This window comes from Actinomadura sp. 3N407, from assembly GCF_052245875.1.
In the GTDB taxonomy this organism is placed as follows: Bacteria; Actinomycetota; Actinomycetes; order Streptosporangiales; family Streptosporangiaceae; genus Spirillospora.
In genome coordinates, this window is the sequence record NZ_JBQQBP010000003.1 from 339,272 (window position 1) to 453,875 (window position 114,604).

The 114,604-nt window shown below is 72.5% G+C and carries 94 protein-coding genes, 2 tRNA genes, 1 other RNA gene and 1 pseudogene (2 of these 98 cut by a window edge); 40 read left to right on the top strand and 58 right to left on the bottom strand.

From position 1 onward, the window contains the following. The 6 genes from ACTWPP_RS09345 to ACTWPP_RS09370 all read left to right on the top strand — a co-directional run. Positions 1-418: the 3' end of a hypothetical protein gene (locus tag ACTWPP_RS09345; RefSeq protein WP_443103749.1), read on the top strand. The gene continues 896 nt to the left of window position 1, outside the view; only the last 418 of its 1,314 coding nucleotides appear in the window; its start codon lies beyond the left edge, outside the window; the stop codon is at positions 416-418. After that, a complete protein-coding gene (locus ACTWPP_RS09350; protein WP_443103750.1) occupies positions 415-1,767 on the top strand; it encodes a hypothetical protein in 1,353 nt (450 codons plus the stop codon). Before ACTWPP_RS09345 ends, ACTWPP_RS09350 begins: the two co-directional genes overlap by 4 nt. Before the next feature lie 65 nt (positions 1,768-1,832). After that, positions 1,833-2,420 (top strand): ECF RNA polymerase sigma factor SigK, encoded by a 588-nt coding sequence (sigK, locus tag ACTWPP_RS09355; protein WP_443103751.1) that lies wholly within the window; start codon positions 1,833-1,835, stop codon positions 2,418-2,420. Next, on the top strand, positions 2,417-3,154 hold the full coding sequence (locus ACTWPP_RS09360; RefSeq protein WP_443103752.1) for an anti-sigma factor: 738 nt from the start codon (positions 2,417-2,419) through the stop codon (positions 3,152-3,154). Before sigK ends, ACTWPP_RS09360 begins: the two co-directional genes overlap by 4 nt. A 40-nt stretch (positions 3,155-3,194) precedes the next feature. Then, positions 3,195-3,848: a nicotinamide riboside transporter PnuC gene (gene pnuC / locus ACTWPP_RS09365; protein ID WP_443103753.1), complete on the top strand. Its 654-nt coding sequence runs from the start codon at positions 3,195-3,197 to the stop codon at positions 3,846-3,848. Continuing rightward, the gene (locus ACTWPP_RS09370; RefSeq protein ID WP_443103754.1) at positions 3,845-4,954 is read left to right on the top strand and encodes an AAA family ATPase; all 1,110 of its coding nucleotides are present in this window, start codon (positions 3,845-3,847) and stop codon (positions 4,952-4,954) included. Before pnuC ends, ACTWPP_RS09370 begins: the two co-directional genes overlap by 4 nt. Positions 4,955-4,969: 15 nt before the next feature. Here the strand turns inward: ACTWPP_RS09370 and ACTWPP_RS09375 are convergent, their stop codons facing one another. From ACTWPP_RS09375 to ACTWPP_RS09395, 5 genes are all read right to left on the bottom strand, one after another. Next, entirely contained in the window at positions 4,970-5,257 is a 288-nt protein-coding gene (locus tag ACTWPP_RS09375) for a hypothetical protein (RefSeq protein ID WP_443103755.1), read from the bottom strand. Next, positions 5,254-5,559: a hypothetical protein gene (locus ACTWPP_RS09380; protein ID WP_443103756.1), complete on the bottom strand. Its 306-nt coding sequence runs from the start codon at positions 5,557-5,559 to the stop codon at positions 5,254-5,256. Before ACTWPP_RS09380 ends, ACTWPP_RS09375 begins: the two co-directional genes overlap by 4 nt. A gap of 79 nt (positions 5,560-5,638) precedes the next feature. Then, a complete protein-coding gene (locus tag ACTWPP_RS09385) occupies positions 5,639-7,516 on the bottom strand; it encodes a LamG-like jellyroll fold domain-containing protein (protein ID WP_443103757.1) in 1,878 nt (625 codons plus the stop codon). Continuing rightward, positions 7,405-9,147, bottom strand: coding sequence for a glycoside hydrolase family 2 protein (locus ACTWPP_RS09390; RefSeq protein WP_443103758.1), 1,743 nt, complete (start codon positions 9,145-9,147; stop codon positions 7,405-7,407). Before ACTWPP_RS09390 ends, ACTWPP_RS09385 begins: the two co-directional genes overlap by 112 nt. 146 nt (positions 9,148-9,293) lie before the next feature. After that, positions 9,294-10,586 carry an ROK family protein gene (locus ACTWPP_RS09395; RefSeq protein WP_443103759.1) on the bottom strand — a complete coding sequence of 431 codons (1,293 nt, stop codon included), beginning with the start codon at positions 10,584-10,586 and terminating at the stop codon, positions 9,294-9,296. Between the two features lie 127 nt (positions 10,587-10,713). Here ACTWPP_RS09395 and ACTWPP_RS09400 point away from each other — a divergent pair, with 127 nt between their 5' ends. Together ACTWPP_RS09400 and ACTWPP_RS09405 are read left to right on the top strand one after the other, a co-directional pair. Beyond that, positions 10,714-12,018, top strand: coding sequence for a Gfo/Idh/MocA family protein (locus ACTWPP_RS09400; RefSeq protein ID WP_443103760.1), 1,305 nt, complete (start codon positions 10,714-10,716; stop codon positions 12,016-12,018). Continuing rightward, positions 12,015-13,304 carry an ABC transporter substrate-binding protein gene (locus ACTWPP_RS09405; RefSeq protein ID WP_443103761.1) on the top strand — a complete coding sequence of 430 codons (1,290 nt, stop codon included), beginning with the start codon at positions 12,015-12,017 and terminating at the stop codon, positions 13,302-13,304. The genes ACTWPP_RS09400 and ACTWPP_RS09405 overlap by 4 nt, the downstream gene beginning before the upstream one ends. Here ACTWPP_RS09405 and ACTWPP_RS09410 read toward each other — a convergent pair. The 6 genes from ACTWPP_RS09410 to manA all read right to left on the bottom strand — a co-directional run bounded on the left by ACTWPP_RS09410 (position 13,295) and on the right by manA (position 18,118). Beyond that, positions 13,295-15,139: a glycoside hydrolase family 3 protein gene (locus ACTWPP_RS09410; RefSeq protein ID WP_443103762.1), complete on the bottom strand. Its 1,845-nt coding sequence runs from the start codon at positions 15,137-15,139 to the stop codon at positions 13,295-13,297. The genes ACTWPP_RS09405 and ACTWPP_RS09410 overlap by 10 nt on opposite strands. 94 nt (positions 15,140-15,233) lie before the next feature. Next, positions 15,234-15,305 (bottom strand) — tRNA-His (locus ACTWPP_RS09415). A 28-nt stretch (positions 15,306-15,333) separates the two neighbouring features. After that, positions 15,334-15,418 (bottom strand) — tRNA-Ser (locus ACTWPP_RS09420). A gap of 266 nt (positions 15,419-15,684) precedes the next feature. Beyond that, on the bottom strand, positions 15,685-15,936 hold the full coding sequence (locus tag ACTWPP_RS09425) for a sigma factor-like helix-turn-helix DNA-binding protein (RefSeq protein ID WP_443103763.1): 252 nt from the start codon (positions 15,934-15,936) through the stop codon (positions 15,685-15,687). Positions 15,937-16,088: 152 nt separating this feature from the next. Further along, positions 16,089-17,003 carry an ROK family protein gene (locus ACTWPP_RS09430; RefSeq protein ID WP_443103764.1) on the bottom strand — a complete coding sequence of 305 codons (915 nt, stop codon included), beginning with the start codon at positions 17,001-17,003 and terminating at the stop codon, positions 16,089-16,091. Further along, positions 17,000-18,118, bottom strand: a complete 1,119-nt coding sequence (manA, locus tag ACTWPP_RS09435; protein WP_443103765.1) for a mannose-6-phosphate isomerase, class I — start codon at positions 18,116-18,118, stop codon at positions 17,000-17,002. The genes ACTWPP_RS09430 and manA overlap by 4 nt, the downstream gene beginning before the upstream one ends. Before the next feature lie 309 nt (positions 18,119-18,427). Between manA and ACTWPP_RS09440 the strand changes: the two genes are divergently transcribed. Next, the gene (locus ACTWPP_RS09440) at positions 18,428-18,940 is read left to right on the top strand and encodes a GyrI-like domain-containing protein (protein ID WP_443103766.1); all 513 of its coding nucleotides are present in this window, start codon (positions 18,428-18,430) and stop codon (positions 18,938-18,940) included. Between the two features lie 187 nt (positions 18,941-19,127). Here ACTWPP_RS09440 and ACTWPP_RS09445 read toward each other — a convergent pair whose 3' ends face one another. After that, entirely contained in the window at positions 19,128-20,363 is a 1,236-nt protein-coding gene (locus tag ACTWPP_RS09445; RefSeq protein ID WP_443103767.1) for an MFS transporter, read from the bottom strand. A 105-nt stretch (positions 20,364-20,468) separates the two neighbouring features. Between ACTWPP_RS09445 and ACTWPP_RS09450 the strand changes: the two genes are divergently transcribed. From ACTWPP_RS09450 to ACTWPP_RS09475, 6 genes are all read left to right on the top strand, one after another. Beyond that, positions 20,469-20,960 (top strand): Lrp/AsnC family transcriptional regulator, encoded by a 492-nt coding sequence (locus ACTWPP_RS09450; protein ID WP_443103768.1) that lies wholly within the window; start codon positions 20,469-20,471, stop codon positions 20,958-20,960. Between the two features lie 93 nt (positions 20,961-21,053). Then, complete coding sequence (locus tag ACTWPP_RS09455; protein ID WP_443103769.1) at positions 21,054-21,527, top strand: VOC family protein; 474 nt, start codon at positions 21,054-21,056, stop codon at positions 21,525-21,527. Positions 21,528-21,566: 39 nt separating this feature from the next. Next, on the top strand, positions 21,567-22,268 hold the full coding sequence (locus ACTWPP_RS09460) for an MFS transporter (protein ID WP_443103770.1): 702 nt from the start codon (positions 21,567-21,569) through the stop codon (positions 22,266-22,268). Positions 22,269-22,282: 14 nt separating this feature from the next. Next, entirely contained in the window at positions 22,283-23,989 is a 1,707-nt protein-coding gene (locus ACTWPP_RS09465) for an AMP-binding protein (RefSeq protein WP_443103771.1), read from the top strand. Positions 23,990-24,018: 29 nt separating this feature from the next. Further along, positions 24,019-24,936 carry a phosphotransferase family protein gene (locus ACTWPP_RS09470; protein WP_443103772.1) on the top strand — a complete coding sequence of 306 codons (918 nt, stop codon included), beginning with the start codon at positions 24,019-24,021 and terminating at the stop codon, positions 24,934-24,936. 67 nt (positions 24,937-25,003) lie between these two features. After that, entirely contained in the window at positions 25,004-25,273 is a 270-nt protein-coding gene (locus ACTWPP_RS09475; RefSeq protein WP_443103773.1) for a TFIIB-type zinc ribbon-containing protein, read from the top strand. Positions 25,274-25,368: 95 nt separating this feature from the next. Here the strand turns inward: ACTWPP_RS09475 and ACTWPP_RS09480 are convergent, their stop codons facing one another. Together ACTWPP_RS09480 and ACTWPP_RS09485 are read right to left on the bottom strand one after the other, a co-directional pair. Next, complete coding sequence (locus ACTWPP_RS09480) at positions 25,369-27,927, bottom strand: polynucleotide kinase-phosphatase (RefSeq protein ID WP_443103774.1); 2,559 nt, start codon at positions 27,925-27,927, stop codon at positions 25,369-25,371. Continuing rightward, entirely contained in the window at positions 27,924-29,336 is a 1,413-nt protein-coding gene (locus ACTWPP_RS09485) for a 3' terminal RNA ribose 2'-O-methyltransferase Hen1 (RefSeq protein ID WP_443103775.1), read from the bottom strand. Before ACTWPP_RS09485 ends, ACTWPP_RS09480 begins: the two co-directional genes overlap by 4 nt. 109 nt (positions 29,337-29,445) lie before the next feature. On the opposite strand from ACTWPP_RS09485, the gene ACTWPP_RS09490 reads away from it, so the two are divergent. Further along, a complete protein-coding gene (locus tag ACTWPP_RS09490; RefSeq protein WP_443103776.1) occupies positions 29,446-30,276 on the top strand; it encodes a TIGR02452 family protein in 831 nt (276 codons plus the stop codon). A 128-nt stretch (positions 30,277-30,404) separates the two neighbouring features. Here ACTWPP_RS09490 and ACTWPP_RS09495 read toward each other — a convergent pair whose 3' ends face one another. Together ACTWPP_RS09495 and ACTWPP_RS09500 are read right to left on the bottom strand one after the other, a co-directional pair. After that, a complete protein-coding gene (locus ACTWPP_RS09495; protein ID WP_443103777.1) occupies positions 30,405-31,331 on the bottom strand; it encodes an LLM class F420-dependent oxidoreductase in 927 nt (308 codons plus the stop codon). Between the two features lie 42 nt (positions 31,332-31,373). Next, the gene (locus ACTWPP_RS09500; RefSeq protein WP_443103778.1) at positions 31,374-32,189 is read right to left on the bottom strand and encodes a hypothetical protein; all 816 of its coding nucleotides are present in this window, start codon (positions 32,187-32,189) and stop codon (positions 31,374-31,376) included. A gap of 215 nt (positions 32,190-32,404) precedes the next feature. On the opposite strand from ACTWPP_RS09500, the gene ACTWPP_RS09505 reads away from it, so the two are divergent. Beyond that, the gene (locus ACTWPP_RS09505) at positions 32,405-33,433 is read left to right on the top strand and encodes a glycoside hydrolase domain-containing protein (protein ID WP_443103779.1); all 1,029 of its coding nucleotides are present in this window, start codon (positions 32,405-32,407) and stop codon (positions 33,431-33,433) included. Between the two features lie 21 nt (positions 33,434-33,454). On the opposite strand, the gene ACTWPP_RS09510 is transcribed toward ACTWPP_RS09505, so the two are convergent. From ACTWPP_RS09510 to ACTWPP_RS09530, 5 genes are all read right to left on the bottom strand, one after another. Beyond that, on the bottom strand, positions 33,455-33,841 hold the full coding sequence (locus ACTWPP_RS09510; RefSeq protein ID WP_443103780.1) for a helix-turn-helix domain-containing protein: 387 nt from the start codon (positions 33,839-33,841) through the stop codon (positions 33,455-33,457). Positions 33,842-33,904: 63 nt separating this feature from the next. After that, entirely contained in the window at positions 33,905-34,405 is a 501-nt protein-coding gene (locus tag ACTWPP_RS09515; RefSeq protein WP_358458412.1) for a DUF6221 family protein, read from the bottom strand. 43 nt (positions 34,406-34,448) lie between these two features. Next, a complete protein-coding gene (locus tag ACTWPP_RS09520) occupies positions 34,449-35,633 on the bottom strand; it encodes a GNAT family N-acetyltransferase (protein ID WP_443103781.1) in 1,185 nt (394 codons plus the stop codon). Positions 35,634-35,720: 87 nt separating this feature from the next. Beyond that, positions 35,721-37,061, bottom strand: a complete 1,341-nt coding sequence (locus tag ACTWPP_RS09525) for a class I SAM-dependent RNA methyltransferase (protein WP_443103782.1) — start codon at positions 37,059-37,061, stop codon at positions 35,721-35,723. Further along, on the bottom strand, positions 37,054-39,090 hold the full coding sequence (locus ACTWPP_RS09530) for an APC family permease (RefSeq protein WP_443103783.1): 2,037 nt from the start codon (positions 39,088-39,090) through the stop codon (positions 37,054-37,056). The genes ACTWPP_RS09525 and ACTWPP_RS09530 overlap by 8 nt, the downstream gene beginning before the upstream one ends. Before the next feature lie 226 nt (positions 39,091-39,316). Between ACTWPP_RS09530 and ACTWPP_RS09535 the strand changes: the two genes are divergently transcribed. Next, the gene (locus tag ACTWPP_RS09535; protein ID WP_443103784.1) at positions 39,317-39,982 is read left to right on the top strand and encodes a potassium channel family protein; all 666 of its coding nucleotides are present in this window, start codon (positions 39,317-39,319) and stop codon (positions 39,980-39,982) included. Then, positions 39,982-40,641, top strand: a complete 660-nt coding sequence (locus ACTWPP_RS09540) for a potassium channel family protein (protein WP_443103785.1) — start codon at positions 39,982-39,984, stop codon at positions 40,639-40,641. Before ACTWPP_RS09535 ends, ACTWPP_RS09540 begins: the two co-directional genes overlap by 1 nt. Positions 40,642-40,677: 36 nt before the next feature. Here ACTWPP_RS09540 and ACTWPP_RS09545 read toward each other — a convergent pair whose 3' ends face one another. Both ACTWPP_RS09545 and ACTWPP_RS09550 read right to left on the bottom strand, forming a co-directional pair. Next, the gene (locus tag ACTWPP_RS09545) at positions 40,678-41,457 is read right to left on the bottom strand and encodes a DUF3159 domain-containing protein (RefSeq protein ID WP_443103786.1); all 780 of its coding nucleotides are present in this window, start codon (positions 41,455-41,457) and stop codon (positions 40,678-40,680) included. Positions 41,458-41,485: 28 nt separating this feature from the next. After that, positions 41,486-41,908 (bottom strand): OB-fold nucleic acid binding domain-containing protein, encoded by a 423-nt coding sequence (locus tag ACTWPP_RS09550; protein WP_443103787.1) that lies wholly within the window; start codon positions 41,906-41,908, stop codon positions 41,486-41,488. A gap of 133 nt (positions 41,909-42,041) precedes the next feature. Between ACTWPP_RS09550 and ACTWPP_RS09555 the strand changes: the two genes are divergently transcribed. Further along, positions 42,042-43,532 (top strand): MFS transporter, encoded by a 1,491-nt coding sequence (locus tag ACTWPP_RS09555; RefSeq protein WP_443103788.1) that lies wholly within the window; start codon positions 42,042-42,044, stop codon positions 43,530-43,532. 51 nt (positions 43,533-43,583) lie between these two features. On the opposite strand, the gene murJ is transcribed toward ACTWPP_RS09555, so the two are convergent. The 5 genes from murJ to ACTWPP_RS09580 form a co-directional block, all read right to left on the bottom strand. After that, positions 43,584-45,395 carry a murein biosynthesis integral membrane protein MurJ gene (murJ, locus tag ACTWPP_RS09560; RefSeq protein WP_443103789.1) on the bottom strand — a complete coding sequence of 604 codons (1,812 nt, stop codon included), beginning with the start codon at positions 45,393-45,395 and terminating at the stop codon, positions 43,584-43,586. Between the two features lie 109 nt (positions 45,396-45,504). Beyond that, the gene (locus ACTWPP_RS09565) at positions 45,505-46,863 is read right to left on the bottom strand and encodes an FtsX-like permease family protein (protein ID WP_443104002.1); all 1,359 of its coding nucleotides are present in this window, start codon (positions 46,861-46,863) and stop codon (positions 45,505-45,507) included. A 5-nt stretch (positions 46,864-46,868) separates the two neighbouring features. Then, on the bottom strand, positions 46,869-47,666 hold the full coding sequence (locus ACTWPP_RS09570) for an ABC transporter ATP-binding protein (protein ID WP_443103790.1): 798 nt from the start codon (positions 47,664-47,666) through the stop codon (positions 46,869-46,871). A gap of 110 nt (positions 47,667-47,776) precedes the next feature. Next, complete coding sequence (locus ACTWPP_RS09575; protein WP_443103791.1) at positions 47,777-48,028, bottom strand: SdpI family protein; 252 nt, start codon at positions 48,026-48,028, stop codon at positions 47,777-47,779. Between the two features lie 131 nt (positions 48,029-48,159). Further along, positions 48,160-52,143 (bottom strand): HEAT repeat domain-containing protein, encoded by a 3,984-nt coding sequence (locus ACTWPP_RS09580; RefSeq protein WP_443103792.1) that lies wholly within the window; start codon positions 52,141-52,143, stop codon positions 48,160-48,162. Between the two features lie 48 nt (positions 52,144-52,191). On the opposite strand from ACTWPP_RS09580, the gene ACTWPP_RS09585 reads away from it, so the two are divergent. Next, positions 52,192-52,893 carry a PIG-L deacetylase family protein gene (locus ACTWPP_RS09585; RefSeq protein ID WP_443103793.1) on the top strand — a complete coding sequence of 234 codons (702 nt, stop codon included), beginning with the start codon at positions 52,192-52,194 and terminating at the stop codon, positions 52,891-52,893. A gap of 11 nt (positions 52,894-52,904) precedes the next feature. On the opposite strand, the gene ACTWPP_RS09590 is transcribed toward ACTWPP_RS09585, so the two are convergent. From ACTWPP_RS09590 to dut, 3 genes and pseudogenes are all read right to left on the bottom strand, one after another. Further along, a complete protein-coding gene (locus ACTWPP_RS09590) occupies positions 52,905-53,000 on the bottom strand; it encodes a 50S ribosomal protein bL37 (protein WP_443103794.1) in 96 nt (31 codons plus the stop codon). A 104-nt stretch (positions 53,001-53,104) separates the two neighbouring features. Next, positions 53,105-53,935: a DUF3710 domain-containing protein gene (locus ACTWPP_RS09595; RefSeq protein WP_443103795.1), complete on the bottom strand. Its 831-nt coding sequence runs from the start codon at positions 53,933-53,935 to the stop codon at positions 53,105-53,107. A 126-nt stretch (positions 53,936-54,061) separates the two neighbouring features. Then, positions 54,062-54,499, bottom strand: a pseudogene (gene dut, locus ACTWPP_RS09600) (dUTP diphosphatase); the annotation flags it as partial. A gap of 363 nt (positions 54,500-54,862) precedes the next feature. Between dut and ACTWPP_RS09605 the strand changes: the two are divergent. Further along, complete coding sequence (locus ACTWPP_RS09605) at positions 54,863-56,149, top strand: cytochrome P450 (protein ID WP_443103796.1); 1,287 nt, start codon at positions 54,863-54,865, stop codon at positions 56,147-56,149. A gap of 53 nt (positions 56,150-56,202) precedes the next feature. On the opposite strand, the gene ACTWPP_RS09610 is transcribed toward ACTWPP_RS09605, so the two are convergent. Both ACTWPP_RS09610 and valS read right to left on the bottom strand, forming a co-directional pair. After that, positions 56,203-57,090 carry a metal-dependent hydrolase gene (locus ACTWPP_RS09610; protein WP_443103797.1) on the bottom strand — a complete coding sequence of 296 codons (888 nt, stop codon included), beginning with the start codon at positions 57,088-57,090 and terminating at the stop codon, positions 56,203-56,205. A gap of 113 nt (positions 57,091-57,203) precedes the next feature. Then, a complete protein-coding gene (valS, locus tag ACTWPP_RS09615) occupies positions 57,204-59,846 on the bottom strand; it encodes a valine--tRNA ligase (RefSeq protein ID WP_443103798.1) in 2,643 nt (880 codons plus the stop codon). A 127-nt stretch (positions 59,847-59,973) separates the two neighbouring features. On the opposite strand from valS, the gene ACTWPP_RS09620 reads away from it, so the two are divergent. Next, positions 59,974-60,261: a DUF4235 domain-containing protein gene (locus ACTWPP_RS09620; protein WP_443103799.1), complete on the top strand. Its 288-nt coding sequence runs from the start codon at positions 59,974-59,976 to the stop codon at positions 60,259-60,261. 55 nt (positions 60,262-60,316) lie between these two features. Here ACTWPP_RS09620 and ACTWPP_RS09625 read toward each other — a convergent pair whose 3' ends face one another. Together ACTWPP_RS09625 and ACTWPP_RS09630 are read right to left on the bottom strand one after the other, a co-directional pair. Continuing rightward, positions 60,317-61,141 (bottom strand): hypothetical protein, encoded by an 825-nt coding sequence (locus ACTWPP_RS09625; protein ID WP_443103800.1) that lies wholly within the window; start codon positions 61,139-61,141, stop codon positions 60,317-60,319. Positions 61,142-61,157: 16 nt separating this feature from the next. After that, positions 61,158-61,454, bottom strand: a complete 297-nt coding sequence (locus ACTWPP_RS09630) for a DUF4193 domain-containing protein (protein WP_358458374.1) — start codon at positions 61,452-61,454, stop codon at positions 61,158-61,160. A gap of 506 nt (positions 61,455-61,960) precedes the next feature. Here ACTWPP_RS09630 and ACTWPP_RS09635 point away from each other — a divergent pair. Further along, complete coding sequence (locus ACTWPP_RS09635) at positions 61,961-63,622, top strand: serine/threonine protein kinase (protein WP_443103801.1); 1,662 nt, start codon at positions 61,961-61,963, stop codon at positions 63,620-63,622. Continuing rightward, positions 63,619-66,429 (top strand): ABC transporter substrate-binding protein, encoded by a 2,811-nt coding sequence (locus ACTWPP_RS09640; protein ID WP_443103802.1) that lies wholly within the window; start codon positions 63,619-63,621, stop codon positions 66,427-66,429. The genes ACTWPP_RS09635 and ACTWPP_RS09640 overlap by 4 nt, the downstream gene beginning before the upstream one ends. Positions 66,430-66,436: 7 nt before the next feature. Here ACTWPP_RS09640 and ACTWPP_RS09645 read toward each other — a convergent pair whose 3' ends face one another. Further along, positions 66,437-67,774, bottom strand: a complete 1,338-nt coding sequence (locus ACTWPP_RS09645; RefSeq protein ID WP_443104003.1) for a sensor histidine kinase — start codon at positions 67,772-67,774, stop codon at positions 66,437-66,439. A 77-nt stretch (positions 67,775-67,851) separates the two neighbouring features. Next, positions 67,852-68,505, bottom strand: coding sequence for a response regulator transcription factor (locus ACTWPP_RS09650; RefSeq protein ID WP_443103803.1), 654 nt, complete (start codon positions 68,503-68,505; stop codon positions 67,852-67,854). Between the two features lie 206 nt (positions 68,506-68,711). On the opposite strand from ACTWPP_RS09650, the gene ACTWPP_RS09655 reads away from it, so the two are divergent. Next, positions 68,712-68,888 (top strand): hypothetical protein, encoded by a 177-nt coding sequence (locus ACTWPP_RS09655; RefSeq protein WP_443103804.1) that lies wholly within the window; start codon positions 68,712-68,714, stop codon positions 68,886-68,888. A gap of 84 nt (positions 68,889-68,972) precedes the next feature. Here ACTWPP_RS09655 and ACTWPP_RS09660 read toward each other — a convergent pair whose 3' ends face one another. The 3 genes from ACTWPP_RS09660 to ACTWPP_RS09670 are packed head-to-tail and all read right to left on the bottom strand — an operon-like array spanning position 68,973 to position 72,132. Continuing rightward, complete coding sequence (locus tag ACTWPP_RS09660; protein ID WP_443103805.1) at positions 68,973-69,782, bottom strand: inositol monophosphatase family protein; 810 nt, start codon at positions 69,780-69,782, stop codon at positions 68,973-68,975. After that, positions 69,779-70,693, bottom strand: a complete 915-nt coding sequence (locus tag ACTWPP_RS09665; RefSeq protein WP_443103806.1) for a ferrochelatase — start codon at positions 70,691-70,693, stop codon at positions 69,779-69,781. Before ACTWPP_RS09665 ends, ACTWPP_RS09660 begins: the two co-directional genes overlap by 4 nt. A gap of 44 nt (positions 70,694-70,737) precedes the next feature. Continuing rightward, entirely contained in the window at positions 70,738-72,132 is a 1,395-nt protein-coding gene (locus tag ACTWPP_RS09670; RefSeq protein ID WP_443103807.1) for a lytic transglycosylase domain-containing protein, read from the bottom strand. Positions 72,133-72,401: 269 nt separating this feature from the next. Between ACTWPP_RS09670 and ACTWPP_RS09675 the strand changes: the two genes are divergently transcribed. After that, a complete protein-coding gene (locus ACTWPP_RS09675) occupies positions 72,402-73,712 on the top strand; it encodes a D-arabinono-1,4-lactone oxidase (protein ID WP_443103808.1) in 1,311 nt (436 codons plus the stop codon). Here the strand turns inward: ACTWPP_RS09675 and ACTWPP_RS09680 are convergent, their stop codons facing one another. Then, positions 73,713-74,642 carry a hypothetical protein gene (locus ACTWPP_RS09680; protein ID WP_443103809.1) on the bottom strand — a complete coding sequence of 310 codons (930 nt, stop codon included), beginning with the start codon at positions 74,640-74,642 and terminating at the stop codon, positions 73,713-73,715. Positions 74,643-75,062: 420 nt separating this feature from the next. Between ACTWPP_RS09680 and sepH the strand changes: the two genes are divergently transcribed. Then, a complete protein-coding gene (gene sepH / locus ACTWPP_RS09685; RefSeq protein WP_443103810.1) occupies positions 75,063-77,345 on the top strand; it encodes a septation protein SepH in 2,283 nt (760 codons plus the stop codon). Between the two features lie 4 nt (positions 77,346-77,349). Here the strand turns inward: sepH and ACTWPP_RS09690 are convergent, their stop codons facing one another. Together ACTWPP_RS09690 and ACTWPP_RS09695 are read right to left on the bottom strand one after the other, a co-directional pair. Further along, a complete protein-coding gene (locus ACTWPP_RS09690) occupies positions 77,350-78,897 on the bottom strand; it encodes a PH domain-containing protein (protein ID WP_443104004.1) in 1,548 nt (515 codons plus the stop codon). A gap of 2 nt (positions 78,898-78,899) precedes the next feature. Further along, on the bottom strand, positions 78,900-79,460 hold the full coding sequence (locus ACTWPP_RS09695; RefSeq protein WP_443103811.1) for a PH domain-containing protein: 561 nt from the start codon (positions 79,458-79,460) through the stop codon (positions 78,900-78,902). Between the two features lie 258 nt (positions 79,461-79,718). Here ACTWPP_RS09695 and ACTWPP_RS09700 point away from each other — a divergent pair, with 258 nt between their 5' ends. Both ACTWPP_RS09700 and ACTWPP_RS09705 read left to right on the top strand, forming a co-directional pair. Continuing rightward, positions 79,719-80,726: an ATP-binding cassette domain-containing protein gene (locus ACTWPP_RS09700; RefSeq protein WP_443103812.1), complete on the top strand. Its 1,008-nt coding sequence runs from the start codon at positions 79,719-79,721 to the stop codon at positions 80,724-80,726. Continuing rightward, positions 80,723-81,532 (top strand): ABC transporter permease, encoded by an 810-nt coding sequence (locus ACTWPP_RS09705; protein WP_443103813.1) that lies wholly within the window; start codon positions 80,723-80,725, stop codon positions 81,530-81,532. Before ACTWPP_RS09700 ends, ACTWPP_RS09705 begins: the two co-directional genes overlap by 4 nt. Before the next feature lie 81 nt (positions 81,533-81,613). On the opposite strand, the gene ACTWPP_RS09710 is transcribed toward ACTWPP_RS09705, so the two are convergent. Continuing rightward, entirely contained in the window at positions 81,614-82,999 is a 1,386-nt protein-coding gene (locus ACTWPP_RS09710; protein WP_443103814.1) for an NAD(P)/FAD-dependent oxidoreductase, read from the bottom strand. Between the two features lie 375 nt (positions 83,000-83,374). Between ACTWPP_RS09710 and ACTWPP_RS09715 the strand changes: the two genes are divergently transcribed. From ACTWPP_RS09715 to ACTWPP_RS09725, 3 genes are all read left to right on the top strand, one after another. After that, positions 83,375-83,953 carry a YbhB/YbcL family Raf kinase inhibitor-like protein gene (locus ACTWPP_RS09715; protein WP_443103815.1) on the top strand — a complete coding sequence of 193 codons (579 nt, stop codon included), beginning with the start codon at positions 83,375-83,377 and terminating at the stop codon, positions 83,951-83,953. 264 nt (positions 83,954-84,217) lie between these two features. Further along, the gene (locus tag ACTWPP_RS09720) at positions 84,218-86,050 is read left to right on the top strand and encodes a hypothetical protein (protein ID WP_443103816.1); all 1,833 of its coding nucleotides are present in this window, start codon (positions 84,218-84,220) and stop codon (positions 86,048-86,050) included. A gap of 236 nt (positions 86,051-86,286) precedes the next feature. Further along, positions 86,287-88,518 (top strand): SulP family inorganic anion transporter, encoded by a 2,232-nt coding sequence (locus ACTWPP_RS09725; RefSeq protein ID WP_443103817.1) that lies wholly within the window; start codon positions 86,287-86,289, stop codon positions 88,516-88,518. A 57-nt stretch (positions 88,519-88,575) separates the two neighbouring features. On the opposite strand, the gene ACTWPP_RS09730 is transcribed toward ACTWPP_RS09725, so the two are convergent. The 7 genes from ACTWPP_RS09730 to ACTWPP_RS09760 form a co-directional block, all read right to left on the bottom strand. Next, positions 88,576-88,776, bottom strand: a complete 201-nt coding sequence (locus ACTWPP_RS09730) for a hypothetical protein (RefSeq protein WP_443103818.1) — start codon at positions 88,774-88,776, stop codon at positions 88,576-88,578. 211 nt (positions 88,777-88,987) lie between these two features. Continuing rightward, on the bottom strand, positions 88,988-89,206 hold the full coding sequence (locus tag ACTWPP_RS09735; RefSeq protein WP_443103819.1) for a hypothetical protein: 219 nt from the start codon (positions 89,204-89,206) through the stop codon (positions 88,988-88,990). A gap of 134 nt (positions 89,207-89,340) precedes the next feature. After that, positions 89,341-89,737: RNase P RNA component class A (gene rnpB / locus ACTWPP_RS09740), an RNA gene on the bottom strand. Between the two features lie 42 nt (positions 89,738-89,779). Continuing rightward, positions 89,780-91,123, bottom strand: coding sequence for a TrpB-like pyridoxal phosphate-dependent enzyme (locus ACTWPP_RS09745; protein WP_443103820.1), 1,344 nt, complete (start codon positions 91,121-91,123; stop codon positions 89,780-89,782). 74 nt (positions 91,124-91,197) lie between these two features. Continuing rightward, positions 91,198-92,355 carry a bifunctional RNase H/acid phosphatase gene (locus tag ACTWPP_RS09750; protein ID WP_443103821.1) on the bottom strand — a complete coding sequence of 386 codons (1,158 nt, stop codon included), beginning with the start codon at positions 92,353-92,355 and terminating at the stop codon, positions 91,198-91,200. Next, a complete protein-coding gene (locus ACTWPP_RS09755; protein WP_443103822.1) occupies positions 92,352-93,095 on the bottom strand; it encodes a zinc ribbon domain-containing protein in 744 nt (247 codons plus the stop codon). Before ACTWPP_RS09755 ends, ACTWPP_RS09750 begins: the two co-directional genes overlap by 4 nt. Next, a complete protein-coding gene (locus tag ACTWPP_RS09760) occupies positions 93,092-93,913 on the bottom strand; it encodes a Nif3-like dinuclear metal center hexameric protein (RefSeq protein WP_443103823.1) in 822 nt (273 codons plus the stop codon). Before ACTWPP_RS09760 ends, ACTWPP_RS09755 begins: the two co-directional genes overlap by 4 nt. Positions 93,914-94,039: 126 nt before the next feature. Between ACTWPP_RS09760 and ACTWPP_RS09765 the strand changes: the two genes are divergently transcribed. The 4 genes from ACTWPP_RS09765 (at position 94,040) to ACTWPP_RS09780 (ending at position 97,065) form a co-directional block, all read left to right on the top strand. Continuing rightward, positions 94,040-94,591, top strand: coding sequence for a pyridoxamine 5'-phosphate oxidase family protein (locus ACTWPP_RS09765; protein ID WP_443103824.1), 552 nt, complete (start codon positions 94,040-94,042; stop codon positions 94,589-94,591). Positions 94,592-94,635: 44 nt separating this feature from the next. After that, the gene (locus ACTWPP_RS09770; protein WP_443103825.1) at positions 94,636-94,980 is read left to right on the top strand and encodes a DUF6191 domain-containing protein; all 345 of its coding nucleotides are present in this window, start codon (positions 94,636-94,638) and stop codon (positions 94,978-94,980) included. 52 nt (positions 94,981-95,032) lie between these two features. Further along, complete coding sequence (locus tag ACTWPP_RS09775) at positions 95,033-95,431, top strand: hypothetical protein (protein WP_443103826.1); 399 nt, start codon at positions 95,033-95,035, stop codon at positions 95,429-95,431. An 869-nt stretch (positions 95,432-96,300) separates the two neighbouring features. Continuing rightward, positions 96,301-97,065 carry a M48 family metalloprotease gene (locus tag ACTWPP_RS09780; RefSeq protein WP_443103827.1) on the top strand — a complete coding sequence of 255 codons (765 nt, stop codon included), beginning with the start codon at positions 96,301-96,303 and terminating at the stop codon, positions 97,063-97,065. Positions 97,066-97,069: 4 nt separating this feature from the next. Here the strand turns inward: ACTWPP_RS09780 and ACTWPP_RS09785 are convergent, their stop codons facing one another. Then, the gene (locus tag ACTWPP_RS09785; protein ID WP_443103828.1) at positions 97,070-99,217 is read right to left on the bottom strand and encodes a hypothetical protein; all 2,148 of its coding nucleotides are present in this window, start codon (positions 99,215-99,217) and stop codon (positions 97,070-97,072) included. 258 nt (positions 99,218-99,475) lie between these two features. Between ACTWPP_RS09785 and ACTWPP_RS09790 the strand changes: the two genes are divergently transcribed. The 3 genes from ACTWPP_RS09790 to ACTWPP_RS09800 all read left to right on the top strand — a co-directional run bounded on the left by ACTWPP_RS09790 (position 99,476) and on the right by ACTWPP_RS09800 (position 103,476). Continuing rightward, complete coding sequence (locus tag ACTWPP_RS09790) at positions 99,476-100,051, top strand: exonuclease (RefSeq protein WP_443103829.1); 576 nt, start codon at positions 99,476-99,478, stop codon at positions 100,049-100,051. Between the two features lie 11 nt (positions 100,052-100,062). Further along, positions 100,063-102,807, top strand: a complete 2,745-nt coding sequence (locus tag ACTWPP_RS09795) for an ATP-binding protein (protein ID WP_443103830.1) — start codon at positions 100,063-100,065, stop codon at positions 102,805-102,807. 78 nt (positions 102,808-102,885) lie between these two features. Continuing rightward, positions 102,886-103,476 carry a DUF1361 domain-containing protein gene (locus ACTWPP_RS09800; protein ID WP_443103831.1) on the top strand — a complete coding sequence of 197 codons (591 nt, stop codon included), beginning with the start codon at positions 102,886-102,888 and terminating at the stop codon, positions 103,474-103,476. Positions 103,477-103,484: 8 nt separating this feature from the next. On the opposite strand, the gene ACTWPP_RS09805 is transcribed toward ACTWPP_RS09800, so the two are convergent. The 6 genes from ACTWPP_RS09805 to ACTWPP_RS09830 form a co-directional block, all read right to left on the bottom strand. Then, complete coding sequence (locus ACTWPP_RS09805) at positions 103,485-103,853, bottom strand: hypothetical protein (RefSeq protein WP_443103832.1); 369 nt, start codon at positions 103,851-103,853, stop codon at positions 103,485-103,487. 120 nt (positions 103,854-103,973) lie between these two features. Further along, positions 103,974-104,708 (bottom strand): maleylpyruvate isomerase family mycothiol-dependent enzyme, encoded by a 735-nt coding sequence (locus ACTWPP_RS09810; RefSeq protein WP_443103833.1) that lies wholly within the window; start codon positions 104,706-104,708, stop codon positions 103,974-103,976. Between the two features lie 71 nt (positions 104,709-104,779). After that, positions 104,780-106,000, bottom strand: a complete 1,221-nt coding sequence (locus ACTWPP_RS09815; RefSeq protein ID WP_443103834.1) for a glycosyltransferase — start codon at positions 105,998-106,000, stop codon at positions 104,780-104,782. Positions 106,001-106,053: 53 nt separating this feature from the next. Beyond that, positions 106,054-106,341 carry a hypothetical protein gene (locus ACTWPP_RS09820; protein WP_443103835.1) on the bottom strand — a complete coding sequence of 96 codons (288 nt, stop codon included), beginning with the start codon at positions 106,339-106,341 and terminating at the stop codon, positions 106,054-106,056. Then, positions 106,338-110,585 (bottom strand): beta-ketoacyl synthase N-terminal-like domain-containing protein, encoded by a 4,248-nt coding sequence (locus tag ACTWPP_RS09825; RefSeq protein ID WP_443103836.1) that lies wholly within the window; start codon positions 110,583-110,585, stop codon positions 106,338-106,340. The genes ACTWPP_RS09820 and ACTWPP_RS09825 overlap by 4 nt, the downstream gene beginning before the upstream one ends. Further along, a protein-coding gene (locus ACTWPP_RS09830) for an SDR family NAD(P)-dependent oxidoreductase (RefSeq protein ID WP_443103837.1) crosses the window boundary here: on the bottom strand, positions 110,582-114,604 show its 3' portion. Its footprint extends 2,667 nt past the window's final position; the window shows 4,023 of its 6,690 coding nt (coding positions 2,668-6,690); its start codon lies off the right edge, out of view; the stop codon is at positions 110,582-110,584. Before ACTWPP_RS09830 ends, ACTWPP_RS09825 begins: the two co-directional genes overlap by 4 nt.

Sequence of the window (114,604 nt, forward strand, 5' to 3'; positions counted from 1 at the left end):
CGCGTGGACGCGGATCGCCAAGGCCAACGGCGTCGACGCCGACCTGGAGATCGCGCTGTTCGAAAGCGACCACGGCGATCCCGAGACGGCGCTGCGCGCGGCGCGGGCCGAGTACGGCCGCCGCTGTCCCGGCCCGAAGGTGCGGCAGTGCAGCGTCCACGCGGCGGACGCACTGGCCTGGGCGTTGCACGTCAACGGACGGGACGGGGAGGCCCTGCGCTACGCCCGGCAGGCGACGGCGACCGGATACCGCCGCGCCCAGTTCCGTTTCCACCTCGGCGCCATCGAGAAGGCGCTCGGCGAGCGCGCCGACGCACGCCGCGACCTGGCCGAGTCGCTGCGCCGCAACCCGCGGTTCTCGCCGCTGTGGGCACCCCGCGCCAAGGCCGCACTGGACGACCTGGGAGGCGCACCATGATCACTTTTGCGCTCGCGGCCGGTCTGCTGGCCGCGCATCCGCTGGGCAATTTCACCGTGAACCACTACGACGGGCTGGTCGCGACCCCGCACGAGCTGCGGATCGACCATGTCGAGGACCTCGCGGAGATCCCCGCCGCGCAGGCCATTCCGGACGTGGACACCGACCGCGACGGCCGTCCGTCCGCCGCCGAACTCGACGCGTGGGCGGACGGGCCCTGCCGGCGGGCGGCGTCGTCCATGCGCATCACGGTGGACGGGCGGGCCGTGACCGCCTCCGTCGAGTCCGCGAAGGCCACGGCGCCGGCCGGGCAGGCGGGGCTGCCGACGCTGCGGGTCGAATGCCGGATCACCGCACCGGCCGAGCCGGGGACGATCTCCTTCCAAGCCGGGACGACCGGCCGGATCGGCTGGCGGGAGATCACCGCTCAGGGTGACCGCATGACCCTGAACGCGTCCGATGTCCCCGCCGCGTCCCGCAGCTGGCGGCTCACCGCCTACCCCGAGGGCATGCTCTCCTCTCCCCTCGACCAGCGGTCCGCCACCCTCACGGTGCGGGCGGGAGGGCCGCCGCTCACCGCCGCCCCCGCGTCCGGCGGCGGCCCCGAGCGGCTGCTTCCGCGCGGCACGGACGGGCTCACCCAGCGGTTCACCTCCCTCGTCGCGCGGCACGATCTCACGCCGGGCTTCGCCGTCCTGGCCTTCCTCATCGCGATGACGCTCGGCGCCCTGCACGCGCTCGCGCCCGGTCACGGCAAGACGATCATGGCGGCGCACGCGGTCGGTGAGGGGCGGCGGCGGACGCGGGACGTCCTCGCGCTGGGCCTGACCGTCACGCTCACCCACACCGCCGGGGTCCTCGCCCTCGGCCTGCTCGTGACGACCGGGGCGCTGCTCGCACCCGACGCCCTATTCCCCTGGCTCGGCGCGGCGGGCGGGGTCCTCGTCAGCGCGGCAGGCGTTCTGCTGCTGCGGCGGGCGCTGCGCAACCGGCACCACCACGCCCACGGGCATGGGCACGGGCACACGTCCGGCGGCCGGCGCGGCGGGGTCGTGCTGATGGGGCTGGCGGGCGGCATGGTCCCGAGCCCGTCGGCGGTGGTGGTGCTGGTGGGCGGCGCGGCGATCGGCCGCGCCTGGTTCGGGGTCGTCCTCGTCCTGGCGTACGGGCTCGGCCTGGCCGCCGCGCTGGTGACGGTCGCTCTCCTCGTCGTCGGCTCCGGACGCGTCGTGGCGCGGCGCATTCTGGCCAGGCGGCCGCGGATCCCGTCCGGGATGATGCCCATCGGGACGTCCGCGACGGTCGTCGCCCTCGGTGTCGGGCTCACGCTGCGGAGCCTCGTCCTGTGATGTCCGATCCGAGGCGAACCCGCATGCGTAGTGCCGGAGGGACGGCCCACCGAGGGGAGCGCGGCATGCCGCCAGAGACGAGACCGCCGGAGAACGGCGCCGTGTCCGGGCATGACGCCGACATGCTGCTCCACCGGACGGCGCGCGGCGACGAGCGGGCGTTCGAGCTGCTGTACGACGTGGTGGCCGCGCCCGTGCACGGCCTGGTGCGGCGGGTCGTCCGCGATCCGGCGATGTCGGAGGAGGTGACCCAGGAGGTGATGATCGAGGTGTGGCGGTCCGCGGCCCGCTATGACCCGCAGCGCGGCGGCGCGCTCGCGTGGATCATGACGATCGCGCACCGCCGGGCCGTGGACCGGGTGCGGCGCGAGCAGGCGGCGGGCGAACGCGAGGCGCGGGCCGCGCGGCAGGGCGCGGGCGCGGACCACGACCCGGTGAGCGAGCGGGTCGAGGCGCGGCTGGAACACGAGCGGGTGCGCCGCTGCCTGGGGGCGCTGACTCACCTGCAGCGCGAGACGGTCACGCTGGCCTACTACGGCGGGCATTCGTACCGTGAGGTCGCCGCACTGGTGGGGGCACCGCCGAACACGGTGCGGACCCGGATGCGCGACGGCATCATCCGGCTGCGCGACTGCCTGGGGGTGGAACGATGACGGACGATCTGCACGCCCTCGCCGGACCGTACGCGCTGGACGCCATCGATGACGCCGACGAGCGGCGGCTGTTCGAGGCGCATCTCGCCGGGTGCGAGACCTGCGCGACGGAGCTCCGCGAGTTCCGGGCGACGACGGCGCGGCTGGGCATGGCGGTCGCCGAGGCTCCGCCGCCCCGGCTGCGCGACCGGGTGCTCGCCGACATCGGGCATGTCCGCCAGCTTCCTCCCGTCCCTGCGGCCTCCCCTCGCCGCACGCCCGTCCGGCCGGTGCGTCCGAGGCGGTGGCGCCGCGCGGTCGCCGCCGGGCTGGCCGCCGCCGCGTGCCTGGTCACGGCCACGTCCGTCGGCGTCGCGATCCGTGAACGGCAGCGCGTGGAGCGGACCGAGGCCGCCTACCAGGAGGTGGCGTCCGTCCTGTCCGCACCGGACGCGCGTTCGGCGACGGGCCGCGCCCCGGGTGGCGGGACGGTGACGATCGTCGCGTCCGAGTCGCGCGGACGGGTGGTCGTGGCGTCGTCGGGGCTGCGGACGCTGCCGTCCTCGAAGGCGTACCAGCTCTGGCTGATCGACTCCGGTGGTCCCCGTTCGGCGGGCCTGCTGCCGGACGACCGGAGCCGCCCGGTCGTCGCCGGGACGTGGCGTCCGTCCGACAAGCTGGGCGTCACCGTCGAGCCCGCCGGCGGGTCTGTGCGGCCGACCACGACCCCGCTCGTCCTGCTGAGTCCCGCATAACCCCTTGTCGTCTCTTTGACGATATGTGATCATTGCGGGCATGTCGGTGAACGTTCCGCTGGGCCCGCTGCTCGACCCCGCCTTCCATGTCGGCTCGGTGCCCACCACGTGGGCGGAGCTGCTCGGCTTCGCGACCGGCGCGGTCAACGTGTGGCTCGTCGTCCGGCAGAACATCCTCAACTGGCCGATCGGCATCGCGAACGTGATCCTGCTCGGGCTCGTGTTCCTGGACGGCGGCCTCTACGCCGACTCCGGGCTGCAGGTCTTCTACATCGCGCTCCAGGCGTACGGATGGTGGGTGTGGCTGTATGGAGGGGACGGCCGCGACAACCTCCCGGTCAGGCGGACGCGGCGCAACGAGTGGGCGGCCCTCCTCATGGCGGGCGCGGCCACCACCGCCTTTCTGACCTGGGCGTTGTCCGTCTGGACGGACTCGACCGTGGCGTTCTGGGACGCCCTCACCACCGCGATCTCCCTCATGGCCGTCTACGGGCAGTCGCGCAAGCTGCTGGAGTCGTGGTGGCTGTGGATCACCGCCGACCTCATCTACATTCCGCTGTACTTCCACAAGGACCTGAAACTGACGAGCGTCCTGTACGTCATCTTCCTGACGTTGTGCGTGTTCGGTGTGCTGGCCTGGCACCGCGACCTGCGCTCCCAGACGGCCGGCGGCCCCGCTCCGGTGCCCGCATGACGTACGCGCACGGGCTGGTGATCGGCAAGTTCTATCCGCCGCACTCCGGCCACCGCCACCTGATCGACGTCGCCGCCGCGGCGTGCGCGCGGGTGAGCGTGGTCGTCGCCGCGTCCAGCGTCGAGAGCATCCCGCTGCCGCTGAGGACGGCGTGGCTCCGCGAGACGCACGAACAGCCGCATGTGGAGATCATCCCGGTGGTGGACGACGTGGAGATCGACTACGAGTCGGACGAGATCTGGTCGGCGCACGTCGCCGCGTTCCGGGCCGGACTGGCGATGCGGTCGGGCCTCGGCGTGCCCGTCCCGCCGGTGGACGCGGTGTTCAGCTCCGAGGCGTACGGGCCCGAGCTGGCGGAACGGTTCTCCGCCGTCCACGTCCCCGTCGACCCGCCGCGGGACCGCTTCCCCGTCAGCGGCACCGCCATCCGGGACGATCCCCTGGGGAACTGGGAGTTCCTGGCACCGCCCGTCCGGGCGTATCTGGCGCGGCGTGTCGTGGTGGTGGGCGCCGAGTCGACCGGGACGACGACACTGGCCCGCGCCCTCGCCGCGCACTATGCCGAGCGGGGTGGCGTGTGGGCGACGACCCGGTGGGTGCCGGAGTACGGGCGCACGTTCACCGAGGAGAAGCTGGCCGCCGCCCGCCGCGCCGCCGACGATCCGTCGCTGTGGCTGGACGACCTGGTGTGGGAGTCCGCCGACTTCACTGAGATCGCCGAGCACCATGCCGCTCTGGAGGACGCCGCCGCGCGGTCGGGTTCACCGCTGCTGGTGTGCGACACGGACGCGTTCGCCACGGCCGTCTGGCATGAGCGTTATCTCGGCACCCCGGCGCCGGAAGTCGAGGCCGTGCATGAGCGGAACCCGCACCATCTGTGGATTCTCACCGACCCGGAGGGCGTCCCGTTCGAGCAGGACGGCTGGCGCGACGGAGAGTCGATCAGGTCGTGGATGTCGGGGCGCTTCGAGGAGGAACTTGAGAAACGGGGCCTGCCGCACATCACCGTGACCGGCTCGCACGAACACCGCCTGACCACCGCCGTGGCGGCGACCGACGCCATGCTGGGCAAAGGCTGGTCGTTCAACACCCCACTGACTCCCTAGCCCCTGGCCATTCACTCATCCGAGCCAGATCATGTTCGTGACGCGGAACTCCTTGATATCGGCGAGTACCAGGTAGTCGAAGAACATGGAGGTACCGTCGACCACCAATCGGTACACGAGGTCGGAATCGTCTATCGGCCTTCCGGGTGGACTGCCGCCGGCATCGATCGCCATGCCACCCGCAACCGCGAAGTCACAGAAGAACCTGACCACGGAGTCCTTCAGTGCGGGTGACATAGCCTCGATGACATCGGAGGCCTCCTTCTCGCAGAAGACCGTCCAACCGCTCCGGCCCGCGGTCACTTCTCCGAGTCTTCGTCCGACAAGAACCGGCGCTTGAGCTCATCCAGCGAGACCAGCTCGCTCCGGTCGGCCCGGAGGACCCTGGCGCGGCGCTCCGCACGGTCGGGGATCTGGGCCAGGTGCGCCTCGGCCCACCAGTCGTCCATGACCCGCTTGTAGTCGTCCTCCTCCTTGGCGACCATGATCTCCTCGAGGAACTTGGTGCGCTTCTCCTCCGTCAGCCAGTCGCTGATGCCCTTGATCGTCCGCGGGACCCGGTGGACCTGCCCCGGGAGGAGGGGCTCTACCGGTTGTGCGCTCATGTCACTCCTGACTGACTCGTTCGGTCCCCGCTCACCCGTACACCGGGACCCTACAACCTCCCGCCGACAGAACGGAGGGTCATTTCGAGAGACGGAGCGTATTGGCCTCCTCGCCCATAAGAGGACGCAAAAGTGTTCTGTAGGTGTAGGTGCGATCTGGGCGGGTTCGGTATTCGGGGCGGACGGGATTGGGCGTGTCGCCGACACCGGTGACCGAGTGGTCGATATGGAGGGTGTTCCAGCCCGGATTGCGGACGCGGGCGAACGGATAAAGCGCGCGATCCAGATCGTCGTACGGGGTGACGCTCGCCTCGATGGTTCCGTCCACGCCGGCGGCGAGGAGACCGGAGCGGCCGTCGGTCAGCAGCGTCCAGCGGACGTCGTCGTGGTTGCCGTGGGCCTGCGGCCGGTAGTACGAGACGTACTGCTCGTCCACCGTGGACGAATAGACGCCCATGGGGGTGCCGTCCTTGCGGTCGTTGTAGTTCCCGACCGGGCCGCGCCCGTACCAGGCGAACTCCTTGAAGCGGTCGGGCACCTTGAGCGTGTACCCGACGCGAGCCAGGTAGGGCAGGCTTCTGACCTGGCCCTGGGGGACGACTTGGTGCGTCAGTTCAATCTGCCCCGCGCCGTCGACGACGTATGTGGCGGTCTGGTCGAACCATGCCTCGGGATGGTCGGGAGCGCCGGTCCTCGCGGCGATCTCGACGGTGACCTTCTCGCCATCGGCGACGGTCGCGCCGGTGGGCGTCGTGGCCAGGCGGTCGAGGCCGAGCCCGCGCCAGTCCTCGCCTTCGGCGCGGCCCCACGTGTAGGTCTCGTTGCTGATCGGGGGCCGCCACACGTCGAGTTCCGGGCCTGTGCGGAGCAACTCCCGGCCACGGGCACGCATGGACGTCATGGTGCCCTTGGACTTGTCGAAGACGTACCGGAACCCCTTTCCGGTGACGACGACTTCCTTGCCGTTCTCAGTCGCCTTGACATTTCCCGTGGCGGGCTTGCGGATTCCGGGAACCTCGGCGCCTCCGGCGGAGAATTGCCCGAAGCCCACGACGCGGTCGCCCTGGACGACTTCCACCGTCAACCACCGTTCGGCATTGGCCGGATTGGCGGGCGGCGGTGGAATATTCACATCTGTCGTCCCGCCCGGCGGCAATTTAACCCGCGATTTCCCGGAAGAAAGCGTGCGGGAGCCTTCGGTGTAGCGCCACCGCAGCTCCACTGGGCCGGCGGCGAAGACCCGCTCGCTCGCAACGGACACCTTCCCGTCCGCCCGGGTGACGCGGAACGGCGACTGCACCCACGACAGCTGGGCCGTCTCCGGCTGGACGTAGCGGTCGGAGCCGACCAGCCCGTCGTCCCCGGACAGGCTCTCGCCGTTCGACAGGAACGTGCCCTCGGTGTCGAAGTGGTCGAAGTCCAGGGCGACGACGGCGTCCTTCTTCGGGTCCTCGCCCGCGGCCAGTTCCCCGGACGTGAGCGCGCGGCCGTAGATGCGGACGTCGTCGATGGTGCCGTGCGCCATCCGCCCCCGATAGCCGTCCTGCATGGTCTCGGAGTTGCGGGCGACGTTGACGTCCCACGACGACCGGTCGATCGTCCCGGTGAAGGGGACGGACGCGGCCTCGCGCCCGTCGACGTACAACCGCAGAGCGGTCCCGTCGTACGTTCCCGTGACCCGGTGCCACGTGTCGTACCAGTCCGCCGGGACGGGCGCGCGAACCGTCCGCCACGTGCCGCTGTGGACGAAGAACTCCAGGGTGGTCTCGTTCGACATCTTCAGCGCGTACGCGTGGTCGCCCTTGCTCACGATGGTGAAGTCGCCCGTCCACGGGCGGACGGGCTTCACCCACGCGTCCAGGGTGACGGACGTCCCGGTGAGGTCGAAGCGCCGGTCGCGGTAGACCTCGACGAAGTCGTCCAGGCCGGAGAAGGCGTCGGGTAGCGCGGCCCCCACACGTCCGCGAACGGGGCGTCGCCGTCGGGGCGGTTCGACTGGTGGTACAGAGGACGGGCCGGGTCGGCGGCGTCGGCGTGGTCGGCCATCTTGTAGTGGGCGGCGCCGAGGCCCGCCTCGTTGCCGGTGTCCCACATGAGGACGCTCGGATGGTTCTTGTCGCGCGCCATCATGGCCTTGAACCGGTCGAGGAACGCCTTCTGCCATTCGGGACGGTCGGCGAGGCAGTCCCGGTCGCCGGTCTTGCTGCAGTCCTCCCAGTTGTGGGTCTCGATGTCGACCTCGTCGACGATCCACAGGCCGCGCCGGTCGGCGAGGTCGTACAGGTACGGGTCGGACGGGTAGTGCGCGGTGCGGACGGCGTTGATGTTCAGCCGTCTCATCAGCGCCACGTCCGACTCCATGCGGGCGCGGGTCTGGTGGCGTCCGGTGTCGGGGTCGGTTTCGGGCCGGTTGACGCCCTTGACGAGGATGCGTTTCCCGTTGACCAGGAGCTGCCTGTCCTTGACCTCGATCTCGCGGAATCCGAGGGTCTCGGCGGTGGTGTGGACGACGTGTCCCCGCGCGTCGGCCAGTTCGAGGACGAGCTTGTACACGTTCGGCGTCTCGTCCGTCCATTTCTCAGGGTTCTGAACCGCCGCCGTGAGCTGCAAGGGCGTGCTGCCGCCCTCGACGTCCGTCTTGCCGGAGAAGCGCTGCGCCGTCCGGCCATCGGCGTCGACGAGGGTGGCGCGGACGGTGTGCTCGCCCTGCGGCCCGTGCTTGCTGCCGACGACGAGACCGACGTTCAACGTGGCGTCGCGGTAGGCGGCGTCCAGGTCGGTGGTGATGGTGGCGTCACGCAGATAGGTCTTCGGAGTGGAGTACGCCCAGACGGAGCGGAAGATGCCGCTGTACCGCCACTGGTCGACGTCCTCCATGTAAGAGCCGGAGCTCCACCTGTGCACCTGGACGGCGACCTTGTTCTCTCCCGTGTGCACGAGGTCGGTGACGTCGAACTCCGCCGGGGTGTAGCCGCCCTGGTCGTAGCCGGCGTACTTCCCGTTCACCCAGACGAGGTAGGCGCTGACGACGCCTTCGAAGCGCAGGAACGTCCGGCGGCCGTCCCAGTCGTCCGGCACGTCGAGCGTCTTCACGTACGCGCCGGTGGGGTTGATGTCGCGGGGCGTCCTGGGCGGGTCGTCCGGCCACATCTCGGTCGGGATGTTGCGGAACATCGGGTGGTCGAGCCGGTCGCTCTGCCACGTGTGCGGCACCTCGACCTCGCGCCAGCCGGACGTGTCGTACCCCGGTTCGTGGAAGCCCGCGGGCACCTCGGCGGGACGGTCCGCGATCGCGAAACGCCAGTCGCCGTCCAGTGACCTCGTCCAGCGGGCGGCCTTCCCGTCGCGCGCCCGGCCGGCGTCCTCAAACGGGCGGAGCACCGCGTGCGGGGTCTCCTGGCCCTCCCCGACCATCTCGGGATCGTCCAGGTAGGTGTAGACGTCGGCGGGCGGCGCTGACGCCCGGGGCACCGCCAGGGCGGGCAGGGCCGGCGCGATCAGGGCCGTCGTCGCGACGAAGACCACCAGCACGCGGTACACGGATCGATCATGGTGGTCACGGGCGCGGGAGCGGGGGAACGAGGTCATCGGCGTGGCGCCTCCTCGCGGGCGGGCCCCCTGACGACACCCGGTACTTGATCACTACGCCTGGGACGCTAGGTGCGCCGCACGCACCCGTCAACGCGTCGTGCCAGGTTCGCCGGACTACTGGCGCATCGTGACAGGCGCGGCGGTCACGCTTGGCGCACCTCGCCACTTTCGGACAAATCGGACGCACCCGGACCGGATGGATCGGATGGATCGGACGGGCGGTCGACGCGGAAGAGGTCCTCGTCGATCCGGTCCAGGGCCAGCCGGACCGCGCCGAGGCCCACCGCCTCGTCCCCCAGTTCGGACGCCTCGATGCGGACGGGGCTCAGGCACAGCGGCCGCACCCGCCGCCGCAGCTCGGACACCAGCAGGTCACCGGCCCTGACCAGCGGCCCGCCGACCACGATCATCTCGGGGTCGAGGGCGAGGGCCATCGCCGCGACGCCGCGCGCCATCCGGGCGGCGAGCCGCTCCACGACCGCCGTCGCCTCCGCCGCGCCCCAGCCGGCGGCCTCCAGGACGCGTTCGGCATGGTCGAGCGCCGGGCCCCCCGACCCCCCGCCCGCCGAGGCCAGCCCGGCCAGCGCGGTGCTCGCCGCCTCCGGGTCCACGTCCGTGCCGGTGATGAGTGCGGCGGTGGTGTCGCGCAGGCCCATCTCGGGCAGCATGCCGATCTCCCCGGCGGCGCCCCACCGTCCCCGGTGCAGCCGCCCGCCGATGAGCGCGCCCATGCCGGTGTGCAGGCCCGCGTGGACGCACACGACGTCGTCGGCGTCGCGGGCGGCGCCGCGCCACCGCTCCGCCATCGCGGCGAGGTTGGCGTCGTTCTCGACGAGGACGGGGCAGGAGAACGAGCGGCCGAGTTCGCGGGCCAGCCGGACGCCCTCCCAGCCGGGCACCACCGTGCAGGACGTGACCGTCCCGTCCGGCGCGACGACGCCCGGTGTCCCGGCGGCGACCGCCCACAGCGACCGCCGTTCGACGCCCGTGGCGGCGAGGCATGTCCTCACCGAGGCGCGCACCGCCGCGATCCGCTCGCCGGGCGGCGCCTGCACGTCCAGGTCGGCGCGGTGGCCGCCCGCGACCGCGCCGGTGAGGTCGGCGACGACGAGCCGCACCCGGTGCGCGTCGATGTCGATGCCGAGCGCGTGGCCGGCCTCGGCGCGGAACCGGTAGCGGCGGGCGGGGCGGCCGAGCCCGGTACCGGGACGCGGCGCGTCCTGCCCGGCCAGGCCCCGGTCGATCAGCTCGCCCAGCACGCCCTCGGTGGTGGGGCGCGACAGCCCGACCCGCCGGGCCAGCTCGGACAGCGTGCACTCGCCGCCGTCGCGCAGCGCCCGCAGGGTCGCGGCGGAGTTGAGCCGGCGGAGCACCGAGGGATCGCCCCCGTGCAGGGGGCGGGACGGCAGCGGGCGTTGCGGCGGGCGTTGCGGCACGGCACCTCTTGACAGCGATCGGCGGGCGGACGACATTATTGCCAAACCTACTTGTGAAAGGTACTTGCATAATGCCGTGCCGGGGTACGGGCGGCGCCAACGATACCCAGGCCGGGAGGCTTGCTCGATGGAGCGGACGGGGCCCGCGATCGCCGTGGCCGGAGCCGGACTGCGCGGATCCGGCTACGCCTCCCGGATCGCGGCGACGGGGGCCGGCCGGATCGCCGCGGTCGCCGAGCCCGACCCGGGCCGCCGCGCGCGGTTCGCCGCCGAGCACGGGATCCCGCCCGAGCGGACGTTCCCCGGCTGGCGGGAGATGGCCGCCGCGGGACGCGTCGCCGACGGCGTCATCATCGCGACGCAGGACACCGAGCACGCCGAGCCCGCGATCCGGTTCGCCGGGCTCGGCTGCCACATCCTGCTGGAGAAGCCGATGGCGACGTCCGAGGCGGACGCGCTGCGGATCGTGGACGCCGTCGAGAGCGCCGGCGTGATGCTCGCCGTCTGCCACGTCCTCCGCTACACCGAGTACACGCGCACGCTCCGGGAGCTGATCGCGGCCGGGCGGATCGGCACGCCCGTCAGCGTCCAGCATCTCGAACCCGTCGGCTGGTGGCATCACGCCCACTCCTACGTGCGCGGAAACTGGCGCCGCGAGGACGGGTCCGGGCCGATGCTGATGACCAAGTCGTGCCACGACCTCGACTGGCTCGCGCACGTGCTGGGCGAGGTTCCCGCCCGGGTCTCCTCGTTCGGTCGGCTGTCGCACTTCCGGCCGGAGAACCGTCCGGCCGGTGCCGCCGACCGCTGCGTCGACTGCGCGGTCGAGCCGCGCTGCCCGTACTCCGCCACCCGCCTGTACCTGTCCTGCCTCGGCGACCCCGGCCGTGAGGCGTGGCCGCTCGGCGCGGTCACCGACGACCGCACCGAGGAGGGGGTGACGCGGGCGCTGCGCGAAGGCCCGTACGGACGCTGCGTCTACGCCTGCGACAACGACGTGGTCGACCACCAGGTCGTCAACATGGAGTTCCCGTCCGGCGCGACCGGAGTCTTCACCATGACGGCGTTCTCCCCCGCCGCGCAGCGGCAGACCCGTATCTTCGGCACGTCCGGCTGCCTGGAGGGCGACGGCGTCCGCATCTCCGTGCGCGACTTCGTCACCGGGGAACTGGAGACCGTCGATGCCGGCGGCGCCGCGTCCGGCTCCGCGCAGGACGGCCGCCACGACCACGCCGACGACGCGCTCGCCGACGCGTTCGCGGCCGCGCTGGCCACCAGCGACCCCGGCGCGCTCAGCTCCGGCGCCCGGGAGAGCCTCGCCTCGCACCGCGTCGTCTGGGCCGCCGAACGCGCCCGGCTGGACGGCACGGTCGTCGTCCTCGCCCCGGACTCACCCGCCACTCCCCCCGCGAAAGGCCCGGTGCCTCCATGACGATGAGACCCCCCTGGGCTGGCGCGGCCGCGGCCGTGCCCCTGGCCCTCGCGCTGAGCGCCTGCGGCGGCACCTCCGGCCCGGACGCGCCCGAGAGCAACGACGGCCGCGGCCCCATCACCGTCGCCACCGGCAAGGACCTCACCCGGACCGTCCCGAGGCTCGTCGCCGAGTGGAACGAAGGGCACCCGAAGGAGAAGGTCCGGATCGTCGAGCTGCCCGAGGACGGCGACCGGGCGCGGCAGCAGCTCGTCCAGAACATGCAGATCGAGTCGGACGCCTACGACGTGGTCCGGCTCGACGCGGTGTGGACGGCGGAGTTCGCCGCGCGCCGCTGGATCCTGCCGCTGCCGGACGGCCTGGTCGACACCGCCTCGTTCGTCCCCGCGGCCCTGGAGACCGGCAAGTACCGGGGCAGGCTGTACGCGGCGCCGTGGCTCACCGGAACCGGCGTCCTCTACTACCGCGAGGACCTCCTCTCCAAGGCCGGTGTCGGGGGCCCGCCGAAGACGTGGGACGAGATGCGCGACGCGTGCGCCGAGGTCCGGCGGCTCCCGGAGGGCGAGGGCGTCGGCTGCTACGCGGGCCAGTACGGAAAGTACGAGGGCCTCACGGTCAACTACTCCGAGGCCGTCCAGTCGGCGGGCGGCGAGGTGTTCGACTCCTCGGGCAGGCCGCAGGTGACGACCCCGCAGGCAAAGGCCGGGCTCCGGTTCCTCGTGGACGCCTTCGAGGACGGCACGATCCCGGAGAAGGCCATCACGTTCAAGGAGGAGGAGGGCCGCCGCGCCTTCCAGGAGGGCGACCTCGTCTTCCACCGCAACTGGGCCTACGTGTACGCGCTCGCGTCCGCCGAGGACGGCTCGGAGGTCGCCGGCGAGTTCGGCGTCGCCCCGATTCCCGGCGAGGACGGCCTCGGCTCCGGCACCCTCGGCGGCAACAACCTGGCCGTGTCGGCGTTCTCCGGGCACCAGGCCACCGCCCGCGACTTCATCGCCCACATCGTCAGCCCCGAGATCCAGCGCGAGTACGGCCGCGCGCAGTCGTTCCCGCTCTCACTCGCCGCCCTCTACGACGACCCAGAAATGATCAAGCGGTACCCGTACCTGCCGGTGCTCGAGAAGGGCATGGCCAGGGCCAGGCCCCGCCCGGTCGTCGTCCGCTACAACGAGGTCAGCACCGCCGTCCAGGAACACGTGACCGCCGCCATCACCGGGGAGAAGACCGTCGACCAGGCGGCCGGGGACCTTCAGAAGGCGTTGACCGCCCTGACCGCTCAGTCGTAGGTGAGGCCGTAGCCGAACGGGAAGAGGGGCTCCTTGCCGTCGCCCCGGTTGATGGGCTGCTGGCCGCCGTCGCGCATCCACGTGACCGGCAGCCGGCCCGTGGGGGCGGTGGCGCCGAACAGGACGTCGGCCACACCGGCGCCCTCCGTGCCCGGCAGCCACGCCGCGACCAGCGCGTCCCACCCGGGAAGCTCCGCGGCGACGTCCATCGGACGTCCCGACACCAGCACCACGACCACGGGGACGTCCGCGGCGCGCAGCCGCTCGATGGCCTTGAGGTCGTCGGCGTCGAGGCCCAGGTCACCCGTCCTGTCGCCGTGGTACTCGGCGTACGGCTCCTCCCCCACGACGGCGATCGCGGCGTCGTAGGACCCGTCGACGCCGGTGCCGTCCCTGCCGTAGGCGACGGCGGTGGACGAGTCCGCCGCCGCGCGGATGCCCTCCAGGATCGTCGTGCCCGGCGTGATCGGGCCCGGCTCCCCCTGCCAGGTGATCGTCCAGCCGCCGGACTGCACGCCGATGTCGTCCGCGCCGCCCCCCGCCACGAAGATCTTGTCGTCGTCGTCCAGCGGGAGCACGCCGTCGTTCTTCAGCAGCACCTGCGACTCTCCGACCGCGCGCCTGGCCAGCTCACGGTGCGCGGCGCCGCCCACCGTGCCCAAGTACGTCCGGTCGGCCATCGGGTGCTCGAACAGGCCCAGCTCGAACTTCTTGGCCAGGATCCGGCGGTTCGCGTCGTCGATGCGGGACACGGGGACGTCGCCGTCCTTCACGCCGTCCCGCAGGTACTCGATGAACCGTCGCCACTCGGTCGGCACCATCACCATGTCGATCCCGGCGTTGATCGCGGCGGCGACCTCATCCCTGGTGAACCCGGACTCACCGTCGATCTCGTCGATGCCGTTGTAGTCCGACACGACGAACCCGGTGAAGCCCAGCTCACGCTTCAGCACATCCGTGATCAGATACCGGTTCTGGTGCATCTTCAGCCCGTTCCACGAGCTGTAGGAGATCATCACCGAGCCGACGCCGCGTTTCACGGCCGCGCGGAACGGCGGCAGGTGGATCGCGCGCAGTTCCCTCTCCGGGATCCTCGTGTCGCCCCGGTCGTCGCCGCCCGCCGTGCCTCCGTCCCCCACGTAGTGCTTCGCCGTCGCCAGCACGGACGCGGGGCCTCCCAGCTCGTCCCCCTGCAGCCCCTCGATGATCGTCGTCATCATCGAGGGCAGCTCGGGCACCTCACCGAACGACTCGTACGTCCGGCCCCACCGGTCGTCGCGGGCCACGCACACGCAGGGCGCGAAGTTCCAGTCGACGCCCGTGCCCGCCATCTCCCGCGCGGTCGCGGCGCCGATCTCGCGGACCAGGGCCGGGTCGCGGGACGCGCCGAGCCCGATGTTGTGCGGGAAGATCGTCGCGCCGACGACGGTGTTGTGGCCATGGACGGCGTCCACCCCGTACATCAGCGGGATGCGCAGCGGCTGGGCGAGCGCGGCCCGCTGGAACCCGTCGTACATGTCCGCCCACCGCTCCGGCGTGTTCGGGGCGGGCGCCGACCCGCCGCTCGACAGCACGGACCCGATCCGGTACCGGGTGATCTCCTCCGGGGTGATGTACCTGCGTTCGGGCTGCGTCATCTGGCCGAGCTTCTCGTCCAGGCTCATCCGGTCGAGCAGGTCGTCGACCCGGTCCTCGACGGACAGCTGCGGGTCGAGGTAGGGGGCGGGTCCCGGCTCCGCCCGGACGGGGACGCCGAGGGCGGCGAGCACGAGCGCGGCGAGCACGCCGAGCGCCAGGAGGCCGGACCACATCGCCTTCACGGAGGAGCTGCGCATACAGAAGGCTTTTCCAGCGTTGATCAAATGCAACGTAAGCCGGAACGAGCACCTGGGCAATTTCTGACGTCCATCCCCGCCCATACTCCGCAAGGGCCCCCGACCGGGATCGAACCGGTACCTCCAGGATCACAACCTGGCATGCAGACCACTACACCACGAAGGCCATATCTCCGGCAGAAAGCGACCGGGCGCGGAGGGTGCGAGATTCGAACTCGCGCAGGGATGACCCTGACCACGGCTTAGCGGGCCGCTGCCTTTCCACTCGGCCAACCCTCCGGGACAACAAAAGACCGCCCACGGTCTGCGGGCGGTCGGCGTCAGAACGTGCGGGTCACGTCCTTCGGCGGCTCCCGAGACCGGAGAGGCTGCTGCCGTGCATTCGATGACTGCGCATGTCCTTCTCCTCCCGGTCTCGTTCCCCTACGGCGCCCATGCTGCCGGGGCGGTCCCCACCCCGGCAACCCGTTTTACCGGGCGCGGGCGGAGCGGCGCCGCGCATCGGGATCGAGGCCCCTCCGCCCGGCGGACGCACCGCCCGCGGGTCACATGGTCGGGCGCGGAGCGTCCAGGGCCGTGCTCAGCGCGCGGAGCGCGTGGTAGACGCGGACTTTCACCACGTCCACCGGCACCCCCAGCGAGGCTGCGGCCTCGTTGACCGAGCGGTCTCTGAAGACCGTCTCGGTGAGGATCTCGCGGTGCACGGACGGCAGGGTCTGGAAGGCCCGGGCGACCACCGCGGGGCGCATCCGCTCCCCCGGCAGGCCGGGGGCGAACGAACCGGTGTTCTTGCCCATTCGCAATCCTTTTCGTCCAGCGAGTGGCCCCCATCCCCGGTTCGGGGGTGACGGCTCGGTTGCCACGCAACGAACTTCGCACCGGATGGGCACCGCGGCGCCGTCCTTATGACGGCGTTAAGGAAGCGTTGAGCCTCCGATCCGGGGGGCGGTCACGAGGCCCGCCGGAGAGGTTCGCCGGACTCGATCAGGGCGAGGGCGGCGGCGCCGTAGAGACCGGCGTCGCGGTCCAGGGTGGTGACGGAAAGGTGCAGGTCGCGCAGGTAGGACATGCCCGCGCGTGCGGCGATCGCGTCGCGCAGGGGGTCGAGGAGCAGGCCGCCGGCGGCCGCGACGCCGCCGCCGATGACGATGTCGTGGACGTCGAGGACGGCGGCCGCGTTGAGGATCGCCGTGGCGAGCGCGTCGGCCGCCCGCCGGAAGGCGGCCAGCGGGATCGGCGCGTTGCCGCGGGCGGCGGCGGCCAGAGCCCGCGCGTCCGGGCGGCCGGTGCCGGGGGACGTCCAGCCCTTGGCGAGCGCCCAGCGGACCATGCTGGGGCCCCCGGCGATGGTCTCCAGGCAGCCGCGGGCGCCGCAGACGCAGGGCTCCCCGTCGCGGTCGACGATGACGTGCCCGATGTGCCCGGCGTTGCCCGTCCGGCCCGTCCAGGGGCGGCCGTCGATGATGAGCCCGCCGCCGACGCCCGTCGACACGACGATGCCGAGCAGCGAGGAGCAGGTGTGGCCGCCCCGCCACCACTCGCCGAGGGCCATGCACTGGGCGTCGCCCGCGAGTGAGACGGGGACGCCGGGCACGAAGCGCCGGACGGTGGAGACCAGGGGGAAGTCACGCCAGCGGGGAATGTTGATCGGGCTGACCGCGCCGGCCGCCGTGTCGATCGGGCCCGCCGAGCCGATGCCGACGCCGGTCAGGCCCGGCCCGGCGAAGTCGGCGACGAGCCCGCGCAGCGTGGCCGTCGGCGACTGCCCGATGGGGTGCTCGGCGCGGTCCAGGAACGTTCCATCGGCATCGACTCGGGCCACGGCGAACTTGGTGCCGCCGATGTCGAGGGCGAGGACGGTCATCGGACCGCGGGCAGCACGCGGTAGAGGGCGCCCTTTCCGGTGAGGCGGGCGGCGGGGGCGTTTGCGGGAATGAAGGCGGCTTCGCCTCGGGTGAGGGTCAAGGTGCGATCTGTCGTGAGATGGGCCTCGCCTTCCAGGCACAGAAGTGTCTGGGGAAGGCCGCTGGGCAGGACGTGGGGGGCGTCGGTCAGGTCATGGCGGATGAGGGTGAATTCGTCCGCCTCTGGACGGTACCCGAATTCCGGCGCCGGTTCGACCCGGGCGGGGCTCGACGGGACGAACTCGACCACGCGCATCAGTTCCGGGACGTCGATGTGCTTTCCGGTGAGGCCGCAGCGCAGGACGTTGTCGGAATTGGCCATGACCTCGATGGCGAGACCGCCCAGATAGGAGTGCGGAACTCCGGCGTCCAGGAAGAGCGCCTGGCCGGGCTTCAGTTCGACGTGGTTGAGGAGCAGGGCCGCGAGGGTCCCCGGGTCGCCCGGGTGCGCTCGGGCGATGTCGGCGTAGACGGAGGTGAGCGACGGCTCGACCGCGGCCTGAATGGGCCGGGAGCCCTCGTCCAGCATTTGTGCGAGGACGGTCCGGAGCGCCTGGTCCGGCGGCTCGGTTCGCAGTGTCGCGATCCAGGGGCGCAGTTCGGGAACGGCGAGGCTTTCGAGGAGGTCGGCGGTTCCGGCGGGGTCGCGGAACCCGCAGAGCCCGTGGAAATCGGTGAGGGCGCAGACCATCTCCGGCTTGTGGAAAGGGTCCTTGTAGGTGCGGGTGAAATGGTCGCGCGGGACGCCGCGCTCCTCCTCGGCGGCGAATCCCGCTTCGGCCTGCGCCGTCGTCGGGTGCACCTGGAGGGACAGGGGTCTCTCGACGGCCAGGATCTTGAGCAGGTAGGGCAGCGTCGGGCCGAAACGCTCCACCGAGGGCCGGCCCAGCATCCCGACCGGGTCGCCGTCGATGAGGGCGTCGAGCGGCGTCCCGTCCACCGACGAGGGCGCCGCCGGGTGCGCGCCGGCCCACAGTTCGGCCTGCGGACGTCCGGTCGGCTCGGTGCCGAGCAGTTCCGGCAGCGCGGTGCACGATCCCCAGTCGTACGGGCGGATCGGGGTCGTGAGCGGCATCGGCGCGGTCATGAGCCGAGCGCCCGGGCCGCGGCGATCGTCGGACGCTTCACCGATCTCCCCAGTTCGGAGGTCCCGCCCTCGTCGGGACGGCCACGACAGGCGGCATCCACCCGCGTGTTCTCCTACTGAGGGGCACTACCGCTGTAAGTCTCGTGCTCGCGAGGACAGCGTACAAGTGCCGGGGCTGCCCGAACGCCGCCCAGGCGGCGGTGCTGCAGAGCGCGCGCTGCATCAGTGCGACGGCGACACGGAAACCGGACCGCGCCGTCCCGATGAGTTCTTCCGGCGCTCGTGGTCTGAACGGTCATGACAACTCAGCTGCCTTTCGAGCCGTCCTTCGAGGAGCGCCCGGCCGTCCCGTACGCGGCGATCAAGAGGGACGACATCACCGCCGCGAACTTCGCCCGCATCGCCGACCGCATCCCCGTGATCCTCGGATGGCTCGGCGGACGCGGCATCGCCGCGGCCGGCGCGCCGTTCCTCAAGTACGACGTCATCCGCCCGGACGGCACGTTCCAGGTCGTGGCCGGCGTACCGCTCGCCTCCCCCGTCGAGGACGACGGTGAGATCTTCGCCGCGACGCTCCCCGCCGGACGCTACGTCGCCTTCACCCACGCCGGGCACCCCGACCGGCTGATCGAGATCACGACGTCCGTCCTGGACTGGGGCACGGGCCAGGGCTTCAAGTGGGACATGACGGAGTCCGGCGGGGCACAGCACTGGGCCTGCCGCCTGGAGATCTTCAAGACGCACCCGCTGGAGGTCCCCGACCCGAACGACTGGGTCACCGACGTGGCCGTGAAGCTGGCGGACGGCTGACCGCCGCCCGTCGCCCGTCCGTCGCAGCCTCTAAGATGAGGGCCGGGGAGGTGGTGGACGTGGGCAAGCACAACAAGCCGGCGACACGCTCCTGCCCCGGCTGCAACGGAACCGGCACGAGCACCGCCACCGGCGAGACGTGCAACGTCTGCCGCGGCACGGGCCGCATCTGAGTTCACCTCCGCCGTCAGGAGGGCCTGACGGACACGGAAGCGGCGTCCCGGTCTCCGGGCACGGGGGCACCGGGCGCCGGAGGCGTCCGTCCGCCGCGCCGGGCCTGGAACACCATGACCAGCAGTGTCAGGGCGCAGGACGCCCAGCCGAGGACGGCGTAGCCACCGGCCGACAGGACGACGGTCGACAGCAGGCTCGCCGCCGCGGCGATCGTCCAGACGGCGGCGTCGACCGCGCCCTCGACATGCGGGCGCTCGGACTCGGGAAGGTCCCGGGCGAGCATGCCGCTGCCGCCGACGAAGCAGAGGTTCCACCCGTAGCCGAGCAGGAACAGCGCCAGGGGACGTCCGAGGGAACCGGTCGCGACCGCCGCGAGCGCGGTGGACGAGGCCAGCGTGAGCAGGCCGCCGAAGATCACCGGGCGGGGGCCGAAGCGGTCGACCAGCCGGCCGGTCACGGGTGACAGGGCGAACATGCCCAGGGTGTGCGCCGAGAGCGTCATCCCCACGGCCCCGAGGCCGTCGCCGTGCATGTGCATGTCCAGCGGCGCGGCCGTCATCACGGCGACCATGACGACCTGCGCCGTCACCATCACCGTCAGCGCGGAACGCGCGACCGGGGTCGTGACCAGCTTGCGCAGCGGAAGCGGCGAGCCCCGCGTCCCCGTCCTGCCGCGCGGTCCGGCGGTCGTCGCGGCGGCGGCGCCCGCGCAGGTGACCAGGGCCAGCAGGAAGGGGCCGGTGAGGACCGGGAAGCCGAGGTCCCCGGCGACGGCACCGGACGGGTCGAGCAGCAGCGGGCCGCCGACGGCGCCGACGGCGGCGGCCCACACCACGAGCCCGATGGCGAAGCCCCGCCGTCCCGCCGGGTGCAGGTCGGCCGCCGCGTAGCGGGACAGCTGGGCGCCGGCGTTGCCGAGCCCCAGCAGCAGCATCCCGAGGCACAGGCCGGTGACGTCGCCGTGCGCGACGGCGACGGCGGCCAGGCACGCGCCCGCGGCCGCCGAGACGTAGCCGAGGACGAGCGTGCCGCGGCGGCTCATCCGGCCCATCAGCCGGGTCAGGGTCAGCGCGCCCAGGCCCGTCCCGGCGATGCCGAGGGCGTTGGGGACGCCTCCCCAGCCCGCGCCGAGCCGGTCCGCGGCGACCAGGGTCCCGGTCGCGCCCGTGACCGCCATGGACGCGTTCATCAGGGCGGTCCCCGAGCACAGGGCCGCCATCGGGCGCACCCGTTTCGCAGGAAGGATCATGCATTAACGCTAAGAACGCTGATCGTCCGAAGGAATGGGCACTTCCTGGCGTTCGATGCCGCTCGCCTCTACTTTGGAAGGTGTTTCGAAGGGAAGGCTTTACAGATGGATCGAGAGCTGGATCAGACCGACTGGCGCATCATCGGCGAGCTTCAGCGGGACGGGCGCCTGTCGTTCAACGGGCTCGCGCGCCGGGTCAACCTGTCGTCCCCGGCGGTCGCCGAGCGGGTGCGCCGACTGGAGGAGACCGGCGTGATCACCGGCTACCGGGCGCAGGTGGACCCGGCGCGGGTCGGGCAGCCGCTGACGGCGTTCGTGCAGATGCGCTGCGCCCTCGGCCGCTGCCTGCTGAAGACGACCGCCGCCGAGGACCTGCCCGAGGTGACCGAGGTCCACAAGCTCAGCGGCAACTGGTGCTCGATGCTCAAGGTGCGGGTCGCCTCGATGCCGCATCTGGAGGGGCTCCTCGAACGGCTCGGCGAACACGGCGAGATGAACTCGCACATCGTCCTGTCGACCGCCTACGAGGGACGCCCCGTCGAGCCGCCCGCACCCGGCTCCCGCACGGTCACCGCCTCCGACGGCTGGAGCCGCTAGTTCCCGGCACCGCGATATAGGCGGTATAGGACGAGATCTGCCCTAAATGCCTCCTAGGGTCGGGGCACGTCAACCGACACATTGGAGGCGACCATGCCGACGCCCGAGGGCTACACGACCGTCACGCCCTGGATCATTTCCCGTGACTCCGCCGCGGTCATCGACTACATGACGAAGGCGTTCGACGCCGAGGAGATCGCCCGTGTCGTCGACGACCGCGGCGTCATCGGCCACGCCGAGGTGCGGGTCGGCGACGCGATCGTGATGCTGTTCGACGCCGATCCGGGCTGGCCCGCGACGCCCGCGTTCCTGCGCCTCTACGTCGAGGACGCCCACGCCGTCCACGGGCGGGCCGTCGATGCCGGCGGCACGTCCGTCACCGAGGTCACGCACCTGCCCTTCGGGGACCTCGTCGGACGCGTGCGGGACCCGTTCGGCAACCTGTGGTGGATCCACACCCGCATCGAGGACGTGACGCCGGAGGAGATGGAGCGGCGCCTCTCCGACCCGGTGTTCACCAAGGCCATGGAATACGTCCAGGGCGCCGATTTCTTCCCGGGCGCCTGACTCCGCGGATCTCGCGCGGGTGGCATAGCGTGGCCCAACGTGTTCAGGCGCGCGATCGTTCTAGCCGTCGTCCTGCTGTCGTCGTTCACGTTCTTCTCCTCGCTCGCGGTCGCGGCGGGCGCGATCGTGTTCGTGCTGGTGCCGTTCCTGGTGTACCTGCCGTCGTACCTCATCTCCGTGGTGGGGCTGGACGCGGGCGAGGCGGGCCTGTGGCTGCTGATGCTCGCCGCGCCGACGGTCGTGCTGCCCACGGCCGGGTCGGCGCTCGCCAAGCGGGTGCCGAGGGTGGTGCTGGTCGCCGGCTCGGTGGCGGTGACCGGGGCCGGCGCCCTGCTGCTGGTCACGATCGGCCCGGACAGCACGCCGGCGGGGCTGGCCGTTCCGCTGGTGCTCACCGGCGCCGGATTCGGGCTGTCCACGGGCCTGCTGGACGGGCTGGCGATCAGCGTCGTGCGCCCCGAGCAGGCCGGGACGGCCGCGGGCATGTTCGCCACCTCCCGCCTGGCGACCGAGACCGTCGGGATCGCCGTGGTCGGCGCGATGCTGGCGGCGCTCAGCGGCGGACGCCTGGAGGGTTCCGCCTACACCGGCGCCCTCCACACGGTCTGCCTGGTCCTGGCCGCCTTCGCCGCCGTCGCCACCTGCTGCGTCCTCGTCCTCTTCCGCGGCGGCGCGGGCCGGGGGCCGCGTGCGGCCGGATATAAAGATCTTGAACCGGCGACGCGGACGCCCGATAGATGATTGAATCGTCTCCTATGTGGCACTCGTCACAACGATCCTCTCCGTGGCGGCGGTCGTATCAGCCCGGCGTTCCCGGCGATATCAACATTCCGGACATCCCCGTCACGCGGCTGCTCGACGACGCGGCGGAGCGGTACCCGCGCAGGCCCGCGCTGTACTTCTTCGGCCGCGAGATCTGCTACCGGGAGCTGCGTGAGGCCGTGGACCGGTTCGCCGACGGGCTCCACCGGCTCGGGGTGCAGCCCGGCGACCGGGTGGCGCTGATCCTCCCGAACTGCCCGCAGCAGGTCATCGCGTTCTACGGCGTGCTGCGCAGAGGGGCGATCGCGGTGCTGCACAACCCGCTGTACACCGAAGAGGAGATGGTCCACCAGCTCGCGGACTGCGGCGCCCGCGTCGCCGTGGTACTGGATCGTTCCTACGCGACGGTGAAGGCAGTCCGTTCCAAGCTGCAACTCGAACACATCGTGGTGACGTCGATCGTCGACTTCCTGCCGCTGCGCAGGCGGCTCGCGCTGCGGCTGCCGCTGGTGCAGATGCAGCGGCGGCGTGCCGCCATCACCGCGGACGTGCCGGACGACCCGGACGTCGTCCCGTTCAGGGAGCTGCAGACGATGCCGCGGCAGCGCGTGGCGCAGCTGCCGATCGAGCCGTCCCGGCATCTGGCGGCCATCCAGTACACCGGCGGGACGGAGGGACGCCCCAAAGGCGCGATGCTGACGCACCGGAACCTCATCGCGAACGCCTGCCAGCAGCACGCCTGGGATCGCAACGGGCGTGCGGGCGAGGACGTGACGCTGGCGGTCCTCCCGCTGTTCCACTCGTTCGGGCTGATGAGCTGCCTCGTCGCGCCGGTGATGACGGCCGGCGCCGTGGTGCTGCTCCCGCGCTACGACGGCGACCGGGTGCTCCGCGCCATCCGCAAGTACCGGCCGACCGTCTTCCCCGGCGTGCCGACGCTGTACGAGAAGGTGCTCGACAGCCCCCGGTTCCAGCCGTCCGACCTGAGCTCGCTGCGCGTCTACATCTCCGGCGCGATGGGGCTGGGGCAGGGCACCATCGACCGCCTCGGACGGCTCGGCGCCCGGGGCCTGATCAACTGCTACGGGCTCACGGAGGCCTCCCCCGCCGTCACCGGCAACCCGCTGGACGGCAGGGCCCGGAACCTGACCGTCGGCCTGCCGCTGCCCATGACCGACGTCGTCATCGTCGACCAGGACGAGCCGACGAAGGTCCTGCCCCCGGGCGAGCCCGGCGAACTCGTCGTGCGCGGGCCCCAGGTGTTCGTCGGCTATTGGAACGCGCCGCTCGCCACCGCCCAGGCCCTCTCGAAAGGCTGGCTGCGGACGGGTGACATCGCGGTGATGGACGAGGAGGGCTTCATCACCATCCTGGAACGCCTCCGGGACATGATCAAGATCAGCGGGTTCACCGTCTCCCCCACCGAGGTGGAGAAGGTGCTGCGCCGCCATCCCGCCGTCTACGACTGCGCCGTCGTCGGCGTCCCGGACGCCCGGCGCGGGGAGCGCATCATCGCGCACGTGGTGGAACACCCCGCCTACCCCTTCTCGGCGGACGAGCTGCGGCGGCACTGCGAGCGCTACCTGTCGCACTACAAGGTGCCGGACGAGTTCCGGCCGCGCACCGAACTGCCCCGCAACATCATCGGCAAGGTCGTCCGGCAGCGGCTGCGCGACGAGGCCGTCAACTCACCCGCGTAGGTGTCGTGCGCCGGGTGTTTACTGGGCGGGTGCACATCGAGACCGTCCAGCCGGAGCTTCTCGCCCGGCTCGTTGAGATCGGACGCGATTCGGCCCGCGACGCACCGCCTTCCTCCGCGTCCGCGGAGCCGCAGACGCTTTACGACCGGCACGGTGTGCTGGTCGTGCGGGTCGGCGACGTGGTGGTGAAGGCGCATCAGGACGACCGTGAACACGGGCCCCCGTTCCTCGAACGGATACGCCTGGCGGGCACCCTGCCGGGCGTCGTGATCGGGCCCCTGGGGAAGCCGCTCAGCGTCGAAGGGCGGACGGTCACGGTCTCCGTGTTCGGCGAGCCGGTGGATCCTCAGCAGGAGCTTCCCTGGGAGGACGGCGCGCGGCTTCTGGCGGCACTGCATTCCACGACGGTTCCGGCGTACGCGCCGCGCTGGGGGCGTCCGACCCGTGTGGCGCGGCTGGTGTCCCGCCTCGCGGACGGTTCCGCCGAGGACGAAGTACGGCGGGCCTTCGCCACCCTGCCCTCCTGGATACGCGGTGAGGGCCGGGAACCGCCCGGGGCGGCGGAACGCCTCATCCACGGAGACTGGCACCTCGGCCAGATGGTCCGCGCCCAGGACGGGCGGTGGCGGCTCATCGACATCGAGGACCTCGGCAGAGGAGACCCCGCGTGGGACCTCGCCCGCCCTGCCGCGCTCTACTCCGCGGGAGTCCTGCACCCCGATGACTGGGGCCGTTTCCTGGATGCGTACACGGCGGCGGGCGGCCCGGCCGTACCCGCCGGCGGCGATCCCTGGGCGACCCTGGACGTGCCCGCGCGAACTCTTGCGATCCAGATCGCCGCCACGTGCGTCATATCAGCCAGAAAGGAAGATCGGCCACTTGACGGGCCAGAGCAGGCGATGGTCGATGCCTGCGCGAGAATATCCGCGGCAGGGGGCACGGCATGACGTGGCGCGAAACCTGCCCTACATTTAGCCTCTACCTGGGGATCCAGACCGGAAGGACGACAAGGCGATGCACTGCCCTAAATGTCGTGGCGTAATGCGGACCTACACCCGCAGCGGCGTCCACATCGAGCAATGTGACAGCTGCCGGGGCATCTTCCTCGACTACGGGGAGCTTGAGGCCCTGGCCCAGATGGAGGCCCAGTACCGGGCGGCGCCGCCGCCCGCCGCGGCGCCGGGATGGGGAGCAGCACCAGCGGGGGCGGTGCATCATCACCACCACGGCGGACACCGCCGCCCCCACCACGGCAGCGTGTTCAACATGCTCTTCTCCACCTGAGCCGCTCTCTCAGAGCCGGCCAGGCGGCGGCCTTGGTGCGGCCCGCCTCCAGGGAGTCCCAGGAGGCGGGCCACACGATCACCGGCGCGCCCCGGTCACAGACGCGGGTCGACGGGTTCGGATTCGAGCGCGAGGACGGCGAAGACGGCCTGGTGGACCCGCCACAGCGGTTCCCCGCCGGTGAGCCGGTCGAGCGCCTCGACGCCGAGCGCGTGCTCCCGCGTCGCCAGTGAGCGCTTGCGGCCGAGCGACCTGCCGCGCAGCCGGTCGAGGTTCTCCGGCTCGGCGTAGTCCGGGCCGTAGATGATGCGCAGATACTCCGGGCCCCGGCACTTGACCCCGGGCTGGATCCGCCTGTCGTCCGGGAACGGCCCCAGCGGCTTGACGACCATTCCCTCGCCGCCTGCGGCGGTGAGCTTCTCCCACCACCCGGTGACGGCGGCCTCCGACTCCGCCGAGTCCAGGTCGACGGTCACCGAATCCGTCCGCCGGACGAGCCCGCTGGGGTCGTTCCGTGCCAGCCGCCCGGCCACGGCCATGTGCCACTCGTGGTCGCGTGCCACGGCCCAGTTGCGGCCTTCCCCCGCGAGGATCTGGAACGGCGCGAGCCGGAGCCCGCTCAGCCCGTCCACCGTCCAGCAGTACCGCGCGTAGGCGTCACGGAAGCGGGACGCGTTCGCGGCGCGCCGGTCAACGCGTTCGCGGAGGCCACCGAGGTCGAGGCCGCGTTCCTCCGCGCGCGCGAGAACGCCGGACGCCATCGGCAGGGCGGCACGGGCCGCCGCGCCCGTCGCCGCGTACTGCGTGCGGATGAGTTCCATGGCCTTGGCCGACCACGGCATCAGTTCGCTGTCGATGACGAGCCATCCGGTGTCCAGCTCGTCCCAGAGCCCGGCGGCGCCGATCGCGGCGCGCAGCCGGTCCAGGACTTCCGCCGTTCGCGACGCGTCCCGGAAGAAGGAACGTCCCGTGCGGGTGTAGACGGCGCCGGTCGTCCCGTCGGCCACGCCGAAGCGGTCGGCGGCGACGGACGCGTCGCGGCACACGACGACCACGGCCCGCGAACCCATGTGCTTCTCCTCGCACACCGCGCGGACGACGCCCTTGCCCCGGTACGCGGCGAGGGCCTCGGCCGGGTGCTCCAGGTATCCGGGCAGCGGCGACGTCTCCGCGGGCGCCATGGTGGGCGGCAGATAGACGAGCCAGCGCGGGTCCACGGCGAACCGGCTCATCACCTCCAGCGCGGCCAGCGCGTTCTCCTCGCGGACGGCGACGCGGCCCATCAGGCGGGTCTCGACGCCCTGGTTGCCGAGCACGTCCTCGATCTTCAGGACCTCGTTCTCCCGGTGTCCGCCCGCGCCGGAGGAACCGGCCGGCGCCTCCAGCGGACGCGTCGGCTCGTACCAGACCTGCCGGGCGGGAACGGACGCCAGTTCGCGTTCCGGGTAGCGCAGCGCGGTCAGCTTCCCGCCGAACACCGCGCCGGTGTCGAGGCAGATCGTGTTGTTGACCCATTCCGCTTCGGGGACGGGGGTGTGCCCGTACACGACCATGGCCTTGCCCCGGTAGTCGCGCGCCCACGGGCACCGGACGGGCAGCCCGTACTCGTCGGTCTCCCCGGTGGTGTCGCCGTAGAGCGCGAACGACCGGACCCGTCCGGACGCACGGCCGTGGTAGTCCTCCTTCAGGCCTGCGTGGGCCACGACGAGACTGCCGCCATCCAGGACGTAGTGGCTGATGAGGCCGTCCATGAAGCGCAGCGCGTCGTCGCGGAACTCTTCCGTTTCGGCGGAGAGCTGCTCCATGGACTCGGCAAGCCCGTGCGAGAGGCGCACCCTGCGGCCGCGCAGGGCGCGCACGAGCTTCGCCTCGTGGTTGCCCGACACGCACAGGGCGTTCTCGGCGGCGACCATGCCCATCACGAGGCGCAGCACGCCCGGCGAGTCGGGCCCGCGGTCGACGAGATCCCCGACGAACACGGCGGTGCGCCCGCCGGGGTGGTTCGCCCCGACGGCGTGTCCCCGCGCGTCCCGGTCGATCTCGTAGCCGAGGCCGGCGAGGAGGTCCTCCAGTTCGGCGCGGCAGCCGTGCACGTCGCCGATGATGTCGAACGGCCCGGTCAGCTCGCGCCTGTCGTTCCACGCCTTCTCGTAGGTGATCGTGGCGGCGTCGATCTCCTCGACGCCGTGCAGCACGTGGCAGCGGCGGAACTCGCGCGCCAGCGTCCGCAGGCCGCGCCGCAGTTCGCGCCGCTGGCGCGGGATCACGTGCGCGGGCATGTCCCGGTCCGGGCGGGCGGCGTTGCGTTCGGCCGCGACGCTCTCGGGGACGTCCAGCACGATCGCGACCGACCGCACGTCGTGCTCCTTGGCGACCTGCAGAAGCGACTGCCGCGCCTTGCTCTGCACGTTCGTCGCGTCCACCACGGTCAGCAGGCCGCGCCGCAGCCGCTTGGCCACGATGTAGTGCAGCAGGTCGAACGCGTCGCCGGTCGCGGACTGGTCGTTCTCGTCGTCCGACACGACCCCGCGGCAGTAGTCGGACGACACCACCTGCGTCGGCTTGAAGTGCTTGCGCGCGAAATGCGACTTGCCCGAGCCGGTGACGCCGACCAGCACGACAAGCCCCATGTCCGGGACCCGGATCTCGGTCATCGCGTGAACACCCCCATCTGCGTCGGCGCGCCGACCTCGGGATCGTCGTCGCCGACCGGCACGTGCCGGACACGGTAGCCATGCGCCGCGGCGACCCGGTCGGCCCACGCGCGGAACTCGGCCCGCGTCCATTCGAATCGGTGGTCGGGGTGGCGCATCGCCCCCGGCGCCAGCCCCTCGTAGCGGACGTTGTACTCGGCGTTCGGGGTCGTCACGACCACCACCCGGGGTGAGGCGTGCCCGAACACCACCCGTTCCACGGCGCCGAGGCGCGGCGGGTCGACGTGCTCGACGACCTCCATCAGCACGGCCGCCTCATAACCGCGGAACCGTTCGTCGGCATAGGTCAGCGCGCCTTGGAAGACGTCGTGGACACGGTCGTCCTCTCGGCGCGGCTGCTTGTCCCAGCGGAGCCGCCGCCAGGCATGGCTGAGCGCGCGATGCGAGACGTCCGAACCGGAGATCTGGCTGAAGAAGCCGTCCTTGGCGAGCCGCGTGACCAGTTTGCCTGAGCCGCAGCCGAGGTCGATGACGCGCGTGGCGTTCTCGTCGCGCAGTGCCTGCACGACCGACTGGAGACGGCGCTCGGCCAGCGAGACCGACTTCTCCTCCGTCTCCTCCGCCGCCGGTTCCTCCTCGACCTCCGTGGGATCGAGGGCCTCCTCGGGGGCGTCCTCGGCATCGGCGAGGCGGCCCAGCGCCGTACGGACGAGACCGCGCCGGTTGGCGAGATAGCGGCGGGTGATGGCTCCGCGGTCGGGATGCGCGGCCAGCCAGCCCTCCCCCGCACGGATGAGTTTGTCGACCTCGTCCGGCGCCATCCAGTAGTGCTTGGCGTCGTCCAGGACGGGCAGCAGCACGTACAGCTGGTTGAGCGCGTCGGCCAGCCGCACCGTCCCGGTGAGCGTGAGCGTCACGTACCGGGAGTCGCCCCACTCGCCGAACTCCGGGTCGAGCGGAACGGGCACGGCCGACACGCCCCAGCCCAGCGGCTCGAAGAACCGCTCGGCCTGCCGGGCCCCGCCACGGCACGGAAGGGCCGGCAGGACGATCTCCAGCGGGATCGGCGTCTCCGCCAGCTCTGGACGCAGATCGCACCGTCCGCGCATGGCGGTGCGGAACACGTTCGCCATCGCGGACGCCAGCAGCGAGGACGCCGCATACGGGCGGTCGTTCACGTACTGGCCGAGCGAGAAGTCCGGGGTGCCTCTGCCGCGCGTGCGCACGAGCTTGACCGGATCGACCTCCATCAGCAGCGCCGCCGTGCAATGGCGCTCGCCGGCGTCGGGGTAGAAGACGTGCGCCGTGCCGAAGGACTGCTCGAACCGCTGCACCCGGTCGGGGTGCTTGTGCAGGAGGAACCCCAGGTCGGTCGCCTGGCCCATGGTGGTGGTGATCGTCAGAAGCACACCCCGAGTCTGACGGACCGCACCGAACACCCCCATTCATTTTCGGGGACGGACGATCACGAAAAGCGTTTGCGCGCCCGGTCCCGGCACCGCCAGAATCCGAGGCGTCATGAGCAGACATCCCCGCCGGATGACCGCGCAGGAGACCGTGGCCATCCTCGAACGCGGCGACTACCCGGCGCCCTCCGGCCGCACCGTCTCGATCGCCGAGAGCCTGGCCCGGGCCGTCCAAGGCACCGTCCTGTACCGCCCGGACGAGCTGGACGCGCTTCTGCGGCGCCTCCCCGCCGCCGAACCCGGCACGACGACGCGCATCGAGGCCACCGGGGAGACGACCCTCGCCGCCGCGCGCCGGCTGTGCGCCCCGGGGACGGTCCCGTTCGCGCTCAACTTCGCCTCCGCGAAGAACCCGGGCGGCGGGTTCCTGAGCGGAGCGCACGCGCAGGAGGAAGGGCTGGCCCGCTCGTCCGGCCTGTACGAGTCGCTGTGCTCGGCCAGGGAGTACTACGACTTCCACCGCGCCCAGCGCGACCTCCTCTACAGCGACCACATGATCTACTCGCCGGACGTGCCGGTGTTCCGGGACGACGCGGGGCGGCTCCTGGAGGAGCCGTACGAGATCGCGTTCCTGACGTCCCCGGCCCCCAACCGCGGTGCGATCCGCGACGCCGAGACGGCGGGGCGGATCCCCGGCGTGCTTCGTCTGCGCGCCCGCAAGCTGCTCGCCGTGGCGCTGGCCAACGGGCATCGGCGGCTGGTCCTGGGCGCCTGGGGCTGCGGTGTCTTTCGCAACGATCCGGCGGAGGTGGCCGAGGTGTTCGCCGAGCAGCTCCGCCCGGGCGGCCAGTTCGCCGACCGTTTCGAGCACGTCGTCTTCGCCGTCTGGGACACCGCCAAGGGCGCCCCCAGGCAAACCGCGTTCCAGGCCGCCTTCGCCTGAGCGGCGCGCCGCCGCCGGGCGGCGTCTCCGCGGCAGGACCCCTGGGAGGTACCCGTCCCACGGACGGAAGAGCCCGCGGCGGGGAGCTCCCCGCCGCGGGCCCTTCCCGCCGTCCCGGCGCCGCCGTGTCAGACCTTCGAGAGCACCTCGGCGGCCAGCAGCTCCAGGTGGTCCAGGTCATGCAGATCGAGGACCTGCAGGTAGATGCGCTCGGCGCCCAGCCCGCCGAACCGGCCGATCTTGTCGACCACTTCCCCGGGCGTGCCGGCCAGACCGTTCCGGCGCAGTTCCTCCACGTCGCGTCCGATGGCGTCCGCGCGGCGCTTCAGCTCGGCCTCGTCGCGGCCGCAGCAGACGACCTGCGCGGCCGAGCAGACCGGCGGCGTCGCCCGGCCCGCGTCGGCGCACGCCGCACGGACCCGGTCGAACGCGCCGCCCGTGTCCTTCACCTGCTGGAACGGGACGTTGTACTCGTCGGCGTACCGGGCGGCCAGCCGCGGTGTCCGCTTCGGCCCGAACCCGCCGATGATGATCGGCGGGCCGCCCGCCTGGGCGGGCTTGGGCAGCGCGGGCGACTCGGCCAGGGTGTAGTGCTCGCCGCTGAACGCGAACGTCTCCCCGGCGGGCGTCCCCCACAGCCCGGTGAGGATCTCGACCTGCTCCTCCATCCGCGCGAACCGCTCCCCCAGGCTCGGGAACGGGATGCCGTACGCGGTGTGCTCCTGCTCGAACCACCCCGTCCCGATGCCGAAGTCGACGCGTCCGCCGCTCATCTGGTCGACCTGCGCGACCGAGATCGCCAGCGGCCCCGGGTGGCGGAACGTCGCGGCCGTCACCAGCGTGCCGAGCCTGATCCGGCTGGTCTCCCGGGCCAGCGCGCCCAGAGTGATCCAGGAGTCGGTCGGGCCCGGCTCACCCGTCACGTCGCCCATCTTGACCCAGTGGTCCGAGCGGAAGAACGCGTCGAACCCGAGGTCCTCCGTCGCCTTGGCGACCGCCAGCTGTGTCTCGTAGCTCGCCCCCTGCTGGGGCTCAGTGAAGATCCGAAGTCGCATGTCCCCATCCTGCTACCCGCACAGCCCTGCTCAGGCCACCGGTCAGCGGTCCTTGACGATCCTCGTGCGGACGACGGCGGCGTTGTTCGACTCGTCGGTGTCGGCGGTCGGCGAGGTCGCCTTCCAGGACGACTCCAGCACCGTCCCCGGCCGGACCCTCCCGCGCGGCACGGCCTCGATGCGCAGCGTCCGCGACTGCGCGGCATGCAGCGGCCCCACCGCGCACGCGTGGGCGCGGCCGCGCGGGACGCACGCCGTGTTGCGGCCGGCGACCTTGATGGGCCCCCGGAACTCGACGATCACGTTGTCGGCGGTGGACGGGCCCCGGTTGACGACCCTCAGCACATACGGGATCTTCGCACCGGCCCGGGCAGTCGCCGGCGCCGACTCCGTGAGGACGAGGTCGGCGGCCTTCGCGACGCGCACCACCGGGAACCCGCGGGTGACGCGGGCCTTGCCCCACGTCACCGTCCCCCGTACGGCGATCTTCTTGCCGGCCTCGGCCCGCCCGGACACCTTGGCCCTGACCACGCCGCCGATCGTCTGCCCCTTCTTGACGGTGCCGAGGCGGCAGACGACCTTGCGTTCCTTGGACCTGCAGTTCTTCTCGCCGGACACGAACTCCAGCGACTCCGGCAGCGTCGTCCGGAACACCGCCTTGCCGGACTTCGCCGGGCCCTTGGCCGCCACCTTGAACGTCCACTCGTAGGTGCGTCCCGGCATCACGTCCTTCTTGGGGGCGGCCGTGCGGAGCACCACGCCCTCGTCCGCGTGCGCCCCGCCCCCCAGCGGCACGGCTCCCAGCAGCGGCGCGGCCGTCAGCAGGGCGAGACCGCGCTCCTTCCCCGTCCAGATCACAATGAGCCCCCCGTGGCCCGCGGTTTTCTTTCGGACACGTCCGTTCTAGCGAGCCCCGGGCCGTCCACCTAGCGCCACGCCGGCGTGTCGTCACAGACAGTGACTACTGACCCGGGCGCCCGTATTTGGAGCGTCTTCCGCCGGATCTCCGGCGCCGTCCCGGAATCACGCTGTTGAATCGGCGGTGACCGACCCCCCGACCATGGAGTTCACCGATGGCCGTTTTCGGTGTCGACTACTCATGGGGCCGCCCCGGCGCGGCCGCGCTGAAACGCGCCGGGGTGAAGTTCGTGTGCCGCTACCTGTCGCACGACACGACCGGTAAGAACCTGACCCGCGCGGAGGCCGACGACCTCTCCGGCGCCGGACTCTGGCTGGTGGTCGTCTGGCAGACCACCAAGTCCAGGCCGCTGGCCGGGCGGGCCGCCGGGGAGGCCGACGCCGGGGACGCCGCACGCCAGGCCGAGACCTGCGGCATGCCCGGCGACCGCCCGATCTACTTCGCCGCCGACTGGGACGCCTCCCCGGGCCAGCAGGACGAGATCAACGCCTACCTCGACGGCGCGGCGAGCGTCATCGGCCGCGGGCGGGTCGGCCTCTACGCCGGCCACGGGCCGATGAAACGCGCGTTCGACGCCGGGAAGATCACCTACGGCTGGCAGACCTACGCCTGGTCGGGCGGTAGATGGGACGCCCGGGCCCAGCTCCAGCAGTACTCCAACGAGCACACGATCAACGGCGCCGCCGTCGACTACGACCGTGCCGTCGCAAGCGACTACGGGCAGTGGCGCGTCGGCGTCACGCCCGAGGGAGACGACATGCCCGACTACGTGTCCGTCGGAACCGGCACCGAGCAGCGGCTCGCCCCCGGAACGTGGACGAACGTCAACTGGGAGACCGAGTACTCCGACCGGGAGCACCAGCACCGGGACGAGGGCGGCCCGAGCGTCCTGACCGGCTCCGCCCGCTACAGCCTCTCCGTGGGGGCGAGGGTCACCGGCGTACCCGCGGGCACCCTCATCCAGGCCCGCGTGGTCGAGGTCGAGACCGGCGACACCGGCGAGTACCAGGGCGGTCCCGTCCAGGACTTCCTGTCCGTCGGCGACGGCACCAACCTGGTGTACGGGCTCGCCGCCGACACCGTCACGTCGGGCCACGAGGTGCGGTTCCAGCTGATCCAGCACGGCACCGCCGACGCCGCGGTCACCGGCGGCACCGCCAAGGTCCTCTTCTGGAGACGATGACGCACGGAAAGAACCGGAAACTCAGCGTCCGTGCGGCTCCCCGTACAGCGCCCGCAGGAACACCAGCGCCATCCGCCGCCTGTCACCCTGATCGGCCCGCAGGTCGGCGACGTAGGAGTCCAGTTCCGCGATCTCCCGCAGCACCTCGGACGTCCCGGCCCGGTCCGGGCGGCCGAGCGGCTCCATCCCCTCGCCGATGCGGGCCAGGTCACCGGCCCGCCACTGCAGCGCGTCCTCGACGGCGCCGCGGGTCCGCGCCTGCGGCCAGCGCTCCCCCGCCTCCAGGTTGTAGACGGTCTTGACCGTCACCCCGGCCCGCTCCGCGAGCTGCTCCTGCGTCAGCCCCAGCGCCCCGCGCCGGGCCACCGCGTACTTGGCGACCCGCTCCCGGTCCACGTCGGCGGCCATGCCGCCCAGCATGCCGGAAACACCAGGAAACATCCAGCGGCCGTTCAGGTGCCGCGGAACACCTCAGACCCGCCACGCCGCCCGGTACGCCGGGTGGTCGGCGTACGGCATCGCGAGGAGCCGCAACGTCGTGCACCCGCCCTCCCGGACGCGCTCGCCGCACGCCTGGCAGACGCCGGTCCCGTTCATCCGCGAGTGCATGCCGAGCAGCCGCCGCTTGACCTGGACCTCCGCCACCACCCGCCCCGGTGAGTGGCGTGCCATGTGCAACGCGACGCCCTCCTTCACGAACGACACGTCCAGCACCAGATGCGGCCCGAAGCCCGGGCGGCTCTGCCACGGATACTCGTTGACGCTCCGCAGCGAGACCGGCCTCTGCAGATGGTCCATCGGCCGCCGCCCCAGCCGCAGCCGCTCCCCGGTGTGCGGATCGACCCATTGCCACCGCTCGTCCCCCGACAGGTCGGCGCCCCCGTTCGGACGGGAACGGTAGTCGGCCGCCCACCGCGCGGTGTCCTCGTCCTCGAAGAGCCGGGCGCGCAGAAACTCCACCAGATCACTCATAGCCACTCCAGTACCGCCGTGCTCAACGGCACTGATCTTGCCATCAGAAATCGTCGTTGATGTACGGGGCCAGCGGTACGGTCAGGGCGTCGTCCAGGCGGGTGACGGCACCGGGCGTGTGCTCGGTCACCACGCCGACGCGGGCCAGCGCGGCCAGGCGGTTGCCGCCCAGGTAGACGGCCGCCAGGTCGGCGGCCGACAGGGTCAGATCCGGCGACTCGGCCGTCCGGTCGCAGGCGGGGGCGGCGCCGGTGGTCAGGCGCCAGCGGCCCTCGTTCGCCGGGATCCGGTCGTCGGCGACCTCCAGGACGAACGTGTCATCGGTGGCCCAGGACCGGGTGCGCAGGGCGGCCGGCACGTCGACCAGCCGGAGCCAGAGGGCACCGTAGTCGTGCTTGATGACGACCTGGTCGGGGTCCGCGGCCATGTACGGGAGCAGATCGTCCACGGGACGGCTCGGTGCCTGGACGCGGGAGGTCAGGTCGATCGACGCCAGGTACCCCCACAGCGCGGCCTCCACCGGCGGGGTCTCGGCGACGAGGTCGACGACCCTGATCGTCCCGTCCTCATGGGCGCGGTACACGGCGTAGCCGCCGGGATGGACGACGACGCGCGGGCCGGAGTACCCGGGCGCGCCGGGGTCCAGGGGCCGCAGGATGGACCGCGTCCACCATTCGGAGTCGCGGACCAGTCCGCCCGGACGCTCGGCGAGCGCGCGGGTGTACAGCGGGTCGAGGACCTCGGCGGCGTACGCGGCGTCGACGAGCCGGAGCGGCTCCGGGTCGGGCACGGTGCGCAGGCCGAGCGGCCGGGACGTGTCGATCTCCAGGCTGATCGCGCGGGTCGCGAGGCCGAAGCCGTACCGGCCGTAGATGACGCCCTGGGACGCCCAGAGCGCGGCGACCGGACGGCCGGCGGCGACGGCGTCGGCGTGCATCCGGTCGATCATGGACGTGAGGATGCCGCGCCGCCGGTGAGTGGGCAGTACGCCGGCGAACGTGACCGCGGAGCAGTCGAGGAACGCGCCGGGGACCGCGAGCCGCAGCGGCATGGACGCGAGCTGCCCGGCCAGGACTTCGCCGTCATAGGCGCCGATGCGCCCGGCACGGCGCGGCCGCCAGCCGTCCCGCTCGTAGTCGGCGTCCTCGACGCCGGCGTGGAACACCATGCCCGCGAGGTCGACCATCCGGTCGACGTCGGCCTCGGGAATCTCCCGGATCTCGATCACGCCTCCACGGTATGCCGCCGCGCAACTCGATTTCCCAGGTGGGTCAGCCGCGTTTCCCGAACCGTGCGCGCGGGTCAGGCCGCACATCTACCCCCTGACCAGCACCGCCAGAACCTCGACATGCTGGGTCATCGGGAAGGCGTCGAAGGCGCGGAGGGTCTCCAGCGTCCAGCCGCGCTCGCCGAAGTAGGACAGGTCGCGGGCCAGGGTGGCGGGGTCGCAGGACACGTAGGCGATCTTGCGGCCGGCGAGCCGGGTGATCTGCTCGACGGCGTCGCGGCCGGCGCCGGTGCGGGGCGGGTCGAGGACGACGACGTCGGCGCGGCGGACCCGCTCCCCGCCCTGGTGGCCGCCGTGCCCGCGCTTGTTCTGCGCGCCGGACCCGCCGGACGCGCGGCCGAACTCCAGGTCGGCGACGACCTCCTCGACGGGGCCGCGCTCGATGGACACGTTCGGCAGGTCGCGCAGGTTGAAGCGGGCGTCCCGGACGGCCTGCCCGTCGGACTCGACGCCGACGACGAGCCCGTCCCGCCCGATGCGGTCGGCGAGGACGCCGGCGAACAGGCCGACGCCGCAGTACAGGTCGAGGGCGATGTCGCCCGGCTTCGGTTCGAGGGCGTCCACGACGGCGTCGGCGAGAAGCTGCGCGGCGCCGGGGTGGACCTGCCAGAAGCCGCTGCCGCTGATCTGGAACAGCCGTCCCGAGACCCCTTCGCGGACGTAGGGCAGCCCGGCGCCCGGCTCGGGCTTGCCGCGGACGAGCCGGACCGGCACGTCCAGGCGCGGAACCCGGATCTTGCGGCGGTCGCGGCCGCGCAGGACGACCAGGCGGTCGCCGGTGGTCGCGGAGACGATGCCCTCGACGCCGGACGCGCCCGGCCAGCTTTTGCGTTCGATGCCCATCAGCTCCACGCCGGGATGGGCGATCAGGCATTCGTCGATGGGTTCGATGTCGTGGGAACGGTGCCTGCGCAGGCCGACGACCCCGGACGAGACGGAGAACTGGACGCGGGTGCGCCAGCCCAGCCCGGGCGGCGGCAGCACCTCGCTGTCGACCGGGTACGGGACCTCTTCGACGGTCACCGTGCGGGTGATCCCGGCGAGGCGCTGGAGCTGCTCCTCGACCACGGCGGCCTTGAGGGCGCGCTGCGCGGGCAGCGAGGCGTGCTGCCAGTCGCAGCCGCCGCAGCGTCCGGGACCGGCGAACGGGCACGGCGGCTCGACGCGGTCCGGGGACGCCTCGATGATCTCCACGGCGTCGGCGCGGAGGAAGTTCTTGGTGCGGTCGGTGACGCGGGCCCGCACCCGTTCGCCGGGCAGGGCGTGGCGGACGAAGACCACGCGGCCCTCATGCCGGGCGACGCAGAAACCGCCGTTGGCGACGTTGCCGACCTCCAGTTCCAGGACGTCGGGCTCCAGATCAGTCACGTTCCGAAACACTACCGCCACCGGGGCGTGCCCCGGTCCGCGGCGGCCGCCGGGACGCGCCGGGCCCGGGCGGCTCGACCCGCCCCTTGAGCCGGTCGGACGAGGCGAGCTGCCAGGGGACGCTCGTCACCATCACTCCGGGCTGGAACAGCAGCCGGCCCTTCAGCCGCAGGGCGCTCTGGTTGTGCAGCAGCTGCTCCCACCAGTGGCCGACCACGTACTCGGGCAGGAAGACCGTCACCACGTCGCGGGGGCTCTTGCGGCGGACGCTCTTCACGTAGTCCAGGACCGGCCGGGTGACCTCGCGGTACGGCGAGTCGAGGATCTTCAGCGGGGCGGGAAGGTCGAGGGCGTCCCATTCCCGCTGGAGCCGCGCGGACTCCTCGGCGTTCACCGAGACGGTGACCGCCTCCAGGGTGGACGGCCGGGTGGCGCGGGCGTACGCCAGCGCCCGCAGCGTCGGCTTGTGGATCTTGGAGACGAGGACGATGGCGTGGTTGCGGGCGGGCAGCGCGACGTCCTCGCCGGTGGGCACGAGTTCCTCGGCGATCCGGTCGTAGTGCCGCCGGATGCCCTTCATCAGCAGGAACAGGATCGGCATCGCGATGCAGACGATGTAGGCGCCGTGGGTGAACTTGGTGATCAGCACGATGACCAGGACGAACCCCGTCGTGGAGCCTCCGATGGCGTTGATGGTCCGCGATCGCATCATGCGGCGGCGGGTGGACGGATCGGTCTCGGTGGCCAGATGCCGGTTCCAGTGCCGCACCATGCCGATCTGGCTGAGCGTGAACGACACGAAGACGCCGATGATGTAAAGCTGGATCAGCTTGGTGACCTGGGCCTGGAAGGCGTACACGAGCAGGCAGGCCGTCGCCGAGAGAATGATGATGCCGTTGCTGAAGGCCAGCCGGTCGCCGCGGGTGTGCAGCTGCCGCGGCAGGTAGCCGTCCCGGGCGAGGATGGAGCCGAGCACCGGGAACCCGTTGTAGGCGGTGTTGGCGGCGAGGAACAGGATGAGCGCCGTGACCGCGGCGATGTAGATGAACGGCAGCGAGCCGTCCCCGAAGACCGCGGAGGCGACCTGGGTGAGGATCGGTTGCTGGACGAAGTCCTCGCCGACCGGCGACCCGTTCTGGAGCAGGTCCGTCGCCGGCTCCTCGGCGACTCGCACATCGGAGTTCAGCGCAAGCGCGATCACGCCGCAGAACATGATGACCGCGATGAGGCCCATCATGAGCAGGGTCGTGGCGGCGTTGCGGCTCTTGGGCGTGCGGAACGCGGGGACGCCGTTGCTGATCGCCTCCACTCCGGTGAGGGCGGCGCAACCGGACGAGAAGGCCCGGAGCAGCAGGAACACCACGGCGAGGCCCGCGAGGCCGCGCTCCTCGGCGCGGATCTCCAGGTCGGCGGTGGGGGCCACGAGGTCATCGCCCAGCACACCGATCCGGAAGAGGCCGAACGCCACCATCGTCAGCACGCCGACGACGAAGGCGTAGGTGGGTATGGCGAAGAACGTCCCGGACTCGCGTACCCCGCGCAGGTTCATCACCGTGAGCAGCACGATGATCGCGATCGCGGCGACCACCGGGTTCTGTCCGATCCAGGGAATGGCGGAGCCGATGTTCTCCACTCCGGACGAGACCGACACGGCCACGGTGAGCACGTAGTCGACCATGAGCGCGCTGGCCACGGTGAGCCCGGCGTTCGGCCCGAGGTTGACGTTGGCGACCTCGTAGTCGCCGCCGCCGCTGGGATAGGCGTGCACGTTCTGCCGGTACGAGGCGACCACCACGGCCATGAGGAGCACGATGGCGAGCGCGATCCACGGGCCGTAGACGTAGAAGGACGCGCCCGCCACGGCGAGCATCATGAGGAGTTCCTGCGGAGCGTAGGCGACCGAGGACAGCGGGTCGCTCGCGAAGATCGGCAGGGCGATGCGCTTGGGAAGCAGCTGTTCGTGCAACTGGGTGCTGCGGAGCGCCCTGCCCAGGAGCAGTCGCTTCACCAGGTCCGGAGCCTTCGACACGGACGAGACTCTAGTCCGTGAACGTCGCACCGCCGCCGTCCCGCGCACGGTGGGGGCCGGCTGGGTAGTACTCGCCTGGGCGGATGTGTAGGTTTGCAGCCCGGCAGGGATCATTCACTGGAAGCGATCCTCGGTTGCGGCACGGCGTCGGCGGCGCAGCGACGAAGCCGTGCACGGCGCGGGGGGTACAGGGGGAGGGTCCCCCTGGACGGAAGAAGGAACGGCCGTGCATATCGTGATCATGGGATGCGGGCGGGTCGGGTCGACCCTCGCCCACATCCTTGAGGACAAGGGCCATTCGGTGTCCATCATCGATCAGAACCCGGAGGCGTTCCGCCGGCTGCGCAGCGGGTTCCGGGGCCGCCGCATCACCGGTTTCGGGTTCGACCGCGACGTGATCGCCGAGGCGGGCATCGAGCGCGCGTCGGCGTTCGTGGCCGTCAGCAGCGGCGACAACTCCAACATCATCTCGGCCCGGGTGGCGCGCGAGACGTTCGGCGTCGACAACGTGGTGGCCCGGATCTACGATCCCCGCCGCGCGGAGGTCTACCAGCGGCTCGGCATCCCCACGGTCGCGACCGTCCGGTGGACCGCCGACCAGATCCTGCGCCGGCTGCTGCCCGAGGGCGCCGAGCCGCTGTGGCGCGACCCGACGGGCGCGGTCGTCCTCGCCGAGCTGGACACCGGGCACCTGTGGGTGGGCGAGAAGGTCGGCGCGCTGGAGGAGCACGCGAACACCCGGGTGGCGTTCCTGTCGCGGATGGGTGAGGCCCTCGTCCCCGAACGGGACACGGTGATCCAGGACGGCGACGTCGTGCACATCATGGCGGGCGCCGATGACGTGGAGCGCGTCAACGCCGCCGTCGCGGCACGGGACGGGGAGGACGCCTGATGCGGGTCGCGATCGCAGGGGCCGGCGCGGTGGGCCGCTCCATCGCCCAGGAGCTGCTGGAGAACGGGCACGAGGTCCTCCTGATCGACAAGAGTCCCAAGGCCATCAAGGTCGAGATGGTGCCGAGGGCGGAGTGGCTGCTGGCAGACGCGTGCGAGATCTCCGCGCTGGACGACGCGGCGCTGGAGCGCTGCCAGGTCGTGGTCGCCTCGTCCGGGGACGACAAGGTCAACCTGGTGGTGTCGCTGCTGGCCAAGACCGAGTACGGGGTGCCGCGCGTGGTGGCCCGGATCAACCACCCGAACAACGAGTGGCTGTTCAACGAGTCGTGGGGCGTGGACGTGGCCGTGTCCACCCCGCGGCTGCTGTCCGCGCTGGTGGAGGAGGCGGTCAGCGTCGGCGACCTGGTCCGGCTGATGACGTTCCGGCAGGGCGAGGCCAACCTGGTCGAGCTGACCCTGCCGGAGGACGCGCCGCTCGGCGGGCAGCGGGTCGGGTCGGTGGGCTGGCCGCGCGACACCGCGCTGGTGGCGATCCTGCGCGAGGGCCGGGTCCTGGTCCCGACGCCCGACGACACGCTGGAGCCGGGCGACGAGCTGATGTTCGTGGCCAGCCAGGACGTGGAGGACGAGCTCGCCGAACTCCTCGGCGGCCACTGACGTCCGGAGCACGGGAGCCCGCCCGGCCGTCCGGGCTCAGGCGGGTTCTTCGCGCCGGATGGGGGTGCGGCCGCGGGCGAGGAGCCACACCATGGCCGACAGCGCCGCCACCTGCAGCGGCCAGCCCATGACGATCTTGGCCGCGCCGAGCAGGCCGCTCTGGTCGCCGTCGGCGATGTAGATCGGGTACTGGACGACGACGCGCGCGACGCAGGGCAGCACCAGCAGCCAGGTGAGCCGGGAGCACAGCTTCACGATCCCGGGGTCGCGGCGCCACGCGGTCGGGTCGCCGGTGACCGAGCCGATGATGAAGCCGACGATGGGCCAGCGGGCCAGGATCGAGAAGATCATCACGGCGGCGTACACGGCGTTCAGCATGATGCCGGGCAGGAACGCGTCCTCGGCCTTGCCGGAGCGCAGCGCGAAGAACGCGGCGATCGCGATGCCGACGAGGCTGTTCAGGACGAACTGCGGGCTGGAGCGCTGCGCGAGCCTGACGGCGAGGAGCAGCAGCGCCGCGCCGATGCCGGCGACGACGGCGAGCTTGACGTCGTCGACGGCGACGTAGGTCCCGGTGAAGGCGATCACGGGGACGGCGGCCTCGATCATGCCGCGGACACCGCCGAGCGCCTTGCTCAGCTGCGCGCGCACGGCCGCCTCGACGGTGTCGTGCGCGTTCGCCTCCCGTTCCGTGCCGGAGGCCGGGGACGCCCCGGCCTCGCCGGCGGTCTCCGCGGGCTCGTCGCCCCCGCGGCCGCCGGACGGCGTGGTCTCCGCTTCCACGCCGCGTCCTCCGCTCGTTCCCAGTTCGCTCACATCGCACTCCCGGCCGCTCGCGGCGGCCTCACGAACCGCCGCGCAGCTCGTATCGCGGATTGAAGATGACCTTGCGTCCGTCCTGTACGCTCACCAGCCCCTCGGCGCGCAGCATGCGGCCGGGGTCGATGCCGGCGATGCGGCGGCGGCCGAGCCAGACGAGGCTGATCACGTCGGTGCCGTCGTAGAGCTCGGCCTCCAGGGCGGGGGCGCCGCCCCGCGGCCGGAGCGTCACCGTACGTAGCGTACCCGCCACCCGGTGCCGCTTGCGTTCGGCGCAGTCGGTGATCGGGGTCGCACCCTCGCCGCCGGCGCTCTTCTGCAGATCCTCGGCCTCGAGCTCGGCGTTGCTCGACGCCATGCGCCGCAGGAAACGCCGCAGGCCGCCCTTGCCGCTCTTGCCCTGCTGCGGCCCGGCGCCCGGCGATGTGCCGGGCGAAACCTCGTCCATGACTCGAAGCGTATGACATCCCCGGATGAATCGGTCCCTTCACCTTTCTCTCATCTCGACCCGGACTGGAATGAAGCGTTCCGTTCTGCTACTCTTGGAACAGAGCATTCCGCTCCAAGAGGAAGGAAGAGCCGTGACCGCCACGCTCGACACCCCGGTCTCCGCCCCCGGAACCCGCCCGCAGACGCACACGGAGAACGGAACCGCGCCGCATCCGCGTCGCTGGCTCGGCCTGTCCGCGATCCTGGCCGCCACCCTGCTGAACCTCCTCGACTCCACCGTCGTGAACGTGGCCGCCCCCGCGATCCGCGCCGACCTCGGCGGGTCCTACGCGGCGCTGCAGTGGATGGCCGCCGGATACACCCTCGCCCTCGCCGTGGCGCTGCTCACCGGCGGGCGGCTCGGCGACATGTTCGGCCGCCGGCCCGTCCTGCTCGCCGGCGCGGCCGGGTTCCTGGTCACCTCGGTCGCCTGCGCGTTCGCCTGGTCGCCCGAGACCCTGATCGCCGCCCGGGTCGCGCAGGGACTGTGCGCCGCCGTGATGATCCCGCAGAGCTTCGGCCTGATCCGGGACCTGTTCGGCGCCGCCGACATGGGCAAGGCGTTCGCCCTGTTCGGCCCGGTGATCGGGCTGGCCACCATCCTCGGCCCGGTCGTCGCCGGGCTGCTGATCGACGCCGACCTGTTCGGCACCGGCTGGCGCGCGATCTTCCTGCTCAACGTGCCGATCGGCGCGTACGCACTGATCATGGGCGCCCGGGTGCTGCCCGCCCCCGCCACCACCGACCGCCGCGGCGGCCTGGACGTCACCGGCATGCTCCTCGGCGGCCTCGGCATGAGCATGCTCGTCTACCCGCTCGTCCAGGGCCGCGAGCTCGGCTGGCCCACCTGGACCCTGGCGCTGCTCGCCGGCTCGCTGCCCGTCCTCGCCGTGTTCGTCCTGCACCAGCTGCGCCGCGCCCGCCTCGGCCGGACGCCGCTGGTCCGGCTGACCGTGTTCGCCAACCGCTCCTACAGCTCGGGTGTGCTGTTCGTCATCGTGTTCTTCGGGACGATCACCGGCTTCTCCCTCGCCGTCGGCCTGTTCCTGCAGCTCGGCCTCGGCTACACCCCGCTCGCGGCCAGCCTGGCCATGGCGTCCTGGGCGATCGGCGCGTTCGCCGGGTCGGCCTTCAGCGGCATGACGATGAACACCCTCGGCCGGCACATCCTGCACATCGGCCTGTCGATGATGGCCGGCGGCATGGTCGCGCTGTACGCGGTGTTCGAGATGGCGGGGACGGGCCTCGGCGGCTGGCACCTGGCCGCGCCGCTGCTGCTGTTCGGCGCCGGAATGGGCATGATCTTCGTCCCGCTGTTCGACATCATCGTCGCGGGCATCGCCGACCACGAGGTCGGATCCGGTTCGGCGGCGCTGGAGTCGGTCCAGCAGCTCGGCGCCACGCTCGGCATCGCGGTCCTCGGCACGATCTTCTTCGGGGCGGCCGGGGACCCGGTGGGCGGGCACGCCATGGACCCGTCCGCCGCGCTCGGCGCCGCGAAGCAGGTCGCCGCGCTCACCCTCGCCCTCACCGTCGCCGCGCTCCCCGTCGCGTTCCTGCTCCCCCGCCGCGCCCGCGGCTGACCCCGTCCGCGCCGGAGCCCCCGCAGGCACGTCCCGCGGGGGCTTCCGGCGTCACCGGCGCAGGCGGGCGGCGGCCATCGCGGTGAAGTAGCCGACCTCCGGGACCTTCATCAGGTGGGCCGTGAAGAGGTAGAGCGCCCCGCCGCCGAGGCCGCCGACGGCGATGGAGAGAAGGGCGGGGAGGCGGTCGCCCGGCATATGGCCGAAGCCCCAGACGACCGCCGCCGCCAGAGCCAGGGCGGGCAGGGCGGCCAGGTGCAGCCGGGTGACCGCCCGCAGGATGCGGCGCCCGTCCATCCCGCCGAGCCGCCTGCGCAGGACGAGGGCCGCGCCGGTCGCGCCGGCCGCATAGAACAGCCCGTACGCGACCGGCAGCCCGATCACGACCTGCCGCGCCGGGACGAACCACAGCAGCGCGAAAGCCGTGACCGCCTGCGCGATCCCCGCCGGGACGGCGATCAGGCCGGGCGTGCGGGTGTCGCCGAGGGCGTAGAAGACGCGCATGAGGAGCTGGTGGAGCGTGAACGGCAGCACCATCACGGCGAACACCATCAGGACGACGCCGATGCGGCGCGCCCCGTCCGGGCTGAGGCTGCCGTAGGCGAAGAACACGACCGAGCCGGGGACCGCGAACACCAGCATCCCCAGCCACAGCGGGACGAGCGGGGCGCAGGCGAGCCGCAGCCCGCGGGAGAAGTCGGCGCGGAGCAGGTCACGGCGTCCCTCGGTGACGTGCGCGCTCATCCTCGGCAGCAGCGCCGTGATCACCGAGACCGCGATGATCGCGTACGGGAGCTGGAAGACGACGAGGGCGAACTTGTAGGTGGCCAGGCCGCTGCCCGCCACCGGACGGCCCGCGGCGGCGGAGGCGCGTTCGGCGGCGCGGGTCGCCACGTTCGCGGTCACCAGGACGCCGATCTGCGCGACGACGATGTAGAGCAGCATCCACGTCGCGGTCCGCGCGGCCCCACCGAAACCGGACCCGCGCAGGTCGAGGCGGGGGCGGAAGCGGAACCCGGCCGACCACAGCATCCAGCCGAGGACGCCGCTCTGCGCGACGGTGCCGAACGCGGAGCCGAGGCCGATGAGGGTGAGCTGGGCGTCGGTCACGGTCTCGGTGGTCTGCCCGCGTCCCGCCGCCCACAGGAACAGCAGGCCGGCGCCCATCGTGATCAGGTTGTTGACGACGGGCGCCCACATCGGCGCCCCGAACCGCCGCCGGACGTTCAGCAGCGTGCTCGCCAGGCCGCTGACGCCGATGAAGAAGATCTGCACGAGCAGCAGCCGGGTGAGCAGCACCGCGACCTCACGCTGCCGGCCGGTGTACCCGCCCGCGTACAGGGAGATCAGCTGGTCGGCGGCGAGGACCGCGACGACGGTCAGCACGCCGAGCGCGAGCAGGACGACGCTGAGCAGCCGCTGCTCGGTCGCCGCTCCCCCATCGGCGTCCCGGATCCGGCGTTTGACCAGGAACGGGACGAAGACGCTCGCCAGCAGCCCGCCGAGCAGCAGCTCGTACACCGTGTACGGGATCATCTCGGCGGCCTGGTAGGCGTCGCCGAGCAGCGCGGTGCCGAGCGCGGCGGCGACCACGACCGTGCGCAGGAAGCCGGTCAGCCGGGAGAAGACCGTCCCGATCGCCATGACGGCGCTGGAGTGCGCGACGCCGGGCGGCGCGGCCTGCGCGGCGCCGCCGATCTCGTCGCCCTCCGAGCCCGGCCGGTCGGCGGTGCCGGGGTCGCCGACGTCGCCGGGATCGCGGACCGGGACGAGCCCGGGCTCGGGTTCGCCGGGCGGCTCGGCGCGCTCGGCCTCCTCGATGACCCCCGGCATGAGGATCCGGCGCCTGCCCGGCCCGTCCATCGGCACCACCCCCCGGACGCGCCAGTATGCCCCGTGACCCGGGAACCGGACATGCGTGAGTGCCCACCCGGACGGATGGGCACTCACGGACCGGCCGCCCGCCGCGCGGTCAGTTGAGCGCCGCCTCCACCGCGGGGACGCGGATGGTGCGGCGTGTCGCGCCGTAGGCGGTCACGCCGGTGAGGACGGCGGCGAGCGCGACGACCGCGAGGTAGGTCCACACGTCCCCGTCGGGGGTGAGCGAGTCCCGCCGGGCCAGCCCGAACGGCACGATCGTGAAGACCGACGCGACCGTCCCGCAGATCACGCCGGTGACGGTCAGCACCACCGACTCCAGCGCCACGGTGCCGAGCACCTGCCGGGGCGTCGCCCCCGCGAGCCGCGTCTGCCCGAACTCGCGCCGCCGGTGCGCGGTCGCCGCGATCAGCGTGTTGACCAGCATGATCGCGGTGAACAGCACCACCATTCCGATGACGACGAAGTTCAGCGTCTCGATGTTCTTCTGCTCGGCCGTCTTGGCCAGCCCGGCCGCCTCCGTCGCCGCGTTCTCGGTGGCCTGCAGGAACAGCGTGCCGACCGCCGTCCCGACGAACAGGATGATCGGAGTGACCGCGGCGGCCATGGCGCCCGTCCGGCGGCGCATGACGCTCGCCGCGAGGTCACCGGTCGCGCCGCCCAGCGCCCGCATCGGCCCGGCCAGCAGCGCCGTCACCCGGCGCATGATCGCCGGCGCCAGCAGGGCCAGCCCGATCGCGGCGAAGATGTCGGCCTGCCCGGACGTCGCCATCGCGTCGCTGCCCTTGCCGTCCATCACCGTCACGGTGATGATCGCCTCGTTCAGGGCGAGCAGGAGGAACACCACGGCGAACACGATCCGCTTCTTGCTCAGCCTCCCCGTGTCGATCGCCGCGGCCGTCATCGACTCCGCCGCACGGACGCGGGTGGCGCGGCGCGCGGTGATCAGCGCGGCGGCGGTCGCGGACACGAACATGATCCCCAGGCCCATCGTCAGCGCGATCGGCCCGAAGCTGTAGCCGACGCCGGCCGGAACCTGATCGGTGTCGTGCAGCAGCCCGAGCAGGCCCCGCCCGATCAGCATCGCGGGGACGATCCCGAGCAGCGCCGCCACCACGGCCAGGCCCGCGGCCTCGCCGACGATCATCCGGGCGAGCTGGCCCGGGGTCGCGCCGACGCTCCTCAGCAGCGCCGTCTCCGCGGCCCGCTGCCGGACCGAAAGGCTCAGCGTCGAGGTGACCGCGAACACCACCAGCAGCAGGCCCCAGCCGCCGACCACGTTCGCCATGATCACGAGGGTCTCGCGGGCCGGCCCGGTCGCGCCGCTCGCCTCCGCCGTGTCCAGCATCGAGGCGAACGCCATGATGATCGCCGAGCCGAGGAACATCGCGAGGAAACTCGCCGCGAACGCGCCGGTCCGCCTGCGCAGGGAACGAATCGCCAGTCCGAACATGACGCTCACGCCCCCGCCGTCGTCCGCTGACGCTCGACCTCGTCGGCCAGGTGCGTCATCCGCTCAGCGACGGCCTCGGCGGTCGGCGCGGTCTGGTGCCCGACGATCCGCCCGTCCGCGAGGTACAGCACCGAACCCGCATAGGACGCGGCGACCGGGTCGTGGGTGACCATCACCACCGTCTGCCCGAACATCTGCACCGACTCCTGGAGCAGCCCCAGCACGTCACGGGCGCTGCGCGTGTCGAGCGCACCGGTCGGCTCGTCCGCGAACAGCACCCGCGGCTCGGTGACCAGCGCCCGCGCGATCGCCGCCCGCTGCTGCTGCCCGCCGGACAGTTCCGCCGGCAGATGGCGGAGCCGGTCGCCCATGCCGACGCGGTCCAGGACGGTCCGCGCCCGCCCCCGGTCCACCTTGCGGCCCGCGAGCTTCAGCGGCAGCACCACGTTCTGCATGACGTCCAGCGTCGGCAGCAGGTTGAACTGCTGGAAGACGAAACCGATCCGCTTGCGCCGGAACTTCGTCAGCGCGGCCTCGCCGTCCCCGGACAACTCGACGCCGTCCACGAGGACCCGGCCCTCGGTGGGACGGTCGAGGCCCGCCGCGCACTGCAGCAGCGTGCTCTTACCCGACCCGGACGGGCCCATCACCGCGGTGAACGACCCCGCCCGCAGCGACAGCGACACGCCGTCCAGCGCGACCACCCGGTTGCCCTCGGCGCCGTACACCTTGCGCACGCCGTCCAGGCGGAGCGCCTCACCCGAGCCCTGTCCCACCGGATCCGGGCCCTTGCGTCCGAACATCGTCTCGCCTCCCGCCCGGCGCCCCTCATGGGCGCCTCTCGGGAACGAAACTACGGACGGTGAAGGCCGCGGAGGATGGGTCCAGCACGCCGGTCGGGGTAGGCAAAACCCTACCGGGGCCCCTCGCGGCGCCGCAGTTCCCGGTGACCGGCCACCGCCCCCGCGACCATCGCGGCCCCGGCCGCGTACGACCACGGCAGCGCCCGCCGGTGCACGACCAGCCAGGACTCGTCGTCGGCCATGCTGCGTCTCGTCCTGATCCCGGCGATGCGGTTGCGGGTGACCCGGCCGCCGGCGGCCAACGTGACGATGACGCCGACCAGAACCCCGGAGCAGGCGAGCATGATTCCGGCGATGGCCACGCCGTACTCCCTTCTCGGTCGAGGGGTCATCGTGCCTGTCCGTCGAACCGGTGGTGGGCGGGTGTTCCGCGATTCCGGCCTCGAACCGTGGCAGGGCGTCCGGTCCGCCCTGTCCGGCGGGCCGCCGCGGGTCAGCCGATCCCCTCCAGCACGGCGGTGTAGCGGTGCCGCCGGTCCGGCCGGGCGCGGCCCTCGGCATGGCGCAGCGCGGGAACGGCGGATGCGCCCATCATGACGAGGCTCGCCGCGGCGGCCGCGCGGACGGGCTCGCGGGGATGGGCGAGCAGGGCGATGAGTCCGGGGATCGCGGGCTCCCAGGCGGCGTGGCCGAGCGTCCTGACCGCGGCGCGGACGACGTCGGGCTCGGGGTCGTCGAGGAGGCGGGTCGTCTGCTCCAGGTAGCCGGGCCGGTCCAGCACGCGCCGGGAGACGCGGTGCGCGTGCAGCCGCACCTTCGTGTCACGGTGGGCGATCAGCGCCGCGAGCAGTTCCTCCAGCTCGGGGTCGGCGTCCGCGTGAGCCTCCTCGTGACGTTCGGCGAGGCGGGTGAGCGCGCGGCGGGCCTGCTTGGGGCCGCCGCCGCGCGCCCGCTGGAACAACTCCGCGCGCGACGGTTCGCGGGCGGCGCCGGTCCCGCGCTCGCGCAGGCGCTTCAGCGTGTCCTCATCCCGGACGGCCGCTCCGGGCTCCCGCAGCGGGCCGTCCTCAAGGACGAGCGTCTCCGCGAGGTCGCCGCGTCCCTCGTCGTGCAGGCGGCGGAGCACCCGGTCCAGTTCGGGGGTGCGCAGCAGCGGCCGCCGGGCGAGGAGGTCGAGCAGCCCCCAGTCGCCGGCCGCGAGGCGCCCGGAGACGGCCCCGGCCACGACGTCGGGCGACGCGCGGCGGAGCGCCCGGGCGGACGCGTCCCGCGCGGCGGCGCCCCCGTGCTCCCAGGCGGCCAGCAGGGCGGGGACGAATCGGTCCAGGCCGGCCGGTTCCAGGTGGACGGCCAGGCGCGCGAACCGCTCGACGGCCGTGTCGTCTCCGTCCAGGTCGGCCAAGGTCGCATCGCCCAGGGTCCGCGCCAGGGCCGTCGTGACGGCGAGGTCCGCGCGGCCGTGCAGGAAGGCCCTGAGGACCGCGATCCCGGTCTGTGGTTCGGGCCAGCCGAGCAGGGTGCGGGCCGCCGTCTCCCGCCGCTCCGCCCGCGCGTCGCCCAGCATCTCCAGGAGGCGCCGCCGCTGGGCTTCGGAGCGGGGCTGGTCCAGGTCGCCGGCACGCGGCGTCCGGACATCCGGGACGGGGCGGCGGGTCTCCTCGGCAAGAGTCCAGGGTGGGGCGCCGAGCGGCTGCACCTCCGCCATCCAGTCGAGGAGGACGCCGCGCGCGTCAGGGGCAGCCTGCGGGAAAACGCTGATCAGCGCGTCGAGGACGTCCCGCGACGGCGCGTCCGTCAGGGCGCGCACCCGCCGCAGGGAGGCGATGTCGCGCATCTCGCGGCCGAGTTCTTCCCGGAGCCGGGCGGAGCCTTCGGCCGGCTCCTGCCCGAACGCCTCGCGCAGGACGGCCTCGACGTCCCGCGCCGGGTGTTCTGCGCGCCCGGCCACGGCCAGCGCGCGGTCGAGGTCGTCCCGCGTCGGCGGGGCACCGCAGAGGCGCAGCAGGACGAGGGCCGGCCGGCCGAGGTCCCGCCGGCGCGCCCGGTCGATGATCTCCAGCCGCCCGGCGGGCCCGGCGCGCGGGATCACCTCCTCCAGCAGGGCGAGCAGCCGCCGTCCGTGATCACCGGGGACCGCCAGGCCGTCGACCAGGGTCCCGGCGGACCGGGCGAACACCTCCAGTTCCGCGTCCCGCCACGGCGGCGGGCAGATCCCGGTGACCAGGCGCAGGACGCGAAGATCGGAGCCCGCCATGTCCAGCCAGCGCGCGAGCATCGGACGCAGGCGCACGTACGGTGGCGTCCGGGGTTCACGCGCGTAGGCGTCCACGACCCGGCGAGCGATCCCGGCGTCCCAGCCACCGTCGAGCAGGGCGTCCACATCGGGGAACGGCGAGGCCTCCTTCGCCCGGACCGTGATGCCGCGCCGGGCCAGCGCGGCGACCTGCCGCGCGCCGAGCAGGCCGTCGAGGCTCCGCGGCAGCAGGGACCGGTCGGGGGCGCGCTCCGCCGCCGCGAGGACGGTCGCGGCGAAGGCGTCGCCGAGGATGGCGCGCAGCGCCGCGGCGAGCGCCTCCCGCAGGCCGGGGTTGTCGTGCCGGCCGAGCCAGAACAGCAGCTTCGGGACGGCCTCCGGCGCGCCGGCCCGGGCGAGGGCCGACGCCGCCGCCTTCTTGACGCTCATGTCGGGGTGATCGAGGCAGGCCGCGATCGCGGGCGCGGCCCAGTCCGCACGGGCCTCCGCCAGCGCGAGGAGCGCCTGCCTGACCGTCTGCCCGTCGCCGGCGGCGGTGAGCGGGACCAGGCTCGCCGACAGCGCCCGCGCGTCGCCGCCGTCCCCGGCGAGGACCGCGATCACCCGTCCGCGGACATGCCGGTCGCGGTGCCGCAGCAGCGGATGCACGCGCGCCCTCGTCCGGCGGTAGGGGGCGCGGCGCAGCACCTCCAGCAGGGCCGTCAGCTCCGTCGGCGCGAGTCCCGGACGCTCCAGCAGGCCGAGGACCATGTCCGCGAGCACGGCGTCACCGGCCTCCGCCGCGTCGGCGGCGTCCAGCAGGCAGCGCGGCCGGAGCGCGCTCCGCCGGAAGAGGCGGCCGCCCAGCTGGCGGACCGCGGTGAGGGCCTCGTCCAGGTCGGGCGCCTCCTCGTCCGACACGGCCCGGAGCAGCAGGTCGGCGATGGCGGGCAGCGTGGCCGCGTCACCGTTGCGGGCCAGCCTGCGGAGGGCTTCGGCCGGTTCGCCCGGGTCCAGGTTCGCGCGGAGCAGGGCCAGTTCCCGCGGGTCCGGCCCGCCGAGGTCGTCCGCGATGCGGCGGGGCACGTCGCGCGGGTCGAGCCGTTCCAGGACGGCTCGCCGCGCCGCCGCGTCGCCGGTGAGGTGCCAGAGCAGTTCCAGGGCCCGATGCCGGTACGGCCGCAGATGCGGCGCGATGCCGCCGCCGTCCAGTCCCAGACCGGCACGCAGGACCGTGACCGTCCGGGCGCCTCCGACGGCTTCGAGGGCGCCGAGGGCTTCCCGCGGCGAGCGCGGCAGCAACCCGAGGACGGTCTCCTCGGCCGCCGTGTGCCGGAGCCGGCGGATCGCCCGCAGGAACGGCGCGGGGTCGGTGCCGTCGTCGGCGGAGCGGCGCGCCGCCCTTGCGACGGCATCGCCGATCTCCAGGTCCGGGACTCCCTGCTCGTGGAGCGCGACCAGCAGCTCCAGGCGCCGGGGCCAGTCCCCGTCCGCCGCGATCAGCTCCCGCAGAGTCTCGTGCCTGCGGGAGTACAGGACGGTGGCGAGGTCCCCGGCGGGGACACGGTGATCGGCGAGGGCCAGGCCCACGATCGCCGGGACGTCCCGCCCGCCCGGGAAGTGGCCGCGCCGGTGCATCCCGGCCAGGCACGCGACGGCGGGGCCCGCGAGCAGCAGGGGATCCCGGGCCGCGATGTCCACGAGGGCGCCGACGTCCTCGCGGGTCGCCAGGCCGCCGAGCAGCTCCAGCGACCGCCGCCGCAGCGCGGGCGGCCGTCCGGGATCGGCGGCGACGCCGGTGAGGACGTCCCGATGGCCGTGCCGGGCGGCGACCTCGATCGCGGCGGCGGCGGGCCCGGTCTCGAGGAGGCGGCGGATCCGCTCGTGCGGGAGCGGGTCGAGCGCCGCCCACGGCTCGGCGAGCTCCCTCAGCGCGTCCGGGACGTCGCCCGCGAGCCCCTCGACGACCGTCCGCGCTCGGGCCGGTGCCAGAAGGGCCGAGCCGAGGGCCTCACGGGTGATCCGGAAGGCCTCGGCCCGGAGGACGGCGTCGGGACGTCCCGCCAGTTCGGCGACGAGCGGTTCCGGGTCGTCCACGTCCAGCGCGCCGATCCCGCGCACCGCCTGGTAGAGCGGTTCACCGGCGGGCTCGTCCCGGACACGCTCCGGACGGCTGATGATCCCGCTCCGCAGCCGTCCGATCTGCACGGGAACGGGTGGGTCTGGGGATTCTGCGGCGAGCATGGCGCCGATCTTAGGCTTTGCGCAGGTGGGATCGGAGAGGATGGCGGGATGGAAGAGGTACCTGAGGACTGGGAGCGGGCGCTGACGCTCGTCGCGCACCCCGACGACCTGGAGTACGGGACGTCGGCGGCGATCGCCAAGTGGACCGGCCAGGGCAAGACGGTGACGGAGGTGCTGGCCACCCGCGGGGAGGCCGGGATCGACTCGATGGACCCCGATGACGTCCGCCGGGTCCGCAGCGCCGAGCAGATCGAGGCGGCCCGCCGGGTCGGGGTCGACAACGTCGAGTTCCTCGACCTGCCCGACGGCATGCTGGAGTACGGGCTGCCGCTGCGCCGCGCGCTCGCGGGCGCGATCCGGTGGCACCGGCCCGAGGTGGTGCTGTCGATCAACTTCCGGGAGTCCTTCGCCGGCGGCGGGTTCAACATGGCCGACCACCGGGTGCTCGGGCTCGCCGTCGCGGACGCGATCAGGGACGCGGCCAACCGGTGGGTGTTCCGCGACCTCGACCTCGAACCGTGGCAGGGCGTCCGGTTCGCGCTGTTCGGCGGATCACCGCGGGCCACGCACTACGTGGACGTCACCGGGCATCTGCGGCCCGGCATCGACTCGCTGCTCGCGCACCGCGTGTACTTCTCGAACCTCGGCGCGGACTTCGACGCCGCCGAGTTCCTCACCGGCATCGCCGAGCAGGAGGGACGTGCCGTCGGCGTCGAGCACGCGATGACGTTCGAGATGATCGAGAGCTAGACGATCGAGGGCTAGCGGCGGGCGTTGGGCCGTTTGCCCTTGTTGCTCTTGCTGCGCTTGCGGGCCCGGCGTTTGCGCGTCTTCTTCGACATGTCCCGATTGACCACCCGGCAGGCGTCCAACGCAAGGGGCCGGCCATCCGGAGCACAGCAAAAACCCGCCCGGCCGCACGGCCGAAAAGGCGTGCGGCCCGGCGGGCGGGCGATCGGGGTCAGCGGACCTCGGTGATCTCGGGGCCGCGCTCGAAGGGGCTGAAGGTCTCCTCGCCCTCCTGCTCCTCTTCGCCGTCCTGGCCGGCCTCGCTGAACTCCTTGGGGATCTTCAGCTCCAGCAGCTCGCGGGGCGGCATCGGCGCGTCGCCGCGGTGGACCACCACGCCGCGCAGCACGTCCTCCAGAACCTGCCACTGCTCCTCGTCCTCGATCGCGGCGCCCTGCACCACGGCCTGCAGGAACCAGCGGGGGCCGTCCACACCGAGGAAACGGATGATCTGCGGCGCCCAGCCCTGCTCGACGAACTCGGCCGGGATCTGCTCGCGGACCTCCTTCGGCATCTCCGCGAGGACCTCCTCGGTCAGCGCCGCCGGGACCATCGCCAGCAGCTCGGCGCCGAACGGGCCGTCGCCCTCCTGGGTCTGGCCCTGCGCCTCCTCCTGGATGTCCTTGGCGGTCTCACGGCGCACGTCGTCCCAGATGCCGCTGCGCTTCGGCGCCGCGAACACCTGCAGCTGCATGGCGCTCTCCTCGTACTGCACCAGCACCGCGACGGGCCGCCCGTCGAGCGGGTTGCCCTCCTCGTCCACCTGGGTGGCCTCGAAGTTCACCTGGAAGCCCAGCCCCGGCGCGATCGGCACCTGGAGGGCCCCGAAATCGAGCCGCTGCAGCTCGGGGAAGGAGTCCTCGGAGTCCCACGGGCCGCCCTCGGCGGACTCCGCCTTGGCGGACTCCTCCTCAGCGGCCTCCGCCGGCTCCTCGGTCACCTCGGGCCCCTTCTCAGGCCCCTTCTCGGGTTCCTCGGCCTGCCGGCGACGTCCAAAAGCCACGACTCACGCTCCTTCTCGACTGTGCTCATTGTCTCCGCTTCCCGCGCCTGCGGGCCCTCGGCCTGGACGCGCGCGGCCGTCGTTCCCCGGTCCGCCCGCGTCCCCGGACTCCGGCGCGGGACCGAATCCGCCGGTGGAACCGAACCCGCCGTCTCCGCGCTCCGATCCGGGAAGCTCGGCCACCTCGTGGAACACCGCCCGCTCCACTCGCTGCACGACCATCTGCGCAATGCGGTCTCCGCGCCGCAGCGTCACCGTGGCGCGGGGGTCGGTGTTCAGCAGGGTCACCTTGATCTCACCCCGATAGCCGGCGTCGACCGTACCGGGTGCGTTGACTATCGTCACCCCCAACCTAGCGCCCAAACCGGACCTCGGGTGAACGAAAGCGGCGTAGCCGTGCGGCAGCGCGATCGCCATCCCGGTCGGGACGACGGCGCGCTCTCCCGGCGGCAGCTCGACGTCCACGGCGGCGACCAGATCGGCGCCCGCGTCGCCCGCGTGGGCGTACTGCGGCAGGGGCAGCCCGGGATCCAGCCGCCGGATCAGCACATCGACCTTGTTCACGGACTCACCTCACGCGCTACCTGCCGGAAAACCCCCCGACCCTACCCAGGGCGTCGTGCCCGGCCGCGCTGAAACGCCGCGGGGCCACGGGAGTCCGGCAGTTGACCTTACCCGCTCGTGCGCGGTGACCATCCTCCCGGGAACCGGGCGGCGCCGGGGGCGTCGTTGCGGCCGGGTGCCCGCGGCGGTGCGGACCCATCACGGCGCGACGGCCGGGCGGCCATGGAGCGGGCCGTCCCGCACCGGCGCGTCGTCGCTCCGATGGGGGAAGAACGCCCGATTCGTCTTGACGTCGTCATTAGACCTCGATTCGATAGAAACCGAACCAGATTCTGGGGTACGGCTTCGAGGGCGGTGCGCGGCATGACGACCACGGCGCGGGAGAAGATCGACGGCAACCTGTCGAACCTGGAGTTCTGGGCCCTGCCGCCGGATCGGCGCCTGGCGGCGTTCGCGGAGCTGCGGCGGCGCGAGCATCCGGCGTTCTTCAAGGAGCTGAAGCTGCCCTTCGTCAAGGCCGGGCCCGGCTTCTACGCGCTGGCCAGGCACGCCGACGTCGTCGAGGCCAGCCGGTCGCCGCAGATCTTCAGCAGCGAGCCGTGCTCCAACAGCATCGCCGACCTGCCCGGCTACCTGGCGCGCTACTTCGGCTCGATGATCAACATGGACGACCCGCGGCACGCCAAGATCCGGCGGATCGTGTCGCGGGCGTTCACCCCGCGCATCCTGGAGAAGATGGAGACCGACCTGCAGGCGACCGCGACCCGGATCGTGGACGACCTGATCGAGAAGGGGTCGGCGGACTTCGTCACCGACGTCGCGGCGCGTCTGCCCCTCCAGGTCATCTGCGACATGATGGGCATCCCCGAGCGGGTGCGCCCGATGGTGTACGACCGGACGAACACCATCCTCGGCCTCGGCGACCCCGAGTACAGCGGCGGCAGGGACTACACCCGCGACGGCATCACCCGCCTCGGCGCGCTGTACGGGCTCCTCAAGGTGATGGTCGCCGGTTACGAGCTGAACCACCTGGCGATGAAGCTCGCCCGGAAGCGGCGCCGGAACCCCGGCGACGACCTGGTCTCCGCGCTGATCTCGGCCGAGGTGGACGGGGAGCGGCTCACCGACCAGGAGATCGGCTCGTTCTTCATCCTGCTCGTCGTGGCCGGGAACGAGACGACGCGCAACGCCATGTCGCACGGCCTGAAGCTGCTCACCGACAACCCGGAGCAGCGCGCCCTGCTGCTGGAGGACTTCGACGCGCACGCGCCGGGCGCCGTGGAGGAGATACTCCGGATGGCCACGCCGGTCATCCAGTTCCGCAGGACGTTGACCCAGGACTACGAGATGAACGGCCACCACTACAAGGCCGGCGACAAGGTCCTGCTGTTCTACAACTCGGCCAACCGCGACGAGTCGGTGTTCGAGAAGCCCGACGTCTTCGACATCACACGCTCACCCAACCCGCACGTGGGGTTCGGGGGCCCCGGCCCGCACTTCTGCCTCGGCGCCAACCTGGCCCGGCGGGAGATCACGGTGATGTTCCGCGAGCTGTTCACACGGGTCCCGGAGATCCGCGCCACCGGGGAGCCCGACCGGCTGTTCTCCAGCTTCATCAACGGCATCAAGCACCTGCCCTGCGAGGTGTGAGCGGCGGGCCCGGCCGCCACTGGCGCGGTCGCGGCCCCCGGGCCCGCCGCGGCTCAGGACGCCCGGTGGCCGGCCGCCCGCGCGGCGGGCGAGACGGCCAGGTAGTCGAGGGCGCGCTGCGTCGAGCATTCGCGGGACGGGTGGTAGTCGCGCCGCAGGTAGGCGCGGGCGGCGTCGACCATGAACCTGTTGCTGGGGAACAGCCCCCGCCGCACCGCCCGCCGGTAGTCGCGGATCCGGGGGCGGACGCCCTTCAGCGTCGGGTCGGCGCGGCACAGGTACACCGCCCCCGCGTAGACCATGAGCGGCATCGCCAGCACGCCGAGGAAGAACGCGACGAACCGCATCCAGTACCGTCCGGCCACGTGCTCGTAGACGTCGAAGGCGACGGAGCGGTGCTCGACCTCCTCGGCGCCGTGCCAGCGGAGCAGGTCCATCATCGTCGGGTCGGCGCCGGCCTCGTCCAGCTCGCGGGCGTCCAGGATCCACTGGCCGAGCGCGGCGGTGTAGTGCTCGATCCCCGCGATGACGCCGATCCGGACGTGCAGCCAGCGCCGCCTGGAGATGCCGGGCAGCGGGGACCGGTCGCCGAGCAGCCGCTTGAACATCCACTCGATCCGGAGGGTGAGCGGGCGCGGGTCGAGTCCCCGCGCGAGCATCTGCCGGTCGAGGACGCCCTGGTGGGAGTAGGCGTGCACCGCCTCCTGCCCCATGAAGCCCTTGACCTCGCGGTAGAGGCGTTCGTCGTCCTCGACGAGCGGCAGCGTCTGCTTGTAGACGTGCACGAACCAGCGTTCGCCGGCGGGCAGGAGCAGATGCAGCACGTTGATGAAGTGCGTGGCGACCGGCTCGCCGGGGATCCAGTGCAGCGGGGTGTCCGCCCAGTCGAACTTCACGCGGCGCGGGGTGATGGCGGGGTGCCGCTCATCGATCTCGCTCATCTGTCCCCTCCCGGACCGCGGCCGGGGCCGCACGACCCCAATTAGACTAGGGATCTAATATGGGGATCGCGCGAAACCCGAGTCAAGGGCGAGGCGGCCTTCTGAGGGGTGATCTAGGTAACGGGGGCGAGGACGACGTCGACGGTCAGGTCGGCGGGGGCGTCCTCCAGCGTCAGGTCGGCGATGCGTCCCGCGGCGGCCAGATCCGGCCGCGAAATCCGCAACACCTCGGCGCCGCGCACGGTCGCGCTGGACACGTCGGCGCGCATCGACGCCTTCGCCTCCGACTTGGCCTTGCGGACCTGCCGGAGCGCCTCACCCGTCGCCGCCAGGACCGCCGGGTCACCGCCCGGGGGCAACTCGGCCACCGACGGCCAGGACGCCGTGTGCACCGACCCGTGCCGCCACCACGACCAGACCTCCTCGGTCACGAACGGCAGGATCGGCGCGAACAGGCGCAGCAGAACCGACAGCGCCGTGCGCAGCGCCGTACGCGCCGACCGCGCCCCATCGGTTACGCCGCCCGAACCCGCCTCACCCTCCCCGTAAGCGCGGGCCTTGACCAGCTCCAGGTAGTCGTCGCAGAACTCCCAGAAGAACCGCTCTGTGCGCTCCAAAGCCCGCGCGTAGTCGTAGCCCTCGAACGCCTCTGTCGCGTCCTGGACGACACCGGACAGCGCCGCCAGCATCGCCTTGTCCAGCGGCTCCGTCACCGACGCGTCAGCATCGACCCTGCTTCCTGCGCCTGCGAGCCCCCGGCCTGCACGCGAGCCGACTTCCTCCCCCGGTCCGCCCGCGCCTTCACCAAGCCCCAGCACGAACTTGGACGCGTTGAGGATCTTGATGGCGAGCCGCCGGCCGACCTTGATCTGGCCGGTGTCGAACGCCGTGTCGGTCCCCGGGCGCCCGCTGGCCGACCAGTAGCGGACGGCGTCGGAGCCGTACTCGCGCAGCAGGTCGATCGGCGTGACGACGTTCCCCTTCGATTTCGACATCTTCTTGCGGTCCGGGTCGAGGATCCACCCCGACAGCGCGGTGCCCTTCCACGGCAGCGAGCCGTGCTCCAGATGAGCGCGGACGACCGTGGAGAACAGCCACGTCCGGATGATGTCGTGCGCCTGGGGACGCAGGTCGTAGGGGAACACGCGGCCGAACAGGTCGGCGTCGCGCTCCCAGCCGCCCGCGATCTGCGGGGTCAGCGACGACGTCGCCCAGGTGTCCATCACGTCGGGGTCGCCGATGAAGCCGCCCGGCTTGCCGCGCTGGTCCTCGGTGAAGCCCGGCGGGACGTCGGACGACGGGTCGACGGGCAGCATGTCCTCGGACGGGACGACCGGCTCGTCATAGCGCGGCTCGCCCGAGTCGTCCAGCCGGTACCAGACGGGGATCGGCACGCCGAAGAACCGCTGCCGCGAGATCAGCCAGTCGCCGTTCAGGCCCTCGACCCAGTTCTCGTAGCGGGCCCGCATGTAGCCGGGATGCCACTCCAGCTCGCGGCCGCGCGCGATCAGCTCGGCGCGCAGGCCCGCGTCACGTCCCCCGTTGCGGATGTACCACTGCCGGGTCGTGACGATCTCCAGGGGCTTGCTGCCCTTCTCGTAGAACTTCACCGCCCGGTTGACCTTGCGGGGCTCGCCGTCCAGGTCCCCGGACTCGCGCAGAAGCTCGACGACGCGTTCTTTCGCGGAGAACACCGTCTTGCCGGCCAGCTCGTCGTAGGGGTGGGCGGGGACGCCCTGCGGCGGGTCAGCGGCGAGACGTCCGTCCCAACCGACGACCGCGCGGGTGGGAAGGTCGAGCTCACGCCACCAGGTGACGTCGGTGACATCGCCGAAGGTGCAGATCATCGCGATGCCCGACCCCTTGTCGGGCTCGGCCAGCCGGTGCGCGACGACCGGGACCTCGACCCCGAACAGGGGCGTGCGGACGGTCGTCCCGAACAGTTCGCGGTACCGCTCGTCGTCGGGATGCGCGACCAGCGCGACACACGCGGGCAGCAGCTCGGGACGCGTCGTCTCGATGTAGACCGGTCTCTGCGCCCCACGCCGCCCGGACCCGTCTCCCCCGTGGAATCGGAGCCGGTAGAACGCGCCGGGCTGCTCGCGGTCCTCCAGCTCGGCCTGCGCGACCGCCGTGCGGAACGTGACGTCCCACAGCGTCGGCGCCTCGGAGACGTACGCCTCGCCGCGCGCCAGGTTGCGCAGGAACGCGCGCTGGGACGCCGTGCGGGAGACGTCCCCGATCGTCGTGTAGAGCTGACTCCAGTCGACCGACAGGCCGACGCGGCGCCACGTCTCCTCGAACGCCTTCTCGTCCACCTCGGTGAGCCGCTCGCACAGCTCGATGAAGTTGCGCCGCGACACCGGCACCTGCCGCTTCGGGTCGGGGTCGGCCGGCGGCTCGAAGTCGGGATCGTACGGAAGCGACGGATCGCACCGGACACCGAAGTGGTTCTGGACGCGGCGCTCGGTCGGCAGGCCGTTATCGTCCCAGCCCATGGGGTAGAAGACCGCCCGACCGCGCATGCGGTGGAACCGCGCGACGGCGTCGGTGTGGGTGTAGGAGAAGACGTGGCCGACATGGAGGGAACCGCTCACCGTGGGCGGCGGGGTGTCGATCGAGTAGACCTCGGCGCGCGGGCGGGTGCGGTCGAAGCGGTGGACGCCGTCGTCCTCCCAGACGCGTACCCACTTGTCCTCCAGGCCGTCCAGGGAGGGCTTGGAGGGGACGCGGGGAGTACGCGGCTGCTCTGTCATGCCCCAATGGTATTGACATCGGCCCCGGCCGCATGCCATTTACCGGCGCCGACGCGGCGATCACCTCCACCGCCGGAGGCGGGCCGTTCCGGTAGCGTCGGAGACGACTGACGAGTGGAGGACGATCATGGCGGACAAGGGCGACATCGGCTGGCGGGTGATGGCCGGCGCCGCGGCCTTCGCGGGCGGCTTCGTCGCGAAGAAGGCCATCACGCTGGCCTGGAAGAAGACCACCGGCAAGGAGCCGCCGACCAACCCCGAGTCCCCTGACGTGGACCTGTTGGAGGCGCTCGGCTGGGCCGTGGTGATGGGCGTCGGCATGGAGATCTCGCGCCTGCTGGCCACCCGGGCCGTCGCGCACCAGTGGACCAAGGGCACCGGCGACCTGCCGGCCCACCTCAGAAGCGGCGACTAGGGCGGAGTCCTCTCGGCTCCGGTGCGGGCGACCGGGGGCGTCGCCCGCACCGGCCCTAATCCATGGATTTCAGATGGCGGCGGCGGTCCTGCGGGAGCGGGGGCGGGGTGCCGGCGGCCTCGCGCAGGTCGTTGCGGACCTTGGTCGCCAGGATCTTCGTGGCCGAGCGGTTGAGGGCGGCACCCGCGGCGGCGCCGGTGAGGAACGGTCCCATCGTGCCCAGGGTGCGGCCGAAGGTGCGCATCATGCGTTTGCGCAGGGCCGACTTCGCGGCCGTCCCCAGGGCACTGGTGAGGGTGCCGGTCTCCAGGGGGTTGATGCCGCGCTGCCGTGCCCAGGACGTGATGAACGCGGCGCCGCGGGCGGTGCCGGTGCCCTGGACGCGGACGCCGTAGACCTCGTGCAGTTCGGCGATCATCTTGACCTCGATGGCCGCGATCACCAGGGTCTCCGCGGCGAGCTGGGCGGGTACCGTCAGCAGCAGCGGCGGGGCGGTGAACTGCACGGTGGCCAGGGCGCCTCCGGCCGCGCCGACGGCGGTGGTGCCGTTTCCGGCCACTTTCACGAGCTTGTCGGCGAGCTGCTCGCCCATCAGGCCGGGATGGTGGGCCTGCAACGTCTCAAGGTCGCGAATCGGGATGTGCGGGGCGGCCTCGACGAGCAGGTCGCCGAGCCATCGGCCGCGCGCGACACCCGCGGCGCCCGCCCTGCGGGCGTTCTGGCCGAGCAGGCGGGCCAGTCGCCCGAGCAGGCGGCCGCGGGTCTCGCGGTCCATGTCCTCGTCGCCGGTGAGCCGTCCGATGAGGTCACCGAGCTCGGTGGAGCCGTCGCCGCGCGCCGGCTCCACGTCGTCATGACGTCGTTCGATCTCTCCCGTCACCCGCGGCCACTCCCGGTCAGGCGGCGCACTCGCGGCAGATCGGCTGGCCGTTCTTCTCGGCGGCCAGCTGACTGCGGTGGTGCACCAGGAAGCAGCGCGTGCAGGTGAACTCGTCGGCCTGCCGCGGAACCACCCGGAAGGTGAGCTCCTCGTTGGACAGGTCCGCACCGGGCAGCTCGGCGACCTCGCCGGCGTCCAGGTCCTCATCGATGATGCTGGCCGCCTTGTCGGCGCGCCGGGCCTGGAGCTCCTGGAGGCTGTCCTCGCTGAGATCGTCGTCTGTCTTGCGTGGGCTGTCGTAGTCGGTCGCCATCTTCTATCTCCATCCCCCTCAGTGCTTTATGCGCCCCGTCGCGCGGATCTAACGCTCGGGGGACCGTTCTTGTGCCCGATCCGGGCGGGAAATTCTGTCACGGTTGGTGACCTGCGACACACAAGGCGCGACCGTTCCCACGAGTGACACCCATCACCCGAATCTCTTCCTCGTAAATGTGTCTTCCGTCACATACCCGGCGGTCGTCCCGGTGTGGAATCCGGAACCGGGACGTCCGCCGGGGATCCCGCGGCGGCGGGGATCATATCGGTCCGGGGGACGTTATGCGCGCCGACGTGCCCGGCGCGGCGCGGCGGCCTGATCCGGCTGGCCGACGGTCGAACCAGACGCTTCGGTGAAACGTCTGAACTAACGCGATATCGTGCCCGCCTGAGGTTGGGGGCGGGCCCCCTGCGGGGTCAGTCCGGCGATCGCCGGCAGATGGCCTCGCGGCGGGGTCCGGCGCACACTATCGCGGACATCACTGCGGGTCACTGGAGGGTCAGATGCCGGATGCCGCTCCGCTGGAGCCGGGCGATCCTAGGGCACTGGGACAGTACGAGGTCGTCGGAAGGCTGGGCGCCGGGGGTCAGGGCGCCGTCTTCCTCGGCAAGGCGCCGGGAGGTGAGTACGTCGCGGTCAAGCTGCTGCACGCGCAGATGGCGAACGATCCGGCGGCGCGTGCCCGGTTCACCCGTGAGGTGAGTGCCGCGCAGAAGGTCGAGCCCTTCTGCACGGCCCGCGTCCTCGAGGCCGACGTCCACGGCGACCAGCCGTACGTCGTCAGCGAGTTCATCGACGGGCCGTCGCTGCACGACGTGGTCGCCCACAACGGGCCGCGGAGCGCCGCCGAGCTGGAGCGCCTCGCGATCGGCACGGTGACCGCGCTCGCGGCCATCCACGAGGCCGGCATCGTGCACCGCGACTTCAAGCCGAACAACGTCATGCTGGCCTCGGACGGCCCGCGCGTCGTCGACTTCGGCATCGCGCGGACGGTCAACTCGCAGGAGAGCGCGGTGACCGCCACCGGGATGGTGGTCGGCACCCCCGGCTACCTGGCGCCCGAGCAGCTCACCGGCGCGCCGCTCACCCCGGCCGTGGACATCTTCGCCTGGGCCGCCACGATGGTGTTCTCCGCCACCGGGCAGTCGCCGTTCGAGGCCGACACGCTGCCGGTCATCATCAACCGGATCCTCAACGAGGAACCGGACCTGTCGGCGCTGCCCGCGGGCCCGCTGCGCGACCTGATCGGGCAGTGCCTGTCCAAGGACGCGGGCCTGCGCCCGCCGGCGGCGCAGCTCCTGCTGAACCTGCTGGGGCATGTCGGCGCCGCGCCGGCGGGCCAGGGAGGCGGCCAGGAGGACCTGCTCAACCAGGGCACCCGGATCGCCTCGCAGCTTCCGCCGCCGCCTCCGGTGCCGCCGGCGCCGCAGGCGCGGCCGCAGCCGCAGATCACGCCGCCGCCGATGCCGATGCACCAGGGCCCGCCCGGCCCGACGACACCGCCGCCGCAGCCCATCACGCCGCCGCCGATGCCGATGTACCAGGGCGGGGCGATGCCGCCTCCGCCGCAGTCGCAGCCGCGGATGCCGATGCAGCAGCCCGTCCCGCCGGGTCCGGGGTACGGGCCGCCGAAGCGGTCCAGCTCCGCGGGGCCGATCATCGCGATCGGCTGCGGGGTGCTGGCGCTGATCGCGCTCATCACGATCGTGGCACTGGTCGTCATCGCCGCCGACAGCGACGAGGACCCGGATCCGTACCTGCCGCCCCGCACCTACACGCCGAGCGAGCGGCCGACGCCGACGTCCACCGCGCGCGGCGGGCTTCTCGGCGTGTTCGCGGGCGACGGGAACCAGCCGGGCGCCGGGTCGGGGCACACGAAGTTCGAGGTCCGGTTCGCGCTCCTGCGCACCAGCGGCACCGCGCGGTACGAGTACCCGACCGGCTCGCAGGACAACTGCTACACCAGGCTGTCGCTGCTGTCCGGTGACGAGGAGAGCGGGAGGATCGAGTACAGGGAGACCCCGATGTCGGGGATGGATCCGAGCGAGTGCGCGCCCGGTTACATCACGTTCATCCCGTCCGGATCCGGTGACACCATGCGGTGGGAGTGGCGGCAGCGCCGCTCCGCCCCGTCGCCCGACGCCTACGGGACCGTGCGCAAGTGACGGCGGCGGTCACGCCGCTTCGCGCGGGTGATCCGTCCCAGCTCGGCCCCTACCGCCTGACCGGCCTCCTCGGGGAGGGCGGTCAGGGCGCCGTCTTCCTCGGGGAGGACGAGCCGGGTCACCGGGTCGCCGTGAAGCTGCTGCACGCGCGGTTCAGCGGCGACCCGAGGGCGAGGTCCCGGTTCGCGGCCGAGGTCGCGGTGGCCAAGCGGGTGTCGGCGTTCTGCACGGCCCGCGTCCTGGACTCCGAGGTCGAGGGCGACCGCCCGTACATCGTCAGCGAGTACATCGAGGGGCCGTCGCTGTCGGAGGTGCTGTCGGCCGACGGCCCGCGTGGCGGCACCGACCTGGACCGGCTGGCGATCGGGACGATGACGGCGCTCGCCGCCATCCACCAGGCGGGCGTCGTGCACCGCGACTTCAAGCCCGGCAACGTGCTCCTCGCGCCCGACGGCCCGCGGGTGATCGACTTCGGTATCGCGCGGGCGCTGGACGCGACGGGCACGATGTCGAGCACCGCCGTCGGCACGCCAGCCTACATGGCGCCCGAGCAGATCTCCGGGGCGCAGGTCGGCCCCGCGGCCGACGTGTTCGCGTGGGGCGCCACGATGGTCTACGCGGCCGGCGGGCGCCCGGCGTTCGGGCAGGACTCCATCCCCGCGGTCATGCACCGCATCCTCAACCTGCCCCCTGATCTCGGGGACCTGCACGAGCCGCTGCGCGAGATCGTGGCGAACTGCCTCAGCAAGGACCCGGCGCTTCGTCCCGCGTCCCAGCACGTCCTGGCGCGCCTGCTGGACCTCGCGGGGAGCCTGCCGCAGCCGGGCGCCCAGGAGGACCCGGGAGCCGGCGAGGACGCCGTGATGCTCACGCAGGGCGCCGCGACGGCGGCCACCGAGTCGGCGCGGCTGCGCGTCCAGCCGGCACCGCCGCCGCCCCACCAGCGCACACCGCAGGCGCACACACCACAGGCGCACACACCACAGGCGCAGACGCCTCAGCCCTTCCCCGGCATGCCGGTGCCCGGTCCCCCGCCGCCGGGGCCGCCGTGGTCGTCACCGGCACCGCAGGGCGGCGGGCCCGGCGGACCGACCTGGCCGTCCGGGCCGTCCTTCCCGGCCCCGGGCACCGCCCCCGCCAAGCCGCCGGGGAACGGCGGCAGGCCCGGTATCGGCGTCCTGGCGAGCGTGGGCGGCGCCGCGCTGGTCGCCCTGGTGCTCGTCGGCACCGTGGTCGCCGTCCAGCTCGGCCGCGGGGACGAGCCCGACCCGCCGGGCACGACGGGCGGGCGGACCGGCGGCACGTTCCGGATGGCGACCAGGTCGCCCGGCACCGCCGACGGGGAGATCGACCCGTCGCACGTCTACGGCGGCACCGGGCGGTTCCTGGTCAAGCAGCTGTTCACCGGCCTGACCGAACTCGGCGCGGACGGCGTCGCGCGCAACCGCCTCGCCACCGCCGTCACGCCTGATCCGACGTGCCGGCAATGGAAGATCGGCATCAAGGACGGGACGGCCTTCAGCGACGGCACGCCCGTCGACGCGCAGGCGTTCGCGCGCGGGTGGGCGCGCAGCGCGGCGGCGAAGAACGGCGGCGGCTCCTACCTGATGAACGACATCGAGGGCTTCTCCGAGGTCGCGGGCGGCAAGGCCGACGAGCTGTCCGGGGTCAAGGTCGTGTCCGGCACCCTCCTCAACGTCACGCTCACCTCGCCCAACTGCGACTTCGGCGCCCGGCTGTCCGAACCGGCCTTCATGCCCGTCCCCGCGGAGGCGGGGAAGGCCGACAACGAGACCTTCAACACCCATCCCGTGGGGAACGGGCCGTTCACCCTGAAGGAATACCGGCAGGACGCGACGGCTTCGCTCGTGCGCAACGACACCTGGACATTCGGCAAGGCCAAGTTCGACGGCGTCGAACTCGTCCTGGGCAACGACCCGGCCAAGGGACGCGCGGCCTACGCCGCCGGCGAGGTCGACTGGTACCCCGTCGAGACCGACGACCTGTCCTCGGTCCCCCGGAACGAGCTGGTCACCCGTCCCAGCCCGTTCACCAGGATGCTCGTCCCGCTCACCGCCCGCGGGCCGATGAAGTCCGAGGAGGCCCGGGAGGCCGTCTCCCACGCGATCGACCGCGAGAAGCTCAGCCGGATGCTCGGCGGCGTCCTCAAGCCCGCCCACGGCATCGTCCCGGCGGCCGTCCCCGGCTTCGGCGGGCCCGGGCCCTGCCCGTCGTGCGCCAAGCCGGACCCGGACAAGGCCAAGACCCTCGCCGCGCAGGCCGGGCTCAAGCCGGGCGCGGAGGTCAACCTGTACTACCGGGAGTCGCAGCTCTACCGGACCCTGGCCGAGGTGGTGAAGGGCCAGCTGCAAACGACGCTCGGCTGGAGGGTCGAGATGAAGCCGACCCCGTCCACCGACTTCACCGGGTTCCGCGAAACCCTCGTCTCGGACGACGCCTCCGGCCTCGCCGTCTTCGCCTACGGCCCCGACTACCCGGGCGCCTACTCGATGCTGTGGCCGCTCCTGGGCGGCGACCTCGTCGCGACCGCCACGAACACCCACTACAACCTCTCGGGCTGGAAGAACGGGGAGTTCGACAACCTGATCGCCGGCGCCCTCAGGAACCCGGCCGCCGGCGGCCGGGCCACCCTGTTCAAGCAGGCCGAGAAGCTGGCGCTGGACGACATGGCCCTCATCCCCCTCGTCTACGACGGCCACGCGGCCATCGTGAAGAGCGACAAGTACGTCGGCCTGGAGATGGACTACGACGGTGACCCGACCGTGGCCACCGCCGCACTCCAGTAGGGGCCGGTCAGCCGGGCGGGAGGCGGACGGTGACGATCAGGCCGCCGCCCGGACGGGGCGCCGCGTAGACCGCGCCCCGGTGCGCCAGCACCACCGACCGCACGATCGACAGCCCGAGGCCGGCGCCCTTCGACGACTCGACCCGGTCGGCGTTCAGCCGCCGGAACGGCTCGAACAGCCGCTCCACCTCGTAGGCGGGGACGACCGGGCCGGTGTTCTCGACCTGCACGGTGGCGTACCCCTCAAGGATTCCTGTGCGGATCCACAGCTCGCCGCCGTCCTCCTCGTTGTGCTTGACCGCGTTCTCGACGAGGTTGGACACCAGATGCTCCAGGAGCACCGGGTCGCCGAGCGCCTTCCCGGACGTCAGCTCGGGGTGGACGGACACGTCGTGGTCGTGGTCGCGGCGCGCCGAATGCTCCAGGACCGTCGCCGCCACCTCCGCCAGGTCGACCGGCGTGCGGGTGGTCAGCTCGCGCTCGCTGCGGGCCAGCAGCAGCAGGCCCTCGATGAGACGTTCGTGCCGGGCGTTGGTCGCCAGCAGCGTCCGCCCGACGGCGCGCAGGTCGTCGGACACCTCCGGGTCGCCGAGCGCCACCTCCAGCAGCGTCCGGTTGATCGCGAGGGGGGTGCGCAGCTCGTGGGAGGCGTTCGCGACGAACCGCCGCTGCGAGTCGAACGCCTGCCCGAGCCGCTCCAGCATCGCGTCGAAGGTGTCGGCCAGCTCCTTGATCTCGTCGTCGGGGCCCTCGAGCGCGATCCGCTCGTGCAGCGTGCTCTCCGACAGGCGGCGGGCCGTGGTGGTGACCCGCTGCAGCGGGCTGAGCGCCCGGTCGGCGACGAACCAGCCGAGCACCAGCGTGATGACCCCCACCCCGCCGAGCGCGAGCAGCGACCGTCCCACCAGCTGCTTCATCGTCTGCTCGACGAACTGGCGCTGCAGCTCGGCGGCCTCGGCCTCGGAGATGCCGAATCCGATGACCTTGACGTTGCCGAGGATGTTGGCCATCAGCACCGACATCACGAACAGCAGCAGCGCCCCGGCCATGAAGAACAGCAGCCCGTACAGCAGCGTGAGGCGCAGGCGGACGCTCATGCGGCCGGGCAGCGCCTTCAGGTCGGTGAACGACCCGCCGCCGTCGGCGCGCCACATGCCCATGCCCCTGGCCGCCTGATGCGGCTGCGGCACCTGCTGCGGCCCCGGACGCCGCCACGGGCCGCCGCGCCGGCCGCCGGGGACCGCCGTCGGCTGCGTCGCCGTCGCCCCCTCCTCGTGAGGTGGCGGCGGCTGCGCGGCGGACGGCCGGGTGTCGCCGGGGCCGGTCCCGCCCCCTCCGGCGTCCATGTGCGCGTTCGGGCGGGCGGACGGCTCGTCCGGACCCTCCGGACCCTCCGGGCCGTTGGGAGGCGCGGATCCGGCGTTCACAGCCGGTACCCCACGCCGGGCACGGTCTCGATCACCGGCGGGTCGCCGAGCTTCTTGCGCAGCGTCATCATCGTCACCCGGACGACGTTGGTGAACGGGTCGATGTGCTCGTCCCACGCCTTCTCCAGGAGCTGCTCGGAGCTGACGACGGCGCCGTCCGCGCTGAGCAGCACCTCCAGGACCGCGAACTCCTTGCGGGTCAGCTCGACCGGGCGGCCGTCCCGCGCGACCTCGCGGCGGGCCGGGTCGAGCGTGATCCCGGCGCGCTCCAGCACCGGCGGCAGCGGCGCGGCGGCGCGGCGGCCGAGCGCCCGCACCCGGGCGATCAGCTCGGCGAACGCGAACGGCTTGGCCAGGTAGTCGTCCGCGCCGATGGACAGGCCCTCGACCCGGTCGTCCAGCTCGCCCGCCGCGGTCAGCATGATGATCCGCGCCGGGTAGCGCTGGGCGACCAGCTGCTTGCAGACGTCGTCGCCATGGACCTTGGGCAGGTCCCGGTCCAGGACGATGACGTCGTAGTCGTTGACGCCGGCCCGCTCCAGCGCGCCCGCGCCGTCGTAGGCCACGTCCACGGCCAGCGTCTCCCTGCGCAGGCCGGTGGCGATCGCGTCGGCGAGCACCCGCTCGTCCTCGACGACTAGAACACGCACAGGGTCCCCCTCCTGGTCGGGGCGCGCCCGCGCCCGCGCTCCAGATATGCCACGGGAGCCGTAAGACGCCCGTAAGCACCTGTTCTCCCGCCGTCCGTCGAGCCATGCCTTTCGCGGACGCAAGAATCCGCGAAAATTGCATCGGCGGACAGGTTTACCTTCAGCCTAGGCCTGGGTAGACATGCGCACGATCCGGGAGGAGGCCCATGGGCGAGTTGTCACGCATGATCCAGCAGCGGCTCGACGACGCGTACGCGTCGCTGCGGAACGCCCACGCAGATGGAGACACCTACCTGGCCGACATTCGCCAGGAGGAGATCAACGACCTGCGCCGGATCGCAGCGAACAACGACATCGGCGTCGAACCACCCCGCTGCGACTGACGATGCGCGACCGTTACGGGGAGCCCGGGACCACTCCCGTCCAGGGCTCCCCGTTCCCATGCGCCTTCCTACGACACACCGCGGTCAGTCTGTGAGAGGGTCCAGCGGCGCCAGGAGGTCGTGCAGGGCCTCGAACGTGCCCGGGCCCGCGGCCACCGTCAGCTCCGGGCCCGCGGGCGCCCCGTGCAGGCCCTCGACGCGTCCGCCCGCCTCCCGGACGATCAACCCGCCCGCCGCGATGTCCCACGCCTGGACGCCGCGTTCGTAGTAGGCGTCGACGCGTCCCGCCGCCAGCGCGCACAGGTCCACGCAGCACGAGCCGCCGCGCCGGATGTCGCGGATGCCGGGCAGCACACCGGTGAGGACCTGAGCCTGCCGGGCCCGCCGCCCCGCCGCATACCCGAATCCCGTGGACACGAGCGCCCGGTTGAGCGGCACCTGAGAGTTCACGCGGAGTTCACGGGTGCCGGACGCGGTGTGCAGGAGGGCGCCCGCGCCGCGCACCGCCGTGCAGGACTCGCCGCGGCGCGGCATCTCCACGACACCGGCGACCGCCGCGCCGTCCACCTCGGCGGCGATGCTGACCGCCCAGTCGGGCAGGTCGTAGAGGTAGTTCACGGTGCCGTCGATCGGGTCGATCACCCAGCGGACCCCGCTGCCGCCGGCGCGCGTGCCGCCCTCCTCGCCGAGGAACCCGTCGTCGGGGCGGGCCGCCAGGATCCGCTCGATGATCAGCTGCTCGGCGGCGCGGTCCATCTGGGTGACGACGTCGGTCGGGGACGACTTGGTCTGGACGACGTCCGGGCCGTCCGCCGGGCGCTTGTCGACCAGCATCCGGCCGGCCTCCCGCGCGGTCGCGACGGCCAGTTCGAGCAGTTCCCCGGCCAGGCTCATACCTGCTCCTCGTCCCGCAGGAGCCCGCGGGGCAGCGTGGCGAACCGCGGGTCGGTCCCGGGCGTGGCGGCCCGCGCGAACGCGATCCCGAGTTCGGCGGCCAGGTCCGCGGCCTCCACGTCGAGGTCGAACTTGACCTCCATGTGGTCGGAGACGAACCCGATCGGGACGACGGCGACGGCGCGGACGCCTTCGCCGTGCAGCGTGCCCAGATGGTCGGTGATCTGAGGCTCCAGCCAGGGCTGGCCGGGCGGGCCGCTCCGGCTCTGGTAGACGAGATCCCACGGCGTTCCAGGGGCGGCCTTCTGCGCGACCGTCCGTGCGGTCTGCTCCAGCTCCGCGACGTACAACTCCTGCTTGGGTTGGGACAGAGGCACGCTGTGCGCGGTGAAGACCAGGCGGGCGCCTTCTGGGAGACGGCTCAGCGCGTCCTTCGTCGCGTCCGCGAACGAATCGATGAACTCTGGCCTGTCGTAGTAGACGGCCAGCTTGTCGATCTCAGGGGCGCCCTGCACCTCTTCACGCGCGCGCGCGATGTCCTCGAGGTACTGGTCGTTGGTGGAGTAGCCGCTGTAGGCGGACGTGACGAACGCGGCCGCCCGCCGTATCCCGTCGGCCTTCATCTGCCGGACGGTGTCGGCGAGGTAGGGAGTCCAGTTCCGGTTGCCCCAGTAGACCGGCAGGTCCACGCCATGGGCGGCGAAGTCGGCCTCGATCGCGGCCTTGAGGTCACGGCACAGCCGGTTGATCGGGCTGACCCCGCCGAACAGGCGGTAGTTCTCCCCGACCTCTTCCAGGCGCTTCCGCGGGATGTCGCGGCCACGGGTGACGTTCTCCAGGAACGGGATCACGTCCTCGGGCCCTTCCGGCCCGCCGAAGGACAGCAGAAGCAACGCGTCGTACGACGTCATGACTCCATCCAACCAGTCCGGACGCGATGTGCCGTTCCGGGTCGTCAGCTGAAGCGCGCCGCGTAGGCCTTGGCCAGGTTGAGGACCTTCTGCACGTACCAGTCGGCGTGGTTGTAGTGCCAGATCGCCCGGTAGAGCTGCCGCCCGCCCTTGCCCGCGCCGTTCGCGCACAGGTACTTGGCCGCGCCCGGGATGGCGTCGTAGGGGTTCATGATGTCGGCCTTGCCGTCCCGGTCGCCGTCCACGCCGTACGCCTTCCACGTCGCGGGCATGAACTGCATCGGCCCGAGCGCACCCGCGGTGGACGGGCCGACGTTGCGCCCGTGGCTGCTCTCGACCTGCCCGATCGCGGCGAGGACCGTCCACGAGAGTCCCGGGCACGTGGCGGCCGCCTGCTTGTACAGGTCCATGTAGCTGGTCGCGCGGCCGCCGCCCGCCTGGCTCTGGTACCTGGCCTCGTGCAGGTTCAGCACTTCCGTCCCGGGGCCGAGCACCTTGGACACGGCCTTGACGACCTTGGCCGGGTCCACGCCCGGCGCGTTGACCAGCACCGCCACGTTCGGGACGAGGCCCATGCCGGTCCCGGACCTCTTGCTGACGAGCATGTCGATGCCGGGCAGGCCGAGGGGTCCGGAGCCGCCCATCGTCAGGGTCGGCATCGTCCGGCCCACCACCGGGTACTGCGTCCCCCTGGCGAGCTGGAGCTGCTCGGCGGCGGCCGGGGACACCACGAACCGGTCGCCGGCCAGCGCCTCCCACAGCTCGGTCTTCTTGGCCGTCCCGGGCGGCGTCCAGGAGCGGAACGTCGACGGGTCGACGGCGAACGCGTTCACCTGGCGGCCCTGGAGCTGGACGGCGCCTCCCGCGACCGCCGCCACGTCCCTGACCTTGCCCAGCTTCGCGATCTTCTTGATCTTGGCGGCGGGGATCGAGGCGCCGCCGACCGCGAGCACGTCCGGCGGCACGACGCGCTGCAGCGGCGCGACCTGACCGCCCCGGGCGACGTTGACCGGGTCGCCCGGCGGCACGCTCGGCGGGGCGGCCTGCGTCGAGTCCGACGCGGTGGGCTCCGCCTTCTGCGTCGTCAGCGCCGTGTACACGCCGCCGGAGGCGCTGGCGACGGCGAGGACCGCGATGCCGGCGATGACGAGCGGCAGCGCCCGGCCACGCCGGTGCGTACGCGCGTACTTCTGCCGCGGGCCCCGCTGCTTCTTCTCCGGCGTCTGCCTGCGCGGGCGGAGGCCGGGCGCCGGCGCGTCACCGTTCGGCGCACCGCCCTTCGCGCCGTTCGCCGTATCCGTACCGCCGGCCGGGTCGGCGTCGCCGGGCGTGTCGGCATCGCCCGGCGGCCGTTCCCCGGAGCCGGGTGCCTTCGAGGGCGCCTTCTTGGCGGCCGCGTTCGCTATGGAGCCGGCGCGCGGTGCTGATGGAGGAGCCACAACAAGTCCCAACGAGTGTCGCTACGGACGGTTACCCGTTTTTCACTTCTTTCCCCCATGTAACGCGATCATGGGGCGACCATGGCCGGCCGGAACCGCATCGTCCCGGCCCATATCCGCGGTTACCGGATCGTACGGTATCGCCCGATCCGGAACCGTGACCTGGCCTTCCCGGCCGGTACCTCGTCCACGGGTGGTCGCCCGGCAGGGTCGCGGGCGGCCCCAAACGTGAACTTTCCTCACGATCGATTGCCGAGTAGAGTCGCCGCATGTCACCCGTGACCAACCAGAAGTGGCAGAACTGGGCGGGAAACCAGCAGGCCACACCGCAGCGCGTCGCGACACCGCGCACCGCCGACGAGGTGGCCGCGGCCGTACGGTCGGCCGCCGGCGACGGCCTCACGGTCCGCATGACCGGCACAGGCCACTCCTTCACCGGCGCGGCGGTCGCCGAAGGCGTCATGCTCCGTCCCACGGCGCTCACCGCGGTCCGCTCGGTCGACACCGCGACCGGGCTGGTCACCGTCGAGGCGGGGCTCCCGCTACACGAACTCAACCGCGTCCTGGCCGAACACGGTCTCGCACTGGCCAACATGGGCGACATCCAGCAGCAGACCGTCGCCGGCGCCCTCCAGACGGCCACGCACGGCACCGGACGCGACGCCGCCGGACTCGTCTCGCAGGTCGCCGCACTGGAACTCGCCCTCGCCGACGGCACCATCGTCACCTGCTCGCGCGAAGAACGTCCCGACCTGTTCGACGCCGCCCGGGCGGGACTGGGCGCACTCGGCATCATCACCGCCATCACCTGGCGGACCGTCCCGTCGTTCCTCCTGCGGGCACAGGAAGAGCCGATGAAGTGGGGCGAGGTCCTCGCGCGCGTGGACGAGTTCGACGCCGCCAACGAGCACTTCGAGTTCTACTGGTTCCCGCACACCGAAGGCTGCCTGACCAAGCGCAACAACCGCGCCGAAGGGCCCGCCCAGCCGCTCTCCAAGTTCAAGTACTGGCTGGACGACCAGTTCCTGTCCAACACGGTCTTCGGAGCCATCAACAGGGTCACGCACCTGGCGCCCGCCGCAACACCGTTCGTGAACGGCATCTCCGCCAAGGCGCTCGGTGCCCGCACCTACAGCGACACCTCGTACAAGATCTTCACCAGCCCGCGGACAGTCCGCTTCAAAGAGCAGGAGTACGCGATCCCGCGCGCGGAACTCGTCCCCGCCCTGCGTGAACTGCGTTCCCTGTTCGCCAGGAGGGACTGGCGGATCAGCTTCCCCATCGAAGTCCGGCTCCTCCCCCGAGAGGACGCCTGGCTGTCGATGGCCCACGGACGGCAGAGCGCCTTCATCGCCGTGCACGTCTACCACCGCGACCGGCATGAGCAGTACTTCCGGGGCGTCGAGGAACTCCTGACCACGCTCGACGGCCGTCCCCACTGGGGCAAGCTCCACACCCGCGACGCGGTGTACCTGGAGAAGGTCTACCCGAGGTTCAGCGACTTCCGTGCCCTGCGGGACGAACTCGACCCGGACCGCCGCTTCGCCAACCCGTACACGAAGCAGGTCTTCGGCGACTGATCACTCGGAGGGGGCGGTTCCTCCCCGCGGATCGGTGTCGCCCTGCTCCTGCCCGCCCTCCTGCGGTACCCCGGTCGGCGCGGGCGTCTCCGGAGCCGTCGGCACCGCCGTCGTGGGCCCGCCCGTGGGCTCCTGGGTGGGCTGCCCGGTCGGCTGCTCCGTCGGCTGAGGCTCCGAAGTGGTCGGCGCGTCGCCCGTCGGGGTCTCGCCGGGAGTGGCACCGGACTCCGTCGGCCGGACGGACGGGTCCTGCGACGGAGCCTCCTCCGGCCGCCCGCCACCGCCGCCCAGCACGTTCGTGACGGTCAGCCCCTTGCCGCCGCTTCCGATGGGCTGCCCGCTGGCCGCCTCGTAGACCGTGATCCCTCCGATCACGATCGCGAACACCGCCGCCGACGAGACCGCGAGCTTCACCCAGTGCGCCTTGGCCCACTCGACCGTGCTCTTCCACGCCGACCGCCGGACGACCTGCCGCACCGCGCCCTCGCCCGCCTCCGCGGCGAGCGAACCGGCGACGGTCTCCACGGGGTCCATGCGCGTGGCGTTGGGGTCGCCGCCGAACGAGGAGTCCAGCCGCGTCGCGTTCGGGTCCCCGCCGCCCCGAGGGTCGAACCCGGTGGCGTCCGGATCACCCGACCACACCACGGTCCGGGTCGGGTCGGCGCTCGTCGCCTCCTCCGCGGCGCCCTCCGCCATCTCCCGGCGGCGCGCCGCCGCCTGCATGTGCGTCAGCTCCTTGAACTGGCTGCGGCCCTGGTCGAGATAGTGCTGGCCGATCGCCGACCCGGCCGTCGAGATCACGCTCATCAACGCCGCACCGATGATCGTCCCGTACACCCCGAGGGTGGACGCCCCGAACGCCGCGGCCGCCGTCGCCGCCGCACTCGCGATCAGCTGCGTCGTGCTGACATTCGGCAGCCTGCGCGGCATGACCCGGCTCACCCCCGTCCATCGCCCGTTGATCCCGAAAATCAAACTATTCGAGACATGCCGGTGTTCCTGTCCGGAACGTGACGCTCACAACGTCAAAACGGTGGAGCCGCGCGGGCCCGTCAGGCACAGTGTGGAAAAAGATGCACAAGGATCAGGCAGGGCGACCCCGGGTCGGGCGAGTCACCGGCAAGCTTGGTCAGGTGCCCTCTTCGACCTCGTGAAGGGGGCTTCGAGAGCGGCGATGTTCGGACATGCCGGGTACGGTGCTGGCAGCAGGTGTGTCCGAAAGAGAGACTCGGGAACCCGGGGGAAGGGCACGCATGCGCCCTCGGTGGGCATCGGACGGCCGACCGTTGAGAGCACGGTCGCGCGGTCCGGCGTCCTCCGTGCCATCAGGACAGGGCAGGAAGGACACGCATGCAGGAGCTGCGCCTCGTCGCGGTCAGCGAGGACGGTACGTACCTCGTCCTGGCCACCGCGGGCCGAGGCACCCGGTTCACCCTGCCCGTCGACGACCGGCTCCGCGCGGCGGTCCGTGGACACTTCTCCCGCCTCGGCCAGTTCGAGATCGAAGTGGAGAGTCCCTTGCGCCCCAAGGAGATCCAGGCCCGCATCCGGTCCGGCGAGACCGCCGAAGAGATCGCCGAGTCGGCGGGAATCCCGGTCGAACGCGTCCGCTGGTTCGAGGGTCCGGTTTTGCAGGAACGCGAGTACATGGCCCAGCAGGCGCAGCGCGTCACCGTCCGGCGTCCCGGAGAGTCCACTCCCGGCCCGCCCCTCGGCGAGACCGTCGAGGAACGCCTCGGCCGCGGCGGCGTCGACCTCGACGAGGTCGAGTGGGACTCCTGGAAGTGCGAGGACAACACCTGGCGCGTCCGCCTGTCCTTCTTCGACAGCGGCCGCCCGCACGCCGCCGAGTGGACCTTCGACCCGCGCCGCCGGAACGTCTCCCCGCTGGACGAGATCGCCGCCCGCCTCACCGCCGTCGAATGGGACGACGAGGACGCGCTCTCCGACACCGTCACCCCGCTCGTCCCGCGCCGTCCCGCCATGAAGGTCGTCTCCAACGACCGCGATCCGACTTCCCGCGGCCTGCCCGCCGAACCCGAACAGCCCGCCGCCGGGCCGCTCCGCGCCGCCGAGCCCCGCGAGTACTTCGCCGAACACGGCCGCCGCGCCGAACCCCGTCCCGCCTTCCGCGAAGCGGGCGAGACCACCCCCCTGCGCGAAGCCGCCCGCCCCCGCGATCCCGAAGAGCCCCGCGAGGCCGCCCTCGGCCGCGACACCCACGCCGGCCGCACCGCACCGCCCGCCCGCGACCCGCGCGAAGAACGCCGGCCCGCCGCCGTCTCCCCGCACGAAACCGGAGGCGGACGCGAGACCGCCTGGTCCGGCGAACCGCACTCCGAACGGGACACCACTCGCGCACGCGAAACACCCCGGCCTGCTGAGACCGTCCAGGCGGCCGAGGCGGCCGAGCCGAGCGCCACCGGCCGCGGCGAGGAGCGCGGGCGGGAAACCGCTCAGGCGCGGGAGACCGGCGAGCCCCGCGACACCGCCGGGACCGGCCACCCCGCGGACGTGTCGCAGGACCGCGAGGCGGCCCTGTCACGCGAAACCGGCCAGCCGCACGAACCGGTCGGCACACCAGCCCGCTCAGAAGAACCGCGCGGAACCGCCGGCGAAGCCGCTCACGCGCAGGACCCGGCGGAGACGGACCTTCGCGGGGACACATCGTCCCAAGACCGTGAGGCGACCCGGCCCGGCGGAACCCTCGAACAGCGCGACACCGGCACCGGACGGGAGGCGCCACAGTCCCGCGACACGTCCCGAGGGCACGAGTCCGCCCAGCAGCGCCAGACCAACCAGCCACGCGAGGCCGCCGCGCCAAGCGAAACCGCGCCACCGCGCCAAGGCACCGAGCCACGCGAGCCAGCCCAGGCGCCCGAGTCAGCCCAAGCGCGCCAAGACGCCGAACCACGCGAGCCGGCCCAGGCGCGCCAAGACGCCGAGCCCCGCGAGACAAGCCAGGCCCGCGAGACAAGCCAAGCGCGCCAAGACGCCGAACCACGCGAGGCAGCCCAGACGCGCGAGGCAAGCCAGCCGCGCCAAGAGGCCGAGCCGCGCGAGGCAGTGCAGCCACGCGAGACGGCCGAACCGCGTGAGGCAGCCCAGGCGCGCCAAGACGCCGAGTCGCGGGAGACCGACCAGCCGCGCGAGGCGGACGCTGGGCGCGATGCGGTTCACGCGCGTGAGGCCGCCCATGTCCGGGAGGAAGAGCGGACCCGCGAAACGGACCAGCGCGCCGAGACCGAGGAACGGGAGCGGCGGGAGGAGTCGCCGGCCGGCGTGGGCGAGGACGTCGAGACCCCGGAGTCCGGCGTGGCCGCGCAACAGCGCGAACCCGAGGCTCCCGAAGCCGAGCCCGCCGAAGACGAGCAGACCGCGCCGGAGAAGAAGACGCCCGCCCAGCGGCCGGCGCAGCGGCAGACCTCGCGGCCACCGGCGAAGAAGAAGCCGGCGAGCCGTCCGACCATACCCGCCGCCGCGCAGGACAAGCCGGCCACCGGATCACCGGCGGCCGCCGCGAACGGCGAACCGGCGGCGCAGCGGCCCGCACGGCGCCGCAAGGCCAAGGGCAAGCGCGCGTCCGTGCCGTCATGGGACGAGATCATGTTCGGTGCCCGGCGCCCCGAATAGGGCATCAGCCGTCCGGCGGGGTCTCCAGGAACGGGGCCAGCCAGGCGGGCGTTATGCCGGCGGCCAGGGCCACGGCGTCGTCTTCGGCCATGTCCATCGCCGAGTAGCCGCCGTCGCCCGCCCCGACCGCGACGATGAGGGTGGCCAGGCCGAGCCTGCGCTGGAACAGCGTCCGGCGGACGCGCCAGCCGACGATGGCGGTGTGCTCGACGACCACCTGGCGGCGGCGCAGGGAGCCTGAGCGAACGCTGAGGCGTTCGCCGTCGGTGACGTGGCCGAGCTGGCGGTAGCGGTCCAGGCCGAGCGGAACGGCAAGGACGGCGAGAGCGGCGAACAGGTAGGCGACCCGGGGTTGACCGGCCAGGACGGCCAGGGCGGTGAAGCCCGCCGGTGGCGCCACCGCGCGGGTGACGCGGCGGCTCCGCGCGGCCGGAGGGTGGGCGATCAGGGGTCCGGGGACGTTGCCGACGACGCGGGCGGCGAGGGACTCGGCGACCGTGCGGGGGGCCGCCGGCAGCAGGCGCCCGCGGTGGGCGGCGTCCCCGAGGCCGGTGATGAGCGCGCCCAGGCGGGTCACGCCCGCGAGGCGTTCGAAGGGGTTGTCGGCGAGTTCGACGCCGCGCAGCCGCCGGCGTTCGAGGGAGACGCTGCGGCGGGTGATGAGGCCGCGTTCGATGACGAGGGAGCCGTCCCGCTGGTGGACGGTGAAGTCCCAGTTGAACAGCGTGAACACGATCACCGACATGACCGGCATGGCCATCAGGACGAGGATGGCCAGCGCGACGACGAGGGCGGTGGGCAGGCCCACCACGTCGTGGCCGATGTTCTCGACGCGTTCCCGGGTGATGAAGCCGAGGTCGTCGCCGAGGTTGTAGAGGGTGCCGAGGAGGCTGCCGGCCAGCGCGAACGGCGTGAGCAGGTAGGCACCGCTGAGCGGGGCGTACACGTACCAGCGGCGCCGCATGCGGGCGAGGACGCGGCGCGGCGGTGCGGGGGCGTCCCGTGCGAGGAGGACGCGGCGGAGACGTTCGGCCTCGTGGCGGGACACCGCGTTCAGCGCGCCCTCGCCGCCGTCCGCCCCGGCGTCGATGTGGACGACCGCCAGGCCGAGGAGCCTGTGCGGGAGGGAGGCGTTGATGTCGACGCCCCGGATCCGGTCGCGCGGGATGCTCTTGACCGACCGTCCTATGAGCGCGCGGCGAAGCTCGATGCGGTCGTCGTAGAGCCAGTACGTGAACGTCAGCCAGCTCGCGACGTGGAAGAGCAACCCGAACGCCAGCCCGGCGAGCGTGAAGTAGAACGCCGTGGACAGGCCGCCGACCAGAAGTCCCGTCGCGCCGGCGGCGATCAGGGCGAGGAGTTCCCGGACGGCGCCGACGACGAACGTGAGCGGATGAAGCCGTTCGCCCCGCGCACTCTCCTCCGGTGGACGTGTCCCGTGGGGCGCGGGTTCCTCACCGCCGTCCAAGTCGCCGCCGTCCAGGCCACCGCCGGACGAGGGACCGGCGGACGTGCGCGTGGCCTGTTCGGGGCCGTGGTCACCGTCTCGCATGTTCACGTCGCGTCGTCACGCAGATCGTGGGCACGGTGGGCGAGGTCCTCGGCCAGACGGGTCGCGACGTCAACGGGAAGACCGGAGACCTCGGAGGACCCGGTGTGGGAGGCCGTGTTGACCTCGATGGTGGCGAGGCCGAGCATCCGTTCGATCCAGCCCTGCTCGGTGTCGACGGTCTGGATGCGGCCGACGGGCACCAGCAGCCATTCGCGGCTGAACCAGCCCGTCCGGGTGTAGACGACGTCGGCGCTGACCTCCCAGCGGTGGACGCGGTAACGCCAGACCGGCGCGACGGTCACCATCAGCAGGCCCGCGGCGCCGACGATGTAGGGCAGCCAGCCGATCCGGCCCGACAGCCATCCGGGCATGCCGTCCCAGCCGGCGTCGCCCGCCCAGGCCGCCACGCCCAGGGCGAGCCCGAACGCCAGGCCCCACAGCAGCAGGTACTCGATCGCCCAGTGCGCGATCGCGCGGGCCGACACCCTGTGTTCGGGCGGCCGCAGCCGCGGCGGGTGCGGCCCCCCGCCGTCCTTCTGGTGACTGCGCCGCACCGACGTCACACGGTGAGTTTAGAACGCCGGAGGCGCCCTCCTGTTGTTTCGTCCGCCGCGAACCGCCGGAGCCGGGGGCACGAACTCGGGGGCGTCGGCGTTTTGTCAGTGGCACATGCGATGTTGAGCACGCGTACTACGTCGCCGACAGCGCTTTGCCAGGGCGGCGGAAAACTGGATGCAGACCACCCCGGACACCGCATATTTTGGCAAGTCCGCCTCGATCGGGGCGGAGACGTCCGGTGAACGAGAGTCCTAGGAGATCACATGACGTACGCCATCCAGGCCGATGGCCTGGAGAAGCGGTTCGGTGAAACCCAGGCGCTGGCCGGCGTCTCCGTCACCGCCGAACCGGGAACGGTCCTGGGGGTGCTGGGCCCGAACGGCGCCGGCAAGACCACCATGACCCGGATCCTCGCCACGCTGATCGAGCCGACCGGCGGCAGCGCCCGGGTCGGCGGGTTCGACGTGGTCAGGGACGCGCACAAGGTGCGGCAGATGATCGGCCTGACCGGCCAGTACGCCGGTGTGGACGAGATGCTCACCGGCACCGAGAACCTCATCCTGATCGGCCGGCTGCTCGGCATGTCGCGGCGGGCGTCCAGAGCGCGCGCCGCCGAGCTGCTGGAGCGTTTCCAGCTCACCGACGCCGCCGAGCGCGCGGCCAAGACGTACTCGGGCGGGATGCGCCGCCGCCTCGACCTCGCGGCGAGCCTGGTGGGACGGCCGCAGATCCTGTTCCTGGACGAGCCGACGACGGGCCTCGACCCGCGCAGCCGCAACGGCCTGTGGGACATCGTGCGCGGCCTGACCGACGACGGCGTCACCGTGCTGCTCACCACGCAGTACCTGGAGGAGGCCGACCAGCTCGCCGACGACATCGTCGTCATCGACCGCGGCAAGATCATCGCGCACGGCACGTCCGACGTCCTCAAGGCGCAGGTCGGCGGCCAGGTGCTGGAGGTCCGGCCCGTCGACGCGGCCGACGCCGACACCGTGGCGAAGATCGTCGGCGAGCTGGCCGAGGCCGTCCCGGAGACCCACGACGGCCTGGTCAGCGCACCGATCACCGACCCGCAGCTGATGCCCGGCGTCGTCCGCCGCCTCGACGAGGCCGGCATCACCATCGGCGAGCTGTCGCTGCGCAAGTCGAGCCTGGACGAGGTGTTCTTCGCCCTCACCGGCCACCACACCGACGACATCGAAGCCGAGGCCGACGAACTGGCCCAGTCCGCCGAGAAGCAGGCGGCAGACAAGGAAGGGGCGTCCGCATGACCACCGCGACGTTCGCGCCGCAGGACCTCTCCAAGCGGATCGCGCCCGGTACCGCCATGCGAAACACGGCCACGCTGGCCTGGCGCAACCTCATCCAGATCAAGCACAACCCGATGGAGCTGCTGGACCTTTCCATCCAGCCCATCATGTTCGTGCTGCTGTTCGCGTACGTGTTCGGCCCCGCGATGTCGGGCAGCGTCGAGAACTATCTGCCCGTCGTCATCCCCGGAATCATCGCGCAGAACGCGCTGTTCGCCGGGATGAGCACCGGTTTCGGCCTCAACACCGACATCACCAAGGGCGTCTTCGACCGGTTCCGGAGCCTGCCGATCGCGCGCAGCGCCCCGCTCGCCGGGCGGATCATCGCCGACACCGCCAAGCAGGGGTGGTCGATGATGATCCTGCTCCTCGTCGGGTTCGCCATCGGCTTCCGGATCGAGACGAACGTCCTCGCGCTGTTCACCGCGTTCGTCCTCCTGCTCGCCTTCGCCGTCCTGTTCTCCTGGACGTCGGTCTACATCGCGATGAAGGTGAACGAGCCGGAGAAGGTGCAGATCTTCGGCTTCGTGGTGATCTTCCCGCTGAGCTTCCTGAGCACCGCGTTCATCCCCTCGACCGCGGGCATCCCCGGGCCGGTGGCCGCGGTGATGGACAACAGTCCGGTGACGCACCTGGTGGAGGCGATGCGCGGCCTGCTGGTCGGCGGGCCCGTCCTCGATCACGCCTTGATCGCGCTGGCGTGGGGCGTCGGCATCTCCCTGGTCTTCGCCCCGCTTTCCCTTCGCGCCTTCAAGAAGCGCGCGTAGTCGCTCTCCACGTCCGAGAGCGGAACGCCCCGGCGGTCGCGGGACCGCCGGGGCGTTCGGCTGTGCGGGCGGTGTCGCCGCTCAGGCGGCGTTCTCTGTCTCCTTCTCCTTGGCCTTGGCCTTCGCGCGGGCGTCGTCGAGGGCGGCCAGTTCGAAGTCGGCGCGCGGCTGCTCGACGGTGGCGAGGGAAACGGTCTCGCGCTTGAGGAACAGGGCGAGCGTCCAGTCCGCCACGACGCGCAGCTTGCGGTTGAAGGTGGGGACCTTCGCGCCGTGGTAGCTGCGGTGCATGAACCAGGCCGGCCAGCCCTTGACCTTGAACCCGTAGGTCTGGGCGACGCCCTTGTGCAGGCCGAGCCCGGCGACCGCTCCGATGTTGGCGTGGACGTAGGGCTTGAGGGTCTTGCCGCGCAGCGACCGGACGATGTTGTCGCCGAGCAGCTTGGCCTGGCGGACGGCGTGCTGCGCGTTCGGCGGGCAGTACTCGCCCTCCTGGGTCAGGTCCGGGATGGCGGCGTTGTCGCCGGCGGTGAACGCCCGCACCAGGCCCTCGATGGTCAGGTACTCGGTGCCCTTGACGCGGCCCTTCTCGTCTACGGGCAGGTCGCCGTGCCGGACGACGGGCGCGGCCTTCACGCCCGCGTTCCACACCAGCGTCCCGGCCTGGAAGCCGCTCCCGTCCGACAGCTCGATCTGCCCGTCCACGGCGGACCGCAGCAGCGTGTTCATCTTGACGTCGATGCCGCGTCCGCGGAGCTGCTCGGCGGTCCACTTGCCCATGTCGGGGCCGACCTCGGGCAGGATGCGGCCGGCGGCCTCGACCAGCATGAACCGCAGGTCCTGCGGGGTGACCTTGCGCATGTACTTGGTGGCGGCGCGGGTCATGTCCTCGAGTTCGGCGACCGCCTCGACGCCGGCGAACCCGCCGCCGACGAACACGAAGGTGAGCGCCTTGCGGCGCAGTTCGACGTCGTCGGTGGACTCGGCGATCTCCAGTTGCTCCAGGACGTGGTTGCGCAGGTGGATGGCCTCGCCGACGGTCTTGAGGCTGATGCCGTTCTCGGCGAGCCCGGGGATCGGCAGCAGCCGGGGCACGGCGCCGGCGGCCATCACGAGGTAGTCGTAGGGGATCCGTTCCGGCGGCCCGGCCAGCGGCTGGACGATGGCCCAGCCCTCGTCGTGGTTCAGCTCGGTCACCCGCGCCTTGCGCACGGTGCACTTGGGCAGCACGCGGCGGAGCGGGACGACGACGTGCCGCGGGGAGATGTTCCCGGCGGCGGCCTCGGGAAGGAACGGCTGGTACGTCATGTACGAGTTGGGGTCAACGACGGTGACCTTGACCTCGCCCCGCTTGAGCTCGCGTCTGAGCTTCTTCTGCAGGCGAAGGGCGGTGTACATGCCCACATAGCCGCCACCCACGATGAGGATGTGGGGAGCGCCAGGGGTCACCTCGGCGGTCCTGGCCATTGCGGCCTCCAATGTCACGGTCGGCTTGTGAAGACATTCACAAACTATCCGATGGAACGTGCCCGGCACCAATCGATAACCACGAAAGAACGTGAGAACTTCCGGTCCTGGCAAAGGAGAGCGTGATCAGAGCTGTGAAACACGCCACTCCTTGCCAAAATTTCGGATGGAACGGGGCAAAGCACGCATGACCAAGGTCACAGCCTCCGCTTCGGGAGGGCCGCCACCGGCGGGACGAAAGGCCCGTTCCAGTCCCGGCGAAGCCCTATCGTTGGGGCCAACGAGGAAGGGGGCGCCGGCGGGCGGGATGCGCGCTGGCCGGGATGACGGCGATCCGGCGGCGCGCGGCGTACGATCTCGCCCGGGAGCGAATCGATGATGAGCAGAGACCGGCGTCCGATCCTGGCCGCGGCGGGCGCCCTCGCGCTCGCCGGGTCCCTGAGCGGCTGCGGGCTGATCGGCCAGCCTGAGACCAAGAGCGCCGAACTGTCGGAGTGGTTCACCGTGACCAGCCCGGTCTTCCGAGATGGGCAGGACTTGCCCCCGCGGTACGGCTGCAGGACGTACCCTGGCGGACAGGGAAAGACCCCGCCGCTCCGGTGGTCGGGCACACCGAACGGGACCAGGTCGTTCGCGATCGTCATGGACGACCCGGACGCGTCCGGCGGCGCCTACGTCCACTGGGTGATCGCGGGCATCGACGGGACGGTGAACGAACTCGTCGAGGGAGCCCGGCTGGACAGGACCGTCGAAGGGTTGACCACAGGCAAGAAGGCGGAGTACGCGCCGCCGTGCCCGCCTGAGGGAGAACGGCACCGGTACCGGTTCACCATCTACGCACTGGACCATCCGGCACCGTTCGAGGACGGCGCCGCACTGAAGGACTCGCTGCCCGCCATCGCCGAGCACACGGTGGGACGGGGCAGGATCACCGGGAACTTCGGCGGCAAGTAGGCGCGTTGACCGTGAAGCCTCAAGAGCACACGGTCAGGGCGGACCCCACCGGGGGGCTGGAGCCGACAGGGGTGTACCGATGGGTGCGATTGGCCGATCGGCACGCGCCGTGCGAGGGTAAATGTGCGCGAAGGGTGTGACAACGGTCATAGCGGTCGGTCAGAATCGGGCTAAGCCCGGACAGCATCGGCCGCCTGCGACAATCGGGACGGACCCGTGGTCCGCGCCGGCGACTCTCACCGGGCCAAGGCATTGGGTGGTGGCATGACTTCTTACATCGTGGTCTTCGGCCTCATTGTGGTCGTGGTCCTGGTGGTCGTCCTCGTGGCCCTGGGCCTGCGGGCCAGCAGGGCGGGACGCGACGACGACGACTGGATGGACGACGAGCCGCAGCAGCCGCGTGGCCGCAGGGGAGTCCCGCCGCACGAGGAGATGGGCGGCCAGGACGACTACGGCTACAACGACGGCTATGACGGCGCCTACGACGGCGGTTACGACCGGCACGGCGCGCCCGATCCCGCCCATGACCGCCGGGTCGCCGGCGGCCCGCTCGCCGCTCCCACCGCCGCCCCGTCCCCGCCGCCCCCCGCCCCCAGCGGCCCGGCGTCGGACGAGATGGAGGACGACGACTACTGGGCGACGATCACCTTCGACAAGCCCAAGTTCCCCTGGCAGCACGACCACGACAACGAGCGTCCGGACGTCGACCTCGCCGCCGACCCGCTGAACACGCAGCCACCCGCCGAGCAGCAGCCGGTCGAGCAGCCGGGCCTGACCCAGCCGAGCCTGACCCAGCCGGTCTCCATGGGCGCCGACGTCTCGGCCCTCAACGGAATGGGCGGCCAGGGCGGCGGAACCGGTCCCCAGCAGATGCCGGCGCCGGGAGGGTTCCAGGGCGGCTCCCCGTTCGCCGGCCACGACCCCGCCTCGACGTCACTCGACCCCATCCCCGCCGACCTCGCGGGCCACGGCATGCCGGGCGGCGCCCCGCAGCCGGGTTACGGCGCGCCCGACCATCAGGTCTACGGCGGGCAGGAGCCGCAGCCCGCCTACGGGGCCGCGGACTACGGTCCCGGCGAGCCGTCCTACGGCGGCCAGGACCAGGGCCAGGGGTACGGCGACCAGCCCCAGTACGGCTCCCCCGAGCCGTCCTACGGCGACTACGGCTCCGACCCGCTGGGCGGCCGCCCGGCCTCCGGACCGCCTCCCGGCGGCCGCCAGGACGGCTACGAGATGCCGCACGGGCCCGGCGGGCCCCGCGGCGGCGACCCCCGCGTGTCCGACCCGCTCGGGCTGCCCCTCGGCCGCCCCGACGAGCACTCCGGCCCGCCCGCTCCCCCGGCGCCCGCCGCACCCGCGGCACCCGCGGCGCAGAGCGGCTCCGGCGGGGGATCCGACACCGACGGACACAAGCTCCCGACCGTGGACGAACTGCTCCAGCGCATCCAGTCGGACCGGCAGCGGTCGGCGAGCCCGGCGCCCTCGTCCGACGCGGGCGGCTCCTACGGCGGCGGCTCCCTGAACGACCCGCTGGGCGACCCGCTCAGCACCGGCTCGTTCGGCACCACCGGCGGCACGGGCAACACCGGCAACACCGGCCCGTGGCCGTCCGGCGGCCAGTCCGGCGGATACGACTCCGGGCTCGGCTCCGGCGCCCCGTCGGGCCCCCCGCCCGGGTACGACCCGGGGATCGGCGCTCCGTCCGGCTACGGGCAGGGCCAGCAGAACGACGGCTACCCGACGGCCCCCGCCTACGGCGAATCGCCGCGCTACGACGACCCGCTCAACGGCGGCCGTGAGCCCTTCGGCGGCTTCGGCGGCGCGGAGGGCGCTCCCGGCGGCGGCGCGGGCAACGGCGGGGTCTACGGCGACTTCAGCGGCAGCAGCTACAACGGCGGCGCCGACCCGCTCGCCGCGCCCCCCGACCCGGGCGCGCAGGGCGGCTACCAGGACCCGAACGCCACCCAGGCGTACGGCGGGGGTTACTACGGCGGCCAGCAGCAGGGCGGCTACCCCCAGGGCGGCGGCCAGCCGAACGACAACGGCCCGTACGGCTCCCGCCAGCCGGCCGACGACTGGGAGAACTACCGGCGCTGACGATCCCGGGACGGTACGCCGCGCCGCCCCGCACGCCGAGCCACGAACGAGGGCCGCCGATTCCGATCCGGCGGCCCTCATTCACGCACCCGCCACATCCCGCCACCCCACCACCGCGCCACCGGCGGCTCTTCGGACGCTCGCCCGCGGACACGCCCACGCTGTGTCGTGGGTGAAGCCGGGGGAACCCTGGTTATATACACAGAGTGACTTCAAAGCCACCGAATGTGTCCATTGTGCGGCGGGATGTCCTCTCGTCGTTCGTCGTGTTCCTCGTCGCGATCCCCCTGTCGCTGGGCATCGCGGTCGCCTCCGGGGCGCCGGTCGCCGCCGGGCTGATCGCCGCCGTCGTCGGCGGGATCGTCGCGGGCCTGCTCGGCGGATCACCGCTCCAGGTCAGCGGTCCCGCGGCCGGGCTCACCGTGATCGTCGCCGAGCTCGTGCAGACCTACGGCTGGCGTGCCACCTGCACGATCACGCTGCTCGGCGGGCTGCTGCAGATCGCCCTCGGCGCCAGCCGGGTCGCGCGGACCGCGCTCGCCGTCTCCCCCGCCGTGGTGCACGGGATGCTCGCGGGCGTCGGCGTCGTCCTCGTGCTGGCGCAGGTGCACGTGGTGCTCGGCGGCAGCCCGCAGCAGTCGGCGATCGACAACCTGCGCGAGCTGCCCGGCCAGCTCGTGAACCCGCACACCCATCCGGCGCTGCTCGGCGCGCTGACGCTCCTGGTGCTGCTGGGCTGGTCCCGGCTGCCGAGGACCGGCCCGCTGCGCCTGGTGCCCGGCCCGCTGCCCGCCATCGCCATCGCCACCCTGACCGCCTGGTCGCTCGGCTGGGACGCGCGGCGCGTCGAGCTTCCGGAGACCCTGCTCGGCGGATGGGACGCCCCCGTCCTGCCGCACGGCTCGCCGGCCGGCGTCGTCGGCGCGGTCGTCTCCGTCGCGCTCGTGGCGGCCGTCGAGTCGCTGCTGTGCAGCGTGGCCATCGACCGGCGGCGGCCCGCCGGCGTCCCGCGCGCCGACCTCGACCGGGATCTGCTCGGCCAGGGGGCGGGCAACGCGGTGTCGGGATTCCTCGGCGGGCTGCCGATCGCGGGCGTGATCGTCCGCAGCACGGCCAACGTGGAGGCCGGTGCCCGGTCCCGGGCGTCCACCGTCCTGCACGGCGTGTGGGTGCTCGTCCTGGCGCTGTCGTGCGGGCCGGCGATCGAGCAGGTTCCGCTGCCGGCCCTCGCGGCGCTGCTGGTCGTGCTGGGTGTCCGGCTCATCGACATCGCCCGCATCCGTGACCTTCGTCACCACCGTGAGGCGCCCGCCTACTTCGGCACCCTCGTCGGCGTGGTCGTCCTCGGGCTCGGAGAGGGCGTGCTCCTCGGCATCGGGATCATGGCGGTACTGGCGCTGCGGCGGCTGACCCGGCTGTCGGTCCGCGCCGAGCAGCTCGTCCCCGAGCCGGACGACGGCCCCGTCCCGATCCGCACCCACGTGGTCGTGGAGGGCACGCTGACCTTCCTCGGCGTCCCGAAGGTGACGCGGCTCCTGCAGGACGTCCCGGCCGGTTCCAGCGTCGACCTCGACCTCAACGTCGACTTCATGGACCATGCCGCGTTCGACGCCATCCACCAGTGGCGGCTGGCGCATGAGCGCCAAGGGGGGAGGGTCGACATCGACGAGGTTCACGAGGCTTGGTATGAAAGAGCGGTGACAGGCGATATGTCCCCGCCGCGTAAAACGCCTCCCACTGCTCGCTGGTGGGCTCCATGGGCGAATCGCCGGCGGCGGTCCGAGGAGGAGCTCGACGCGCCCGAGGTGTCCCCGGCCGCCGTGCTGCTTGCCGGCGTCCGCGAGTACCACGGCCGCACCGCCCGGCTGGTACGGCCGATCATGGCCGAGCTGGCGATGGAGCAGAAACCCCAGCACCTGTTCATCACGTGCGTCGACTCGCGCATCGTGCCCAACATCATCACCGCCAGCGGGCCCGGCGACCTGTTCATCAACCGCAACGTGGGCGCCCTCGTCCCGCGCCACGGCTCCCGCACCCGCGACGACTCGGTCGCCGCCACCGTCGAGTACGCCACCAACGTCCTCGACATCCGGACGATCACGGTCTGCGGCCACTCCAACTGCGGCGCGATGGCCGCGCTCCTCGCCGGGGGCACCGAGGTCGAGCATCTGGCCGGGCTGTCCCGGTGGCTCAAGCACGGCAACCACAGCCTCGCCCGCTTCCTCGCCACCGACCCGTCCGGCGAGGACGAGCCGCCCCTCACCCGCCTCTGCAAGATCAACGTGATGCAGCAGCTCGACAACCTGCTCACCTACCCGTGGCTCCGGGAGCGGGTCGAGTCCGGCGAGATCGAGCTGGTGGGCCTCTACCTGGACCTGCAGTCCGCCAACGTGGAGATCCTCGACCGGACCAAGGGAGTCTTCACGCCCGTCCCGGACGAGGCCCCGCGGCCCCGGACCGTCGGCTGAACCGAGCGTGGGCCGTCCCCCCGCCAGGACGGCCCACGCGCCGGTGTGACTCCGCCGTCAGCGGCTCACGAGTTCGTCCTCGCGCCGCGCGTAGTCCCGCACGTACATCCCCGTCACCCGGCGCGCCCGCCGCGCGCGCCGGTCGGACGCCGGAAGGAACAGCGCGTCGCACCGGCTGGCGCGCGAGAAGTCCCACAGGTAGGCCAGGGATCCCAGCGCCCCGGCGAGGACGAGGGTCACGAACATGATGGTGATCATCAGCGCTCCTCTCCACGGGGCCCAGCACCCGGCCCCGCCGCCGACGCCCGATCGAGGCGATCGGCTCTTACCTGGACAGTAAGCGCCTTGTTTCATCCTCTCTGTGTCGTGTGACCCGAACCGTGTGAGTTGCATGGCACTCCATCGGCGATCGAGGAAGTCCGGGCCGCCGCCGACCTCCGCGCCCTCCTCACCACCGGTCAGGACGACGTCACGGCGGCGGCGAACCGCGGACGAGGTCCAGATCGGGGCTTCGAGGGGGCGGTCCGGCGGGGGTGCGGGTGCCGCCGCGCCGGCGGAGCGGGGCGCGGATCGTCATCGCCGGGTTCAGCGACGACAGCGCGTCCTGGTAGATCAACGTCGCGGACGACCGCACCGACCTCACCGTCCGCGACGACGGCACCAGCCGGCCCCACACGGCCCTGGTCAAGCCCGGCACCGCCGGCTACTCCACCATGGCCGTCCTCGCGGACGGGTCCGTCGGCACCCTCTACGAGATCGGCTCCACGGGCGGCATCGTCTTCACCCGGTACACCCTCCCCTGGTTCGAATCCTAGGGAGGGGCGGACGAGTCGGCCTGTAAGCCGGGTTCTGTGCCCGCCGCCCTGCGAGGGGCGGCGGGTGACGGCCATCCATCTCGGGCCGCCGTTGCCGGCGGCCTCCAGCGGTCTACCCGCAGGCTCGGGCGGGCCGCCCTCGGGCACCTGCGCGGGGCCTCTCGCGGGGCCCCTTCTTGACCTTGCTCCGGGTGGGGTTTACCGAGCCGCCCACGTCACCGTGGGCGCTGGTGAGCTCTTACCTCACCGTTTCACCCTTACCACCGGCGGACCGGTGGCGGTTTGCTTTCTGTGGCACTTTCCCGCGGGTCACCCCGGGTCGGCGTTACCGACCACCCTGCCCCGTGGAGCCCGGACTTTCCTCGACGGGGATCGCTCCCCGACGCGGCCGTCCGGCCGACTCGTCCGCCGTACATAGACGATAGCGGGTCGCATGTTGTTCCCGGTCACGGGAGTGTGGACATCGCCTCGTCCAGCCGGGACTGGAGAAGGGCGTGGTCCTCCATCTGCCCGGAGAGGTAGCGGTCGTAGGCGGCCATGTCGAGGTGGCCGTGGCCGCACAGGGCGGTGAGGATGACCTTGGGTTCGCCGGTCTCGGCACAGCGGCGGGCCTCCGCGACGGCGGCGGCCAGAGCGTGGGTGGGTTCGGGCGCCGGGACGATGCCCTCCGTGCGGGCGAACAGGACGCCGGCCTCGAAGCATTCACGCTGGGGCTTGGCCTCGGCTTCGAAGATGTCGAGGTCGTACATGTGGGAAAGCAGCGGGGCCATTCCGTGATAGCGGAGGCCGCCCGCGTGGATGGGGTCCGGGACGAAGTCGTGCCCGAGGGTGTGCATCTTGAGCAGCGGGGTGAACCCGGCGGTGTCGCCGAAATCGTAGGCGTAGTGGCCACGGGTGAAGGACGGGCACGCTTCGGGTTCCACGGCCCGGATGGCCGGGCTCATGCGGCCCCGCAATTTCTCGCGGAGGAACGGGAAGAACAGCCCGGCGAAGTTGGAGCCGCCGCCGGTGCAGCCGACGATCAGGTCGGGGACGTCGCCGACGAGGGCGAGCTGTTCGAGGGCCTCTTCGCCGATCACCGTCTGGTGCATGAGGACGTGGTTCAGGACGCTGCCGAGGGCGTAGCGGGTGTCGCCGGGGGCGGCGGATTCGACGGCCTCGCTGATCGCGATGCCGAGGGAGCCGGGCGAGCCGGGGTCGTCCGCGAGGATCTTCGCACCGGACGCGGTCAGCGGGGACGGGCTGGCGTGCACCTGCGCCCCGTACAGCTCCATCATCGAGCGGCGGTACGGCTTCTGGTCGTAGGAGGCGCGCACCATCCAGATCTCGCACTCCAGGGCGAACTGGGCGGAGGCGAACGCGAGGGCGCTGCCCCACTGGCCCGCACCCGTCTCGGTGGTCAGGCGGCGGACGCCCTGGCGCGCGTTGTAGTACGCCTGCGGGACGGCCGTGTTCGGCTTGTGGGAGCCGACGGGTGAGACGCCCTCGTACTTGACGTAGATGCGGGCGGGCGTGCCGAGGGCGCGTTCGAGGCGGTGCGCACGGATGAGCGGCGTCGGACGCCAGAGCCGGTAGACCTCGCGGACCTCTTCGGGGATGTCGATGAAGCGCTCGCCGGAGACCTCCTGGGCGATCAGGTCCATCGGGAACAGCGGCGCGAGGTCGTCCGGCCCGACCGGCTCGCGCGTCCCCGGGTGCAGCGGCGGGGGCGGCGGCGCGGGCAGGTCGGGGATGACGTTGTACCAGCGGCTCGGGAGCCTCGACTCGTCCAGCAGGATCTTCGTGGTCACGATCCCTCCCCAGGTCACGGCGGCCTTGCGTGGAGGGTAAGCGGCCAGGGGCCGCTACGGAAGACCGGTTGCGGTCAGGCCGGAAGATGGTGGGTGTCGTTGAAGGCGCGCAGGGTCGCGGGACCGTCGGCGTACCAGTCGATGGACGACAGGGCCGACACGTTCAGGTGCATCCGGTAGAGCGACGACATCGGTGCGCCCAGCGCGTCCCTGACCAGAAGCTTGATGGGCGTGACGTGCGAGACGACCAGCACCGTCTGCTCGCGGTGGCGGACCTTCAGCTTGTCCAGGGCCGTGCGGACGCGGCGGGACACGTGGGCGAAGCTCTCCCCGCCGGGAGGCGCGACCTCGGGGTCGGCGAGCCACGCCTTCATCTCGGCGGGCCAGCCCTTGCCGGCCTCGGCGAACGTGAGCCCCTCCCAATCGCCGAAGTCGGCCTCGCGGAAGCCGTCCTCGACGCGGACGTCCAGCCCGGTCACGGCGGCGACCTCGGCGGCCGTGTCGCGGCAGCGCGTGAGCGGCGAGGTGACGATGGCGTCCAGCCCGCGGTCCTTGAGGGCGAGCGCCGCGGCGCGTGCCTGGGCGAGGCCGTTCGCGGTGAGCGGGATGTCGCCCGTCCCGGCGAAGCGCTTCTCGGTCGACAGCGGCGTCTCGCCGTGCCGCAGCAGGACCGTCGTCATCGGGGTGGACGACGGGGGCATCGCCGAAGAAGGGGGCGGCGGCTCCGGCTCCCCCGGCGTCTCCTCGACCTTGCGGACCCAGTGCTCGCCGCGGGCGGCGGCGTCCATGGCCTCGTTGGCGAGGCGGTCGGCGTGCGCGTTGCGGTTGCGCGGAATCCAGCCGTAGGAGACCGGGCCCAGGTCCTCCGCCAGTTCCCGGGCCCGCAGCGCCAGCGGGATCATGTCCGGGTGCTTGATCTTCCAGCGTCCGGACATCTGCTCCACGACGAGCTTGGAGTCCATCCGGACCTCGACGCGGGCGGACGGGTCGATCTCGGACGCGGCGGTCAGCCCGGCGATCAGGCCCTGGTACTCCGCCACGTTGTTGGTGGCGTGCCCGATCGACTCGGCGACCTCCGCCAGGACCTCCCCGGTCAGCGCGTCGCGGACGAGGGCCCCGTACCCGGCCGGGCCGGGGTTGCCGCGCGAGCCCCCGTCCGCCTCGACGATCAGCTTCCTGCTCGCGCCCCTGTCGGGGGGCGACCCCCCGCGGCCCCCGGCGACCGCGCTCACAGGCCCGACTCCGGGGTACGGATCAGGATCCGCCGGCATTCCTCGCAGCGGATGACCTCGTCGTCGGGCGCGGCCCGGATGGTGTTCAGGACGACGGTGTTGAGCGCCAGGTGGCAGCCCTGGCAGGCGCCGCGGAACAGCTTGGCCGCGCCGACCCCGCCGAACTGGCCGCGCAGCTTCTCGTAGAGGGCGAGCAGATCGTCCGGGACGTCCTTGGCGACGGCGGTGCGCGCGGCGCTCGTCGTCCCCGACTCCTCGTCGATCTCCCGGTGGGCGGCGTCACGGCGCTCGGCCAGCGCGGCGAGCTCGTCCTGTGCGGCGGACAGGTCGGCGCGCAGCGCGGCGACCCTGCCCTCCGCCTCCTCCGACCGTTCCATGATCTCCAGCACGACCTCCTCCAGGTCGGACTGGCGGCGCTGCAGCGACTCGATCTCCACCTGCAGGCTGCTGAGGTCCTTGGCGGAGCTCACCTGCCCGGAGTCGAGCCGCTTCTGGTCGCGGTCGGCGCGGGTGCGGACCTGGTCGACGTCCTGCTCGGCCTTCTTCTGCTCCCGCTGCAGGTCGCCGGCCTCCGTCTCGGCGGCCACGATCGCGTCGCGCAGCTCGGTCAGGCGTGCCTCCAGCCGCTCGATCTCCGCCAGTTCGGGAAGCGTGCGGCGCCGGTGGGCCAGCCGGTCCAGCGAGGCGTCGAGCTCCTGCACGTCGAGCAGTCGAAGCTGGGCTTGTGGTGCGGCTTTCAATGTGCTCCTTCGTCGTGGAGGCGCCACGCGTCGGTGACGAGCGTGGACACCCGGGTCTCCAACTTGCCCGCTTCCGGTGAGGCCGCCGCCAGGCGCCGCTCGGCGTCGGCGAGCCACGGCCACTCGGTCGCCCAGTGCGCGGCGTCCACGAGGGCGGGACCGCCCTGCTCAGCGAACTCCGAAGCCGGGTGATGCCGCAGGTCGGCGGTGAGGTAGACGTCGACACCGGCGTCGCGCGCGGTGTCGAGCAGGGAGTCGCCGGCGCCCCCGCACACGGCGACGGTGCGGACGGTGCGGTCCGGGTCGCCCGCCGCCCGCACCCCCCAGGCGGTGGACGGCAGCCCGGCGGCCACCCGTCCGGTGAACTCCCGCAGAGTGACCGGCCCGTCCAGCTCCCCGATCCGGCCGAGGCCGCGGCGGGGATCGTCGGCGGCGGGGACCATCGGACGCAGCTCGCCGGTGACGCCGACCGCGCGCGCCAGCGCGTCCGACACGCCGGGATCGGCCCGGTCCGCATTGGTGTGCGCGGTGTGCAGCGCCACCCCATTGGTGATCATCCGGTGGACGAGCCGCCCCTTCGGCGTGGTCGCGGCGACCGAGTGCACCCCGCGCAGCAGCAGCGGATGGTGCGTGACCACCAGGTCGGCGTGCCACTCCAGCGCCTCGTCGATCACGGCGGCCACCGGGTCGACCGCGAACAGCACCCGGCCGACCTCCTGATCGGGGTCTCCGCAGACGAGGCCGACGGCGTCCCAGGGCTCGGCCCACGCGGGCGGATAGAGCTCCTCCAGAGCCGTGATGACATGGGATAGGCGCACGTCCCGCAGGCTACCGCGCCGAGCCGCCGCCAACGAGCCACCGAGCGTCACCGCGAGGTGCCGTCGTCTGAAACGATGTGCGGGGGACAGCAGACGAGGGGACAACCCGACCGAGGGGAGAACGCCATGTCGGCTTCCGGCGCCGCCGCGGAACCGGAGCCCGCCCAGCCCACGGCTGCCATCGAGCCCGCCGCCGGACGTCCGTACATGCCCGGCTACGGCATCGTCGGACCGGACGAGGGAAGCGGTCTGCTTCCGTGGTCCTGGGCGGTGGAGCAACTGAGGGCCGCGCGCAACTTCTGGCTGTGCACGGTCCGGCCGGACGGTCGCCCCCACGCCATGCCGGTGTGGGGAGCCTGGTCCGGTGAGGCGCTGCTGTTCAGCAGCAGCGTCCCGTCCCGCAAGATGGTGAACCTGCGGGCGAACCCGCGGGTGGTGGTGACCACCGAGGAGGCGGAGAACCCCGTGGTCGTCGAGGGGCTCGCGGAGGTCCTCACCGAACAGAAGGACCTCCAGCGGTTCATCGACCTGGTCAATTCCAAGTACGCCACCCGATATCGTGTTGACTTCCTGGACCCCGAGGTGAACGCGACCGTCGCGGTGCGGCCACAGACGGCGTTCGGGCTGCGCCAGGGAGACTTCACCGGTTCTCCCACCCGGTGGTCGTTCACGACCTGAGCGTCGCCGGGATCAATCTGGACACTCATCGCGTTGGAGAGTGTGTGAAGTCACCCTTTCGCCGCCGCAAGCGCGTCAAGGGCCGCGCCATGGGCACCCGTCCCGAGCCGGCCGAGCAGGAGATCGTCGAGTGGCCCCGCGACGGGACCGGCAAGTCGTCCCTGATGGGCGCGATCCGCGGCGACGGCGAGACCGGCGCCGGGTTCGGCGGCGGCATGTTCGAAGACCTCGCGTCCGCGTTCGAGGGTTCGAAGAAGGTCAAGGTCGAGGAGCAGGAGCGGCAGAAGATCATGCGCCAGGACGACCACGAGCAGACCGGCTCCGGCTCCTCCCGCGACGACCTGGACTCCGGCAAGATCCGCATCCGCCGCACCCCGCCCGGGGAATAATCGTGCCCGATTCCTATCGAACATAGGTTCGAAAGCGGGTTATCCTGACCGCGTGAGCACCTACGTTCCACCCGGCTGGCCCTCGCAGGTGCACCCACCGGGCACCGAGCGCTTCGAGGACACCGCCATGGCCTGGCTGCTCGAGCTCGTCCCGCCGGAGTACCGGCGCTACGGCGTCCTGCGCCGCTACCCCATCGCCCTGGCCCGGATGGCCCGCCAGCACGTCGCCGCGTCCGTCGACGCGGCCCGCGAGGGCTTCCGCACCGCCCGCGTCGATCTCGGGGACGCCGTCCCGCCGCACGGCGTGGAGGCCGTCCTGGAGACCTACCGCCGCGAAGGCGCCCGCCTGGTCGCCCTCCTCGAGGGCATCGAGCTCGTCGAGACGGCCCTGCGCGGCCTCGCCGAGCCCGACGACCCCGCCCACCGCCGTCCCTTCACTCCCAAGCTGTGACCATTCCGTTGACGCTGAGTCGCGGCGTGCGCAAGCCTTGACCTGATCCTGACGGGAGGGTTCCGGTGAGCACACCACCTGGGTGGTACCCAGATCCAGAGTGGATGGGCCGCGAACGCTACTGGGACGGACAAACCTGGACGGACCAGTCACGCCCGTACGCAACCCGCTCCCGAACCCGCCGACGCTCCGGCGGCCCGCCCGAGCCCTCCCCACCCACGCCGAGGCCCGCCCGTCCCCCGTCCCCACCGCCCGGCGCTCCGGCGCCACAAGACCCTGCACCGCAGGCACCGCCGCCCCGGCCCGCGCCTTCTCCGCCTCCGCCGCCCAGGCCACCGGAGCCGCAGCCACCCGAGGGACCACCCGAACCCGCACCCGCCCAGCCACCGCCGCTCACCGAGCGGACGCGCCCAACGCCGAACCGTGAGCCGCCACAGCCGCCGAAAGCAACGCCCCACCCCGCATCTCACCCCCCTCCGCCACCCAGGAGACCGGAGGCGCAGCGGCCGCCGCTGGCGCCGCTCCAGCCCGTGCATCCCGCGACCTCACCGCCCAGGACGACCCCGGAGCCGCATCAGCAGCCGAAGGCTCGGCCCGGAGCGGCGCCAGGTCAGGCGCCGCCGATCCGGCCGTCCCCCTCCCCCGGCGGGTGGACGCGGCCAGCGCCTTCGAGCGCGGGGGCGGCGCCGCAGGCGACGGCGCTCAGCGGTCCGCCGGGGCAGGCGCCGCTCCCCGCGGCTCAGGGCGGTCGGGCGATCCAGGGGCCGCCGGACGAGGCGGGGCGGTATCTGCCTCCGGGGCGGTCGCAGCAAGTGCCGTCCGCCGGGGCCGGGGCCGGGGCCGGGGCCGGGGTTCGGGTCGGGCTGATCGTGGGTTCCGAGGCCCTTCTCGTGGCGGCGGCCGCGTTCGGGCTGCACATGATCTGGCCTGTGTGGGGTGCGGTCGCGGTGGTCGCCGTGTGGGCGGTCCTGCTGGCGGCGCCTCTGGCCGCTCCGCGTGCCCACGGTTACCGCGATCCCGTGGACGCCGAGCGCGGCGGGCTGGAGCAGTCGTGGCGGAACGTCCAGCGGCGCGCGGGAGCCGAGGCGTACCGGCTGGTCGTCGTCGAGTCGGACGAGCTCAACGCGTGCAGGCCGTTCGGGCGGACCGTCGCGGTCACGTCCCATTCGGCGCGTACGCTGCCACCCGGACGCCTGGAGGCCGTGCTCGCCCATGAGCTGGGGCATCTGCTGGGGTGGCGGGCGGTGCCGGCGTTCGTCCACGCGCAGGTCACGTTGCCGGGCCGCGCGTTGCAGCGGGTGCTGCGCGGGTCGTGGTCCCCGATCGTCCCGATGTGGAAGCGGGCCGTCTCGTGGCACCGGCCGATCGGTTTTCTGGGGGTGTTCCTCCTGGCCGTCCTCGCCACGGTGGTCACGGTCGTGGTGGCGTTGCCCGCGGCGGTCGCCTTCGCCGTGGCGTGGGCGGCGCGCCTGCCGGGCGGGCGCGGGGAGGCCCGGGCGGACGCGGCGGCGGTGCGGCTCGGGTTCGGCGCCGAGTTGGTCGCGGCCATCGAGCATCGCATCGAGCACGCGCCCCACGAGTTGCCGATGCCGCTCGTCCGGCGGGCTCAGGGGTTGCGGCGGCGGCTCGGCTGAGCGGTCAGCCTTTGCCGCCGAAGAGCGGCGGCGGCCCCTGCCGGGGATCGTCGGGTGGGCGCGGCCCGGTCCGCCGGCCGGGCGGCGGTCCCGGTTCGGACGACAGGGGCGCCCGCGGCGGAGGCGGCGCGGGCGGCGCGGCCCACTGCGGCGGTTGCCGTGTCAGGGGGCCGGGTGAGGTCTGGGCCGGGCCGGGGACGGCCTGCGGGGGCGGGGGCGGGTCCGGGAGGGGGCCGGTGGTCACGCGGTCCAGGGTGATGATCGCGGGGTCGCATTCGACGGGGGTGACGGTGCGGCCGCCGCCGGGGGCCGGCACGACCACCAGCATGGCGTGGTCCGGGAGGTGCTGAAGGGAGACGGGTTCGACGGCGTACTCGTACACGCGCTGGGTGGTGTCGGCGTCGCTCCAGTTGGTGCCCTCGGCGTAGGAGTAGGCGGCCGACCAGTTCCGGGAGGTCGACGTGGCGGTTCCCTCGGTGTCGCTGGTATTGGTGCCGCCGCCCCGGTTGCGGCCGCGCTGGTAGGAGGTGGAACGGTCGGGGAACAGCCCGAACATCTCGCCGCCCGAGTAGCTGGTGCCCGACGAGCGGCTCGTCCCCCAGTTGCGGGACGTGCCCGTCGTGTGGCTCGTGCTGCGGGTCTCCGAGTCGCCCTCGCCCTGGGTGTCGGTGGAGGTGTGGGATTCGTTCCCGCCGACGTTCTTGGTGATCTGCGACAGGACGAAGCGGTGGTCGCGTCCGATGAAGTCGGCGGCCCGGGTGGCGTCCTCGTGGTTGCCGAGCCGCATGAACGCGACGGCGCCGCCGCCGATCATCTCCGCGGACGTCTCCCGCAGCCGCCGGAACAGCAGGGTCAGCGGGACGCCGCGCCGCTCGCACGCGTCCGACAGCCGTTCCAGGTGGCGGCGGGCCAGCTCGTCGGCGCCGGCGACGACCAGGGCGGGCGTCGAGTCGTAGGACGCGGTGACGCGGTGCGTGACCCACTGGACGATCAGGTCGGTGAGCAGCTCGGAGCGGACGTTGCGGGCCTGGCTGTCCAGCGCGATGCACGTCAGGTAGCCGACGCCGGCCTTGGACGGCTCGGTCCCGAGGTTCTCCAGCGGATGCATGTAGGACTCGATCCGCGACAGGTTGGCGTGGGCCTGGCGGCGGTACTCGACGGTGAACAGGTCGCCCGCGATGTGCCGCCGCTCTTCGCGGGTCAGCAGGTCCCCGTCGTCGGGTTCGCCCATCAGGGCGCGGAGGGCCGCCCCGATCCGGCCGAGGGTGATGTCGCCGCCGAGGGCTTCGCACACTTTGGTCAGGATGCGGTCGTCCATGCTGCGTTCCGCGCGCGCGGCGTCGGGGGTGCCTCCGTGCATGGATTCGACGATCGCGTCCACGAGGTCTTGCGGCGACATTTCGGTCAGCAGGGTGGACGACGCCTGGCGGCTGGGCAGCAGTTGCGCGTCCACCCCCATCCAGGCGGCCTGGGACAGTTCGACGAGTTCGCGGCTGACGACCTCGCGGGACAGGTCGAGCACCAGCAGCGGCTGCACGGCGAGCGTGGACGTCCCGTATGTGGTCAGCAGCGCCTCCCACGCCCACAGCGTCCCGCCGAACACGTCGAGGCGGCGACCGGGCCGCGGGGCCGCACCCCATTCGGGTAAGCCGTCGAGCCGCGCGCGCTCTGCGGCGTCGTGGGCGTGCTTACGCGCCTGCCATTGCCGCGCCTGGTCCTGGTAGCCGCTCGCGATCTGCTGCCGGGCCAGTTCGTACGCCTGCCGGGCGTGCTGCCGCTGCCGGACGGCCCACCATGTCAGCGCCGTGCCGGGTCCAGCGGCGATGACCGCGAGCAGCAGCGCTCCGATCGGGACGGCGGCGTCCCCCGCCGAGCCGCCGCCGGCGGAGCAGGCGGCGAACAGCAGCAGGAAGGCGGCGATGGCCCCGCTCACCGGGAAGGTCCGGTTCAACCGGCGTTGCGCGAGCCGTTCGGTCTCGGTGACCCGGCGGGCCAGATAGTCCGGGAGCGTCCGCTGCCGCGGCGGTGACTCCGGGAACGGCCGCAGGAACCACCAGCGGTCCCGGAACACCCATCCGAGGCGGGGTTCGGGGCTGAAGAGCCGTTCACGGCGCGACAGCAGTCCTCCATGATCGACCGGTTGGCCCATCACGACGCTGAACCCCCGTTCCGCTCGGGTGCCGACTCGATCGTCACGCCTCCGGGCGATGCGCGGCGACGCGCGAACCACCCAAGCAGATTGACAGGGAACTTGTCAGGCCCTCTGCACCGAATCGGCCTTCCCAATGGCGGGCTTGCTCAATAGCCTGACTGCCTTTGATGTCGGAGCGGGACGGGGCTGTGGAGCGGGACGGGGCCCTGAGCGGGGCGGCCGTCCGTTGCCCGCGCCGGGCCGGAGAGGACGGCGGTGATGGCGCGAATCGAGTTTTATGTCTCGGTCGATGTCGAGGCGGACGGGCCGATTCCCGGGCCGTACTCGATGCTCAGCTTCGGGATGGCCGTGTGCGGGACGTTCGACGGGACGCGTTTCACGGCGCACGACCCGTCCGAGCGGACCTTCTACGCGGAGCTGAAGCCGATCAGCGACGACTTCGACCCGAAGGCGCTGGAGGTGAGCGGGCTGGACCGCGGGCGGCTCGCACGGGAGGGCCGCGATCCGGAGGAGGCGATGCACGCGGCGGCGGCGTGGGTCAAGACGGTCGCGGACGGCGCGCTGCCGGTGCTGGTGGCGTATCCGCTGGCCTATGACTGGATGTGGCTGTACTGGTACTGGATGCGGTTCACATCGCGCTCACCTTTCGGGCATTCACGCCATCTAGATATGAAGAGTCTCTACGCGGCCAAGGCGGGAGCGATGGTTGCCGAATCGACGAAACGGCAGATGCCCGCCGCGCTGCTGTCGGGCCGTCCGCACACCCACAACGCGCTGGACGATGCCCTGGAGCAGGCCGAACTGTTCCAGAACCTGTTCCGCTGGGACGGCTGACCGTGTGGGACGTGGTGCGCGGCCTTCCGGTGTGCCGGCTGCTGGAGGTTCCGCGGCGGGACGCGGCGGACGGGCGGGACGAGTGGCGCGACCAGCGGCTCGCCGCGCTCGTGTCGGCGTACCACGCGGGCGGGGAGCCGGTGCTGGTCGGCTGGCGGCGCGCGCAGGCGTCCGGTCCGACGGAGGTCTTCGTCGGCGGGGAGGGGCTCCTCGCCGACCGGGACGGCCAGTCGGCGACGCTCAGCCTCCCGGCGGGCGGGCGCGGTGTCATGCTCCCGCACGCGATCACCGAGGACTCGATGGCGCACTGGGTCGGCATCGGCGCCATCGCCGACGGCCTCCTCATGGACGGCCTGGTCGCGAACGACGGGGCGCCGGACGAGCCCGCGAGGCCTTCCCTGGAGGACGGCCTGCTGTCGGTGTGGATGCAGCCGTTCGCCTGGATGCTGGTCGCCGAGCCCATGACGGGTCCGGAGACCGAACGGCTGGCCGACCATCTGGCCGACCGGCAGCAGCACGCCCAGTCGATGGCGGAGATGTCGCCCGAGTACTCCGTCACCGCCGTCCGGATGGAGCGGCGGCACCGCGAGGTGCGCCAGGCGGCCACATCCGGCCTGTGGCGGGTGCACCTGATGGCGGGCGCGGCGACCCCGCGGGCCGCCGCGCGGGTGGCGGCGCTGGTGTGCGCGTCGGCCGACCTGAGCCGGCTGCCGTACACGCTGGTCCCGGGGGCGGCCGGGCCGTTCGAGGCGAGCACGCAGCTGGTGGCGGCGCTGGCCCGTCCGCCCGTCCGGGAGGTCGCCGGTGTCCGGTTCGCGATGCGGCCCGAGTTCGACGTGACGCCGGAGTTCGACGTCACGCCCGGGTCGGCGGACGCCGGCGTCCCGCTGGGACGGGTCCTCGACCGCAACCGCCGCGAGGTCGGGCCGCTGTCGCTGCCGCTGCCCAGCCTGAACCGGCACACGTTCGTGTGCGGCGCGACGGGCGCCGGCAAGTCGCAGACCGTCCGTTCGCTGCTCACGGCCGCCTCGCACGCCGGGCTGCCGTGGCTGGTGGTCGAGCCGGCCAAGGCGGAGTACCGGCTGATGGCGTCGCGGCTCCCGGACGCGGAGGTCGTCGCGATCCGCCCCGGCGACGCGGACGCGATCGCCGCGGGGATCAATCCCCTCGAACCGGCCGCCGGGCCCGACGGGCGGCCGTTCCCGCTGCAGACCCACGCCGACCTCCTCCGCGCCCTGTTCCTCGCCGCGTTCGACGCCGACGAACCGTTCCCGCAGGTGCTGTCCACCGCGCTGACCCGGTGCTACGAGCGGCTCGGCTGGGACCTGGCGCTCGGCGAGCCGTCCTTCCCGGGGACGTCCCCCCGCTACCCGACCCTCGCCGACCTGCAGGCCACCGCCGAGCAGGTCGTCGCCGACATCGGCTACGGCCAGGAGATCACCGACAACGTCCGCGGGTTCATCCGCGTCCGGCTGTCCAGTCTCCGGCTCGGCACCACCGGGCGGTTCTTCGAGGGCGGCCACCCGATCGACTTCGACGCGCTCCTCGCCCGCAACGTCGTCCTGGAGATCGAGGACGTCGGCGACGACCGCGACAAGGCGTTCCTGATGGGCACCGTGCTGGTGCGGCTGGTCGAGCACCTGCGGATGCGGCAGCGCCAGGGAGGTTCGGCGGGGCTGCGGCATCTGAGCGTGTTCGAGGAGGCGCACCGGCTGCTGCGCCGCAGCGAGGAGGCGGGCCCCGCGTCCCACGCCGTGGAGACGTTCGCGAGCCTCCTCGCGGAGATCCGCGCGTACGGCGAGGGGCTGATCGTGGCGGAGCAGATCCCGTCCAAGCTCGTCCCGGACGTGATCAAGAACACCGCCGTCAAGATCGTCCACCGGCTGCCGGCGAAGGACGACCGGGACGCGGTCGGCGCCACGATGAACATCACCGACGACCAGTCGCAGTACCTGGTCACCCTGAGACCCGGCGAGGGCGCCGTGTTCACCGACGGCATGGACTACCCGCATCTGGTCCGCATGCCGGACGGCTCCCACCTGGAGAAGGCCGCGCCGGTCGCGTCCCCCCGCGTTCTGGTGAGGCCCCGGAGCGGCACCTGCGGGACGGACTGCCGCGACTCCCCCTGCACCCTGCGCGACATGCGCACGGCACAGCGAGCGTTGGACGACCGTCCCGACCTGGTTCTGTGGGCCGAACTGGCCGCCGCCGCCCACCTGACCGGCTGGGGTACCCCCCGCCCGCCCCTGTCCGTGCTGGACGGGCTGCCCGCGCGGCTCCGCGACTGCGCCGTCTCCCACGCCGTCGACGCCGCCGTCGCGGCCCGCGGCGCCCCCACCGGTCTGGCCGGGCACCTCGCGGGCGCTTTCCGTGGCATCCCCTGCACGGCGAACGAGTCCGAGTACTTCGCCACGCCGTACCGCTGGTGCCTCGTCCTGGAAGAACTCCAGGAAGCGCACCACGCGGCCCCTGACGCGGGCAGGCATCCCCGAAGCGACGAATGGACGTCCCTCTACGGACGCGTCATTCCGGGCGACACTCTCACCGGACAACTCGGGCACATCAACGCGTGGTGGGTTCGCGACCAACGCGACGCGGACGCCCGCACCATCGCCATCTGGGGCTCCACTCCCGCGATCGAAGCCGCCGTGGGCGCCCTCCGCACCGACTCCGACTGGCCCGACCGCCTTCGCGAAGCCACACAAAATCTCCACATTTCGGACGGCCTGCTGGACTCCTACCTGACCGGCGACTAATGCACTATGGATTCCATGGGGATCTTGGAGCAGGTGGCACCGAATCTGGTCGACGTCCTCCGCCGTGACGCTTTGTGGATGACATGGAACACCATCCTGGCGTGGATTCCCGTGGGTCTGGCCTGGGCACTCTTCCGCGGCGACCGCGTGTCACGGTCACCCTTTTGGTGGGCGGGATTAACGCTATTCGTCCTCTTTCTGCCGAACGCCCCGTACGTCGTCACGGACATCGTCCATCTCCGCGGCGACATCCTCCAGGCGAACGACGGCGGCCCTGTGATCAGCGCGATCCTCCCCCTGTACGCGCTGTTCATCGGCTCCGGTTTCCTCGCCTACTACCTGGCCCTCCGCGCCGCGCTCGGGCACCTGGCCCGCCTCGGCCTGGGAACGTGGCAGATCCCGGCCACCATCGGGGCGCACGGCCTGTGCGCCATCGGCGTCTTCCTCGGGCGGTGGGCCCGCCTCAACAGCTGGGAACCGGTCGTCGACCCGCACGGCACCCTCGAACGGATCTTCATCCAGCTCACCTGGACATGGGCCCCGGTACTGATCCTCGCCACGTTCCTGGTCACGTGGATCTGCCACTTCATGACCAAGGCGATAGCCGAAGCCTCGTTCGAGGCCACCCTGAAGGGCGCGCGCTTCCTCCGCGCGACCCTCACCTCCTGACCGGCACGTCAGGACTGTGCCGGGGGCTGCCGGGGAGGCTCCTGACCCCACTGCCGGCCGGACGGCGGCGCCTGCTGCTGATACTGCGGCTGCGCGGCCTGGCCGTACGGTTGCGCCGGCGGCTGTCCCGGAACGAACGACTGGGCCTGTTTCGGACCTGCCGCGAGCTGGAAGCCCAACCCGGCCAGAACGAAGGCCAACCCGGCGACGATGAAGTTGAGCATCGTCGAGAGCTGCAGCGATACCTCGTTCTTGTCGGCATCGGGCTCGTCCACCTTCCCGCCGACGACGATGGTCCCGAAGAGCGCGAAAGCGATGATCGCAAAGCCGACGAAACAAAGGATGACGAAAGGCGGGCTGATCTTCTTTCCTGACATGGGCTGCACAATACAGAGAACCCATTGGTCACAGGTCACGCTCGCCGAGCTCGGCGTCCCCGGATAACCGGACCGGCGGAGTCGCGGCCCGCAATGCCTGCTCAGGACGGTGCCGGGCGGTCAGGCGGCGTAGTTGCGGACGACCCGGAGCGCGTCGGCGGCCTGCGGGCCTTCGGCGATGAGGCCGGTCTCGCGGGGCGTGACCCGGCGGGCGCCGAGGCGGCAGAACTCCGCGGCCGGCCCCGTGATTCTCGCGGGGGCGTCGGGGTCGCCGAACGTCCAGCGTGTTCCGTCCGGCGCGGCGAGGTCGCAGAAGACCGGCACGTCCGCGAGCCCGGCGAGGGAGAAGGCGTACGGCAGCGTCCGATGAGCCAGCCACGCCACATGACGGAGCCGCGCCGTGTCGGGGTACGGAATGCGCAGCGGGACGGTGATGTCCTGCGCATGCGCCCAGTGCTCGGCGAGCCTCGTCGTGGCCAGCGTGCGCGGAGACAACGGAGTCCGCACCCAGGACAGACGCGTCCCGGCAGGCTGAGCACGCAGGGCTTCAGGAGTGGCGAAGGCGGCCTTGCGCCAGCGCGCCAGCAGTTCCTCCGGCGGTATCCCACGCTCGGCGGCGACCATGTCGTCCGCCATTCCGTCCACGGTGGTCTCCTCAGACGAGAGGAAGGCCGTCCCCTCCCCCATGGACGGCCCGGTGATCACTTCCTCGGTCTGGACGAGATGCAGGACGACATCGGAAACCGTCCACCCCTCGGCATCGGAAGGATGAGACCACTGCTCCGCCGTCAGCGACGCCAGGACGGCATCCAGCTGGCGGTACTCCGCAGTCAGGTCGTCGAAAACATCCACCATGGGTCACTCCAGCCGGATCCGGTGTCGGCGTCCATCGCCATTGGATCACTCGAACGCCGTTCCGGTCACCGTCACGAGAGCTTTTCCAGGCGGTCGGCGGCTTCGGCGGCGCCTCCGGCGGAGGCGATGGCGTCCCGGGCCCGTCCGGCGGCGGCGCGGTGCGGGCCGTCCGTGAGGACGGTGCCCAGGGCGGTTCGGAGTTCGTCCGGGCGGGCGCGGGTGTAGCGGACGGGGATGCCCGCCCCCGCGGCCTCGACCTGGCGGGCGATCACCGGCTGGTCGTCCCGGTCCGGGGCCACCACCAGCGGGAGGCCCTGCGAGAGGAACGCGCAGACGGTGTCGTGGTCGCCCTGGCAGACGGCGGCGGAGAGGCGTTCCAGCAGCTTGTGCTGCGGGACGTCGGCACGCACGAGGACGTTCGGCGGCGGGTCCGCCACCACGTCCGGGGGTGCCGCCAGGATCGCCTGGACGTCCATGTCGCGGACGGCTTCGGCGGTCGTCCTGAAGAACCGGTCGCCGGACGGGCCGTTCGCCGCGCCCAGGGTGACGAGGACGGCGGGACGGCCGTCCAGCCAGTCCCAGGGGAACGCGCGCGGCGCGGAACGGCCGGGCGCCGGGCCGACGAAGGCGAAATGGCCGGGGAAGAACGAGGTGTCGCCGATCAGCCCTCCCGTGGAGAAGGCCAGGACGAGGTGGTCGGAGAAGCGCAGGTCGAGCAGGTCGTCGATGCCGTGGTCGAGCTGGAAGGCGGCGATCTGGTCGCGGATCCACTCCTCGACCTTCGGCATGGCGGCGAGCGGGCGGGTGAACTCGGCGGACGTCGCGGCGGACGTGGCCCACGGGATCTCGCGGTGCCGGGCCGCGACGGGCCCGGCGAGGGCGAACTGGTCGGAGACCACCACGTCCGGGCGGAAACGGTCGATCGCCTTCCCGACGCCCGGCATCATCGCGTGGCCGAGCGGGACGAGGAGGTCGGTCCAGAGGAACCGGAGGGCGGCGAGGCCGCGTAGCCGCAGCCACTCGTCCCGGAGGCCGGGCAGGCGTTTCGCGAAGTCGTCCCCGACGGCGTTGATGACGCGGGAGCCGGGGCGGAGCCGGGGTTCGAGGGACGCCCGGTGGCCCGTCCAGGCGACCTTGTGGCCGCGGCGGGCGAGTTCGGCGGCGACGGCGGCGGTCGGGGCGACCGTCGCACCGGAGGTGACCGCTGCGTCCGGGGTGGCCGCGGTGTTCGAGCTCACAGGGCCGGTCAGCGGTGGGACGGCGAACAGGAAGCGGCGTTCGGGTGATCTCACGCGCCGGATTCCGGGGTCTCCGAGCAGGGACGGGACCTGGACGCGGCGCGCGCTCACCGGGCGGCCTCGGCGGCCGTCCGCGTGCCGGCGACGTGGTCCGCCACGTCCCCGACGGTCAGGTTCAGGATCTGGTCGAGGTCCAGGCCCGCGATGAAGGCGGAGAGGTCGGCATCGTCGCCGTAGCGGGCGCGGAGCAAGTCGGCGAGGGCGGCGAACTCGATGCTCTCCAGGGCGAGGGCGTCGCTGAACGTGGTCTCCGGGCCGATCTCGACGTCGAGCAGGAACTCCTCCCCCACCACCTCTGTCAGCATCCGGACGACCTCGGACAGGGCGTCGTTCATGCTCGGGCCTCCTCCATGTCTGTTCCGCCGGCGTCGACCGTCCAGGCCACGACGTGTCCTTCGAGTTCGCGTGTCTCCACCGTGGTGACCGTGCCGTTGGCGGCGATGAGGAGCCGTTCGGCATCGGCGACGGTCACGACGAGGTCGGGGCGGTCGGATCGGGTGGTGTTCATCGACTGCAGTACTGCTTGCTTGGCTGCGCGTACGCGTGCGTCCTTCTCGTCATGGGCCAGACCGATGCCGGCCGGTTCGTCCCCGGGTCGTACCAGGGCCACGCCCAGTTCGGCGTCCGAGGCGATGGAGATGGTGAGGGGTTCATCGAACGGTCCTGTCACCATAGGCCCGTCGTGGACGGTGAGTTCCGCCGGGAACAGCGGCCCGTGGCCGTTGCGCCACAGGTGGTCCCTGACGGCGTCCTTGGCCGCGATCCGTCCGAGTAGCCATGGGCCTTGTGCGAACGGCGGGAGGGCTTCGTACTCGGCGCGTTCGCCGGCGCAGAGGTACTGGCGCATGAGGAGGTCACGGGACGCGGTGCCGTCCCAGCGTTTGCGGGCGAGGCACCAGCCGCCCGGCTGCGGTTCGCCGGTACCGGATACTTCGGCTGTGAACTTCATCCGCCAGAGGGCTTCGTCCGTGTAGAAGCGGTGGGTGGTCCATCCGTCGACCCGTGCCCACGGCGTTCCGTTCTCGCGGAGCAGTTCGGCGGAGCAGCGCATGGTGGTGTCGGTCAGGGACTGGTTCCAGACGGTCGTCTCCAGGTGTTCTCCTGTGGACGGCAGTGGCCCGTACAGGGAGACCCGTTCGATCCCGACTGGGAACACGGTCTGGTTGGTGTCGCCGTACACCTGGATCCAGTGGCAGCACAGCTGCCCTGCACTGTCCAGGAGCGCGCCTGGCGTGGGCAGCGAAGACAGAACGGCGCGTACACCGTCCTCTGCGAGAGCGGTGATTTCGGTGATGCCTCGGAAGAGGGGGCCTTGGAACATCCAGCGTTCCTCGTACAGCCGTTCCGCGCTGACTATGGGCGGACCTTCGATGGTCAGTGGCGTGCGGTCCGGCACCGGCGGCATCGGGTAGTGCTCGGCGAGCAGGACCGTCCCGTCCGCATGCCCCTGGATGACGACCTTGACCTTGCGCGGCCGGTCGCCCTCGATGAGATGGGCGCGGACGTCGGCGGTGGTCGGCGGGGCGGCCACGACCCAGCGGACGGCGCGGACGTCCTCGAAGCCGACGACGACCATGTCGGGCAGCAGTTCCCCGGCCGTGTCGGCCATGACCTCCAGCAGCGTCGTCAGCGGAACGATCGGAAACCTGTCAGACATGTCGGGCCAGCCGGTGGCCTGCGGGAACACGCAGTGGTCGCGCAGGTACGGCATCGAGTCGAGCGAGAAGACACGGGAGACGGACACTTCCTCGGCCACCGGCGACGCGTCACCGGACGGCGCCGGAGCCGGCCCGCCGCCGAGCGCCTCCAGGACGGACTGCGCCCCGGTCGCCGCATCGTTCAGCAGCGCCTCCAGCTCGGCCATGACCGGATCGTCGGCCGGCAGCGAAGGGACACCGGACGTGAGGCGGAGGGGCGGCACGGCACCGTCCAGCCTGACCAGCGGCGTCCCGAGATCGAGGGGCATGCCCGCGGCGGGCGCGGGCGGCGGCGACGCGCCGTACCCCTCGGCCCACAGGGCGGCGACGACGCGGCGGAGCTGGGCCATCCCGTCCCGGTTCGGGACATTCACGGCCATCGCGAGGTGCTCGCGGCCGCCGAGCCGGTCGGCGACGAATCCCGTGAGGCTCCCCGGCCCGACCTGCACGAACGCCCGCACGTGGGTCGCGCCGTACAGCTCCTCGATCAGCTCGCTGAACCGGACGGGTTCGAGCAGATGCCGGACGGCGAGGTCACGCACGCCGGCGGCCGAACGCGGGTACGGCGCGACGGTCGTCGCCGACCACAGCGGCACGCGGGGCTCGTGCACGCGCAGAGCCTCGAACGCGTGTCGCACCTGTTTCTCATACGCCTCGGCCATCGGTGTGTGGAGGCCCGTCCGGAACGGCAGCTCGCGCCCGAGGACGCCCTCGGACGCGAGCCGCCCGAGTATCTCGCGGACCTCCTCGGACGGGCCGCAGATCACCGACTGATGCGGGCAGTTGTCGTGGCTGACGAACACACCGGAACGTCCCCCGGCCGCCTCCTGCGCATGGGCCGCGCCGCAGCCGAGCGCCCCGTACACGACGTCCGGGGCGTCCAGGGCGTCGCCGTCGAGGGCGCGGGCGAACGCCTCGGCCGCGTCGGCGTCGAACATCCCGGCGGCGATCGCGGCCGTCCACTCGCCGAGGCTGTGACCTGCCGCGACGTCGGGTTCGACGCCGAGTTCGGTGAGCGCCGAGGCCAGCAGGCGCCCGACGCCGATGATGTCCGCGGCGTGGCCCGGCAGGTCCGTGCGCCCGGTCGGCTCGGGCCGGGGCAGCCCGAAGTGCTCGGCGACATCGTCCACGCGGGGGTCGAAGGCGGGCTCGAACCCGGGGAACAGGAACGCCAGCCGCCCGCCCTCCGCGAGAAGCGGGCGGGGGGAGAACCACACGTCGCTGCGGCCTCGCCAAGCGGTCCCGCGCTGGACGACGGCCCGCGCCAGGTCGAGCCTGCGCGGCGTCGGCGCCACGATCGCGAGCCGGCAGGGAAGGTCGGGGACGTCCTCCGGCACCTGCGTCAGAAGCTTCTCGTCAGGGGCGGCCAGGGCGTCGGCGAGCTCATCGGTCGTGCGGGCGGCCAACCTCAGCACGACCTCGTCCGACCGTGGCGTGTCGAGCCGCCGGGGCCGCCTCGCCCTCCGGACGCCACTCGACGGCGGCTCCTGAAGGATCACATGCGCGTTCGCGCCGCCGAACCCGAACGCGTTGACCGCGGCCCGCCGCGGCCCGTCCCCCCGCTCCCACTCGGCGGCCTGCCGGACGAGCCGCAGCCTGCCGTCCTCCAGCGCCGGATGCGGGTCGTCCACGTGCAGCGTCGGCGGCAGGACACCGTCGCGCAGCGCGTACGCGGCCTTGATCAGCCCGGCGATCCCGGCGGCCGGCATCGCGTGCCCGATCATCGACTTGACCGTGCCGAGGCCGACCGGCGGGCCGCCGGTCCCGAACACCCGGCGCAGCGTCGCCAGCTCCGCCTCGTCGCCCGCCGGGGTGCCGGTGCCGTGCGCCTCGATCAGCCCCAGCGCGCCGGGCGCCGCCGGGTCGAGGCCCGCGTCCCGCCACGCGCGCTCGACCGCGAGGACCTGCCCGTCCACCAGCGGGCTCATGATGCTCGACGCGCGGCCGTCGCTGGACGACCCGGCGCCCACGATGACCGCGTGGACCCGGTCCCCGGCCCGCTCGGCGTCCGACAGCCGCTTGAGCAGGACGATCCCGGTGCCCTCGGCCAGGAGCGTCCCGTCCGCCGCCCGGTCGAACGGCCGGATCGTCTCGCTCGGGCTCAGCGCGCGGAGCTGGCAGAAGACACTCCAGACGGTCGCGTGGTGGGCGTGGTGGACGGCCCCGGCCAGCATCGCGTCGGCCTGCCCGCTCCGCAGCGCCCGCACGGCGTGCTCGACCGCCAGCAGCGACGACGCGCACGCCGCGTCCAGCGTGTACGCGGGACCGCGCAGGTCGAAGCCGTGGGCGATGCGGGACGCGGCGAAACTCGGAACCAGCCCGATCGACGCGTCCGGGCCGTCCGGTCCCAGCCGCTCGCAGAACGCCCGGCGGATCTCGTCCAGCCGCCGCTGCCCGAGTTCCGGCACCAGCTCGGCGAGGATCCCGGCGACCTGGTGGGACGTCCTGACCCGCTGATCGAACCGTGCCACGCCCGGCGTGATGTATCCGCCGCGCCCGATGACGACGCCGATCCTGGCCCGGTCGGGCAGCCGCTCGTCGCCGCCCGCGTCCGCGATCGCCTCCCCGGCCGTCCGCAGCGCGAGCAGCTGGTCGGGCTCCATGCCCCGCACGGCCGCCGGCATGATCCCGAACCGCGCCGGGTCGAACGTGGCCAGCTCGTCGACGAATCCGCCCCGCCGGCAGTAGAACCGGTCGCTCTCCGGCGCCCGCCCGTACGCGTCGGGGTCGTAGTAGAGCGCGGGATCCCACCGTCCGGCCGGCACTTCGGTGATCGCGTCGAACCCGGCCAGGACGTTGCGCCACAGCTCGGCCGCCGACCCCGCGCCGGGGAACACCGCCCCCGCGCCGACGATCGCGATCGGCTCCCGAGCGTCGCTCACCGGACCGCCCCGGTGAACACGACCTGCGTCTCGTCCCCATGCGCGATCTCCCTCAGCAGCGCCGCCGCACCCGCCTCCGGGTCGACCGGCCCCGCACCACGTTCACACGCCGGCTCGCGTACCGGTTCGGCTCGCGCCCACGGGCCCCAGTCGGCGACGAGCACGCGCCCGCGGAGGCGTGTCCGCCAGACATGCGCGAGCGTGTCGCAGGCGTCGCTCGCCGCCGCATGCGCGACCTGCCCGCGGCCGCCGTGAACACCGGCGATGCCGCCGAGGACGACGAAGAACCCGATGTCCGGCCTGACCGCCTGGGCGAGCGCGCACGCCCCGTCCACCTTCGTCCGGTACACGCGCTCGAACGACCCGGGTGTCATGTCCCGGACCAGGCGGTTCTCAACGACCCCGGCACCGTGGACGACCCCGTCGAGCCGACCATGCCGGGCATAGGCGTTGCCGACGACGTCCCGCACGACCTGGGCATTCCTCACGTCCCCCGAGTGGTACCGGACGGACGCCGCATGCTCCCGCAACGCCTCCAGATTCCGGTGTGCCTCCCGCTCCGCCAGAATCCGCCGGACGGTCGCCTCGATCTCCGCCGTCTCCTCGTCGCCTCTCGCGACCAGTGCGCGCCGGAGCCCGGCCTCGTCCGGGACGTCCGGGAACGCGGGCTCGCCCACCGGCTCCGGTGTGCGTCCCATGACCTCGATGTGGCAGCCGGTCGCCCGGGCCAGCTCCAGCGCCATCCGCGCGGTGACGCCGCGCGCGCCGCCGGTGAGGAGCACGACCCCGTCCGGTCCCAGCGGCACCGAGGGCTCGGGCTCGCCGTGCGGTTCCGCCGGCATCACGCTCAGGCCGTGCCGCAGGTCGCCCTCATGCCCGACCACGACCGGCGCCTCCGCGTCCAGCAGCTCCGCCACGATCCGCTGCGCGATCGCCCGCGGAGTGTCCTTGGTGTCGACGTCCAGCGCCCGCACGAGCACCTCGGGATACTCCTGCGCGACCGTCAGCGCCAGGCCCCGCAGCCCCGCGCCCGGCGCCGGGTCCCCGATGCCGCCGCCGTCGAACCGCCGCCCGAACCGCCCACCGGCCCCGCTCGCGACGACCAGCCACCGCATCCCGCCGGCCAGCGCCTGCCGGATGCCGTCGTACGCCTGAGGCAGCACGCCCGACGCACCCGGCCGGAGCGCCGCCAGATGGATCAGCCCATCGCAGGGGCCGTCGACCTCACGCGGCGTCCGCACCTGGGCGCCGTGCCGCCCGAGCATGTCGGCGAGCTCCAGCGCGACCCCGCACCCGTCGTCCACGACGATGAACCGCCGCCCTGTGAACACCGTCCCCGACGCGGGCGGCACCGGCAGCGCGTCCAGCTCCACGACCCGCAGAACATGCCGGACCACGCCCGGCCGCGCGGGCACCTGCGTCGGCGGGCTCTCGGCACGCGGCCACACCTGCGTATCCGGGCCCGCCGCACGCGCGGCCGCTCCGCCCTGCGGGGACACTGCGTCGTGCCCGGAGGGCCCGCTCCGCGGGTCGGTGTGTTCTGGCTGGGCTGACGAGTCGCCTTCCGTGGAGGGCGCTGGTTCTCCGGGGCCGGAGAGGGCCATGGTCTTCACGTGGGAGCTCGGCCGCGCCGGGGGCGGGACGGTGGGCCGCGGCGGGGCGGACGCGGCGCCATCGAGGCGGGTGCCCAGCCAGGCGACGATCTCGCCGATGGTGGTGACCTGGCCGATCTGTTCGACGCCGGGGGCGGCGACGGCGAACCGGTCGGCGAGTTCGCCGATGATGAGGGCGCGTTCGCTGGAGTCGATGGACAGGTCGGCGTCGAGATCCAGGTCGGCGTCCAGCATCGTCTCGGGGTGGCCGGTCCTCGCGCTGATCACCGCGCGGACGGCGTCCAGCGGCTCGGCGGGAACGGTTTCGCCGGGGAGGACGGGACGGGGCGCCGGGACGGGCGCCGGCGGCGTCACGCCCAGGTGGCGGAGGACGACCTCGCGCTGGGCGGCGATCAGTTCGCGGCCGGCGCGCAGGTACTCCAGGACGGCGGCCTCGGAGCCGGGGTCGCTCCATCCCGGGACGCGTTCGGCGGGACGGAGCCCGTTGGCCGGGTAGCCGCCGTCGGCGGTCCGGACGAGGTGGCCGTTGACGAGCCAGCCCGGTGCCGGGGCGGGGGCGGCGGTGAGCGGGCGGGCGCCGCGTCCGGCGAAGAGCGGCAGCGGGTCGACGGGGACACCGGCCGCGGCGAGTCCGGCCAGGGTGTGCAGGAGGTGGGTGAGGCCGTTCTCGCCGGGGGCGTCGCAGCTCACGGCGGTGTGCGGGCGGTCGCCGAGGATCTTGCCGACGAGGCCGGTCAGGACGTCTCCGGGGCCCGCCTCGATGAAGGTGCGGGCGCCCGCGCCGTACATGGCCTCGATCTGCTCGACGAAGCGGACGGGTGCGGCGATCTGCCCGGCGAGGGTGGCGGCCAGTTCGGCGGGGTCGGTGTCGTACGGGGCGGCGGTCGCGTTGGCCCAGACGGGGAAGGCGGGTGAGCGGAGGTCGCGGCCGAGGAGGTCGGTGCGGAGGTCGGCGGACGCGGCGGCGACGAGGGGGCTGTGGAACGCGCACGGCACGGGGATGCGCTCGGCGGCGAGGCCCGCGGCGGACAGGGCGGCGAGGGCACGGTCCAGGCCCGCGCGGGTTCCGGAGATCACGACCTGGCGGGGCGCGTTGTGGTTGGCGATGACGACCTCGGAGACCCCCGAGAGCGCCTCGCGGACCCCGCGCAGGGACGCGGTGACGGTGGCCATCGCGCCCGGGTCGCCGCCGGCGGCGGCCAGGATCGCCTCGGCGCGGGCGGCGCTGAGCTCGATCATGTCGGTGTCGTCGACGACGCCGGCGGCGCAGAGCGCGACCAGTTCGCCGTGGCCGTGCCCGGCGGCGAGGTCGGGGTGGACGCCGAGGGCGGTGAGCAGGCGGTGGACGGCGAGCCCGGCGATGCCGAGGGCGGGCTGGGCGACCCGGGTGATCTCGGCCTGGTGGCGGCCGGTCTCGTCCGGGGTGAACGCGGCGGGAGGGAACATCGCCGGGGCGTACCGTCCGCCGGCGAGGCGCAGGAGGCGCTGGAGGCGGGGGAACGCGACGAAGAGGTCGGCGAGCATGTTGGGACGCTGGCTGCCCTGGCCCGGGAAGAGGAACGCGACCTGGCCGGGCTCGCCGTCCGGGAGGAAGACGCCCTGCGCCGGGCGGAACTCGCCGGCGAGCGCGAGCTTGCGCCGGAGGTCGTCCAGGCCGGTCGCCACGAACGCCGCCTGGACGGGCCCCTCCAGCGAGGCCGACGTCCGGGCGAGGTCCCGGAGCCGGGGCTCGCCGGCCGCCAGTTCGAGGAGGCGATCGACCTCCGCGCGGGCGGCGGGACGGTCGGCCGCGCGGATCAGGAACAGTTCGGCGGGCCATTCGGGGAGCCCGGACACGGGCTCGGGCGCCCCGTCGTACCCGGACAGGACGGCGTGGAAGTTCACGCCGCCGACACCGGAGCCGCTCAGCCCCGCGTACCGGTCGCCGGGGCGGGTCGCCCACGGGCGCGCGGCGCCTCCGAACACGAACGGGCCGCCCGGATTCCACCCGGAGTTCGGCCGTGCGAGGTGCAGCGTCCCCGGGAGCACGCCGGTGTGCAGGGCGTACGCGGTCTTGATGAGCCCGGCGAGCCCCGCGGCGCGTCCGGTGTGCCCGATCTGCGTCTTGACCGATCCGAGCGTGACGCCGCCCGCGGCGGCGTCGGGGAAAGCCGAGGCCAGGGCGGCGAGTTCCGCCCGGTCGGCGGCTTGGACGCCGGTGCCGTCCGTCTCGATGAGGCCGATGTCGGCGGGTGAGACGCCCGCGCGTTCGTGGGCGCGGTCCAGCGCGAGCCGCCGCCCCTCGGCGCGGGACGCGGCGAGGTCCGCGCCGCCGCCGGGGGCGCGTCCGTCGCCGGAGCCGGCGACGGACTTGACGACCGCGTAGATCCGGTCGCCGTCGCGTTCGGCGTCGGCGAGACGTTTGAG

What these genes read in the sequence shown, in the direction of transcription:
- ACTWPP_RS09350 (WP_443103750.1), top strand. Translation starts at nt 415, where the DNA reads ATGATCACTTTTGCGCTCGCGGCCGGTCTGCTGGCCGCGCATCCGCTG.
- sigK (WP_443103751.1), top strand. Translation starts at nt 1,833, where the DNA reads ATGCCGCCAGAGACGAGACCGCCGGAGAACGGCGCCGTGTCCGGGCAT.
- ACTWPP_RS09360 (WP_443103752.1), top strand. Translation starts at nt 2,417, where the DNA reads ATGACGGACGATCTGCACGCCCTCGCCGGACCGTACGCGCTGGACGCC.
- pnuC (WP_443103753.1), top strand. Translation starts at nt 3,195, where the DNA reads ATGTCGGTGAACGTTCCGCTGGGCCCGCTGCTCGACCCCGCCTTCCAT.
- ACTWPP_RS09370 (WP_443103754.1), top strand. Translation starts at nt 3,845, where the DNA reads ATGACGTACGCGCACGGGCTGGTGATCGGCAAGTTCTATCCGCCGCAC.
- ACTWPP_RS09380 (WP_443103756.1), bottom strand. Translation starts at nt 5,559, where the DNA reads ATGAGCGCACAACCGGTAGAGCCCCTCCTCCCGGGGCAGGTCCACCGG.
- ACTWPP_RS09390 (WP_443103758.1), bottom strand. Translation starts at nt 9,147, where the DNA reads ATGACCTCGTTCCCCCGCTCCCGCGCCCGTGACCACCATGATCGATCC.
- ACTWPP_RS09400 (WP_443103760.1), top strand. Translation starts at nt 10,714, where the DNA reads ATGGAGCGGACGGGGCCCGCGATCGCCGTGGCCGGAGCCGGACTGCGC.
- ACTWPP_RS09405 (WP_443103761.1), top strand. Translation starts at nt 12,015, where the DNA reads ATGACGATGAGACCCCCCTGGGCTGGCGCGGCCGCGGCCGTGCCCCTG.
- ACTWPP_RS09410 (WP_443103762.1), bottom strand. Translation starts at nt 15,139, where the DNA reads ATGCGCAGCTCCTCCGTGAAGGCGATGTGGTCCGGCCTCCTGGCGCTC.
- ACTWPP_RS09425 (WP_443103763.1), bottom strand. Translation starts at nt 15,936, where the DNA reads ATGGGCAAGAACACCGGTTCGTTCGCCCCCGGCCTGCCGGGGGAGCGG.
- ACTWPP_RS09430 (WP_443103764.1), bottom strand. Translation starts at nt 17,003, where the DNA reads ATGACCGTCCTCGCCCTCGACATCGGCGGCACCAAGTTCGCCGTGGCC.
- manA (WP_443103765.1), bottom strand. Translation starts at nt 18,118, where the DNA reads ATGCCGCTCACGACCCCGATCCGCCCGTACGACTGGGGATCGTGCACC.
- ACTWPP_RS09440 (WP_443103766.1), top strand. Translation starts at nt 18,428, where the DNA reads ATGACAACTCAGCTGCCTTTCGAGCCGTCCTTCGAGGAGCGCCCGGCC.
- ACTWPP_RS09445 (WP_443103767.1), bottom strand. Translation starts at nt 20,363, where the DNA reads ATGATCCTTCCTGCGAAACGGGTGCGCCCGATGGCGGCCCTGTGCTCG.
- ACTWPP_RS09450 (WP_443103768.1), top strand. Translation starts at nt 20,469, where the DNA reads ATGGATCGAGAGCTGGATCAGACCGACTGGCGCATCATCGGCGAGCTT.
- ACTWPP_RS09455 (WP_443103769.1), top strand. Translation starts at nt 21,054, where the DNA reads ATGCCGACGCCCGAGGGCTACACGACCGTCACGCCCTGGATCATTTCC.
- ACTWPP_RS09465 (WP_443103771.1), top strand. Translation starts at nt 22,283, where the DNA reads ATGTGGCACTCGTCACAACGATCCTCTCCGTGGCGGCGGTCGTATCAG.
- ACTWPP_RS09475 (WP_443103773.1), top strand. Translation starts at nt 25,004, where the DNA reads ATGCACTGCCCTAAATGTCGTGGCGTAATGCGGACCTACACCCGCAGC.
- ACTWPP_RS09480 (WP_443103774.1), bottom strand. Translation starts at nt 27,927, where the DNA reads ATGACCGAGATCCGGGTCCCGGACATGGGGCTTGTCGTGCTGGTCGGC.
- ACTWPP_RS09490 (WP_443103776.1), top strand. Translation starts at nt 29,446, where the DNA reads ATGAGCAGACATCCCCGCCGGATGACCGCGCAGGAGACCGTGGCCATC.
- ACTWPP_RS09495 (WP_443103777.1), bottom strand. Translation starts at nt 31,331, where the DNA reads ATGCGACTTCGGATCTTCACTGAGCCCCAGCAGGGGGCGAGCTACGAG.
- ACTWPP_RS09505 (WP_443103779.1), top strand. Translation starts at nt 32,405, where the DNA reads ATGGCCGTTTTCGGTGTCGACTACTCATGGGGCCGCCCCGGCGCGGCC.
- ACTWPP_RS09510 (WP_443103780.1), bottom strand. Translation starts at nt 33,841, where the DNA reads ATGGCCGCCGACGTGGACCGGGAGCGGGTCGCCAAGTACGCGGTGGCC.
- ACTWPP_RS09515 (WP_358458412.1), bottom strand. Translation starts at nt 34,405, where the DNA reads ATGAGTGATCTGGTGGAGTTTCTGCGCGCCCGGCTCTTCGAGGACGAG.
- ACTWPP_RS09540 (WP_443103785.1), top strand. Translation starts at nt 39,982, where the DNA reads ATGCGGGTCGCGATCGCAGGGGCCGGCGCGGTGGGCCGCTCCATCGCC.
- ACTWPP_RS09550 (WP_443103787.1), bottom strand. Translation starts at nt 41,908, where the DNA reads ATGGACGAGGTTTCGCCCGGCACATCGCCGGGCGCCGGGCCGCAGCAG.
- murJ (WP_443103789.1), bottom strand. Translation starts at nt 45,395, where the DNA reads ATGGACGGGCCGGGCAGGCGCCGGATCCTCATGCCGGGGGTCATCGAG.
- ACTWPP_RS09565 (WP_443104002.1), bottom strand. Translation starts at nt 46,863, where the DNA reads ATGTTCGGACTGGCGATTCGTTCCCTGCGCAGGCGGACCGGCGCGTTC.
- ACTWPP_RS09570 (WP_443103790.1), bottom strand. Translation starts at nt 47,666, where the DNA reads ATGTTCGGACGCAAGGGCCCGGATCCGGTGGGACAGGGCTCGGGTGAG.
- ACTWPP_RS09580 (WP_443103792.1), bottom strand. Translation starts at nt 52,143, where the DNA reads ATGCTCGCCGCAGAATCCCCAGACCCACCCGTTCCCGTGCAGATCGGA.
- ACTWPP_RS09585 (WP_443103793.1), top strand. Translation starts at nt 52,192, where the DNA reads ATGGAAGAGGTACCTGAGGACTGGGAGCGGGCGCTGACGCTCGTCGCG.
- ACTWPP_RS09605 (WP_443103796.1), top strand. Translation starts at nt 54,863, where the DNA reads ATGACGACCACGGCGCGGGAGAAGATCGACGGCAACCTGTCGAACCTG.
- ACTWPP_RS09610 (WP_443103797.1), bottom strand. Translation starts at nt 57,090, where the DNA reads ATGAGCGAGATCGATGAGCGGCACCCCGCCATCACCCCGCGCCGCGTG.
- valS (WP_443103798.1), bottom strand. Translation starts at nt 59,846, where the DNA reads ATGACAGAGCAGCCGCGTACTCCCCGCGTCCCCTCCAAGCCCTCCCTG.
- ACTWPP_RS09620 (WP_443103799.1), top strand. Translation starts at nt 59,974, where the DNA reads ATGGCGGACAAGGGCGACATCGGCTGGCGGGTGATGGCCGGCGCCGCG.
- ACTWPP_RS09630 (WP_358458374.1), bottom strand. Translation starts at nt 61,454, where the DNA reads ATGGCGACCGACTACGACAGCCCACGCAAGACAGACGACGATCTCAGC.
- ACTWPP_RS09635 (WP_443103801.1), top strand. Translation starts at nt 61,961, where the DNA reads ATGCCGGATGCCGCTCCGCTGGAGCCGGGCGATCCTAGGGCACTGGGA.
- ACTWPP_RS09645 (WP_443104003.1), bottom strand. Translation starts at nt 67,774, where the DNA reads ATGGACGCCGGAGGGGGCGGGACCGGCCCCGGCGACACCCGGCCGTCC.
- ACTWPP_RS09655 (WP_443103804.1), top strand. Translation starts at nt 68,712, where the DNA reads ATGGGCGAGTTGTCACGCATGATCCAGCAGCGGCTCGACGACGCGTAC.
- ACTWPP_RS09660 (WP_443103805.1), bottom strand. Translation starts at nt 69,782, where the DNA reads ATGAGCCTGGCCGGGGAACTGCTCGAACTGGCCGTCGCGACCGCGCGG.
- ACTWPP_RS09665 (WP_443103806.1), bottom strand. Translation starts at nt 70,693, where the DNA reads ATGACGTCGTACGACGCGTTGCTTCTGCTGTCCTTCGGCGGGCCGGAA.
- ACTWPP_RS09675 (WP_443103808.1), top strand. Translation starts at nt 72,402, where the DNA reads ATGTCACCCGTGACCAACCAGAAGTGGCAGAACTGGGCGGGAAACCAG.
- ACTWPP_RS09680 (WP_443103809.1), bottom strand. Translation starts at nt 74,642, where the DNA reads ATGCCGCGCAGGCTGCCGAATGTCAGCACGACGCAGCTGATCGCGAGT.
- sepH (WP_443103810.1), top strand. Translation starts at nt 75,063, where the DNA reads ATGCAGGAGCTGCGCCTCGTCGCGGTCAGCGAGGACGGTACGTACCTC.
- ACTWPP_RS09690 (WP_443104004.1), bottom strand. Translation starts at nt 78,897, where the DNA reads ATGCGAGACGGTGACCACGGCCCCGAACAGGCCACGCGCACGTCCGCC.
- ACTWPP_RS09700 (WP_443103812.1), top strand. Translation starts at nt 79,719, where the DNA reads ATGACGTACGCCATCCAGGCCGATGGCCTGGAGAAGCGGTTCGGTGAA.
- ACTWPP_RS09705 (WP_443103813.1), top strand. Translation starts at nt 80,723, where the DNA reads ATGACCACCGCGACGTTCGCGCCGCAGGACCTCTCCAAGCGGATCGCG.
- ACTWPP_RS09710 (WP_443103814.1), bottom strand. Translation starts at nt 82,999, where the DNA reads ATGGCCAGGACCGCCGAGGTGACCCCTGGCGCTCCCCACATCCTCATC.
- ACTWPP_RS09715 (WP_443103815.1), top strand. Translation starts at nt 83,375, where the DNA reads ATGATGAGCAGAGACCGGCGTCCGATCCTGGCCGCGGCGGGCGCCCTC.
- ACTWPP_RS09720 (WP_443103816.1), top strand. Translation starts at nt 84,218, where the DNA reads ATGACTTCTTACATCGTGGTCTTCGGCCTCATTGTGGTCGTGGTCCTG.
- ACTWPP_RS09730 (WP_443103818.1), bottom strand. Translation starts at nt 88,776, where the DNA reads ATGATCACCATCATGTTCGTGACCCTCGTCCTCGCCGGGGCGCTGGGA.
- ACTWPP_RS09765 (WP_443103824.1), top strand. Translation starts at nt 94,040, where the DNA reads ATGTCGGCTTCCGGCGCCGCCGCGGAACCGGAGCCCGCCCAGCCCACG.
- ACTWPP_RS09790 (WP_443103829.1), top strand. Translation starts at nt 99,476, where the DNA reads ATGGCGCGAATCGAGTTTTATGTCTCGGTCGATGTCGAGGCGGACGGG.
- ACTWPP_RS09800 (WP_443103831.1), top strand. Translation starts at nt 102,886, where the DNA reads ATGACATGGAACACCATCCTGGCGTGGATTCCCGTGGGTCTGGCCTGG.
- ACTWPP_RS09805 (WP_443103832.1), bottom strand. Translation starts at nt 103,853, where the DNA reads ATGTCAGGAAAGAAGATCAGCCCGCCTTTCGTCATCCTTTGTTTCGTC.
- ACTWPP_RS09810 (WP_443103833.1), bottom strand. Translation starts at nt 104,708, where the DNA reads ATGGTGGATGTTTTCGACGACCTGACTGCGGAGTACCGCCAGCTGGAT.
- ACTWPP_RS09820 (WP_443103835.1), bottom strand. Translation starts at nt 106,341, where the DNA reads ATGAACGACGCCCTGTCCGAGGTCGTCCGGATGCTGACAGAGGTGGTG.